This is a genomic window from Pseudomonas sp. PA-6-3C (assembly GCF_021605825.1).
GTDB lineage: Bacteria > Pseudomonadota > Gammaproteobacteria > Pseudomonadales > Pseudomonadaceae > Aquipseudomonas > Aquipseudomonas edaphica.
On the sequence record NZ_WKDV01000027.1, the window covers coordinates 1 to 90,263 of the forward strand.

At 60.6% G+C, this 90,263-nt stretch carries 82 protein-coding genes and 4 tRNA genes; 52 read left to right on the top strand and 34 right to left on the bottom strand.

The genetic code is table 11. The annotated features are described in order from the left end of the window. Window positions 1-593: 593 nt before the first annotated feature. The 4 genes from rhtA to GIW48_RS18205 all read left to right on the top strand — a co-directional run bounded on the left by rhtA (window position 594) and on the right by GIW48_RS18205 (window position 3,396). Window positions 594-1,481 (top strand): threonine/homoserine exporter RhtA, encoded by an 888-nt coding sequence (gene rhtA, locus GIW48_RS18190; protein ID WP_017136336.1) that lies wholly within the window; start codon window positions 594-596, stop codon window positions 1,479-1,481. A gap of 164 nt (window positions 1,482-1,645) precedes the next feature. Then, window positions 1,646-1,927 (top strand): hypothetical protein, encoded by a 282-nt coding sequence (locus GIW48_RS18195; protein ID WP_017136337.1) that lies wholly within the window; start codon window positions 1,646-1,648, stop codon window positions 1,925-1,927. 99 nt (window positions 1,928-2,026) lie between these two features. Further along, window positions 2,027-2,758, top strand: a complete 732-nt coding sequence (locus GIW48_RS18200) for an SDR family oxidoreductase (protein ID WP_099547899.1) — start codon at window positions 2,027-2,029, stop codon at window positions 2,756-2,758. Window positions 2,759-2,805: 47 nt separating this feature from the next. Further along, entirely contained in the window at window positions 2,806-3,396 is a 591-nt protein-coding gene (locus tag GIW48_RS18205) for a 2-hydroxychromene-2-carboxylate isomerase (protein ID WP_099547898.1), read from the top strand. 175 nt (window positions 3,397-3,571) lie between these two features. On the opposite strand, the gene GIW48_RS18210 is transcribed toward GIW48_RS18205, so the two are convergent. The 3 genes from GIW48_RS18210 to GIW48_RS18220 form a co-directional block, all read right to left on the bottom strand. After that, complete coding sequence (locus tag GIW48_RS18210) at window positions 3,572-5,380, bottom strand: aminopeptidase P family protein (RefSeq protein WP_236462941.1); 1,809 nt, start codon at window positions 5,378-5,380, stop codon at window positions 3,572-3,574. Between the two features lie 49 nt (window positions 5,381-5,429). Continuing rightward, a complete protein-coding gene (locus GIW48_RS18215; protein WP_186618335.1) occupies window positions 5,430-6,590 on the bottom strand; it encodes a cysteine desulfurase family protein in 1,161 nt (386 codons plus the stop codon). Window positions 6,591-6,824: 234 nt separating this feature from the next. Further along, on the bottom strand, window positions 6,825-7,094 hold the full coding sequence (locus GIW48_RS18220) for a hypothetical protein (RefSeq protein WP_138453707.1): 270 nt from the start codon (window positions 7,092-7,094) through the stop codon (window positions 6,825-6,827). Window positions 7,095-7,494: 400 nt separating this feature from the next. Here GIW48_RS18220 and msuE point away from each other — a divergent pair, with 400 nt between their 5' ends. The 4 genes from msuE to GIW48_RS18240 all read left to right on the top strand — a co-directional run bounded on the left by msuE (window position 7,495) and on the right by GIW48_RS18240 (window position 11,677). Continuing rightward, on the top strand, window positions 7,495-8,058 hold the full coding sequence (gene msuE / locus GIW48_RS18225) for an FMN reductase (RefSeq protein ID WP_186618336.1): 564 nt from the start codon (window positions 7,495-7,497) through the stop codon (window positions 8,056-8,058). 9 nt (window positions 8,059-8,067) lie between these two features. Beyond that, the gene (gene ssuD, locus GIW48_RS18230; RefSeq protein WP_017136344.1) at window positions 8,068-9,210 is read left to right on the top strand and encodes an FMNH2-dependent alkanesulfonate monooxygenase; all 1,143 of its coding nucleotides are present in this window, start codon (window positions 8,068-8,070) and stop codon (window positions 9,208-9,210) included. A 164-nt stretch (window positions 9,211-9,374) separates the two neighbouring features. Then, a complete protein-coding gene (locus GIW48_RS18235; protein WP_017136345.1) occupies window positions 9,375-10,562 on the top strand; it encodes an acyl-CoA dehydrogenase family protein in 1,188 nt (395 codons plus the stop codon). 11 nt (window positions 10,563-10,573) lie between these two features. After that, on the top strand, window positions 10,574-11,677 hold the full coding sequence (locus tag GIW48_RS18240) for a sigma-54 interaction domain-containing protein (protein WP_017136346.1): 1,104 nt from the start codon (window positions 10,574-10,576) through the stop codon (window positions 11,675-11,677). Here GIW48_RS18240 and GIW48_RS18245 read toward each other — a convergent pair. Further along, window positions 11,666-12,031, bottom strand: coding sequence for an antibiotic biosynthesis monooxygenase (locus GIW48_RS18245; protein WP_099547893.1), 366 nt, complete (start codon window positions 12,029-12,031; stop codon window positions 11,666-11,668). The genes GIW48_RS18240 and GIW48_RS18245 overlap by 12 nt on opposite strands. 100 nt (window positions 12,032-12,131) lie before the next feature. On the opposite strand from GIW48_RS18245, the gene soxR reads away from it, so the two are divergent. The 5 genes from soxR to GIW48_RS18270 all read left to right on the top strand — a co-directional run bounded on the left by soxR (window position 12,132) and on the right by GIW48_RS18270 (window position 16,962). Further along, the gene (gene soxR / locus GIW48_RS18250) at window positions 12,132-12,581 is read left to right on the top strand and encodes a redox-sensitive transcriptional activator SoxR (protein WP_099547892.1); all 450 of its coding nucleotides are present in this window, start codon (window positions 12,132-12,134) and stop codon (window positions 12,579-12,581) included. A gap of 165 nt (window positions 12,582-12,746) precedes the next feature. Continuing rightward, window positions 12,747-13,205 carry a VOC family protein gene (locus GIW48_RS18255; RefSeq protein ID WP_236448255.1) on the top strand — a complete coding sequence of 153 codons (459 nt, stop codon included), beginning with the start codon at window positions 12,747-12,749 and terminating at the stop codon, window positions 13,203-13,205. A 409-nt stretch (window positions 13,206-13,614) separates the two neighbouring features. Further along, entirely contained in the window at window positions 13,615-14,490 is an 876-nt protein-coding gene (locus GIW48_RS18260) for an alpha/beta fold hydrolase (RefSeq protein WP_170040041.1), read from the top strand. 96 nt (window positions 14,491-14,586) lie between these two features. Further along, entirely contained in the window at window positions 14,587-15,891 is a 1,305-nt protein-coding gene (locus tag GIW48_RS18265; protein ID WP_236461282.1) for a dicarboxylate/amino acid:cation symporter, read from the top strand. A gap of 156 nt (window positions 15,892-16,047) precedes the next feature. Then, entirely contained in the window at window positions 16,048-16,962 is a 915-nt protein-coding gene (locus GIW48_RS18270) for a LysR substrate-binding domain-containing protein (RefSeq protein ID WP_017136351.1), read from the top strand. On the opposite strand, the gene GIW48_RS18275 is transcribed toward GIW48_RS18270, so the two are convergent. The 6 genes from GIW48_RS18275 to leuC all read right to left on the bottom strand — a co-directional run bounded on the left by GIW48_RS18275 (window position 16,943) and on the right by leuC (window position 23,938). After that, on the bottom strand, window positions 16,943-18,175 hold the full coding sequence (locus tag GIW48_RS18275; protein WP_099547887.1) for an MFS transporter: 1,233 nt from the start codon (window positions 18,173-18,175) through the stop codon (window positions 16,943-16,945). The genes GIW48_RS18270 and GIW48_RS18275 overlap by 20 nt on opposite strands. Further along, window positions 18,172-18,912, bottom strand: coding sequence for a 2OG-Fe dioxygenase family protein (locus GIW48_RS18280; RefSeq protein ID WP_186618345.1), 741 nt, complete (start codon window positions 18,910-18,912; stop codon window positions 18,172-18,174). Before GIW48_RS18280 ends, GIW48_RS18275 begins: the two co-directional genes overlap by 4 nt. 4 nt (window positions 18,913-18,916) lie before the next feature. Further along, window positions 18,917-20,281 carry an ATP-grasp domain-containing protein gene (locus tag GIW48_RS18285; protein ID WP_236461279.1) on the bottom strand — a complete coding sequence of 455 codons (1,365 nt, stop codon included), beginning with the start codon at window positions 20,279-20,281 and terminating at the stop codon, window positions 18,917-18,919. A gap of 26 nt (window positions 20,282-20,307) precedes the next feature. Further along, window positions 20,308-21,462 (bottom strand): KamA family radical SAM protein, encoded by a 1,155-nt coding sequence (locus tag GIW48_RS18290; RefSeq protein WP_169985824.1) that lies wholly within the window; start codon window positions 21,460-21,462, stop codon window positions 20,308-20,310. Between the two features lie 446 nt (window positions 21,463-21,908). Next, window positions 21,909-22,523, bottom strand: coding sequence for a 3-isopropylmalate dehydratase small subunit (gene leuD / locus GIW48_RS18295; RefSeq protein ID WP_176991150.1), 615 nt, complete (start codon window positions 22,521-22,523; stop codon window positions 21,909-21,911). Beyond that, window positions 22,520-23,938, bottom strand: a complete 1,419-nt coding sequence (leuC, locus tag GIW48_RS18300) for a 3-isopropylmalate dehydratase large subunit (RefSeq protein WP_170040035.1) — start codon at window positions 23,936-23,938, stop codon at window positions 22,520-22,522. The genes leuD and leuC overlap by 4 nt, the downstream gene beginning before the upstream one ends. A 268-nt stretch (window positions 23,939-24,206) precedes the next feature. Between leuC and GIW48_RS18305 the strand changes: the two genes are divergently transcribed. The 8 genes from GIW48_RS18305 to GIW48_RS18340 are packed head-to-tail and all read left to right on the top strand — an operon-like array spanning window position 24,207 to window position 30,315. Then, complete coding sequence (locus GIW48_RS18305; protein ID WP_236461277.1) at window positions 24,207-25,406, top strand: PepSY-associated TM helix domain-containing protein; 1,200 nt, start codon at window positions 24,207-24,209, stop codon at window positions 25,404-25,406. Continuing rightward, on the top strand, window positions 25,406-25,945 hold the full coding sequence (locus GIW48_RS18310) for a thiamine pyrophosphate-binding protein (protein ID WP_236461275.1): 540 nt from the start codon (window positions 25,406-25,408) through the stop codon (window positions 25,943-25,945). Before GIW48_RS18305 ends, GIW48_RS18310 begins: the two co-directional genes overlap by 1 nt. Beyond that, a complete protein-coding gene (locus tag GIW48_RS18315; protein WP_236461273.1) occupies window positions 25,942-26,265 on the top strand; it encodes a hypothetical protein in 324 nt (107 codons plus the stop codon). The genes GIW48_RS18310 and GIW48_RS18315 overlap by 4 nt, the downstream gene beginning before the upstream one ends. Then, a complete protein-coding gene (locus tag GIW48_RS18320) occupies window positions 26,262-26,822 on the top strand; it encodes a DUF6162 family protein (protein WP_017136361.1) in 561 nt (186 codons plus the stop codon). The genes GIW48_RS18315 and GIW48_RS18320 overlap by 4 nt, the downstream gene beginning before the upstream one ends. Before the next feature lie 19 nt (window positions 26,823-26,841). Beyond that, entirely contained in the window at window positions 26,842-27,762 is a 921-nt protein-coding gene (locus GIW48_RS18325) for a metal ABC transporter substrate-binding protein (protein ID WP_017136362.1), read from the top strand. Continuing rightward, window positions 27,759-28,502, top strand: coding sequence for a metal ABC transporter ATP-binding protein (locus GIW48_RS18330; RefSeq protein WP_017136363.1), 744 nt, complete (start codon window positions 27,759-27,761; stop codon window positions 28,500-28,502). Before GIW48_RS18325 ends, GIW48_RS18330 begins: the two co-directional genes overlap by 4 nt. Next, on the top strand, window positions 28,502-29,401 hold the full coding sequence (locus GIW48_RS18335; RefSeq protein WP_017136364.1) for a metal ABC transporter permease: 900 nt from the start codon (window positions 28,502-28,504) through the stop codon (window positions 29,399-29,401). Before GIW48_RS18330 ends, GIW48_RS18335 begins: the two co-directional genes overlap by 1 nt. Beyond that, entirely contained in the window at window positions 29,401-30,315 is a 915-nt protein-coding gene (locus tag GIW48_RS18340) for a metal ABC transporter substrate-binding protein (protein ID WP_017136365.1), read from the top strand. Before GIW48_RS18335 ends, GIW48_RS18340 begins: the two co-directional genes overlap by 1 nt. 123 nt (window positions 30,316-30,438) lie before the next feature. Here the strand turns inward: GIW48_RS18340 and GIW48_RS18345 are convergent, their stop codons facing one another. Further along, the gene (locus tag GIW48_RS18345) at window positions 30,439-31,152 is read right to left on the bottom strand and encodes a UTRA domain-containing protein (protein WP_017136366.1); all 714 of its coding nucleotides are present in this window, start codon (window positions 31,150-31,152) and stop codon (window positions 30,439-30,441) included. A 351-nt stretch (window positions 31,153-31,503) separates the two neighbouring features. Here GIW48_RS18345 and GIW48_RS18350 point away from each other — a divergent pair, with 351 nt between their 5' ends. From GIW48_RS18350 to GIW48_RS18375, 6 genes are all read left to right on the top strand, one after another. Beyond that, window positions 31,504-32,571 (top strand): ABC transporter substrate-binding protein, encoded by a 1,068-nt coding sequence (locus tag GIW48_RS18350; RefSeq protein ID WP_017136367.1) that lies wholly within the window; start codon window positions 31,504-31,506, stop codon window positions 32,569-32,571. 225 nt (window positions 32,572-32,796) lie between these two features. Next, window positions 32,797-33,603: an alkaline phosphatase family protein gene (locus GIW48_RS18355; protein ID WP_017136368.1), complete on the top strand. Its 807-nt coding sequence runs from the start codon at window positions 32,797-32,799 to the stop codon at window positions 33,601-33,603. Beyond that, the gene (locus tag GIW48_RS18360; protein ID WP_178110818.1) at window positions 33,582-34,445 is read left to right on the top strand and encodes an ABC transporter permease; all 864 of its coding nucleotides are present in this window, start codon (window positions 33,582-33,584) and stop codon (window positions 34,443-34,445) included. Before GIW48_RS18355 ends, GIW48_RS18360 begins: the two co-directional genes overlap by 22 nt. Further along, window positions 34,432-35,232, top strand: a complete 801-nt coding sequence (locus GIW48_RS18365; RefSeq protein ID WP_170040023.1) for an ABC transporter permease — start codon at window positions 34,432-34,434, stop codon at window positions 35,230-35,232. Before GIW48_RS18360 ends, GIW48_RS18365 begins: the two co-directional genes overlap by 14 nt. Further along, on the top strand, window positions 35,229-36,218 hold the full coding sequence (locus tag GIW48_RS18370) for an ABC transporter ATP-binding protein (RefSeq protein WP_010565203.1): 990 nt from the start codon (window positions 35,229-35,231) through the stop codon (window positions 36,216-36,218). The genes GIW48_RS18365 and GIW48_RS18370 overlap by 4 nt, the downstream gene beginning before the upstream one ends. 30 nt (window positions 36,219-36,248) lie before the next feature. Continuing rightward, window positions 36,249-36,902, top strand: coding sequence for an HAD family hydrolase (locus tag GIW48_RS18375; protein WP_170040021.1), 654 nt, complete (start codon window positions 36,249-36,251; stop codon window positions 36,900-36,902). A gap of 136 nt (window positions 36,903-37,038) precedes the next feature. On the opposite strand, the gene GIW48_RS18380 is transcribed toward GIW48_RS18375, so the two are convergent. Continuing rightward, window positions 37,039-38,001 carry a zinc-binding dehydrogenase gene (locus tag GIW48_RS18380; protein ID WP_099547874.1) on the bottom strand — a complete coding sequence of 321 codons (963 nt, stop codon included), beginning with the start codon at window positions 37,999-38,001 and terminating at the stop codon, window positions 37,039-37,041. A gap of 138 nt (window positions 38,002-38,139) precedes the next feature. On the opposite strand from GIW48_RS18380, the gene GIW48_RS18385 reads away from it, so the two are divergent. Both GIW48_RS18385 and GIW48_RS18390 read left to right on the top strand, forming a co-directional pair. Then, window positions 38,140-40,221 (top strand): carboxy terminal-processing peptidase, encoded by a 2,082-nt coding sequence (locus GIW48_RS18385; protein WP_439899916.1) that lies wholly within the window; start codon window positions 38,140-38,142, stop codon window positions 40,219-40,221. A gap of 119 nt (window positions 40,222-40,340) precedes the next feature. Beyond that, on the top strand, window positions 40,341-42,104 hold the full coding sequence (locus GIW48_RS18390; RefSeq protein WP_026013634.1) for a bifunctional diguanylate cyclase/phosphodiesterase: 1,764 nt from the start codon (window positions 40,341-40,343) through the stop codon (window positions 42,102-42,104). On the opposite strand, the gene GIW48_RS18395 is transcribed toward GIW48_RS18390, so the two are convergent. From GIW48_RS18395 to GIW48_RS18410, 4 genes are all read right to left on the bottom strand, one after another. Continuing rightward, window positions 42,101-42,472 carry a hypothetical protein gene (locus tag GIW48_RS18395; protein WP_005786715.1) on the bottom strand — a complete coding sequence of 124 codons (372 nt, stop codon included), beginning with the start codon at window positions 42,470-42,472 and terminating at the stop codon, window positions 42,101-42,103. The two genes, GIW48_RS18390 and GIW48_RS18395, sit on opposite strands and share 4 nt — an antisense overlap. Further along, complete coding sequence (locus GIW48_RS18400; protein WP_026013635.1) at window positions 42,469-42,807, bottom strand: helix-turn-helix domain-containing protein; 339 nt, start codon at window positions 42,805-42,807, stop codon at window positions 42,469-42,471. Before GIW48_RS18400 ends, GIW48_RS18395 begins: the two co-directional genes overlap by 4 nt. A 96-nt stretch (window positions 42,808-42,903) precedes the next feature. Next, entirely contained in the window at window positions 42,904-43,359 is a 456-nt protein-coding gene (locus tag GIW48_RS18405; protein WP_236461271.1) for a YkvA family protein, read from the bottom strand. 395 nt (window positions 43,360-43,754) lie between these two features. Then, window positions 43,755-44,495, bottom strand: coding sequence for an FKBP-type peptidyl-prolyl cis-trans isomerase (locus GIW48_RS18410; protein ID WP_017136377.1), 741 nt, complete (start codon window positions 44,493-44,495; stop codon window positions 43,755-43,757). Between the two features lie 258 nt (window positions 44,496-44,753). Here GIW48_RS18410 and GIW48_RS18415 point away from each other — a divergent pair, with 258 nt between their 5' ends. The 8 genes from GIW48_RS18415 to GIW48_RS18450 all read left to right on the top strand — a co-directional run bounded on the left by GIW48_RS18415 (window position 44,754) and on the right by GIW48_RS18450 (window position 56,401). Then, window positions 44,754-46,565, top strand: coding sequence for a di-heme-cytochrome C peroxidase (locus tag GIW48_RS18415; RefSeq protein ID WP_236461268.1), 1,812 nt, complete (start codon window positions 44,754-44,756; stop codon window positions 46,563-46,565). Beyond that, complete coding sequence (locus tag GIW48_RS18420; RefSeq protein ID WP_236461267.1) at window positions 46,562-47,725, top strand: catalase family protein; 1,164 nt, start codon at window positions 46,562-46,564, stop codon at window positions 47,723-47,725. Before GIW48_RS18415 ends, GIW48_RS18420 begins: the two co-directional genes overlap by 4 nt. 585 nt (window positions 47,726-48,310) lie before the next feature. Further along, window positions 48,311-48,385, top strand: a complete 75-nt coding sequence (gene kdpF / locus GIW48_RS29715; protein ID WP_256666301.1) for a K(+)-transporting ATPase subunit F — start codon at window positions 48,311-48,313, stop codon at window positions 48,383-48,385. 107 nt (window positions 48,386-48,492) lie between these two features. Then, the gene (gene kdpA / locus GIW48_RS18430; protein ID WP_236461264.1) at window positions 48,493-50,199 is read left to right on the top strand and encodes a potassium-transporting ATPase subunit KdpA; all 1,707 of its coding nucleotides are present in this window, start codon (window positions 48,493-48,495) and stop codon (window positions 50,197-50,199) included. Between the two features lie 10 nt (window positions 50,200-50,209). Further along, window positions 50,210-50,857, top strand: coding sequence for a K(+)-transporting ATPase subunit C (gene kdpC, locus GIW48_RS18435; RefSeq protein WP_236461262.1), 648 nt, complete (start codon window positions 50,210-50,212; stop codon window positions 50,855-50,857). A gap of 11 nt (window positions 50,858-50,868) precedes the next feature. Beyond that, window positions 50,869-52,938 carry a potassium-transporting ATPase subunit KdpB gene (gene kdpB / locus GIW48_RS18440; RefSeq protein WP_236461260.1) on the top strand — a complete coding sequence of 690 codons (2,070 nt, stop codon included), beginning with the start codon at window positions 50,869-50,871 and terminating at the stop codon, window positions 52,936-52,938. A gap of 122 nt (window positions 52,939-53,060) precedes the next feature. Beyond that, a complete protein-coding gene (locus tag GIW48_RS18445; RefSeq protein WP_236472926.1) occupies window positions 53,061-55,712 on the top strand; it encodes a sensor histidine kinase in 2,652 nt (883 codons plus the stop codon). Next, window positions 55,709-56,401, top strand: coding sequence for a response regulator (locus GIW48_RS18450; RefSeq protein WP_017136385.1), 693 nt, complete (start codon window positions 55,709-55,711; stop codon window positions 56,399-56,401). Before GIW48_RS18445 ends, GIW48_RS18450 begins: the two co-directional genes overlap by 4 nt. On the opposite strand, the gene GIW48_RS18455 is transcribed toward GIW48_RS18450, so the two are convergent. Beyond that, a complete protein-coding gene (locus GIW48_RS18455; protein WP_236463026.1) occupies window positions 56,361-57,284 on the bottom strand; it encodes a LysR family transcriptional regulator in 924 nt (307 codons plus the stop codon). The genes GIW48_RS18450 and GIW48_RS18455 overlap by 41 nt on opposite strands. Before the next feature lie 105 nt (window positions 57,285-57,389). On the opposite strand from GIW48_RS18455, the gene GIW48_RS18460 reads away from it, so the two are divergent. Then, window positions 57,390-58,892: an MFS transporter gene (locus GIW48_RS18460; protein WP_236463029.1), complete on the top strand. Its 1,503-nt coding sequence runs from the start codon at window positions 57,390-57,392 to the stop codon at window positions 58,890-58,892. Between the two features lie 79 nt (window positions 58,893-58,971). On the opposite strand, the gene GIW48_RS18465 is transcribed toward GIW48_RS18460, so the two are convergent. The 4 genes from GIW48_RS18465 to GIW48_RS18480 form a co-directional block, all read right to left on the bottom strand. Beyond that, window positions 58,972-59,048 (bottom strand) — tRNA-Asp (locus GIW48_RS18465). Between the two features lie 19 nt (window positions 59,049-59,067). Then, window positions 59,068-59,143, bottom strand: a tRNA-Val gene (locus tag GIW48_RS18470). A gap of 373 nt (window positions 59,144-59,516) precedes the next feature. Continuing rightward, a tRNA-Asp gene (locus GIW48_RS18475) sits at window positions 59,517-59,593 on the bottom strand. Window positions 59,594-59,612: 19 nt separating this feature from the next. Continuing rightward, window positions 59,613-59,688 (bottom strand) — tRNA-Val (locus GIW48_RS18480). 159 nt (window positions 59,689-59,847) lie between these two features. On the opposite strand from GIW48_RS18480, the gene rdgC reads away from it, so the two are divergent. The 3 genes from rdgC to sugE all read left to right on the top strand — a co-directional run bounded on the left by rdgC (window position 59,848) and on the right by sugE (window position 62,364). Continuing rightward, on the top strand, window positions 59,848-60,768 hold the full coding sequence (rdgC, locus tag GIW48_RS18485) for a recombination-associated protein RdgC (protein WP_003172886.1): 921 nt from the start codon (window positions 59,848-59,850) through the stop codon (window positions 60,766-60,768). Window positions 60,769-60,977: 209 nt separating this feature from the next. Next, complete coding sequence (locus GIW48_RS18490; RefSeq protein WP_099547867.1) at window positions 60,978-61,937, top strand: bile acid:sodium symporter family protein; 960 nt, start codon at window positions 60,978-60,980, stop codon at window positions 61,935-61,937. A 112-nt stretch (window positions 61,938-62,049) separates the two neighbouring features. Then, window positions 62,050-62,364, top strand: a complete 315-nt coding sequence (gene sugE / locus GIW48_RS18495; protein WP_017136389.1) for a quaternary ammonium compound efflux SMR transporter SugE — start codon at window positions 62,050-62,052, stop codon at window positions 62,362-62,364. Window positions 62,365-62,471: 107 nt separating this feature from the next. Here sugE and GIW48_RS18500 read toward each other — a convergent pair whose 3' ends face one another. From GIW48_RS18500 to GIW48_RS18510, 3 genes are all read right to left on the bottom strand, one after another. Continuing rightward, on the bottom strand, window positions 62,472-64,346 hold the full coding sequence (locus GIW48_RS18500; protein WP_236462626.1) for an MFS transporter: 1,875 nt from the start codon (window positions 64,344-64,346) through the stop codon (window positions 62,472-62,474). 65 nt (window positions 64,347-64,411) lie between these two features. Continuing rightward, a complete protein-coding gene (locus GIW48_RS18505) occupies window positions 64,412-65,590 on the bottom strand; it encodes a TDT family transporter (RefSeq protein WP_236462624.1) in 1,179 nt (392 codons plus the stop codon). Window positions 65,591-65,699: 109 nt separating this feature from the next. Next, window positions 65,700-66,890, bottom strand: coding sequence for an MFS transporter (locus tag GIW48_RS18510; protein WP_017136392.1), 1,191 nt, complete (start codon window positions 66,888-66,890; stop codon window positions 65,700-65,702). Window positions 66,891-66,981: 91 nt separating this feature from the next. On the opposite strand from GIW48_RS18510, the gene GIW48_RS18515 reads away from it, so the two are divergent. Continuing rightward, window positions 66,982-67,521 (top strand): TetR/AcrR family transcriptional regulator, encoded by a 540-nt coding sequence (locus tag GIW48_RS18515; RefSeq protein ID WP_099547863.1) that lies wholly within the window; start codon window positions 66,982-66,984, stop codon window positions 67,519-67,521. A 174-nt stretch (window positions 67,522-67,695) separates the two neighbouring features. Here GIW48_RS18515 and GIW48_RS18520 read toward each other — a convergent pair whose 3' ends face one another. From GIW48_RS18520 to GIW48_RS18535, 4 genes are all read right to left on the bottom strand, one after another. Further along, window positions 67,696-68,475, bottom strand: a complete 780-nt coding sequence (locus GIW48_RS18520; RefSeq protein WP_017136394.1) for an ABC transporter permease — start codon at window positions 68,473-68,475, stop codon at window positions 67,696-67,698. Continuing rightward, window positions 68,472-69,404, bottom strand: a complete 933-nt coding sequence (locus GIW48_RS18525) for an ABC transporter ATP-binding protein (protein WP_017136395.1) — start codon at window positions 69,402-69,404, stop codon at window positions 68,472-68,474. Before GIW48_RS18525 ends, GIW48_RS18520 begins: the two co-directional genes overlap by 4 nt. Window positions 69,405-69,538: 134 nt before the next feature. Then, entirely contained in the window at window positions 69,539-70,156 is a 618-nt protein-coding gene (locus GIW48_RS18530; RefSeq protein WP_170040001.1) for a glutathione S-transferase family protein, read from the bottom strand. A 56-nt stretch (window positions 70,157-70,212) separates the two neighbouring features. After that, window positions 70,213-70,884: a transglutaminase-like domain-containing protein gene (locus GIW48_RS18535; protein ID WP_017136397.1), complete on the bottom strand. Its 672-nt coding sequence runs from the start codon at window positions 70,882-70,884 to the stop codon at window positions 70,213-70,215. Between the two features lie 178 nt (window positions 70,885-71,062). Here GIW48_RS18535 and GIW48_RS18540 point away from each other — a divergent pair, with 178 nt between their 5' ends. Together GIW48_RS18540 and GIW48_RS18545 are read left to right on the top strand one after the other, a co-directional pair. Further along, on the top strand, window positions 71,063-73,510 hold the full coding sequence (locus GIW48_RS18540) for an acyl-CoA dehydrogenase (RefSeq protein ID WP_099547860.1): 2,448 nt from the start codon (window positions 71,063-71,065) through the stop codon (window positions 73,508-73,510). Between the two features lie 91 nt (window positions 73,511-73,601). Next, a complete protein-coding gene (locus GIW48_RS18545) occupies window positions 73,602-74,009 on the top strand; it encodes a PA2817 family protein (RefSeq protein WP_010567536.1) in 408 nt (135 codons plus the stop codon). Window positions 74,010-74,149: 140 nt separating this feature from the next. Here GIW48_RS18545 and GIW48_RS18550 read toward each other — a convergent pair whose 3' ends face one another. Continuing rightward, entirely contained in the window at window positions 74,150-75,082 is a 933-nt protein-coding gene (locus GIW48_RS18550) for a LysR family transcriptional regulator (protein ID WP_017136399.1), read from the bottom strand. Between the two features lie 89 nt (window positions 75,083-75,171). On the opposite strand from GIW48_RS18550, the gene GIW48_RS18555 reads away from it, so the two are divergent. After that, entirely contained in the window at window positions 75,172-75,798 is a 627-nt protein-coding gene (locus GIW48_RS18555; RefSeq protein ID WP_138454177.1) for an alanyl-tRNA editing protein, read from the top strand. Between the two features lie 265 nt (window positions 75,799-76,063). On the opposite strand, the gene GIW48_RS18560 is transcribed toward GIW48_RS18555, so the two are convergent. Both GIW48_RS18560 and GIW48_RS18565 read right to left on the bottom strand, forming a co-directional pair. After that, window positions 76,064-77,638, bottom strand: a complete 1,575-nt coding sequence (locus tag GIW48_RS18560; protein ID WP_236462650.1) for an alkaline phosphatase D family protein — start codon at window positions 77,636-77,638, stop codon at window positions 76,064-76,066. After that, window positions 77,635-78,189 (bottom strand): GNAT family N-acetyltransferase, encoded by a 555-nt coding sequence (locus tag GIW48_RS18565; protein ID WP_026013639.1) that lies wholly within the window; start codon window positions 78,187-78,189, stop codon window positions 77,635-77,637. The genes GIW48_RS18560 and GIW48_RS18565 overlap by 4 nt, the downstream gene beginning before the upstream one ends. 190 nt (window positions 78,190-78,379) lie before the next feature. On the opposite strand from GIW48_RS18565, the gene GIW48_RS18570 reads away from it, so the two are divergent. The 6 genes from GIW48_RS18570 (at window position 78,380) to GIW48_RS18595 (ending at window position 85,806) form a co-directional block, all read left to right on the top strand. Next, window positions 78,380-78,787: an ExbD/TolR family protein gene (locus GIW48_RS18570; RefSeq protein ID WP_017136403.1), complete on the top strand. Its 408-nt coding sequence runs from the start codon at window positions 78,380-78,382 to the stop codon at window positions 78,785-78,787. Between the two features lie 2 nt (window positions 78,788-78,789). Next, the gene (locus GIW48_RS18575) at window positions 78,790-79,524 is read left to right on the top strand and encodes an energy transducer TonB family protein (RefSeq protein ID WP_176991161.1); all 735 of its coding nucleotides are present in this window, start codon (window positions 78,790-78,792) and stop codon (window positions 79,522-79,524) included. Between the two features lie 23 nt (window positions 79,525-79,547). Continuing rightward, entirely contained in the window at window positions 79,548-81,833 is a 2,286-nt protein-coding gene (locus GIW48_RS18580) for a TonB-dependent receptor (protein ID WP_236462648.1), read from the top strand. A 25-nt stretch (window positions 81,834-81,858) separates the two neighbouring features. Beyond that, complete coding sequence (locus GIW48_RS18585) at window positions 81,859-82,506, top strand: MotA/TolQ/ExbB proton channel family protein (RefSeq protein WP_017136406.1); 648 nt, start codon at window positions 81,859-81,861, stop codon at window positions 82,504-82,506. A gap of 56 nt (window positions 82,507-82,562) precedes the next feature. Beyond that, window positions 82,563-83,780: a phospholipase D-like domain-containing protein gene (locus GIW48_RS18590; RefSeq protein ID WP_236462645.1), complete on the top strand. Its 1,218-nt coding sequence runs from the start codon at window positions 82,563-82,565 to the stop codon at window positions 83,778-83,780. 286 nt (window positions 83,781-84,066) lie between these two features. After that, a complete protein-coding gene (locus GIW48_RS18595) occupies window positions 84,067-85,806 on the top strand; it encodes a dipeptidase (protein WP_236462643.1) in 1,740 nt (579 codons plus the stop codon). 72 nt (window positions 85,807-85,878) lie between these two features. Here GIW48_RS18595 and GIW48_RS18600 read toward each other — a convergent pair whose 3' ends face one another. From GIW48_RS18600 to GIW48_RS18610, 3 genes are all read right to left on the bottom strand, one after another. Beyond that, complete coding sequence (locus GIW48_RS18600; protein WP_099547853.1) at window positions 85,879-86,427, bottom strand: hypothetical protein; 549 nt, start codon at window positions 86,425-86,427, stop codon at window positions 85,879-85,881. Window positions 86,428-86,447: 20 nt separating this feature from the next. Next, complete coding sequence (locus GIW48_RS18605) at window positions 86,448-86,702, bottom strand: hypothetical protein (protein WP_017136409.1); 255 nt, start codon at window positions 86,700-86,702, stop codon at window positions 86,448-86,450. 126 nt (window positions 86,703-86,828) lie between these two features. Next, window positions 86,829-88,490: an NAD(P)H dependent flavin oxidoreductase family protein gene (locus GIW48_RS18610; protein ID WP_236462641.1), complete on the bottom strand. Its 1,662-nt coding sequence runs from the start codon at window positions 88,488-88,490 to the stop codon at window positions 86,829-86,831. Between the two features lie 77 nt (window positions 88,491-88,567). On the opposite strand from GIW48_RS18610, the gene pdxR reads away from it, so the two are divergent. Next, window positions 88,568-90,049: a MocR-like pyridoxine biosynthesis transcription factor PdxR gene (pdxR, locus tag GIW48_RS18615; RefSeq protein ID WP_236462638.1), complete on the top strand. Its 1,482-nt coding sequence runs from the start codon at window positions 88,568-88,570 to the stop codon at window positions 90,047-90,049. Window positions 90,050-90,263: the final 214 nt, after the last annotated feature.

Below are 90,263 nucleotides of genomic sequence, written 5' to 3' on the forward strand. Positions count from 1 at the left end.
GTTGGTTACATCTTTGATTTCTCGCGGAGTAACTTGTGATGCTGATAATCTTGTTGACTATCAGTCTGACTCCACAAGCACCCACACGAATTGCTTGATTCAGTTGTTAAAGAGCGGTTGGTTAAGATCTTTCGTCTCAACCGAGGCGCGCATTCTACAGCAGCCTCATTTGCTGTCAAGTGATTATTTTCAGAAGCTTTCGAAGAATTCTTCAACAACTTCAACCACTTGCGCTTACGATCTCTCGTTAGCGGGAGGCGAATTCTACAGCGTTACACGCTGCTGTCAACACCTCTTTTTCAACTTCCTTTTGGCTTCGATGAACTGAAGCAACTCGCTGCCGAAAAATTCGTAACTCATTGTTTACCAAGGAGTTTTCCGTTTCGACTGCGCCGGAAGTGGGGCGAATTATAGACAGATATAAAACGCCGTCAACACTTAATTTAGATTCTCTATCAAAAACCCCAAAAAGCCCTATCCCTTTCTATATAAAGAGGACAGCAACCAAAGCTGAGCAATATATTGCTCAAAAGCCGCCAGTTAAGCATCATAGCCGCTCTGCTTCTTTACCACGACTTCGGACACCCGCCCCAATGACCACTCCACCTCGCAGCCTGGCCTCGGCATTGTTCCCGGTCGGCCTGCTGTTGATCGCCATGGCCTCCATCCAGTCGGGTGCCTCGCTGGCCAAGAGCATGTTCCCCATAGTCGGCGCACAGGGCACTACTACTCTGCGGCTGATTTTCGCCAGTGTGATCATGCTGCTGCTCTTACGTCCATGGCGCGCCAAGCTCACGGCCAAGTCCCTGCGCACTGTCATCGTCTACGGCATGGCATTGGGCGGCATGAACTTCCTCTTCTATATGTCCTTGCGTACAGTCCCCCTGGGCATCGCAGTAGCGCTGGAATTCACCGGCCCGCTTGCCGTGGCTATCTATGCCTCGCGCAGGGCGGTGGACTTTGTATGGATCGGTCTCGCGGTCGCGGGCCTGCTGTTGTTGATCCCCACCGGAGAAACCAGCACCGGCATCGACTTGATCGGCGCCGCTTATGCACTGGGCGCTGGCGTTTGCTGGGCACTCTATATCCTGTTTGGGCAAAAAGCCGGCAACGACAACGGCGTGCAAACCGCCGCCCTCGGCGTGATGATCGCCGCTTTGTTCGTGGCGCCGATCGGCATCGTCCATGCCGGCGCCGCACTGCTGACGCCCTCGCTGATTCCCGTTGCTATCGGTGTAGCCATCTTGTCCACCGCTTTGCCCTATACCCTGGAAATGGTCGCGCTTACTCGCCTGCCCGCTCGCACCTTCGGCACCTTGATGAGCATTGAGCCCGCATTCGGCGCGCTCTCCGGTCTGTTCTTCCTGCAGGAGCACTTGTCCCTCGCGCAATGGCTGGCAATCACCTGCATTATCTTCGCCTCCGTCGGTGCCACACTGACGATGCGCAACGAATCCAAACCGTTGGTGCCAGCCGATTGATTCTCATCGCAGGCAGCTCTGGCATTTGCCGCTCATTTAGGCCATGTTTAAGCCGTAAACGAATGTCTTTCATGGAGAATTTCGACAGGGACAGCTGAACGCTACAATCGAGAGCGAGTTAAGCCTGCATCGAGCCTTTTTGCGACGCGGCTATAAGGATAGTAATGAAACGAATTTTGATACTGTTACTGGTCGTGGGCATTGCTGGCTGTGCTGCGACCACCAAGACAGAAGTGAAACGGGGCAAAAAAGGCATGCACATAAACTGTTCCGGCCTGTCCTCCTCCTGGGACCAGTGCTACACCAGTGCAGCCAACTCCTGCGGCGCCAAGGGCTACCGGGTTATCGCCAAGTCCGGTGACAATTCCGAAGAGCCAGGCGACTATCCTTTCGGTATCAACCCTGCCGGCTACACCAGCCGCAGTATGATCGTCATCTGTAAATGACCGCCCGAGCAGTCCTCTTCCGGCTGCTCCTTTCTCTTTACACGCCCTTCGCTCTGCTGCGGCTACACTCCTGCCCGACACTCGAGCAACGGAGTTCCCATGACACCCAACAAAAAAATCGTATTGGTGGTTGGTGCCGGTGATGCAACCGGTGGCGCCATTGCCCGACGCTTTGCCCGTGAAGGCTATGTAGCCTGCGTCACCCGTCGCAGTGCCGATAAACTACAGCCCTTGGTCGAGAGCATTCAGGCGGCGGGCGGAGAAGCCCACGGTTTTGCCTGTGATGCGCGCAAAGAAGATGAGGTGATCGCGCTGGTTGAGCAGATAGAAACCGAGCTTGGCCCCATCGAAGCTTTCGTCTTCAATATCGGCGCTAACGTGCCGTGCAGCATCCTCGAAGAAACCGCGCGCAAATATTTCAAAATCTGGGAGATGGCCTGCTTCTCCGGGTTCCTGAATGCCCGCGAAGTCGCTAAACGCATGGTCACCCGCGAACGCGGCACTATTGTGTTCACCGGCGCCACTGCCGGGCTGCGTGGCGGTGCAGGGTTTGCCGCATTCGCCGGCGCCAAACACGGTATCCGTGCGCTCGCGCAAAGCATGGCGCGGGAATTGGGGCCCAGGAACATCCATGTGGCCCACGTGGTGGTCGACGGCGCTATCGACACAGATTTTATTCGCGACAATTTCCCGCAAAAATACGCGCAGAAAGATCAGGACGGCATCCTCAACCCCGAACACATCGCCGACAACTATTGGTACCTGCATAGCCAACCACGCGACGCCTGGACCTTCGAACTGGACCTGCGCCCCTGGAGTGAACCCTGGTAGGCACGCCGCCCCCGGTCAAGAACAACAATAAGCAGCGAGAATCGACGATGAGTAAAACCCTGGAATTTTTTTTCGACCTCGGCAGCCCGGCCACTTACCTGGCCTATACGCAATTGCCTGCGCTTTGCGCCGAGACCGGTGCGCAACTGGTGTATCAACCCATGCTGCTGGGTGGCGTGTTCAAAGCCACCGGCAACGCCTCCCCCATCAGCGTGCCGGCCAAAGGTCGTTACATGTTTGATGACTTGGCGCGATACGCCAAACGCTACAACGTGACGCTCAAGTTCAACCCGCACTTCCCGATCAATACCCTGGTGCTGATGCGTGCCGTCATGGGTATCCAGATGCGCCAGCCCGAGCGCTTCCAGGCCTTCATCGACTGCCTGTTTCGGGCCATTTGGGTCGAAGGTCGACATCTGGGCGACCCCGCCGTCGTGGCCGCCGTGCTGAGTGAGGCCGGTTTCGACCCAGAGGAAGTCCTGAACCTGGCCAACGATGAAAAGGTAAAAGCCGCCCTCAAGGACAAAACCGAACAGGCTGTTCAGCGCGGGGTATTCGGTGCACCCAGTATGTTTGTAGGCAATGACCTGTTCTTCGGTCAGGACCGTCTGGAATTTGTGCGCGAAGCGCTCCGCTAAAACTCGATCGCCAGGCGCCCCTGAGCGCCGCTTGCGAGCAAATCGCAAGCGGCGTTTACCGTATGCCGGTCGAAGCGGTGCGGATCCATGTCACGTTGCGTATCGGCGAATTAGGTGGTGTCGGCCCCCAATCGACGCCAGCCGGCCAGGGGCAAGGCCCCTGAACGGCAACCGATCAGATAGCGGCGGTACGCACCTGCAGCCATTCCAAGGCTGCACCACTGAGCAGCGGGCTCAGGCGTTCACGCACCTCGGCGTGGTAAGCGTTGAACCATTCGCGCTCATCCGCCGTCAGCAACGACGGCTGCAGGCAACGGGTGTCGATCGGGCACAGGGTCAGGGTTTCAAACCTGAGGAACTCACCGAACTCGGTCTTGCACGCTTCGCGGTTCAACACCAGGTTCTCGATGCGCACGCCCCAGCGACCCGGGCGATAGGTACCTGGTTCAATCGAAGTAATCATCCCCGGCTGCATTGCGGTTTGCGGTGCGGTGGCGGCCTGGTAGGCGATCACCTGCGGACCTTCGTGCACATTCAGGAAATAGCCTACGCCATGACCTGTACCGTGGCCGTAGTCCACGCCTTCGGCCCAGATCGGCGCACGGGCAATGGCATCCAGCAATGGCGAGAGAATGCCCTTGGGGAAATGTGCCCTGGACAGGGCAATCACGCCCTTGAGCACGCGCGTGCAGTCGCGCTTCTGCTCATCACTCGGCGTGCCGATCGGCACCATCCGCGTAATGTCCGTGGTGCCGCCCAGGTACTGGCCGCCGGAGTCGATCAGCAACAGGCCATCGCCTTCGATCAACGCATGCTCTTCTTCGGTGGCGTGGTAATGCGGCATCGCACCGTTGGCGTTGAACGCTGCGATGGTGTTGAAACTCAGCGACACATAATCGGGGCGACGGGTACGCGCGGCGGTCAAGTGCTCGTCGATGGTCAGCTCGGTGATGCGCTCACGGCCCAACGCACTGTCCAGCCAGGCGAAGAATTCACACAGCGCCGCGCCGTCTTGCTCCATGGCTTGGCGGATATGTTCGGCGTCCGCCAGGCTTTTGCGCGACTTGGCCAGCGTGGTCGGGTTCAAGCCCTCGACCAGCTTCACGCCGGCATCGAGGTTTTCCAGCAAACCGGTGGTGACGCGTGCCGGATCAACTTGCAGGCTGACACCCGCCGGAACTGCACGCAGCGCATCCGTCACTTCGCTGTAGTCGCGCAAGGTCACGCCGTCCCGCTCCAGTACCGCGCGCAGCTCGGCATCGACCTTGCTCAGCGCCACAAACAGCGTGGCCTGCAGTTGATTGATCAAGGCAAAGGACACAAACACCGGGTTGAACGACACATCACCGCCGCGCAGGTTGAACAGCCAGGCGATGTCATCCAGGGTCGCGATGAAGTGCCAATCGGCGCCCTTCTCTTTCAAGCTGGCACGCAGGGCGGCGAGTTTGTCGCCACGGCTGACCGTCGCCTGCGGCGGCAGGTGTGGGTAGATCGGCTGGTTCGGCAAGGCCGGGCGGTCTTGCCAGACTTCATTCAACAGGTCGATATCGGTACGCAGGCGAGCGCCGCGCTCGGCCAGCTTGTCGCCCAAGGTACGTGCCGAGGCCACGGCCATCACCGCGCCGTCCACTGCGACCACGCCGCCTTCCGGGGTTTGCTCGGCCAGCCATTCCAGCGGGCCGGGTTGGCCCGGTTGCAGCTTCACCAATTCGATGCCGCTGCCCTTGAGCTCCTTGGTCGCCTGTTCCCAGTAACGGCTGTCGGCCCACACGCCGGCAAAATCCGCGGTGACAATCAACGTGCCTACCGAGCCATAAAACCCCGACAGCCATTGCCGCCCCTGCCAGTAACCCGGCAAGTACTCGGACAGATGCGGGTCGGCCGACGGCACCAGCAGGGCATGGATGCCCTCGCGGCGCATCAGTTCGCGGGTATGCGCCAGGCGCTGGGGAACCGTTCCATGGGTCAAAGGCTGCGTGCTCATCATGTCTCCTGCTAACCACTCATAATTGTTATGTGTTGTGACTGAAAAATCAGACCGCCCAGAACGCCGGCGCATTGACCAGTGCGGCCTTGATCAACTGCACGGCCGCGTCGATATCCTGCTCGGTGGTAAACCGGCCCAGGCTCAAGCGAATAGTTCGACCGGCGCTGCGTGCGTCATGGCCCAAAGCCAGAAGCACGTGTGACGGCGCATTACTCGCCGAATTGCACGCCGAGGTGGCCGAAAACGCGATACCTGCGCTCAGGGCCTGGGAATTAAATTCACCCTCGGTGAACGTGAGGCTCAGTGTATGGGGAATGCGCTGGGTGGCGCTGCCATTGAGGCGCACGCCGGCAATCGTGTCCAACTGATTGAGCAGGCGCTGACGCAACGCGACGATAGCGGCTTTTTCTTCAGCAAAGGACTGCGCCGCCAAGGCGAAGGCAGTTCCCATACCGGCAATCTGGTGAGTCGCCAGGGTACCGGAGCGCAATCCGCCTTCGTGGCCGCCACCGTGAATCTGCGCCAGTACCTTCTGCTGCGCGCGCGGGCCAACATACAGCGCGCCAATGCCCTTGGGGCCGTACAGCTTGTGCGCAGAAAACGACATCAGGTCCACCGGCCATTCAGCCAGGTCGATCGCGACCTTGCCCGCGCCTTGCGCCGCATCCACATGCAGCAGCGCGCCGTGCTCACGTACGCGCGCACCAATGGCGGGGATGTCATTGAGGGTGCCCAACTCGTTGTTTACCAGCATCAGCGACACCAGGAAGGTGTCTTCGCGCAAGGCTTCACTGACTGCCTCGGCGCTGATCAAGCCTTCAGCGTCCGGCACCAGGTAGGTCACGGCCACGCCGGCGTCCTGCAACTGCCGCGCGGTATCCAATGTGGCCTTGTGTTCGATCTGGCTGGTGATGATATGTCCACCTGCCACACCTCGCGCCTGGGCCACGCCTTTGATGGCCAGGTTGTTGGATTCGGTGGCACCGGAGGTCCAGACGATTTGCTCAGGCTGGGCACCGACCAGCTCGGCCACTTGGCGCCGTGCCTGCTCGACCGTGTGCCGGGCCGCCTGGCCGAACGCATGGGAGCTGGACGCGGGGTTGCCGAAGTTGGCATTGAAGCCCAGACACTCGACCATCACTTGAATGACCCGCTCATCCACCGGCGTGGTGGCGGCGTAGTCGAAATACAACGGACGTTTATTCATGACGTTAAGACTCGCAGAGCGTATTCCCCAGGACAGCGCCTCGGGGGGGCATCGACCGGGACAGAGGTCGTCAGGTTTAACCAGTCGGATGCCATAAAAGAAGGACCACTTTATGTAAATGTGCGTAGGAACGCTCCTGAAATTCAGCTTAACAGGCTGAAGTATCCCAATGGCAAACAAAAAGCCCGAGGTTCCTTAAGGGAATCCTCGGGCTTTTTGCCACTTGGCGCCGGCTCAACTGGGGCGACCGTGCATCACCACACTGCGTTCGGCGTTCATTTCGCCCTGGTGGTCGAAGCCGAACGGCTTCTGTGGCTGCCCGGTCAACGCGGCCCGCTGCTGTTGATATTCATCAAACGACAGGCCGCGACGGCTCAAGGCTTCAAGGGCCAATTGCCTGGTTTCTTCGGCGGTGTAAGGACGCGACTCAGGCGAAGGATGGGTCGCACATCCGGCAAGGACAGCGCTGACAACTATTAAGGAAACAGCCAGAAAGTGGTTCATGGTGAAGGCCCTGCGAAGGAGGTTTGTAGTCAATGAACACAGGCTACTCCCGCCCTCGCACAGTGAAAAATCATCCGCCGTGATAGTCGCTATCAACCGTTCCGGCATGCTTGATAGCGGCCCACTTATATTCATTTAAGATCTATAAATATGGAAATACGTTCGTTTACGGCATAACCATAACCTTCTATAAATGGCCCTGCGCGCAACCGACACTGTTCGCCACGCAACTGTTGCCCAGGCAACAGTCATTCAACAAAACCGCAACCAGGCAACAGCTCCTTTTTCAACAGTTCGTCTGCAGCCCTCGCCAATCAAGGCTTGCAGCCATTGGTACAGCTCTTGCTCAACACGCTCCACTTCACCTGCTACCCACCCCTGTTGAAAAAGGAACTGTTCTATGTCCCGTCCCCTGAATGTCGTTGCCCTCTCTGGCGGAACCTGGCGCCCATCGCGCACCTTGGTATTGACCCAGGCCGTGCTGGCCGAACTGGCCACGTTGCTGCCGATCCAGACCACCCTGATCGAGTTGGGTGACATTGCCCGACCCTTGGGCGGCGCACTCTCACGCGATGAACTGCCGACCGAGGTCGAAACGCAACTGTTGGCCATCGAACAGGCCGACCTGCTGATCGTCGCCGCGCCGGTGTATCGCGGCTCCTATCCTGGCCTGCTCAAGCACCTGTTTGACCTGGTAGGCCTCAACGCCTTGATCAACACTCCGGTGTTGCTCGCGGCCACCGGCGGCAGCGAGCGCCATGCACTGGTCCTCGATCACCAGTTACGTCCGCTGTTCAGCTTCTTCCAGGCCTTGACCCTGCCGATCGGTGTGTACGCCACCGAAGCTGACTTCACCGACTACCAAATAACCAGCGAGTTATTAAAAGCCCGCATTCAACTGGCCGCAGAACGCGCAGCGCCGCTGTTTGCCGCGCACTCCCCTTCGCTGCTGAAAATCGCTTAAGGATTTGTCATGGATGTTTTCTGGTTTCTGCCCACACATGGCGACGGCCATTTCCTCGGCACCACCCAAGGTGCGCGCCCGGTCACCCTCAATTATCTGAAGCAGGTGGCGCAAGCGGCTGACAGCCTCGGTTACTTCGGCGTGCTGATTCCTACCGGGCGCTCGTGTGAAGATTCCTGGGTAATCGCCTCGGCGCTGGTACCGCTGACGGAACGCCTGCGTTATCTGGTGGCGATTCGCCCGGGGATCATCTCGCCCACGGTATCGGCGCGCATGGCCGCGACCCTGGACCGCTTGTCCAACGGCCGATTGCTGATCAACGTGGTCACCGGTGGCGACCCCGACGAAAACCGTGGCGACGGCAGCTTCCTCGACCACAGTGAACGCTACGAAGTCTCCGACGAATTCCTGCAGATCTGGCGCCGTGTGTTGCAGGGCGAGTCGGTGGATTTTGAAGGCAAGCACCTGCGTGTGCAGAACGCCAAAGCGCTTTACCCGCCGGTGCAGAAGCCGTATCCGCCGCTGTATTTCGGCGGTTCGTCGGATGCTGCCCACGACCTGGCCGCCGAGCAGGTCGACGTGTACCTGACCTGGGGCGAGCCGCCCGCCGCCGTTGCGCAAAAACTTGCCGACGTGCGTGAACGCGCAGCGCGTCATGGGCGCACCGTCAAGTTCGGCATTCGCCTGCATGTAATCGTGCGCGAAACCGAAGAAGACGCCTGGAAAGCCGCCGCCAAACTGATCGAACACATCAGCGATGAAACCATCGCCGCGGCGCAAAAATCCTTCTCGCGCTTTGATTCCGAAGGCCAGCGGCGCATGGCGGCGCTGCATGACGGGCGCCGCGACAACCTGGAAATCGCCCCCAACCTGTGGGCCGGTGTCGGCCTGGTACGCGGCGGTGCCGGCACCGCGTTGGTGGGCAACCCGCAGCAGGTGGCCGAACGCATCCAGGAATACGCCGACCTTGGCATCGAGAGTTTCATCTTCTCCGGCTACCCGCACCTGGAAGAAGCCTATCGCTTTGCCGAGCTGGTGTTCCCGCTGTTGCCGGAACCTTACGCCAGCCTCGCCGGGCGCGGCATCACCAACCTCACGGGGCCGTTTGGCGAAATGATTGCCAATGATGTGTTGCCGAACACCAAAGCCTGAGCGCGCTGAAATCCCCCCTATGTGGACACTGCTCTCCTGTGGGAGCCGGGCTTGCCCGCGATGCAAACGACGCGGTGTTTCAGTTGCACCACAGCGATGCTATCGCAGGCAAGCCAGCTCCCACATTTGAACGTGATTGCCAGACAGACATTGAGGAACCCCGTGTGACAGCCAACCCCCACAGCGTCCTGCCTTCACCCTTGCAGACCGCCAAGCTGCTGGCCGCCGAATTTGCCCTCACCGCCGTTGAACGCGATGAGCGCGGCGGCACGCCCAAGGCCGAACGGGACGCGCTGCGCCAAAGCGGCCTGCTGGCCCTGAGCATCCCCACGCAATACGGCGGCCTCGGCGCGCGCTGGAGTGAAACACTGGGCATCGTGCGCGAGTTCGCCAAGGTCGACAGCTCCATCGCCCATGTCTTCGGCTTTCACCACCTGATGCTCGCCACCGTGCGCCTGTTTGCGCGCCCGGACCAATGGCAGCCGTGGTTCGAGCAAACTGCGCGTAAAAACTGGTTCTGGGGCAACGCCCTCAACCCGCTGGACACGCGCACGGTGGTCAAGGATTTCGGCGGCTGGCGAGAATTTTCCGGCAAGAAGAGCTTCTGCTCCGGCGCCAGCGATTCGGAAATGCTCATCGCCTCGGCCGTGGACGAAAGCGCCGGCGGCAAACTGCTGATCGCCGCGATTCCCAGCGGGCGCAGCGGCATTACGTTGCACAACGACTGGAACAACATCGGCCAGCGCCAAACCGACAGCGGCAGCGCCAGCTTTGAACGAGTGCGCGTCGAAGAGTCCGAGTTGCTGCTCGATCCCGGCCCGTTGAGCACGCCCTTCGCCTGCCTGCGCCCGCTGATCGCGCAGTTGACGTTCACGTATATGTTTCTCGGGATTGCCGAAGGCGCCTTTGAAGAAGCGCGCAACTACACCCGCACCGAAACCCGTGCGTGGCACAAATCCTCGGCGGGCGATGTGCGCCAGGACCCTTACGTGCTGCACCACTACGGCGAATTCTGGGTGGCCCTGGAAGGCGTGCGCCTGCTGGTCGAACGCGCAGGCGAATTGCTCGACCAGGCCTGGGCCAAAGGTGCCAGCTTAAGCGAACAGCAACGTGGCGAACTGGCCATTGCCATCGCCACCGCCAAAGTCGCCGCCACCCGCCAAGGCCTGGACCTGTGCAGCCGCCTGTTTGAAGTCACCGGCGCGCGCTCGACCCATGCCTCACTGCGCCTGGATCGCCACTGGCGCAACTTGCGCACGCAAACCCTGCACGACCCGGTGGATTACAAACTCCACGAACTGGGGGACTGGGCGTTGAACCAGTCCCTGCCGATCCCGACGTTCTACTCCTGAGAGAGGTGCCCATGCAGTTGTTAACCTTACCGCCCTCGCCCGCCCTCGCGACCTCGATTCGCGCTACGGCCCAGGTCTTCGAAGACCCCAAATCCCAGGCGCTGCTCGACCATATCCAGCAAGTGGCGCCCAGCGAAGCGAGTGTGCTGATCATCGGCGAGACCGGCACCGGCAAAGAGCTGGTGGCGCGCCATATTCATAACCTCAGTGCGCGGCGCAACCGGCCCTTTGTGGCGGTGAACTGCGGCGCGTTCTCCGAATCCCTGGTGGAAGCCGAATTGTTCGGGCATGAAAAAGGTGCGTTTACCGGCGCCCTCAGCGCCAAGGCCGGCTGGTTCGAAGAGGCCGACGGCGGCACCTTGTTCCTCGATGAGATCGGCGATTTGCCGATGGCGATCCAGGTCAAACTGTTGCGCGTACTACAGGAGCGCGAAGTGGTGCGCCTGGGTTCGCGCAAGAGCATTGCGATTGATGTGCGCGTGCTGGCGGCCACCAACGTGCAGCTGGAAAAAGCCATCAACGCGGGGCACTTTCGCGAAGACCTCTACTACCGCCTCGATGTGGTCAGCCTCGAACTCAGCCCATTGCGCGAGCGCCCCGGCGATATCCTGCCGCTGACCCGGCATTTTATCGAAGCCTATAGCCAGCGCCTGGGCTACGGCCCGATCACCATCAGCCGCGAGGCCGAGCACAAGCTCAAAAGCTACAGCTGGCCGGGCAATATCCGCGAGCTGGAAAACGTGATTCACCACACCTTGCTGATCTGCCGTAATGGCGTGATCGAGCGTGATGATCTGCGCCTGTCGAACATGCGCATCGAGCGCCAGGACGACAGCCAGCATGGCACCGACAACAGCGCCGACGCCTTGCTGGCCCGCGCCTTTCAAAAGCTCTTCGAAGAACAGGCCGGCGCCCTGCATGAAAAGGTCGAAGACGCGCTATTGCGCGCCGCTTACCGTTTCAGCCATTACAACCAGGTGCACACCGCGAACCTGCTTGGTTTGAGCCGCAACGTCACGCGCACGCGCCTGATCAAGATCGGCGAGTTGGCGGTGAACAAACGCCGCCCCGGCGAAAATGTGCAGGGCGAGCGCATGCTGCATTTATCCATTTAGGCGGCAGTGCAACGCGTTGTCATGGCTGCGTTCGAAACTGCGCAGCACCTGGAATGAACCGAAGGTCACCGCCGTGGCCTGGTGGGCGCGAATCAGCATCCAGAAGTCTTCCTCGCCGTGCTCAAAACACTTGAACGCCGCCTCGCCGTCCTCACGCGAGCGCCATTGCAGGTAATTGAGCACCCGTCGCCCGTCGTCGCTGACTTGAACACTGGCATTGATAAAGCCGCCATGGCCCTGGGCCAGGCGTTCGCTCTGGGTGGACAAGGCCGCTACCAGGGCAAATTGCTGCCGGGGCTCGATCTGAAACTCGATCAACTGAGTGAAGCTGCGATTTTTCTCTGATACCTGCATGAACACTCCCCTCTCTCTGTAGGCAGAATCTTGCGATTCGATGCCACGCAGGGTAAAACCTCTAGTTAAGTCAAGGTCAAGCGCTTATCTGGAGTTTTTTATGCTTACCAAGGAACTCACCGTCGGCCAACTCGCCGCACGTAGCGGCGTGGCGGTTACGGCGCTGCACTTTTATGAGTCCAAGGGGTTGATCAAGAGCAACCGCAACGCCGGTAACCAACGGCGCTACCCACGGGATGTGTTGCGGCGCGTGGTGGTGATCAAGATCGCACAACGTTTGGGGATTCCACTGGCAACGATTGGCGAGGCGTTGCAGACCTTGCCGGACGGGCGCACGCCCACTGCACAGGACTGGGAACGCTTGTCGGCGCTGTGGCGCGAGGATCTGGATGAACGCATTAACAAGCTGATGCTGCTGCGCGACAAACTCAGTGGTTGTATTGGTTGCGGGTGTTTATCGCTGGAGGCGTGTCCCCTGCGTAATCAGGATGACAAGCTGGGGGAATGTGGGCCCGGCGCGCAATTACTTGAGCCCAGCCCCGAAACCTGACCTGAAAACCCAATCAATGTGGGCGCTGGCTTGCCTGCGATGCAGACAACCCGGCCTGTCAGTTAAACCGAGTTGCCAACACCTCGTCGGTTACCTGCAAGCCACGGCGGGCGTGGCCTATAGTGAAAAGGCCGGACCTTCACAACCCCACCTGAGGAGAACGATATGAGCGTTAAGCCAATCCCTGAGGGTTATCACAGCGTCACGCCGTATATGGGCATCGATAACGCCGCCGAGGCTATCGAGTTCTACCAGAAAGCCTTTGGCGCTACCCAGGTCATGCGCCTGGACATGCCCGATGGCAAGGTCGGCCACGCCGAGCTGCGCATCGGTGACTCGGCGATCATGCTCGGCTCGCCTTGCCCCGAAATGGCCTTGCGCAACCCTGACGAACACACCAGCGTCGGTTTGCACCTGTATGTGAGAGACGTGGATGCGCAGTACCAACAGGCCATTGATGCAGGCGCCCTTTCGGTGTCTGAGCCAAAAGATCAGTTTTACGGCGACCGCTCGGCTAGCGTGAAAGACCCCTTTGGTCATCTGTGGTTTTTGGCTACGCGCAAGGAGGACCTGACTGAAGCGCAGATTCGCGAGCGAGCCACGGAAATGTTCAAGCAAGGCTGAAGTTTCAATAACCCTGCACATCCAATGTGGGAGCTGGCTTGCCTGCGATAGCATCAACTCTGTGTGCCTGATACACCAAGGTGTCTGCATCGCAGGCAAGCCAGCTCCCACAGAAAAGCAGATCTTCGGTGTATGCGGATCCGCTTTCGCTTTTGACCTAACCACTCAGGTCGGCTTTCAGGCCGCTGTGCTCTGCTTTTGATCTGAGGCGCCCCGTTAACCACGATGGCCGAACGCGGGTTTAAACCCGTGACCCGCCGTAAGGGCGGAACCCTAAGTAGCCGTTACCGCAGCAACGGATATGTACCCCGCTCCTACACACTTCATGAACAACCCCTCCACGCTTTCCCCCTTGCCCCGAACCCCACGTGATTCCACGATGCAAGCACTTACAAAGAGGAGTCATTCCATGTTCGCCGGATTCCAAAAAGACCAGTGCCACGTCAACGGCGTGGACATCAGTTACCGCAAAGGCGGTACAGGTCCCGGTCTGCTCCTGCTGCACGGGCACCCGCAAACCCACGTCATCTGGCACAAAGTCGCCGAACAGTTAGCCGAACAATTCACCGTGGTCGCCGCCGACCTGCGCGGCTATGGCGACAGCAGCAAACCACCCGTCAACGACCACCACACCAACTATTCCAAACGCGAAATGGCCCGCGACGGCGTCAAGCTGATGCAAGCCCTGGGCTTTGACACCTTCTCGGTACTGGCCCACGACCGTGGCGCTCGTGTGGCCCACCGCCTGGCCCTGGACCACCCCGCCGCCGTGCAGCGCATGGTGCTGCTGGATATCGCGCCCACCTTATCGATGTACGCCCAGACCGACGAAGCCTTCGCCCGCGCCTACTGGCACTGGTTCTTCCTGATCCGCCCGGCGCCGTTGCCCGAAGCGCTGATCGAGAGCAACCCCGAGCTGTACCTGCGCAGCGTCATGGGCAGCCGCAGCGCCGGGCTCAAGCCATTCACCGATGAAGCCTTCGCCGAATACCTGCGCTGCCTGCAACTGCCCGGCACCGCTCGCGGTATCTGCGAGGACTATCGCGCTGCCGCCGGTATAGACCTTGAGCACGACCAGGCCGACATCGACGCCGGCAACCATCTGAACCTGCCGTTGCTGGTGATGTGGGGCGCCGAAGGTACTGTCGGCCGCTGCTTCGAGCCGCTCAAGGAATGGCAGAAAGTCGCCACCGACGTGCGTGGCAAAGCCCTGCCGGCTGGCCACTACATCGCCGAGGAAGCACCTGAGTTATTGCTTGGCGAAGTCCTGGCCTTCCTTCGCTGAGTGCACTGACACCGTGATCTGAAACACCCGCCTCGCAGGCTGCCAATGGCCTGCGACGGGTTCGCTTTGCCCAAAAAACATCCCGAGATAATAACAATGACAATCCGAAAACTGCTGGGAACCCTGTATATCCAGGTGCTCATCGCCATCGCGCTGGGTGTGTTGATCGGCCATGTCTGGCCGCCAATCGGTATCGACCTCAAGCCGCTGGGCGACGGGTTTATCAAGCTGATCAAGATGATCATCGGCCCGATCATCTTCTGCACGGTGGTGTCCGGCATCACCAGCATGCACGATGTGAAACAGGTGGGCCGGGTCGGCGGCAAGGCGCTGCTGTACTTCGAGATCGTTTCCACCATCGCCCTGCTGATCGGCCTCCTCGCCGCGCACCTGCTGCAACCGGGCGTGGGTTTCAACATTGACGTGAAGACCCTCGACAGCTCGGCCATCGCCGGTTTTGTCGGCCAGGCCGAACATGGCGAAGGCATCACCGGGTTCCTGCTGCACGTGATCCCCACCACGTTTTTTGATGCGTTCTCCAAGGGCGAAATCCTGCCGGTCCTGTTTGTCTCGGTACTGTTCGGTGTCGGCCTGGTGATGGTCGGGGAAAAAGGCCGGCCATTGGTGGGCGTGATCAACCAGGCCAGCGAAGTGTTCTTTCGCATCGTCGGCATCATCAGCCGCGTGGCGCCCATCGGCGCGTTTGGGGCGATTGCCTTCACCATCGGCAAATACGGCGTGGGTTCATTGCTGCCGCTGCTGAAGCTGGTGGGTACGTTTTACCTCACCGCGTTTTTCTTTGTGGCCGTGGTGCTGGGCAGCATCGCGCACTACGCCGGCTTCAGCATTTTCAAGCTGATGGGCTATATCAAATCGGAGCTGTTGATTGTGCTCGGCACCAGTTCGTCGGAGTCGGCGCTGCCGCAACTGATCCAGAAACTCGAAAGCCTGGGTGCGTCCAAAGGCGTGGTGGGCATCGTGGTGCCGACCGGCTACACCTTCAACCTCGACGGCACCAACATCTACATGACCCTGGCGGTGTTGTTCCTGGCGCAGGCCACCAATATCCACTTGCCGCTGGAGCAACAATTGACCTTGCTGGCGGTGGCCATGCTGACCTCCAAGGGCGCCGGTGCGGTGGTGGGTGCAGGTTTTGTGGCACTGGCCGCAAGCCTGGCCGTGGTGCCGACCGTGCCGGTGGCAGCGATGGTGCTGATTCTGGGTGTCGACCGCTTCATGGCTGAATGCCGCTCGCTGACCAATATCATCGGCAATGCCGTGGCGGCATTGGTGGTAGCCGCCTGGGAGGGTGAACTGGACCGCGAAAAAATGGCCCCTATCGCCCTCAAGCATGGCCGCCATGCGCGGGCTGCCGCGCAGGCGAAGGTCGCCGCCGAGTAAGCCTTAAAGACAATCACCTTGTGGCGAGGGAGCTTGCTCCCGCTGGGCTGCGCAGCAGCCCCAGAATCCTGGGCACACCCACCAGGTCCAGCGGCAGCAAGCTCCCTCGCCACACCGGTGCTATTCTGGCGGCTCATGCCGCCACGTCTGTTTCTGATGACTCATAAGAAAGATACCGTGCCCCTACCCGAAGACCTGCGGGTGTTCCTCACCGTGATCCGCAAGGCCGGCTTCGCAGCCGCCGCCGATGAACTGGGGCTGTCGCCTGCGTATGTGAGCAAGCGCATTCAGATCCTCGAAACCACCCTGGCCACGCGCCTGCTGCACCGCACCAGCCGCCGCATCGCCCTGACCGAAGACGGCGAGCGAGTACAACGCTGGGCTGTGCGTATCCTCGAAGATTTCCAGCAACTGTCCGATGAACTCAGCGATGCCCACGACAGCCCGCGCGGGCATCTGCACCTGTGCAGCAGCTTCGGTTTCGGCCGCAATCATGTGGCGCCGGCCCTGTCGTTGTTGGCCGAGCAGTACCCGGACCTGGAAATCCGCCTGGACCTGTTCGACCGCGTGGTGGATATCGTCAGTGAAGGGTTTGACCTGGAGATTCGCGTCGGCGATGACATCCCCGGCCAGCACATCGGCAGGCGGCTGGTGAGCAATCGCCGCGTGCTGTGCGCGGCACCGGAATACCTGCAACGCAAAGGCACGCCGCAACAGTTGAGCGACCTGGAGCAGCACGACTGCCTGGTGCTCAAGGAGCGCGACAATGCGTTCGGCATCTGGAACCTGGAGCGTGACGGCGCGCCCGAAAGCGTGCGTGTACGCGGGCCGCTGTCATCGAACAACGGCGAGATCGTGTTGCAGTGGGCGTTGGACGGGCGCGGCGTGTTACTGCGCTCGATGTGGGACGTAAAACCGCTGCTGGAACAGGGCAAGCTGGTGCAGGTGCTGCACACCTACACACAGAGTGCCAACGTGTGGGCGGTGTACCCGACACGTTTGGCCTACTCCGGTAAATTGCGCGCCTGCGTGGAGTTTTTGCAGGAGCACTTCAAGGGGTTGTCGATCTGACGCCCCGCGTGGCGCTGACACCCAGCCATACCGTCATGATCACCAGGGCCGTCAATGGCAACCCGTGGAACAGCACGATCACCTGGGCTGGCGTCCACGTCAGGTAGAACGGCCCCACCACCAGCATGCCCACGCCAAAGCCGGCCATCTGGATCAGCGTCAACAAGCTGAACAGCGGCAGGCGCAAGCTATCGGGTTCGCTTTGTGCGCGGGAAACCAGCGCCACCTCGGAGATGCCATCGCCCAGCCCGGCCCACACCACCAGCAGCAGCGCCAGCCACAGTTCGGTTTGCTGGAAGGTCAGGATAAAGCCGCTGGACATCAGCGCCACACCCGCCATGAACCAGCGCTCCATGCCTTGGGTGCCACGGCCCTTGAGCAACGCACTGGCCAGGCGCGCACCGATGAACTTGCCGCAGGCCCACACCGCCAGCAGGTAGCCCATGACGGTTTTCGCGGTGTCCGGCGAAATGTATTGCGACAACACCGGCCAGCCGACGTTATGTGCCGCGCTGCCGAGGGTGTCGAGCATGCTGATCAGCAACATCGCCGCCAACACCGGTGCACCGCGCAGGCCTTTGGTCAACTCATGCCATTCGGCCGCAAGCCCACGATGCGCGGCAACGGCGACTGAATACAAGGCGCGCAACGGCAGGATCAGGCAAGCCGCCACCACGTAAGTGCCGATGTTGACGGCAAACACCGCCTCGAATCCGCCCGTGGCGATCAGCAAACCGGAAAGCAAGCTGCCAAACACCGCACCGGTAGCCGCCGCCGAGGTGATCCAGGCATTGGTGCCCACCCGCTGTTCAAGCGCCACCCAGGTCGGCAACTGGCTGTTCAGGCCAATGGCAAACAGCGAATTGCACAGGCCGATGCCGAACGCGATAAACGGCAGCACGTTAAGTTGATGCGCCGGGATCAGCACCAGCAGCGGCACCAGTAACAGCGCGCGGGCCAGGTCCAGCCCGGCCAAGGTACTGCGCCCCGGGAAGCGCCGGAAAAACGGGATGCCGAACAGGCTGGCGACAATCCCGCCGGTCACCCGGCACGCCAGGAACACACTGACAAACACCACGCTTTGGCTGAGCCAGTAAACGTAGGTCGAGAGCGCCACCATGTTGAGGAATGCGCCGAAGTCCGACACGCCCCGCGCAAAGATGATCAAGCGTGCGTTGCGGGTCGACAGGCCCAATGGCTGAACGTCACTCATGCCGGTTGTACCTCGTCTTCTACCCGTACGTCATCAGCCGTCACGCCGCGCAGGCTCACCAGCAGTACATCGCGCCAGGCCGGTGCCGAATCGGCCTGCGCCCGCACGGCGCCGGCGCGGTGATATAGCCCACGGTCGTTGATCACGATGGTTTCCAGGAACTGCTCCATCGCCAGGTCCAGCACGCGGCTATGCTCCGCCTCACCGGTAAACACCTCGGACACCACCGGCACCGTGTTGCTCTGGCCAATGAAGTGCATGAACACCCAGTCCAGGCCATCCTGATGAATACCCGAGGTAGTCGGGCTGGGCGATGGCCCCTCTGCACGCACGCGAAACTGGTGGATATCAATGGTGTAGGCATGCGGGCCAAGGTGCGGTTCGAGCACCGCCAGGTCGGTGGCGAGCAATTTCTGCATCAGTGGGTGCTCGATAAAGCCCTCCTCGCTGTAGCTCAAGTGGTTGACGCCCTGGCGATAGTTGACCGCATAGGTGACCGGCGACTTGAACGCGCTATTGCGGTCGATCTGCAACTGCCGCGTCGGGGATAAACGATAGCGCAGGATCCGCCGTTCGCGATGCGTGTATGCCTTGAACGCCTCATCGCGCACCAGGTTCGCCCAGTAGGCGCGAAAGCTTTGCTCCTCGCCGGGCTCAACCTTGAGCAACTGGCCAAAGTCCCGACGGTGACAATAGTGGTGCTCGCGCAAGTACGCGCCAATCTGTGGGATATCCATATCGCTAACCCTTATTGTCGATAATCACGCGCAGATTGTGCCGTATTGCATCATGCACCGCATGGGCGTGGGCAGCATCGTCGACCCTGGCCCAGCACTTGAGCAAGTAATGCTCTTCGATATCGGCATCAATAGAGTGACCGGACTCCTGTTGGGCATATTCCAGCACCGCCGGCTGTTGAGCGAGCCATTCAAGGCCTTCAATACCCTTGAAGTGGCCACTGTGCTCCGGATAGATCGCCAGCATCGAGTAGTGTTGCGAGGCCTGCGCGACCTGGCGTGCGCCGGCGTCCAACTGCGCATTCACACCTGGCTCACCCAGCAGCAGCGACAGATACAGCTGGTACGGGTCAATGCCTGCCAAGTCACGGAACGCGGCATTGACGTACAGCCCGCCGACGCGTGGGTTGATTTCGATCACCACCGGCCCCGCGTCCGTCATGCGGAACTCGAAATGCACCACGGCATTGGTCAGGCCCACCGCGCGCAGGCACTCCACGGCGTACTGGCGGATCTGCTCACACTGGGCGTCGGTAAAGGACGTCGGCGGCGAAATCAGCAGGTTCTCCAGGACGGTGCCACTGCGCTCGGTCAACATCAGTTTTTCATTGATCAGCAGCGCATGAACCTGCTCGCCCGCCACCACACACTCCACACTGCCTTCAATACCTGGGATGAACCCTTCAAGCAAAAGGCTACGCCCCGGCAGGTATTCTCGTCGCTGCCCATCGTCCTCCGGCAACGTGTGGGCGCAGCCGTAGAAATCCGCATAGGCTGCGCTGGCATGATCTGCCAGGAAATGCGCGTAGTGGCTGCGCAACTGCGCCCAGTCAGAGCATTTCTTGATAAATGCCGACGCGCCACCAAAGGGTGGCTTGGCGATCAGCGGGTAACCGACTTGCTCGGCACCTTCGCGCAGTTGCTGTTCGTTGTTGCACAGCGCAAACGGCACCGAACGCACGCCGAGTTTTTTCAGCGCGCGGCGCATCAGGAACTTGTTGTTACACGCAGCAATGGCAAGTGGGTCGCTATGCACCAGGCCCAGCCGCCGACAGGCCTGCGCCACGATGCAGCCGACTTCGCCCTGCGCAGACGGGTGGCCAGCCTGGCAGAAGATTGCGCGGATCTGGTACTGCCCATCCAGCCGCCCCACCAACGCCAAAATCGACTGTTCATTCAACGCGTCGAGCAGGAACACTGCATCACTGTCGTCACGCAGCCGTTGCAGATGCTCGCGTCCGGCCACACCCGCCGTCAAGCAGGCCAGGCCTTGGGCACGGGCCACCGCGAAGTGCGGCTCGCGGTAGCAATAGCGAACAGAGGCACTGTCATCAACATCAATAAAAAGAATGGCATCTTGTTTCATCATTAATACCGCCTCATGCGTCAGTCACTTCAGGCATCCTGCCAACTGCACCACTGCCCTTCCCAATTACGGAAGCGGTAATGACGTTGCCCATCGCGCACTTCAAAGTGCGGCAAGTCTTGTGGCTTTTCAAAGTCCAGCAGCGGCACGGTAAACTTGCCCTGTGCATGCGGCAGCACATATTCCGGCATGGCTATATTGGACACGCGCCGCTTGAGGCGATCCATAATAGCGATGGCGTGGCTGATCGATGCTTTATATTCCGACGCCCCCGGAGAAAACGGCATGAAGTGGTACAAGTAATACGGTTTTACGCCCAGCCGATATAGGTCAATAAACAGTTTATGCAAGGTGGCTTCATCGTCATTCACACCGCGCAACAGCGGCATGTTGGAGAACACAATCGGCACCACACTCTGGATACGTTTAACCGCCACGGCAAAGTCCGCACTCAGTTCCAGCGGGTGGCATACATGCACGCCAAACGCATTGACCTTGTACTTTTCCAGCATGGCCAATAACTCATCGGTCACCCGAAACGGGTTAAAGCTCAAGGCCCGTGTGTGCAGGCGAATCAGCAGGTCGTCGCGGATGCCACGCAGGGCGGCGAGGTTCTCTTCGAGCTTGCGGTCGGCGAGCATCAACGGGTCACCGCCGCTGAGAATCACCTCTTCGATGGCCGGGTTGTTGCGGATGTACTCGAGCGAGTCCTTGAACGAGTCGGCGCTGGCATTGGCCTTCTCGGTACCCACTTGCAGGGTGCGCAGCGCTTCGAAGCAGAACTGGCAATAGGCGTTGCAGGTGTTGGTCATGCGCAGGATCACGCGGTTGTCGTATTTGTGCTGGCAAATCGGCGTTTTCATTTCGTGGCCAAGTTCCCAGTTCTCCGAGGTGCCGTCGTAATCGCCAGCGACCTGTTCGCTCCAGTAGGGCACTACTTGGCGCCACAGGGGATGGTCCATCACCTCGCCATCGGTGAGAGAGCGCTTGATCAAGTCAATGTAATAAGGGGTTATCTGCAGCTTGCGGTCTTGCAAGTTGTGTTCGATATGCGCGCTGGTTTCCTCGCTCCAGCCACCGCAGGCAGCCCGCAGTGCCGGTTCATCGCGGATGGCATTCTTCTGCTGCCAACGCCAATCCTGCCACTGTACCGAACGGTGGATCGCTTGATCAAAAATCGACATGAGTTTGAACTCTCTGTGTTCTGAACGAATGTTAAGGCATCGGCATACGTGCCTTTTCACACTGGAAAAGACCGTAATATCCGCAACAACGACAACTGATTGACAGGTGGCAGAAGTCGATCAAGTTACCCACTCGATCACCGGCACCAGAGAGATATAAATGACCACTAATTCACGGGGCATGGCATCAACTTCCTTTTCTTATAATGTGCGACTTTCCAAGTCAGCATCCACTTAAGCCGATGACCTACAAGGTGTCAACAAATACCCTTGTATTTTTTCAGGGCTTCATCTACTAACGCTACACCGCCCTTGCAATCACTGAGGTTACGCGGTGCAACCGGCGTTATTTGAAAAGTAAATAGTCCCCCCAAAAAAAACGCCCCCCAATAACTGGAGGGCGTTTGTTCTACTTATATAACTACGTAGTTACCCCATTAAGGTTTTCAACCAAGCCAGGGGTTGGCCGCCAGATGCTGGCGCTCGAAGGTTTTGATCTGCTCACTGCGTTGCAACGTGCTGCCAATCGCATCCAGGCCGAGCAACAACGCGGTCTTGCGCAAGGTGTCGATCTGGAACGAGATCACCTGGCCATCGGCCAAGCGAATCTGTTGCGCCTCAAGGTCAACGCTGATCTGCGCCTGCGCAGGCTGGCTGACCGTCTGCCCGAGTGTGTGCAGCACCGCCTCGTCCAAGGTGATCAACAACACCCCGTTGCGCTGGCAGTTGTCATAAAAGATCCCGGCAAAGCTGCTGCCGATCAGCGCGCGAATGCCCATCTGCTTCAAGCCCCACACCGCGTGTTCGCGGCTCGAACCACAGCCGAAGTTCGGCCCCACCACCATGAAACGTGCGCCCAGCCAGGCCGGCTGGTTCAATACGAATTCGGGGTTGGGTGCGCCATTGGGCAAAAAGCGCAGGTCGAAAAACAGCCCGCGATCGAGGCCGGCGCGGTCGATGCCTTTGAGAAATTGCTTGGGCATGATCACGTCAGTGTCGATATTCGCCGCCAGCATCGGCGCGGCCTGGCCGGTGACCTGGGTAAACGGTTGCAGGCTCATGGGCGGTCTCCAAAATGACGGATATCGGTGAGGCGGCCGGTGATGGCCGCAGCGGCGACCATCGCCGGGCTCATCAAGTGAGTGCGCGCCCCGGCGCCCTGGCGGCCTTCGAAGTTGCGGTTGGTGCTGGACGCGCAGCGATCACCGGGCGCCAGCACGTCATCGTTCATCGCCAGGCACATCGAGCAGCCCGACTGGCGCCATTCGAAGCCGGCGTCGATAAAGATCGCCGCCAGCCCTTCGGCTTCGGCCTGGTCGCGTACCTCGGTGGAGCCCGGCACGATCATCGCCCGCACATGCTCGGCCACCTGCCTGCCGCGCACCACACTGGCGGCGTCGCGCAGGTCTTCGATGCGCGCGTTGGTGCAAGAGCCGATAAACGCGTGGCTGATCACAATGTCGCTGAGCGGCATGCCGGCTTCCAGGCCCATGTAGTTGAGGGCGCGGCGCATGTCCTGGCGCAGGATCAGGTCGCTGACGTCTTGCGGGTCCGGCACGCGGGCGCCGATGGGCGCGGCCTGGTCGGGGCTGGTGCCCCAGGTAACCATAGGCTCCAGGGTGCTGGCGTCCAGCTGCACTTCCTGGTCGAACACCGCGTCGGCGTCGGTGTGCAACGTGCGCCATTGCACCAGGGCTTGTTCCCACAACTCGCCCTTGGGCGCACGCGGCTTGCCTTTGAGGTAGGCGAAGACTTTTTCGTCGGGTGCCATAAACGCGCCCCGCGCGCCAGCTTCCACCGCCATGTTGCAGATGGTCATGCGCGCTTCAACACTCAGCGCATCAATGGTGGCGCCGCGAAACTCGATGGCGTAACCGGTGGCCCCGGACGCGCCGATCTTGCCGATCAGCGCCATGATCACGTCCTTGGAGGTCAGGCCGTTGCCCAGGGTGCCCTCAACCGTCACGCGCATGCTTTTCAGGCGTTTGTACACCAGGGTCTGCGAGGCCAGCAGGTGCTCGATTTCCGAGGTGCCGATGCCAAAGCCGAAGGCGCCGAGGGCACCGTAGGTGGTGGTGTGGCTGTCGCCGGCGGCGATCACCATGCCCGGCAGGATAAAGCCCTGCTCCGGGGCAATCACGTGTTCGATGCCTTGGCGTTTGTCGAGGATGTCCAGCAGCTCGATACCGAAGTCCTGGCAGTTTTCCGCCAGGTACGAGACTTGCCGCGCGCCGCCTGCGTCAGGCATCGCGGCAATGCGCGTGGGCGTGGTGGGGTTTACGTGGTCGACCACCGCCAGCGCGGTGCCGGGGCGCCATACGCCACGCTTGGCCTCGCGCAGGCCGCTGAACGCCTGGGGGCTGGTGTATTCGTTGATCACCTGGCGGTCTATATACAGCAGCACATGGCCCTGGTCATCCAGGGCGCACACCGTGTGGGAGTCGATGTGTTTGTCGTAGAGGGTTCTGGCAGTCATGTTTGTGGACTCACTTTTATAAGCGCTCGCTCAACGGTATGACCCCATCCTACGCAGCCCCCCGGCCCCATCAATGGCACCTGGGTGATGGCTTGGAACATGTTTCGTGTTCAATCCGGCAACGCTGAAACATTTTCTTTCATATCCCGCTTAGGGATTTCTCATTCTCATCCGTCTTAACTTAGATACAGCCCGTCGCGTCAGCAAAAGCTACGACTGGCCTTTTCCGGGCCTCCTTCGCCCTCCTCCGATCAAGACCCGCATTCACATGTCGAAGAAGTCACGCTCAAAACTCTGGTTTCTGGTTCATAGCTGGTTGGCGTTGCCCATCTGGTTTTTTGTACTGATCGTCTGCGTCACCGGCACCCTGGCGGTGGTCAGCCAGGAAATCGTCTGGCTGGCCAACCCGGACATCCGCGCCAGCAAGCTGTCGGACGATGCCGAACGGCTGAGTTACGACCAGGTCATCGGCGCCATCAAGCGCAACGAACCCCAGGCAATCGTGCAGTCGATCACCCGCCCGGACGAGTCGCACTTCGCGCTGAGTGTCGACCTCAGTTACCCCGACGGGCGCTCGGTGGAGGTCTACGTCAACCCGTATACCGGCGTGATCCAGGGCATCAGCCCAGCGTTCAACTTCCAGCAATTTACCCGTGCCTTGCACGGTTGGTGGCTGGTGCCGTTTACCAATGGCTACAGTTGGGGCTGGTACCTGGTGTCGGCGCTTGGCATACCGCTGCTGGCATCCCTGGTCACCGGGCTGGTGGTGTACAAGCGTTTCTGGAAAGGGTTTCTGCGCCCGACCCTGCGAATCCGCCATGGCGCGCGGATCTTCTGGGGTGACTTCCATCGTTTGAGCGGTATCTGGTCGATCTGGTTTATCGCGGTAATTTCCATCACCGGCATTTGGTTCCTGATCCGGGCAATTCTGGGCGACAACCAGATATCCATCTCCAGTGAGCCCATCGTGCCGGTAATTGCCCGGGAGAAGGTGCCTGTGTCGGCACCGGGCGTACCGGCACCAATGATCCCGATCGATCGGGCCATCGAGATCGCCACGCAGCGCATTCCCGGGCTGGAGGCCAGTTTTGTGTTCCTGCCCAGCAACGCCTATAGCCACCTGCAGATCGGCGGGCGCGGCTGGTACCCGTTGATGTTCCAGACGGCGCAGCTCAACCCGTACGACGGTGAAATTGCCGTGTCGCACCTGCTGTCCGACCGCTCGACACTGGAGTTCGTCACCGAATCCATGCGACCGCTGCACACCGGCGACTTTGGCGGCCTGTGGGTCAAGCTGATCTGGGCATTCTTCGGCCTGATCATGAGCATGATGGTGTTGAGCGGTCTGCTGATCTGGACCAAACGCACCGCGCTGGCCACCCTCAACGCCTTCAAGCGCGAGGCCAAGACGCAACGCGCGCCGGCCCCCGCCACGGCCAGGCAGGCTGAAACCTCGGAGGCCAATTGATGAGCAAACGTGCGACCACCACACCACCTTCGCCGCTGCGGGCCTTTTGGTTCAAGTGGCGCTTCCACATCAATGTCCTGCTGTTGCTGGTGCCCCTGGGGTTCATGCCCAAGTACTTTGCCGACGCTGCACTGTTTCGCGGTGACAGCGGCATTGGCGAGCGCGTGGCCGGCGAAGTGCAGGTGGGGCCGTGGAGCCTGACCCTCGCAGAGTTTCGCAACGAAGGCCCGCGCCCGGACCCGGCCGGCCCGATGAAATTTTTCAACGCCGCCCTGTGCGACACCTGCGCCGAGCAGGTCAAGGCCACTTACCTGCGTATCGGCAAACCGCGCAGCCTGCGCGCGGCCGGGGTGATTTTCTTCGGCACGCCGTACCGCATGGGTGCGGTGTTGCCGGTGCCGGAACGCACACCCGTGGATGCCGAAGTGTGGGTGACCATGGAAGGCTGGGACGGCTCCATGCACCAGGGTTCCATTCCGCTGAGCCAGGCCTCGCCTGCCACCATTGCCTGGCTGAACAAGCAAGGAGTTAAACCATGACGTTAATGCGCCTGACTCGCGCCGCTTTATTGCTCTGCGCCGGCTTCAGTAGCGTCGCCCTGGCCCATAACCCGATGTGCGAATGCAAGGAAATCCCCGGCGAACAGATCCAGTGCACCGGCGGCTTTTCCGACGGCAGCGGCGCGCCGGGCGTGACCCTGGACGTGATCGGCTACGACGAAACCATCCTGCTGCCCGGCAAGCTTGGCCAGGACTCGACCCTGACGTTCAAAAAGCCCTCCGCCGAGTTCTATGTGCTGTTTGATGCAGGCCCCGGCCACGTGGTGGAAATCGACCAAGCGGATATCCAGCCCCAATGAGCACCACACAGGTTGTACGCCCTGCCGGGGCCGGCCATGAAACCCTTTACGTGTTGCTGCTGTGCCTGATCATCCTCGCGGTGGCTGGCACGGTGGTGGCGCTGCACGGTGAAACCCAGGAGGTCGCCGCCGTGCCCAGCCACCAACTGGACGCACGCCGTGACCTGAGCGCTGCCGAGCAAGGCATCTACGCCGACCTGCGCGTGACCCTGGATGAAATCCAGCTGTTGCAGCAGGAGCAAAACGCCCTGCCGACGCCCACGCAACTGGCCGAAGAAGGCTTCGCACCGTTTGCCCAGGACGCCAGTTCGGTGAGCCGTGGCGACCATCGCTGGCAGCTGCTTGAGCCTGTGGCCTACCTGGGTTTGAGCCAAGCGCCAAGCACCAGCGGCTCGGTGCTGATGCGCGTGCAAGGTGACGAGCCGGATGTGTGGCTCAACCGCCAGGCCAACCTCGCCGCCCCTGCCGACCTCACCGACGCGGCGCTGATCGCCGCCGGCTGGCGCCAGGTGGTCACGCAATTCGATGCCGGCGTGACCCGCCAGCACCGTCACTGAACCAGAAGACCGAGTGCCCATGTCTATTTCATCGCCCCTGTTACGCCTGTTGCTGGTTGGCCTGTTCAGCCTGATGCTCGCCCCGCTCGCGAATGCCGAAGCGGCCAAGCGCCTGCGCATCGGCATCACCCTGCACCCGTATTACAGCTACGTGGCCAATATCGTCGGCGACAAGGCCGAGGTGGTGCCGCTGATTCCCGCCGGTTTCAACCCCCACGCCTACGAACCGCGCGCCGAAGACATCAAGCGCATCGGCACCCTGGACGTGATCGTACTCAATGGCGTCGGCCATGATGATTTTGCCGACCGCATGATCGCCACCAGCGAGCGCCCGGACATCCCGGTGATCGAAGCCAACGCCAACGTACCGCTGCTGGCCGCCACCGGTAACGCCGCGCGCGGTGCGGGCAAGGTGGTCAACCCGCACACCTTCCTGTCGATCAGTGCGTCGATTGCCCAGGTCAACAACATCGCCCGCGAACTGGGCAAGCTCGACCCGGACAACGCCAAGACTTACACCCAAAACGCCCGCGCCTACGGCAAGCGCCTGCGCCAGATGCGTGCCGATGCGCTGGCAAAACTGACCAGCGCGCCGAACCCGGACCTGCGCGTTGCGACCGTGCACGCGGCCTACGACTACCTGCTGCGCGAATTTGGCCTGGAAGTCACCGCCGTGGTCGAGCCCGCCCATGGCATCGAGCCCAGCCCCAGCCAGTTGAAAAAGACCATCGATGAACTGCGCGCACTGGATGTGAAGGTGATCTTCTCGGAGATGGATTTCCCGTCTACCTACGTCGAGACCATCCAGCGTGAATCCGGGGTCAAGCTATACCCGCTGTCGCATATTTCCTACGGCGAATACACGCCCGAGAAATACGAAGTGGAAATGACCGGCAACCTCAACACCGTGGTACGGGCGATTCAGGAGTCAGGGGCATGACGGCAGCGCAGCAATTGAAAGTCGCCAGCATTGGCCCGACCCTTGAGTTCGACACGATCTCCCTGACCTTGGGCCGCACAGTGATTCTCGACGCGGTGAGTTTTGAGGTCGAACCAGGCAGCATCCACGCCCTGGTCGGCCCGAACGGCGGCGGCAAAAGCTCGCTGATCAAGACCTTGCTGGGGCAGACCCCGCACCAGGGCCAATTGCGCCTGCACTGGCCGAACACGCCAGGCACGGTCGGCTATGTGCCCCAGGCGCTGGAGTTTGATCGGGGCTTGCCGATGACCGTCGACGATTTCATGGCCGCCATGTGCCAGCGACGCCCGGCATTTCTGGGCCTGTCCCGGCATTACGCCGCTGCGATTGGCGAAGCACTGGAACGGGTCGGCATGCAGGACAAACGCAAGCGCCGCATGGGCGCGTTGTCCGGCGGTGAGCGTCAGCGCGTGCTGTTGGCCCAAGGCCTGATTCCGACGCCGCAGTTGCTGGTACTGGATGAACCGATGTCGGCACTCGATGAAGCCGGTATCCAGGTGTTCGAACGGCTGCTTAATGACTGGCGCCTGGCCGGGATCACCGTGCTGTGGATCGAGCATGACCTGGAAGCCGTGGGCCGCCTGGCCGATCGCGTCACCGGCCTGAACCGTCGCGTGCTGTTCGACGCCACGCCGAAAGAGGCGCTGACCCCGGACCGCCTGCTGACCCTGTTTTCCACCCATCCTCGGAGCGCGGCGTAATGAGTTATGAAGCCTTTCGTTTGATGGTCCAGGGCTGGGCTTCATCCGGGTACCTGCCGGAAGCACTGGCCTATGGGTTTGTGGTCAACGCCTTGCTCGCCGGCTTGCTGATCGGCCCGGTGCTGGGCGGCCTGGGTACACTGGTGGTGGTCAAGCGCTTTGCGTTCTTCTCTGAAGCCGTCGGGCACGCCGCGTTGACCGGCGTGGCCGTGGGCATTCTGCTCGGCGAACCCTATACCGGGCCTTACGGCAGCCTGTTCGGCTACTGCCTGTTGTTCGGCATCCTGCTCAATTACCTGCGCAACCGCACCGGCTTGGCGCCAGACACCCTGATCGGCGTGTTCCTCTCGGTGTCCCTGGCGCTGGGTGCGAGCCTGCTGTTGATTCTGGCGGGCAAGATCAATGTGCACATTCTGGAAAACGTACTGTTTGGCTCGGTGCTGACGGTTAACGGCAATGACCTGCTGGTGTTGGCGGTCGTCGGCTCACTGGTGATGGCCCTGGCGTTGCCGCTGTACAACCGCATCATGCTGGCCAGCTTCAACCCGCAATTGGCCGCTGTGCGTGGCGTGGCCGTCAAAACCCTGGATTACCTGTTCGTGATCCTGGTGACCTTGATCACCGTGGCGGCGGTCAAGGTGATCGGCGCCATTTTGGTCGGCGCCCTGCTGGTGATTCCGGCGGCGGCAGCGCGCCTGTTGAGCCAGTCGCTCAAGGGGTTTTTCTGGGTCTCGGTGGTGATCGCCACGCTCAGCACGCTGTGCGGCATTCTGCTGCCGATCATCTTCGACCTGCCCATCCCGTCCGGTGCCGCGATCATTCTGGTGGCCGGTATCGCCTTCGCCGTTGCCGCCATCGCGCGCGGCATCGTGCCCAGCCTCAAAGGGAATCTTGGATAATGCGCTCTGTTTTTCATCCGCTGGCCCTGGCCATTGCCTGTTTATTCACTGCGCCGTTGATGGCCGCTGAAGCTGCAAAACCTGCGGTTCACGCCGCCAAACCGGTGAAAGTGCTGGCCTCGCTGCCCATCACCTACGGCCTGGCCGAGGTGCTGCTCAAAGGCACCGATGTACAGCTTGAGCGCGCAGCACCGGCCAACCTGCCCGGTTCGCGGCAGGTGTCCTACTTCACCGGCCGGGGTGCGCCGGCCTTGGGCAGTTTGGCCCAGGACGCCGACGCGGCTATCGGCCTGCGCTCGCTGTGGGCGGATGACCCGCTCTACCCCGTGGCGCGGCGCAGCAATATCCGTATCGTCGAAGTGGACGCCGCGCGCCCGGTGGACGGCGGCTTGCCGGGTATTGCTGTGCAACCAGGCGGTGCCGATGGCCTGAACAGCCAGCCGTGGCAGTCGAGCAACAATATGGGGCGCATGGCCGATGTGATGGCGGCCGACCTGAGCCGCCTGGCGCCCGCGGCCAAACCCAGGATCGACGCCAACCTCGCGGCGCTCAAACAGCGCCTGCTCAAGCTCAGCGCCGACAGCGAAGCAAGACTGGCCAAGGCGGACAACCTGAGTGTGGTCAGCTTGAGTGATCACTTTGCTTATCTGGTCAGCAGCTTGAACCTGGAAGTGCTCAGCACCGATGCCCGGCCGGATGCGCAGTGGACGCCTGAGGCCTTGCACACCCTCAGTGCCGACTTGAAAAGCAACGACGTGGCCGTGGTGCTGCATCACCGCCAACCGAGTGAGGCCGTTAAAACGGCGGTGACGGCAGGCGGTGCGCAATTGCTGGTATTGAATGTCGACGGAGCTGACCCGGTGGCGGAGCTGGAAGGCAATGTGGATCAGGTGATCAAGGCGCTGACGCCCTGAATGTGGGAGCTGGCTTGCCTGCGATGCGGGCAACTCGGTATCACTGTCAGATCGCGGTGATGCTATCGCAGGCAAGCCAGCTCCCACATTCAGTGTGTGGTGCATCCGTTGAATGTCCGGCGGTCAAACCACATCCACACCCACGTGAATCGCATCATGGCGCCAGAATTCCAGGTCGCAGTCGATCAAGCGCTCATGCTGGTCATAGTTGACCCGGGCGATCCGCAAGCCGGGGCTGCCCACCGACACACGTAATGCGCCAGCAGCCTCCACCGGCAGTGAAGTCGGCACAATCTCGAAACGCACGCGGCCGTAGTGCAGGTCGTACTTGCGTGCATACAACTCGGTCATCGACTGGTTAAGGTCGCACGCCAGAATCCCCGGAAAATATTGCGGGTTCAGGTAATGCTCCACATACAGCACCAACCGCCCATCGATCCGCCGGCCCCGGCAGATCTGGATCACACTCGACAACGCCGGCAACTGCAACCATGCACACACCGCTGCCGATGCCGGCTGCAGCCGCGCCGAAATCACTTCGGTCGAGGCTACGCGCCCTTGCTCACTGACCATCGCGTGAAAATGGCTGCGTTGCATCAGGTTATAAGCCAGGCGCGGCGGCGAGACGAACCAGCCACGCCGCTCCTCGCGATAGATCTGGCCCTGGGCCTCCAGTTGTAACAAGGCTTCCCGCACCGTAATACGCGTGGTACCAAACAACTCGCTGAGCTTGCGCTCGGCGGGCAGTTTGCTCGCGGGTGGCAACAGCCCGTGGCCGATCTGCTCTTGCAGTGCCAGGCCGATGGATGTCACCGCCTTGATTGCCTCATCACGCATCAACGTTACCTATCTGGACTAGACCAGCACCGTTCAGGTGCACAAACCGCGCTGTATTCGGGCGTCTGCCGTTACCTGCCAGCCTAGGCATTACAGATGACCGACAGATGACAGCCCGTGCCGCCGCCCCACTCCACACCCTGCAATACATCGGCCAAGTCCAGGGCCTGCGGGCGCTTGGGCATGGTCTACGCTGAGTCTGAAGTCAGCGACATAAACGATTTAAAAACGACATCGACATGAAACTGTCATCCACCGAGCCTAAATTGGCTCAGGTATTGCTGACCTAGACCAACACCACCGCAAACGTCGATAAAAACGCAGCGTTGAAAACGCCCAAAGGAGCTTCGGATGAAACAGCTTTTCCTGGCATCACTGTTAGGCTCGACCATTGCCATGTGCACCGCCGCCATGGCTGCTGATACCGATCTAAAAACTCTGGAAGCCGCCGCGAAAGCGGAAGGCGCCGTCAACAGCGTCGGCATGCCCGATGACTGGGCCAACTGGAAAGGCACCTGGGACGACCTGGCCAAGACCTATGGCCTCAAGCACATCGACACCGACATGAGCTCGGCCCAGGAAATCGCCAAGTTCGCCGCCGAAAAAGACAACGCCAGCGCCGATATCGGTGACGTCGGCGCCGCCTTCGGCCCGATTGCGGTGAAACAGGGCGTGGCACAGCCGTACAAACCGACCACTTGGGCACAAGTTCCGGATTGGGCCAAAGATAAAGACGGCAACTGGGCCCTGGCCTACACCGGCACCATCGCCTTTATCGTCAACAAAAAACTGCTGCACGGCTCTGAAGCGCCAAAAAGCTGGGCTGATCTTAAAACCGGTAAATACAAAGTCTCTATTGGTGATGTGAGCACCGCCGCCCAAGCCGCCAATGGCGTGCTGGCTGCTGCGCTGGCCAACGGTGGCGACGAGAAAAACATCCAGCCTGCGCTGCTGATGTTTGCCGAGATCGCCAAGCAAGGTCGCCTGTCGCTGGCCAACCCGACCATCGCCACCATGGAAAAGGGCGAAGTCGAAGTGGGCGTGGTCTGGGACTTCAACGGCCTGAGCTACAAAGCCAAGATGGCTAACCCGGATGACTACGTGGTGCTGATCCCGTCGGACGGCTCGGTGATTTCCGGCTACACCACCATCATCAACAAATACGCCAAGCACCCGAACGCCGCCAAGCTGACCCGCGAATACATCTTCAGCGACGCCGGCCAGACCAACCTGGCACGCGGCAACGCACGTCCGATCCGTGCCGAGCACCTGACCTTGCCGGCCGATGTACAGGCCAAGCTGCTGCCGAACGAGCAGTACAAAAAAGTTACGCCGATCAAAGATGCCGACGCTTGGGAGAAAACCTCCAAGGCACTGCCGCAGAAGTGGCAGGAAGAAGTCATCATCAATATGCAGTAAGGCTCCCGGGTCTTATTTAGACCCAGAGCTGTAAAAGCGGTCAGTGTGGGAGCTGGCTTGTGTGGGAGCTGGCTTGCCTGCGATGCAGACGACTCGGTTTGTGATGTGAACCGAGGTGATGCTATCGCAGGCAAGCCAGCTCCCACACAAACCCGCTCCCACAGTTTTGACCCCGTTCCCCAAGTGAAATTGAGTCAAGCCTATCGTCGCGGAGCGTCTCCCCCTATGAAGCACAACGTCATCCTTGTGGTGCTCGACGGCCTGAACTACGAGGTTGCCCGACATGCCATGGGGCATCTCCAGGCCTATATCGGCGCAGGACGCGCAGCGCTTTACAAACTGGAATGCGAACTGCCGGCCCTGTCCCGGCCGTTGTATGAATGCATCCTCACCGGCGTGCCCCCGATCGACAGCGGCATTGTCCACAACCATGTCTCGCGCCTGTCCAACCAGCGCAGCATTTTCCATTACGCCACCGATGCGGGTCTCACCACCGCGGCGGCGGCTTACCACTGGGTCAGCGAGTTGTATAACCGCACGCCCTTTGATGCCGTGCGTGATCGTCATACCGACGACCAGGCGCTGGCGATCCAGCACGGGCATTTCTACTGGAATGACCACTACCCGGATTCCCATCTGTTCGCCGACGCCGAAAGCCTGCGCCGCAAACACGCGCCGAATTTCCTGGTGGTACACCCGATGAACATTGATGACGCCGGCCACAAGCATGGCCTGGATACCGCGCAATACCGCAACAGCGCGCGCTCGGCCGACATCATCCTCGCCGACTACCTGCAAACCTGGCTCGACGCCGGCTACCAGGTGTTGGTGACTGCCGATCACGGCATGAATAACGACCGCTCGCATAACGGTGTGCTGCCGGAAGAGCGCGAAGTGCCGTTGTTCGTAATGGGCTCGGCCTTCACCTTTGACCCAGGCGCCATCCCGAAGCAAACCGACCTGTGCGGCACCGTCTGCGAACTGCTCGGCGTGCCCCACGACAAACCTGTATGCCGGGAGCTGCTGAAGTGAACGCCATAACCCGTGGCAAATGGCTGGCGATCCTGTGCCTGGTGCCGTTTGCGCTGTTCTTTATCGTGTTTGAAATCGCCCCGCTGCTGTGGGTAATGATCAACAGCCTGCAGTCGGAGGAGTTCGGCTGGGGCCTGGCCAACTTCACCAAAATCTTCAGTTCGAAGTTCTACCTGCAAGCCATCCAGTACAGCCTGGAGATCAGCTTCTACTCCAGCGTGTTCGGGATCATCATCTCGGTGCTCGGCAGCTACTCATTGCGCCGTGTGGATGGGCCACTGCGTAACTTCGTGACGGCTTTCGCCAACATGACCAGCAACTTTGCCGGCGTGCCCCTGGCCTTCGCGTTCATCATCTTGCTGGGCTTTAACGGCAGCATCACCATCATGCTCAAGCAGGCGGGGATCATTCAGGACTTCAACCTGTACTCCAAGACTGGCCTGATCATTCTGTACACCTACTTCCAGATTCCGCTGGGTGTGCTGCTGCTCTACCCGGCCTTCGACGCCTTGCGCGAAGACTGGCGCGAATCGGCCTCGTTGCTCGGCGCCAGCAGCTGGCAGTTCTGGCGGCACATCGGCCTGCCGGTGCTCACTCCGGCGCTGCTTGGCACTTTCGTGATCCTGCTGGCCAACGCCCTCGGTGCCTATGCCACGGTGTATGCACTGACCACCGGCAACTTCAACGTGCTGCCCATTCGTATCGCGGCAATGGTTTCCGGCGACATCTCGCTGGACCCGAACATGGCCAGCGCCCTTGCCGTGGTGCTGGTGGCACTGATGACCGTGGTCACTGTCGTCCATCAACTGCTGCTCAAGAGGAGCTACCATGTCTCGCGCTGAAGCTGGCTCGGCCTCCCTCTACCATCGGGTAGTGGTGTACCTGTTGTTTGCGATCCTGGTATTGCCGCTGGTGGGCACCTTTGTCTACTCCATTGCCAGCAGTTGGTCTGCCACCATCCTGCCCGCCGGTTTTACCCTGAAGTGGTACGTGCAGCTGTGGAGTGACCCGCGCTTTCTGGCCGCCTTCGGTCAGTCATTGCTGGTGTGCGTGGGTGCGCTGATCCTGTCGGTGGTGCTGATTCTGCCGCTGCTGTTCGTGGTGCATTACCACTTTCCCAAGCTCGACGCGCTGATGAACATCCTGATCCTGCTGCCCTTCGCGGTGCCGCCGGTGGTGTCATCGGTGGGCTTGTTGCAACTCTACGGCTCCGGGCCATTTGCGATGGTGGGCACGCCGTGGATCCTGATCGGCTGCTACTTCACCGTGGCCTTGCCGTTCATGTACCGCGCGATCACCAACAACCTGCAAGCGATCAACCTGCGTGACCTGATGGACGCCTCGCAGCTGCTGGGCGCCAGCACCTGGCAGGCCGCAATTTTTGTCGTGCTGCCGAACCTGCGCAAAGGTCTGATGGTGGCGCTGTTGCTGTCGTTCTCGTTCCTGTTCGGTGAGTTCGTGTTCGCCAACATCCTCGTGGGCACTCGCTACGAGACCCTGCAGGTGTACCTGAACAACATGCGCAACACGAGCGGCCACTTCACCAGTGCCATCGTCATTTCCTATTTCTTCTTTGTGCTGGTGCTGACCTGGGCCGCCAATATCTTGAACAAGGACAAAAGCCAATGAGCTTCGTCAGCGTCCAACACCTGCAAAAAGGCTACGCCGGCACGCCGGTATTCAGTGACATCAACTGCGAAATCGCCAAGGGTGAATTCGTCACCCTGCTCGGCCCGTCGGGTTGCGGCAAGTCGACCCTGCTGCGCTGCATCGCCGGGCTGACCTCGGTGGACAGCGGCAAGATCCTGCTGGATGGCCAGGACATCGTGCCCTTGAGCCCGCAGAAACGGCACATCGGCATGGTGTTCCAGAGCTACGCCCTGTTCCCCAACATGACCGTGGAACAGAACGTCGCCTTCGGCCTGCGCATGCAAAAGGTCAACGCCGACGACAGCCACAAGCGCGTGCAGGAAGTGCTGCAACTGGTGGAGCTCAAAGAACTCGCCGGCCGCTACCCGCACCAGATGTCCGGCGGCCAGTGCCAGCGTGTGGCCCTCGCCCGCTCGCTGGTGACGCGTCCGCGCCTGCTGTTGCTGGATGAGCCGCTGTCGGCGCTGGATGCACGGATTCGCAAGCACCTGCGCGAGCAGATCCGCCAGATCCAGCGCGAACTGGGCCTGACCACGATTTTCGTGACCCATGACCAGGAAGAAGCGCTGACCATGTCAGACCGCATTTTCCTCATGAACCAGGGCAAAATCGTACAAAGCGGTGATGCCGAGACCCTTTACACTGCGCCCGTGGATGTATTTGCCGCCGGCTTTATCGGCAACTACAACCTGCTTGACGCCGACAAGGCCAGCCAGTTGCTGCAACGGCCTATCAGCGGGCGCATCGCGATTCGCCCGGAAGCCATCGAACTGAGTCGCAGCGGCGAACTCGACGCGCTGGTACGCAGCCACAGTTTGTTGGGCAACGTGATCCGCTATCGCATCGAAGCGCGTGGCGTGGAATTGGTGGTGGACGTGCTCAACCGCTCGGCCGACGATCTGCACCCGGATGGTCAGCGCCTGGCACTTTCCATCGACCCCAGTGCGTTGTGTGAAGTAGCCTGACGCAACGATTGATTTGAGAGAGCGTGACAGATGGCATTGGTAATTTTTGATCTGGACGACACCCTGATCCACGGCGACTGCGCCACCTTGTGGAGCGAACAGATGGGCCGCCTGGGCTGGGTCGACCCAGAGTCGTTCATGCGCCAGAACGACGAACTCATGGCCGCCTACAGCCGCGGCGAGCTGGCCATGGAAGACTTCATGGACTTCAGCCTGGAGCCGATGATCGGGCGCACGCCGGAAGAGATCGCGCATCTGGTCGAACCATGGGTGGAGGACATCATCGAGCCGCTGATCTACAGCGACGCCACCAAGACCATCGCCCGCCACCGCGCGAAGGGTGACCGGATCCTGGTGATCTCTGCCTCGGGCACGCACCTGGTCACGCCGATTGCGGCACGTATCGGGATTGATGAAGTGCTGGGCATTGACCTGGACCTCAGCCACGGTGTGTACAGCGGCAAGACCGTGGGTGTGCTGACTTACCGTGAAGGCAAGATCACGCGGTTGCTGGAATGGTTGAAGCAGGAAGGTGAAAGCCTGGAGGGCGCGTATTTCTACTCGGATTCGCGCAATGATTTGCCGCTGTTGCTGAAGGTGGATCATCCGCAGGTGGTGAACCCGGATCCGGTTTTGCGTGAGCATGCTGAAAAGGCTGGCTGGCCGGTTCATCATTGGGTCTGACAGTTTGAATTGAAACCCAATCAACGGTGGGAGCTGGCTTGCCTGCGATAGCGGTGTATCAGATGAAACATTCTTCATTGATGCACCGCTATCGCAGGCAAGCCAGCTCCCACAGTGGCTGTATTTCAACTTGAGATCAGACCAGGGTCTCGTCTATCACCAACACCAACTTGCCGGAAATCTGGTTAGTCGCCAGCTCCGCAAATGCTGCCTCGGCATCCTTGATCGCAAACGTCCTGGCCAGTTGCGGGCTCAAGCGCCCTTCAACAAACAGCGGCCACACATGCTGGCTCAAGTCGCTGAACAGGTCTGCCTTGAACTGATCGCTGCGGCTGCGCAGGGTCGAGCCCAGCAGCTGGATGCGCTTGCCCAGCACCTGCGCCAGGTCCAGTTGCGCATCACGGCCGCCCATCAAGCCGATCAATACCCAACGCCCATCGAGGGCCAACAGCTTCAGATCCATCGCCGCATAACTGCCGCCGACCGGGTCGAGGATCACGTCGAACGGCCCGAAATCGCGCAGCCCTTCAATGCCGTCGGTACGCACCACGCCGCCCTGGGCGCCGAGTGCTTCGCAGTAAGCCAGGCGTTCTGCCGAGCCGACGCTGACCCAGCACGGGCTGCCAAACGCCTTGCACAACTGGATCGCTGCCGAACCCACGCCGCTGGCGCCGGCATGCAGCAAGACTTTTTCGCCGGGCTTGAGGCCCGCCAACTGGAACAGATTCAGCCACGCAGTGCTGTACACCTCGGGCAACGCCGCCGCTTCGGTCAACGTCAAACCTTCCGGTACCGGCAGCACATGGCGGGCATCCACCACCACTTCTTCGGCCATGCCGCCCCCGGCCAGCAGCGCACAGACGCGGTCGCCGACTTGCCAGGAAGAACCCGCGCCTACCTCGCTGATCACCCCGGAACACTCAAGGCCCAGCACTTGGCTGGCGCCAGGAGGTGGCGGATAGAGCCCCGCACGTTGTAATAAATCGGCGCGATTAAGGCCCGCTGCCGCCACCCGAATGCGAACTTGGCCTACATCGCAAGTAGGACTGGGTTCTTCCATCCACTCCACATGACCTTCAACGCCTTGCAATGCTTTCACAGTGCCTCCATAGTGAGTCTGGACTGAGCCCGTAGCTGTAGCGCCGGGCTTTTTGCATTATGCGACCGGATCATATGGAACCGGCTCCCTCAAAGACGGCCTAATATGCGTTATCAATTGCCCCCGCGTCGAATCAGCATGAAGCATTTGTTCCCCAGTACCGCCCTCGCTTTTTTCATTGGTCTCGGCTTTGCGTCGATGTCGACCAATACGTTCGCAGCCAATAGCTGGGACAATCTTCAGCCTGATCGCGATGAGGTGATTGCCAGCCTTAACGTCGTCGAGTTGCTCAAGCGCCATCACTACAGCAAGCCGCCGCTGGACGACGCGCGCTCGGTGATCATCTACGACAGCTACCTCAAGCTGCTGGACCCGTCGCGCAGCTACTTCATGGCCAGCGATATCGCTGAGTTCGACAAGTGGAAGACCCAGTTCGACGACTTCCTCAAGAGCGGCGACCTGCAGCCTGCGTTCACCATCTACAAGCGCTACCTGGATCGCGTCAAAGCGCGTCTGGACTTCGCCTTGGGTGAGCTGAACAAAGGCGTCGACAAACTCGACTTCACTCAGAAGGAAACCCTTCTGGTGGATCGCAAGGACGCGCCTTGGCTGACCAGTACCGCCGCCCTCGACGACCTGTGGCGCAAACGCGTCAAGGACGAAGTGCTGCGCCTGAAGATCGCTGGCAAAGAGCCCAAGGCCATTCAAGAGCTGTTGACCAAGCGCTACAAGAATCAGTTGGCACGTCTGGATCAGACCCGCGCCGAAGATATCTTCCAGGCCTACATCAACACCTTCGCGATGTCCTACGACCCGCACACCAATTATCTGTCGCCTGATAACGCCGAGAACTTTGATATCAACATGAGTCTGTCGCTGGAAGGCATCGGTGCCGTCCTGCAGAGCGACAATGACCAGGTCAAGATCGTGCGTCTGGTGCCGGCAGGTCCGGCCGACAAGACCAAGCAGGTCGCACCGGCCGACAAGATCATCGGCGTCGCCCAGGGTGACAAAGAGATGGTCGACGTGGTCGGCTGGCGCCTGGACGAAGTGGTCAAGCTGATCCGTGGGCCGAAAGGCAGCGTGGTGCGCCTGGAAGTGATTCCACACACCAATGCGCCGAACGACCAGACCAGCAAGATCGTGTCCATCACCCGTGAAGCGGTGAAACTCGAAGACCAGGCCGTTCAGAAACAAGTCCTCAACCTCAAGCAGGATGGCAAGGACTACAAACTGGGCGTGGTGGTGATTCCTGCGTTCTACCTGGACTTCAAAGCGTTCCGCGCCGGTGACCCGGACTATAAGTCCACCACCCGTGACGTGAAGAAAATCCTGACAGAACTGCAGAAAGAGAAAGTCGACGGCGTGGTCATTGACCTGCGCAACAACGGCGGCGGTTCCCTGCAGGAAGCCACCGAGCTGACCAGCCTGTTTATCGACAAAGGCCCAACCGTGTTGGTCCGCAACGCGGACGGCCGTGTCGACGTGCTCGAAGACGAGAACCCGGGCGCGTTCTACAAAGGCCCGATGGCGCTGCTGGTCAACCGCCTCTCGGCCTCGGCTTCGGAGATTTTCGCCGGCGCCATGCAGGACTACCACCGCGCGTTGATCGTTGGCGGCCAGACCTTCGGTAAAGGCACCGTGCAGACCATTCAGCCGCTGAACCATGGCGAACTGAAGCTGACCATTGCCAAGTTCTACCGGGTTTCCGGGCAGAGCACCCAGCACCAGGGCGTATTGCCGGATGTGGACTTCCCGTCGATCATCGACACCAAGGAAATCGGCGAAAGCGCGCTGCCTGAGGCGATGCCATGGGACACCATCCGCCCTGCGATCAAGCCGGCTTCGGACCCGTTCAAGCCGTACCTGACGCAGTTGAAGGCTGACCACGAGACGCGCTCCGCCAAGGATGCCGAGTTCGTGTTTATCCGCGACAAACTGGCCCTGGCCAAGAAGCTGATGGAAGAAAAAACCGTCAGCCTCAACGAAGTTGATCGTCGTGCGCAGCACACCAGCATCGAAAATCAGCAGCTTGTACTGGAAAACGCTCGCCGCAAGGCCAAAGGCGAAGACCCGCTCAAAGAGCTGAAGAAAGAAGATGAAGATGCGCTGCCGGCCGAGCCGGAAAAAACCAAGCCGGAAGACGACGCCTATCTGTCCGAGACAGGCCGGGTTCTGCTGGACTACCTGAAAATCAGCAAGCAGGTGGCCAAGCAGTAAATGATGGCAATTTAATGTGAGCGCTCCACGGAGTGTCATCATATAGACATCATTCTGTCGTGAAATAAAGGGACCGCAGGCGTTAAGCCTGCGGTCCTTTTTTTTCGATCGAGATCGCCATGACCATGACCGAACAGCTGAATGCATTGGGCTCAATCCTGGCTCAAGGCAGTTTACACAGCCTGTTCCAACCGATCATTTGCCTGTCCGAGCGACGAATCCTCGGCTACGAAGCGCTCAGCCGTGGCCCTTCCAATAGCCCCTTGCACTCCCCCGTCGCCCTGTTCAGCGTGGCCAGCCATGCCGGGCGCCTCAGCGAACTGGAAATGGCCTGCCGCGAAAGTGCCTGCCGACGCTTCAGCGAGCAAAAGTTGCCGGGCAAGCTGTTCCTGAACATCTCGCCGGAGTCCTTGATGGAGACGGCGCATCAACCGGGCCGCACCTTGCAGTTGTTGCGCGACTTCGGCATCCCGCCGAGCCAGGTGGTGATCGAACTCACCGAGCAAACGCCCACCGACGACTTCGACCTGCTGCAAACCGCGCTGCATCATTACCGCGACATGGGTTTTGCCATCGCTCTGGATGACTTGGGCGCCGGGTATTCCAGCCTGCGTTTATGGTCTGAGCTACGCCCGGACTACGTGAAAATCGACCGGCACTTTATCGACGGTATCCATCAGGATGCGCTCAAGCGCGAGTTCGTCGGCTCCATCCTGCAAATCGCCAAGGCATCCCGCGCCCAGGTGATTGCCGAAGGTATCGAGCTGCCGGAGGAGTTGGCGGTGTTGACGGAAATGGGCGTTGACCTGGTCCAGGGCTACCTGCTTTGCCGCCCCCAGGAACAACCGCCCCAGGAAGCGCGGCTGATGTTGCCCAAGCAGGACCACACCAACATCACCCTCAACGAAGAAGGCAGCGACCTCAGCGCCTTGCTCAACGAGCAACCGGCGGTGGATCAGGACACCGCCACCGCCCAGGTGCTCGAATCCTTCCGCCGTCAGGCCAACCTCAACTCGCTGGCCGTGCTGGATGGGCGCGGTCACCCGGTCGGCATCGTGCACCGGCATTCGTTGTCGGATGCGCTGCTCAAACCGTTCGCCACCGACCTGTTCGCGCGCAAACCCATCAGCCGCTTGATGAGCGATGACTTCCTGGCGGTGGAGTTGAGCCAGTCCCTGCAACAGGTCAGCCGCCTGCTCACCAGCCGCGCGCGGCAACGGATCGAGGAAGACTTCATCATCACCCTCAACGGTGACTACCTGGGCCTGGGTAGGGTGATCGATGTGCTCAAGTTGATCACTGAGCTGAAGATCCAGCAGGCACGCTATGCCAACCCACTGACGCTGCTGCCGGGCAATGTGCCGATCCAGCAATGCCTGACGCGGTTGCTGCAGCAACAGCGCGAGTCGGTGATCTGCTACGTGGATATCGACAGCTTCAAGCCGTTCAACGATATCTACGGCTACGGGCGTGGGGATGAGGTGTTGTTGTGCCTGGCGCAGTGCCTGAACGATCGGGTTGACCCTAGCCGCGATTTTGTCGGGCATATCGGCGGTGATGATTTTTTGCTGGTGCTCGGCCCGCAGGATTGGCGCAAGCGGCTCAACCAGTTACTGGATGACTTCCACACCCAATGCCGACGCTTCTATCGTGCCGAGCACTTGGACGCCGGTTGCTTCGTGGCATTGAACCGTCAGGGCGTGCGTCAGGAATTCGCTTTGCTGTCGTTGTCGATCGGCGTGGTGCATTTATATCCACAGGCCTGTGCACAACTGGATGCCAGCCAGTTAGCGGAGCTGGCCTCGCAAGCCAAGCACCACGCCAAAGACATCGCCGGCTACAGCATCCATGTGATCGACAGCATGGACAACCTGCCCGCTTAGGCCTCGGCGGACTCCGGGTACTCGTACTCGAACACCCGCACCACCTCCGAAGCATGCCAGGACGCAGCAGCCACACCATCGGACGGCCCGCTGAAACGCCCCAGGCGCTCCACACACTCAAAGAAACCGGTACGCGGCAAGCGGCTGGCGCCCTGGCTGATCACCAGGGAGCTGCGCAACGGCTGCTCGGCCTTGGCGTCCAACGCGGCCAGGTGCTCAAGGGCAGCGGCCAGGGTTTGCATTGCCGGCGTGGGAAATTGCAGGCGCTCCAGCAGCGCGCGGTAGGTGAGCAAATGGCGCTGGCGGCGCGCCTGGTCCAGTTCGTTGAGTAACCCATCCCAGTGTTGACGACTGATTCGTAGACTCAAGATTCATCCCTCCAACCTGCAACGCCCAATTCCCAGGCCAGGCTGCGGCGGATGGCGGCATCCGGCTGGCGTTCACCACTTTCAATCAATCCGAGGTACGAAGGGCTGATGCCCACGGTGCGGGCCAGGCTTTCAATGGCCAAGCCCTTGGCCTCACGCAGGCCGCGCAGGTCCGCGAGCGGGCGTAAAGCCTGATCGGGCGCGACCTGAGCGGTAGAAGAAGGAGTGGCGACAGGCTGTTGCTGACCGGCTGCTTTTAGTAGCGCCTGGTACTGGTCCCATGGCAGCACCGCATACTCGGGTGCGCCATCGCGTGAAATTATCTGAATATCCATGACTGCCCCGTAGGATAACAACACTTACTAAGTAAGTTCTTTCCTTAGAAGTGTAATCCTAACAGCCACAAAGGTCGCAGGGGGATATAAGCGTGTTCAGTTTTTTTGCAGGTTTTCCTGGGCCAACAGCGCAGGCGTCGCAGGCAGCCGCTCAACCACCGCGAGTTTTTCCGGGCGCTGGGCGTCGCGCCAGGCGCGAAACGCGCTCAGTTCGCCGTCCAGGGTCTTCATGACCCATGCCAGCACGGCAATGTCATCGAGCATGCCGAACACCGGGATAAAGTCCGGGATCGCGTCAATCGGGCTGAGGAAGTACATCAGCCCCGCCACTACCGAGATCAGCGCCTTGGGGCTTATGGCGCGATACTCACCGCGCCAGTAAGCCAGGCACAAGGCCTGGAGCAATTTGAGATCATCCTTGAGTTTACCCAGCCGATTGCCCTGGCTTGAGCCTTTGGCGGCCACGGCGAACAGCAGGGTCGGCAACCGGCCACGACCAAGCAAGCGTGCGGCCATGGGCAGGAAACGGGTGAAATTGAAGGGTGGTTTCATCGGTCACTCCAGTTCCAGGCGACATAAAAGGTTATCCACACAAATTGTGGATAACCTTGTGAACAGAGCCTGTTTTATCGGCTGAAAGCCGCGATTTACAAGGCTTGCAGTCAGATCGGGCGTTTTTTGCGCACATAAAAAAAACCCAAGAATTCATTGACTTGGCATTGATGTGCGGCTACCCGTGCTCGAGTCTTATATCAGACTGTGACAGTTTCCAGGGGTTCGGTCGGATTTGCGATCCTTACCACGCTCTGGGTGGGAATGCCGCCCCAAGGCACATGTGACGCAGAGCGTCACCGGATGTGTTCCCACGCAGAGCGTGGGAACAATCATGCGAACGCCAGAAACAACAACGCCCCGTAAAAACGGGGCGTTGTGTGTTCAGGTGCCGATTACTTCTTGGCAGCTGGCGCCGCAGGTGCGTCAGGGGCTTCAGCCTTGGCTGGGTCCTTGATGGCCAGCAGTTCCAGGTCGAATACCAGCACGGAGTTGGCTGGAATCGCCGGGCTCGGGCTCTGTGCGCCGTAGGCCAGGTCGGACGGGATGTACAACTCGACCTTCTCGCCCACGTGCATCAGTTGCAGGCCTTCGACCCAACCCGGGATCACGCCGCTGACCGGCAGGTCAATCGGGCTGCCGCGATCTACGGAGCTGTCAAAGGTGGTGCCGTTGGTGAGCTTGCCGGTGTAGTGAACAGTCACTACGTCGGTCGGCTTAGGCTGAGCGCCGTCGGCCTTCTTCACGATCTTGTATTGCAGACCGGAAGCGGTAGTGACTACGCCGTCTTTCTTGGCGTTGTCTTCGAGGAATTTCTTGCCGGCGGCTGCCGACTCTTCGCTCATTTTGGTCATGCGTTCTTCAGCACGCTTTTGCAGTGCGGCAAACGCTTCAACCAGTTCGTCGTCCTTCAGCTTCTGTTCTTTCTTGCCGACGGCATCTTCGATGCCTTGGGCTACCGCTTTGGAGTCCAGGTCATCCATGCCTTCTTGAGCAAGGCTTTTGCCCATGTTCAGGCCGATGCCGTAGGAAGCTTTCTGCGCCGGGGTTTTCAGCTCTACGCTGGTCTGCGAATCACAACCCGCAAGTACCAGGCTAACCAGGGCCACCGCCGCCGCCAACCGATGCTGTTTCATGCTATTTCCTTGTTCGTGCGCCAAAAGGGCATTCGAGTAAAGTCGCGAGCTTATCAGGCGGCCACGACCAATGGCTACCGGCATGTGAGCAGGAAACTTCTGATAAGTTCACGTGTTTAAAAGCATTTTCATTCATTATGGAGGCCCGCGAAGGATCGCGGGACCATTCGCAACCAGGCTGCTGGCCACTTGCCGCACCTGTGACGCAATGGCATAAGAACGCTACAACTCGACAAGGCCGAGACAAGGATAGCCATCTTGCGCATTTTTTCCCGTGTTTTACTTCTGATATTGCTCGCCCTGGGTTTGCTGCTGGGCGTGGTCCTCTATTACACCCTCAACCCCAAGCTGCCGGACTACGTGCCCGTGGAGCAGGTGCACTATCAGGAACAATGGAGCGAAGCCGATCGCCAGACCTACTACTTCACGCCCCAGGGCACCCAGGTAAAAGGCCTGCATTACGACTGGTTCACCGCCCTCGAACTGCCCTTTTCGGACCGGCGTTTTGCCACACCCGACTACCTCGCACGCTTCGGCTTTCTGGTCGATCCCAAGCAGGTGCCCAGCGCACAAAACCCCGGCAACCTGCCGGTGGGTTTCGCCCGGCACCAGAACGCCGGCAGCCAGGTGCAGTACCTGGACATCACCTGCGCCGCCTGCCACACCGGCGAGCTGCACTTCAAAAACCAGGCGCTGCGCATCGACGGCGGTTCGGCCCAGCATGTGCTGCCGTCCAGCGTACCGACCTTGCGCGGAGGCAGCTTCGGCCAGGCGCTGGTGGCCAGCCTCGCCGCCACCTATTACCTGCCTTGGAAGTTCGATCGCTTCGCCCACAACGTGCTCGGCCACGACTATGACGATCACAACAAGCAACAACTGCGTCAGGACTTCAAGCAGTCGCTGAACCAGTTCCTTAAAGTTGCCTGGAACGACACGCACCGTGGCCTCTACCCCACCGAAGAAGGCCCGGGCCGCACTGACGCATTTGGCCGCATCGCCAATGCCAGCTTCGGCGACGCTATCTCGCCGACTAACTACCGGGTCGCCAATGCGCCGGTGGACTACCCGCACCTGTGGGATATCTGGACCTTCGACTGGGTGCAATGGAACGGTTCGGCCCAGCAGCCCATGGCACGTAACATCGGCGAGGCCTTGGGCGTGGGTGCGACCCTGGCCTTTTTCGACGCGGCCGGCCAACCCCTCCAGGGCGATGCCCGTTACCCTTCCAGCGTGCGCGTGCGCGACCTCAACCGGATCGAAGAAACCCTGCAACGCCTCAAGCCGCCGACCTGGCCGCAAGACCTGTTCGGCGCCATCGACAAGCCCCTCGCCGCCGAAGGCCGCGCGCTGTTCGCCGAGAACTGCGCCGGTTGCCATGTGCCTGCAGTCACGCAGGAAAACGGCCGCCCGGTGCAGCAACTGAAGATGTTGCCCGTGGACTACATCGGTACCGACCCAGGCACGGCCAATAACATCGCCGACCAGCGCTATGACCTCAGCGCCCTGCAGTGGGACCCGGCGGAACTGGCCAGGCTCAATGTCGAGCTGCACCCCACGCCCACCGCACCGCTGGACCTGCACAACCTGTCGGTGGCCCAAGGCCTGGCCTACGTCACTGCCTTCGTCGAAGCACACGCCTACCGCGCCGCCGGTGTAACCCCGGCCGAACGCCCAGGCCTGGATGGTTTTGGCCTGCCCATCGGTGTGCGTGAATTGCGCGCCTACAAGGCCCGACCGCTGGCCGGCGTATGGGCCACACCACCATTCCTGCACAACGGCTCGGTACCGACGATCTATCAATTGCTCTCGCCCCAGGACGAGCGCAGCACCACCTTCTACAAAGGCACGTTCAATTACGACCCGCGTCACCTGGGCTTTGAAACGGGTGCGTTCAAAAACGCCTTTTTGTTCGATACCAAAATCACCGGCAACCACAACAGCGGTCACGAATTCCGTGATGGCAAACGTGGCAATGGCGTGATCGGCCGTGGCTTGCTGCCGCAGGAACGCTGGGCGCTGCTGGAATACCTCAAAGTGCTGGGCGGCCCGCTGGAGCAACCACTGCCATGATTATCCGATCTCAATACAACCAACGTTCGCTGCTCGCACGCCTCTGGCTACGCCTGGGCGCCTTTCTCGGTAAAACCCTGCTGTGGCTGGTGGGTTTGGGGCTGCTGGGCTGGCTGTTCGCCACGGCCTGGTTCGCCTGGCAACACAGCGGCCCGGTGTCGCCGGATGAACAGATCCCGCCCGGCGAAACAGCCATGACCCAAGGCATCATCCAGACGGCAGTGCGCATCGTCGATCAGCATCGCGAAGGCACGCGCTACCTGCGTGACGCGCATGCCAAGGCCCACGGCTGCGTGAAGGCCGAAGTCAGCGTGCTGACGGACCTCGACCCGGCGCTGCGCCAAGGCGTATTCGCTGAACCTGGCAAGACCTGGCAGGCGCAGATGCGCCTGTCCAACGGCAACGCCTACCCGCAGTTCGACAGTATCCGCGATGCGCGGGGCATGGCGATCAAGCTGCTGGATGTGCCAGGCAAACAATTGATGGCCGACCAACAGACGCGCACCGAACAAGACTTTGTGATGTTCAGCCACCCGAACTTTTTTGTCAGCGATGTGGCCGAATACGCGCAGAACATCGGTGCCCAGGCTGACGGCAAAAAGGTGTTGGCGTTCTTCCCTAAAGCCGACCCGCGCAGTTGGCAAGTGCGCCACCTGTTTATCGCCCTGGCCACCCTGGCGCCCGCTCCGGCGAGCCCGACGCAGACGACGTACTTTTCGGTTTCCCCCTACAAATTTGGCGCGGCAAATGCCAAGTTTCGTGTAACACCCGACCCGCAGAGTTGCCCGGAATATGTGTTGCCCAAGCAGAATCAGGACCTGCCGAACTTTCTGCGCAGCGCACTGAACCAGCAACTGTCCACCGACCGTGTACCGGCGTGTTTTGTGTTGCAGATTCAGCGGCAAAATCCGCAGAAATTCATGCCGATCGAAGACACCAGCATCGAATGGAAGGAAAGTGATGCGCCCTATGAGACAGTGGCCAAGGTGCGGATTCCTGCGCAGGACTTTGATACGCCCGCGTTGAATCTTGCCTGTGATAACCAGTCGTTCAACCCGTGGTTCGGGCTGGAGGCGCATCGGCCGATTGGTGGGATCAACCGGTTGCGCAAGGCGGTGTATGAGGCGGTGAGCGACTATCGGCATAGTCGGAATTTGTGAGGTTATGATCGTTCCCACGCTCCGCGTGGGAATGCCGTCTTGGACGCTCTGCGTCCGCAGTTAAGGGGCGTGACGCGGAGCGTCACAGGATGCATTCCCACGCAAAGCGTGGGAACGATCGAACAGAAAAGCCAATCACTGTAAAGAATCCGTATAAATCCGAAGTTCCCCATAACGATTACGTCGCCTCTATTGAACAACTAAGCCCTAAACTTTACCGTCACTTCCTACCTCCAAAACCCGTAGGAAGTCATCGTGGAAAGTTCAACTTTAGGCATGGTCGTCCTGTCAATGATTGCGCTCTTCGGCACCGCCGCGTTTTGCTTCGAACACCTCGCCACCCGCAGCGAGAAGAAAAAGAAAGCCAAATAAGCTGGTCAACGAAATCAGCAGAACCCCAGACTTTCAAGGGATCAGCCACCCGCGGGCTATCCCTTGTTTTCGTGTGCCCTGTTTTAAACCTTCTATATACCGTCTTAATACCGCCCGCCGTAATCAGTGCCCGAGCTTGATACAAGAGCGCCTAACCTCCCCGGCTTACTCAACAAGGGGAGTTACACCGTGCTGACACTAACGTTCATTTATGTGGCCAGCGGCGTTTGCGCCGTGGGGCTGTTCGCTTACTTGGGCTATGCCCTCATTCGCGCCGAAAAGTTCTAGGGAGCCCGCCATGTACGACGTGATGTTTATGGGCCTCTCCCTGGTGTTTTTTGTTGCGACTGCCATGGCCATTGTCGCCATGGGCAAGCTTTGAACGGAGCCACGACATGCTAAGCACTTTGCTGGAATTTTCGCTGGTCCTGGGGTTGATGACCGCGCTTGCCGTGCTCATGGGCAAGTGGCTGACCCGAGTATTCACCGGGAACCGCCACGCCTTGCCGGAACGTTTTACCTACCGCCTGCTGGGCATCAACCCATTGGAAACCATGAGTTGGGGCCGCTACGGTTCAGCGCTGTTGCTGTCGAACGCGGCGATGATGCTGCTGGGCTACAGCATCCTGCGCCTGCAGGCGGTAACGCCGATCAACCCCCTGGGGTTGGCTGCGCAAACCCCGGACCTGGCGTTCAACACCGCCGTGTCCTTTATCACCAACACCAACTGGCAGGCGTATTCGGGCGAAACCAGCCTGTCGAACTTCAGCCAGATGGCGGTCATTACCTTTTTGATGTTTGTCGGTGCCACCTCCGGCGTGGTGGCGGCCGCCGGTTTTATACGTGGCTTGAGCCGCTCAAGCGCGGCCGATATCGGCAACTTCTGGGTCGACTTCACCCGCACGCTCTACCGCGTGATGCTGCCGCTGTGCGTGGGCATGGCGCTGGTGTATGTGTGGCAGGGCATGCCGCAAACCTTAGCCTCCCAAGCCCTGGCGACAACATTGGAAGGCGCGCAACAACAGCTGATCGTCGGCGCGGTTGCCAGCTTTGAATCGATCAAGCACATCGGCACCAACGGCGGCGGTTTCTTCAGCATGAACGCCGCGCACCCGTTCGAAAACCCGACGCCGCTGACCAACATCCTGCACATCCTCAGCATGCTGTTGATCCCCTCGGCGCTGACCTACACCTTTGGCAGCATGCTGTTGCAACGTCGTCAGGGCTGGGTGTTTTTCGGCACCTTCCTGGTGATGTTTATCGGCTTTCTTGCGCTTGTGTATGGCGCCGAGCAAACCGGCAACCCGTTGCTGACCCAGGCCGGCGCCAACCAGGTGCTGTCGATCGAGCAAAGCGGCGGCAACATGGAAGGCAAGGAACTGCGTTTCGGCATTGCCGACAGCAGCTTGTTTATCGCCACCACCACGGCAGCCACCACCGGCTCGGTCAATACCATGCACGACTCGCTGACGCCCATGGGCGGCTTCGTGCCCCTGGCGCAGATGATGCTCAACTGCGTGTTCGGCGGTGACGGCGTGGGCTTTATCAACCTGATCCAGTACGCGCTGCTCACGGTGTTTCTGGTGGGCATGATGATCGGCCGCAGCCCGGAATTTCTTGGCAAGAAAATCGAGGCCCGCGAGATGAAACTGGTGATGCTCTCGGTGCTCGCGCACCCGGTCAGTATCCTGAGTTTCACCGCCCTCGCCGCCCTGTGGCCAGACACCCTGGCCAGTCTCAACAACCTTGGCCCGCACGGTTTCAGCGAGGTGCTGTACGCCTACACCTCCGGCACCGCCAACAACGGTTCGGCGTTCGCCGGGCTGAATGCCAATACACCGTTTTTTAACACCACCATTGGCCTTGCGATGCTGATCGGGCGCTTCTTCACGATGCTGCCGATGCTCGCCGTGGCCGGTTCCCTGGCGATGAAAAAAACCGTGCCGGCCGGCGCAGGCACCATTCCTACCGCGACCCCGCTGTTCATGTTGCTGGTGGTGTTCGTGGTGCTGGTGGTCGGTGGCCTGACCTTCTTGCCCGCGCTCGCGCTTGGCCCGCTGGTGGAGCAACTGCAGTTGCTGTCCGGCCAGACCTACAACTAAGGACATGTTGATGACCACTCAATCGATCTTCAAAGGGCTGCTGCGCCCGGTGCTGGTGTCGGCGGTGTTTTTCATGCTGCTGACCGGGCTGGCTTACCCGGCGCTCACCACCGTGGCGGCGCAATTGCTGTTCCCGTTTCAGGCTCAAGGTTCGCTGATTGAACGCGATGGGCGGGTGATCGGCTCGGTGCTGATCGGCCAGAATTTCACCAAGCCGGAGTACTTCCAGGGCCGCCCCAGCATGACCCTCGGCGCTGATCCGCAAGACCCGAGCAAAAGCGTGCCGCAGCCCTACAACGCAGGCGCAAGCGGCGCCAGCAACCTCGGCCCCACCAGCCAAAAACTGCTCGACCAGGTGGCTGCCCGCGCCAAAGCCTATCGCCAGGATAACGGCCTGGCCGCTGACGCCCCGGTGCCGGTGGACGCAGTCACCGCCTCAGCCTCTGGCCTCGACCCGCATATCTCGGTGGCCAACGCCCGGCTGCAGTTGGCACGGGTGGCGCGCTTGCGGCACATCGCCGAACCCGAACTGCTGCAACTGCTCAACGACCACACCGCCGCACGCACCTTCGGCCTGCTCGGCGAGCCCCGGGTGAATGTGCTGCAACTCAACGTGGCGCTGGATGCGCGTCAGCCCTCTATTGCGCTCAGTGAGTAAGAGATTCCTTCATGAAAAATGCTCGTTTACCTCTGTTTGACCGGCGCATCGTGCTGACTGCCGGCGTCGATGCACTGAAGAAATTGCTGCCCCAGGCCCAGTGGAAAAACCCGGTGATGTTCGTGGTGTACCTGGGCAGCATTCTCACCACCTTGCTGTGGTTCCAGTCCCTGGGCGGCAAGGGTGAAGCGCCCAGCGGTTTTATCCTCAGCATCACCTTGTGGCTGTGGTTTACCGTGCTGTTCGCCAACTTCGCCGAAGCCCTGGCCGAAGGGCGCAGCCGTGCCCAGGCCGCGAGCCTGCGTGGCATGAAACGCCAGACCCTGGCCAAATTGCTGCAGCAACCGCGCCACGGCGCAGCGTGGCTGCCGTTGGAGGCGAGCCTGCTGCGCAAGGACAACGTAGTGTTGATCGAAGCCGGTGATCTGGTGCCGCTCGACGGCGTGGTGATTGAAGGCGTGGCGTCGGTGGATGAAAGCGCAATTACCGGCGAATCGGCGCCGGTGATCCGCGAGGCCGGTGGCGACTTTTCGTCGGTCACCGGCGGCACGCGGGTGCTGTCGGACTGGCTGGTGGTGCGCATCAGCGTCAACCCCGGCGAATCGTTCCTGGACCGCATGATCTCGATGGTCGAATCGGCCAAGCGCCAGAAGACGCCGAATGAAGTCGCGCTGACGATTCTGCTGGTGGGCCTGACCGTGTTGTTCCTGCTGGTGATCGCCACGCTGAGCCCCTACTCGATCTTCGCCGTGGCCATGAGCGGCAATGGCAGCGTGATCAGCGCCACGGTGTTGGTGGCGTTGCTGGTGTGCCTGATCCCCACCACCATCGGCGGCCTGCTCTCGGCCATCGGCGTGGCGGGCATGAGCCGCATGATGTCGGCCAATGTGATTGCCACCTCCGGCCGTGCCGTCGAGGCGGCGGGTGATGTCGACGTGTTGCTGCTGGACAAGACCGGCACCATCACCTTGGGCAATCGCCAGGCAAGCAGCTTTTTGCCGGCACCCGGCGTGAAGGAAGCCGAACTGGCTGACGCCGCGCAACTCGCCTCACTGGCAGACGAAACCCCGGAAGGCCGCAGCATTGTGGTACTGGCCAAGCAAAAATTCGACATCCGTGCGCGGGACATCAACGCCCTGGGCGCACGCTTTGTGCACTTCACCGCGCAAACCCGCATGAGCGGCGTCGACCTGGCCGACGGCCGGGCGATTCGCAAAGGCGCGGCGGATGCGATTCGCAGCCATATCGAAACCCTGGGCGGGAGTTTCCCGGCGGCATTGCAGGCCAAGGTCGATGAAGTCTCGCGGCGCGGCAGCACACCGCTGGTGGTCAGCGACGGTGCCAAGGCCTTGGGCGTGGTCGAGCTGAAAGACGTGGTGAAAGGCGGCATCAAGGAACGCTTCGCCGAGTTGCGGCGCATGGGCATCAAGACCGTGATGATCACCGGCGACAACCGCCTGACCGCCGCTGCGATTGCGGTGGAAGCCGGTGTCGATGACTTCCTCGCCGAAGCCCGCCCGGAAGACAAGCTGCAACTGATCCGCGACTACCAGGCCCAGGGCAAGCTGGTAGCCATGACCGGCGACGGCACCAACGACGCACCTGCGCTGGCCCAGGCCGACGTGGCCGTGGCGATGAACAGCGGCACCCAGGCGGCCAAAGAGGCCGGCAACATGGTCGACCTCGACAGCAACCCGACCAAGCTGATCGAAGTGGTCGAGGTCGGCAAACAGATGCTCATGACCCGTGGCGCGCTCACCACGTTCAGCGTGGCCAATGATGTAGCCAAGTACTTCGCAATCATCCCGGCGGCGTTTGTCGCCACCTACCCACAGCTGGGCGCCTTGAACGTGATGCACCTGAGCAGCCCCAATTCGGCAATTTTGAGCGCGGTGATTTTTAACGCGCTGATCATTGTCGCGTTGATTCCGCTGGCCTTGCGCGGTGTGAAGTACCGGGCCATCGGCGCGGCGGCGTTGCTTAACCGCAACCTGTTGATATACGGCCTGGGCGGCGTGCTGGTGCCGTTTGCGGGGATCAAGGTGATCGACATGCTGCTGAGTGGATTGGGCTTGGTGTAACACCACAAACCCAATGTGGGAGCTGGCTTTTTGGGGGTGCTTCGCACCACAGCGCAAGCAAGCTTGCTCGCCACAACAAGCCAGCTCCCACAGTTAATCGTGTTGTATTCAACAGGAAGAACATGCCCGCACTCAACCACGAACGCCCCGACCCCGACGCCTTGCTCGCGCGGGTACAGCTCGAAGAACAGGCCGCCTTGCGCGGCAAATTGCGTATTTACTTCGGCTCAAATGCCGGGGTGGGCAAGACCTGCGCCATGCTCGCGGCGGCGCAACGCGAAGTCGCCCTGGGCCGTGATGTGCTTGCCGGCGTAGTAGAAACCCACGGCCGCACGGAGACTGCCGAGCGGCTCGACGGCCTGGAGCAACTGCCCCGCGCTGCCTTGCTGCACCACGATTTTTCGCTCAGCGAATTCGACCTAGACGCCGCGTTGCGCAGGCAGCCCGCCGTATTGCTGGTGGACGAGTTGGCCCACAGCAACGCGCCTGGCTCGCGGCATCCCAAACGCTGGCAAGACGTTGAAGAACTGCTCAGCGCCGGCATCGACGTGTGGACCACGCTCAACGTCCAGCACCTGGAAAGCCTGAATGATCTGGTCAGCGGCATCATCGGCATTCGCGTGCGCGAAACCGTACCGGACCACGTGTTTGATAACGCCCATGACGTGGTGGTGATCGACCTGCCGCCCGACGATTTGCTGCAACGTTTGAAGGACGGCAAGGTCTATCTCGGCCCGCAAGCAGAACGCGCCGCACAGCATTTTTTCCGCAAGGGCAACCTGTTGGCCCTGCGCGAGCTGGCGCTGCGGCGCACGGCGGATCGGGTCGACGCGCAAATGCGCGTGTACCGTCGCGAACAGTCGATCAAAGCCTTGTGGCCAGCCCGCGAACGCTTGCTGGTGGGTGTGGCGGGCGACGCCGGTGATGAACGCCTGGTGCGCGAAGCTGCACGATTGGCGCAAAAGCTCGAAGCTGACTGGATCGTCGTGCATGTCGCAACGGCCCAAGGCAGCGGCGCCAAGCGTTACCTCACGGCGATGAAAACCCTGAGCCTGGCCAGCGAATTCGGCGCTGATACCGCGACGCTGCCGGGCATGGACGTGGCTGAAGCCCTAGCCGCCTGCGCCCGCGAACACAACGCCAATCGCCTGGTGCTCGGCCATCATCCGCGCCAGGCGTGGCGCTTCTGGCATCAGTCGGTCAGCGACCGGATCAGCCGACATCACCCGCAGATCGATCAGATCGTGATCGCTCACAGCGTCTTGCCCGGGCCTGCGCCTACCCTCGAAAAACCCTCGCTGCCCCCCGGCCGCGCCTTGGCCTACCTGTGGGCCACACTCGCCTGCTTCAGCGCCAGCGCCGTCGCTGCATTGCTGCTGCAAGTGTTCGACCTGGCCAACGTGGTCATGCTGTTTTTGCTCACCGTGGTGCTGGTGGCCTTGCGTTATGGGCGCGGCCCCGGTGTGTGGGCGGCGATGCTGGCGGTGCTGTGTTTCGACTTCTTTTTCGTACAGCCGCGCTACTCGTTCACCGTCAACGACACTCAGTATTTCTTCACCTTTGCGCTGATGCTCGGCATTGCCTTGATCACCGGGCAACTCACCGCCCGCCTGCGCCATGAAGCACGCACGGCGGCCGCGCGCGAACGGCGCGCTACCTCTTTGGCGCGGCTGGCTCGCGACTTGTCGGCGGCACTGACCGTAGAGCACATCAGCGAAGTCGCGCTGCGCACCTTCAGTGGCGTGTTCGAAGCACGCGTCGGCCTGGCGCTGCCGGACGCCGCCGATGGCGTGCACAGCGTGAGTGCCAGCGGCTTGCCGATTGACGAAAGCATCGCCCAATGGACTTACGACCATGGCCAAGCCGCAGGCCATGGCACCGACACCTTGTCAGCAGCCAAAGGTTGTTACTTACCGCTCAAAGCGCCGATGCGCGTGCGCGGCGTGCTGGTACTGGAACTGGCCCAGAGCGAGCGCCTGAACGACCCGCAGGAGCGCCGTCTGCTGGAAGCCTGCATGAGCCAATTGGCGATTGCGCTGGAGCGCGTGCATTTCGTCGAAGTGGCGCAAAGCACGCTGGTGCAGATGGAAGGCGAGAAGATGCGCAACACCCTGCTCGCCGCTATTTCCCACGACTTGCGCACGCCCCTGACCACCCTGATCGGCGCCGCCGACACCGCCCTGCCCCATGCCCCGCCAGGTCCGCTGACCGAATTGCTGCACGGCATCCATGAACAAGCTACATCGATGCAGCGACTGATCGAAAACCTGCTGGACATGGCGCGCATGCAAGAGCGCGGCGTGCGCCTGAACCGGCAGTGGCATTCGCTGGAAGAAATCGTCGGCAGCGCCCTGCGCCAGTTGCGTGAGCCGTTGGCACACCACCGCGTGCAAACCCTGTTGGATTCACAGTTGCCGCTGGTGGATATCGACGCCCTGCTGATCGAGCGGGTGCTGGTCAACCTGCTGGATAACGCCGCCAAGTACACGCCGGCGGGCACCCTCATTACCGTCACTGGCAGCAAAGTTTCGGACAGCATCGTGCTGGAAGTCAGCGACAACGGCCCGGGCAAGGCTCCCGCCAACCTGTTCGAACCTTTCGCACGTGGCCAGCAGGAATCTTCCGTCACGGGCATCGGCCTGGGCCTGGCGCTGGCCAAACGCATCGTTGAAGCCCATGGCGGGCATATCCACACCCACCCGTTTGAGACGTGCGGCATGCACTTCATCATCACCTTACCGGCCGGCACCCCGCCGGCCATGGAAAACCTATGAGCACTGCACGCATTTTGATTGTTGAAGACGAAGCCAATATCCGCCGCTTTGTCGGGATCGCCCTGCAAGATGAAGGCTTTCAGGTGTTCGAAGCCGACAGCGTCAAACGTGCGCTGATTCATGCCGCCAGCCGTCAACCGGACCTGGTGATCGTCGACCTCGGCTTGCCCGATGGCGATGGCAAGCAACTGATCAGTGAGTTGCGTGGTTGGCTGGCGGTGCCGATTCTGGTGTTGTCGGCGCGTGATCGCGAAGAAGAGAAAGTCGCCGCTTTGGACGCAGGGGCCGATGATTACCTGACCAAGCCGTTCGGCGTGCCCGAATTGCTCGCTCGCATCCGCGCACAACTGCGCCGGCACGGGCAGACCGGCGCTGTGGCGGCGACCAGCAAGGTGGCGTTTGGCGAAATTGAAGTCGACCTGTCGACCCACGAAGTGTGGCGCCAGAGCCAGCCGGTGCACCTCACACCCATCGAGTACCGCCTGCTCTGCGCAATGATTCGCGGCCAGAGCCGGGTGCTGACACATCGGCAGTTATTGCTCGAAGTGTGGGGGCTGGACTACGTCGACCGCCCGCACTATCTGCGTGTACACATGGCGCACTTGCGGCAAAAGCTGGAGGCGGATCCGGCGCAGCCACAGCATTTTATTACCGAGTTGCAGGTGGGGTATCGGTTGATGGGGCTGTGAACAGGCGTTCAGCAACAAAGTCCACAAACACCCGGATCTTTGGCGACAGGTGCCGGCTGGAAGGCCACAGCGCCCAGAATTGGCCTTGGTCATCAGAGTGCCCGTCCAACACGGTTTCCAACTGTGCCTGGGCCAGCGCCTCACGGGCCAGAAAGTCCGGCACGTAAGCGATGCCATGGCCATCGATTGCGGCCCGAAGCATCGCTTCCATATTGTTCAACGTCAGCGCCGTGGGCAGCCGTAATTGGGTGATCGCCGGGTTGGCGGATAAGGTCCACTCCATGATTTTGCCGGTGGTGGCGAAGCGATAACGCAGGCATTGGTGGCGCTCAAGGTCACTGAGGGTTGCTGGCCGACCGTTCGCACGCAGGTACTCAGGCGATGCACACAACACAAAGCGAAATGGCCCGAGTCGGCGCGCCATCAAGGTCGAATCGGCCAGACCGCCGCTGCGGATCACCACGTCGAAGCCTTCCTCGATCACATCCACCAGGTGGTCGTTGAAATCCAGCTCCATCTCAATTTCCGGGTAGGCCCGCCTGAAGGCGAACATATGCGCAAATAGAAACCTGTAACCGATGGTGGGCAGGCTGACCCGCAACTTGCCGCGGGGGGCCTGCATGGCATGGGAGAGCATGGCGCGGGCGTCCTGCAGGTCATCGAGAATTTTCCGACAGCGCTCGTAGAACAACTGGCCTTCAGCAGTCAGGCTGACTTTGCGCGTGCTGCGGTGCAACAACCGCACATTCAACGACGCTTCCAGCTTGACCACATTTTTGCCCACCGCCGAGGCGGAAATGCCCATCGCCCGCGCCGCACCCGTGAAGCTGAGCGCTTCAGCGGTTTTCACAAAGGCGATCACACCGCTGAGATTGTCGCTCATACCAATGCATCCAATTTGTCCGTTATGTGTGGAATGTAGGCCCATTTATCCGCCATTACATCCTGACTAGAGTCTTTATCTTTACAGGCCCACAGGAATCTCCCGATGAACACAACCGACTCCGCCCATGGCCGCTATGCCATTCTTGCCGCGATCTGCCTGGCGGCTCTGGTGTTACCCATGAGCTTTACCGGTGGCGCCGTAGCGACGCCCTTTATCGGCCACGCATTTGCTGCGCACCCCACACAGTTGGCGTGGATCACCAACGCGTTCATGCTTAGTTTCGGCAGCCTGCTGATGGCCGCCGGCACCCTTGCCGATCGGTATGGTCGCAAGCGTTTGTTCCTGTGGGGCATGGCGCTGTTTACAGGTGTCTCGCTGCTGCTGACCGTGGCGCCGGGCATGCTCTGGCTGGATGTACTGCGCGGTGTACAGGGTGTTGCGGCAGCTACCGCATTGGCCAGCGGCTGCGCAGCGTTGGCGCAGGAGTTCGACGGCCATGCCAGGACACGCGCCTTCAGCTTGCTGGGCACCACCTTTGGCGCGGGCCTGGCTTTCGGGCCGCTGCTGTCTGGGTGGCTGATTGAACTGTGGGGCTGGCGTGCGATTTTCTTCACCACCGCATTGCTGGCGGGCCTGTCGTTGCTGTGCGCCGCACCCACAATGCGAGAGAGCCGCGACCCGCAAGCGCTGCAGTTGGACCTGCCTGGCGTACTGACGTTTTCGGCAATGCTGGTGAGCTTGACCACGGCGATCATTCTCGCGCCGCAGTTGGGTTGGGCTTCGGTGACGACCGGTTGCCTGCTTGCGGCGGCTGCGGCTTTCTTGCTGGTGTTTATCCTGGTTGAACAGCGTGCGAGCCAACCGATGCTGGATCTGCGCCTGTTTCGCTTTGCGCGTTTTATCGGCGTGCAATTGTTGCCGATTGGCACCTGCTACTGCTACATCGTGCTGGTGGTGTTGCTGCCGCTGCGGTTTATTGGGGTCGAAGGCGCCAGCGCGTCAGAGGCGGGCTTGATGATGCTGGCGCTGTCTGCGCCGATGCTGGTGGTGCCGTTACTGGCCGCAACGCTGACACGCTGGTTGTCGGCGGGGCTGTTGTGTGCCCTTGGCCTGTTGATCGCGGCGTCGGGGTTGTATGGGCTGAGCCTGGTCCCGCTCGGCCAGCCATTGCTGACTGTCGTGGCAATGTTGGTGATCGGGATGGGGACGGGCTTGCCGTGGGGTTTGATGGATGGCCTGGCGATCAGCGTGGTGCCCACAGAGCGTGCGGGCATGGCCGCAGGCATTTTCAATACGACCCGGGTTGCCAGTGAAGGTGTGGCGCTGGCCATCACCGTGGCGGTGTTGAGTGCGCTGGTTGCCCATCATCTGCCCGCAGACAGTTCGCAGGACATTGCTGGGGTTGCCCAGCAGTTGGTCATGGGCGACACCCGTGCAAACCTCCCGCTGGAATTGCTGCGCACGGCCTACCTCGCGGGCTTCAATACGTTGCTGCAATGGCTGGCCGGGCTCACCCTGTTTACGGCGGTGGTGGTGTTTGTGTTTCTGAGCCGACGTGAGATTGCACCCGCGCCTGTGGCGCTCGCCGCCGAAGCGCAAAGCTGAATCGCAGGCAAAAAAAAGCCCGCTCAATGAGCGGGCTTCTTGTGGTGACCTGGCGTTCAGTGTTCCAGGTTACCGAATATGGCGCAGCGGACGGGACTCGAACCCGCGACCCCCGGCGTGACAGGCCGGTATTCTAACCGACTGAACTACCGCTGCGCGTAACACTTGAAACGAATGGTGGGTGATGACGGGATCGAACCGCCGACATTCTGCTTGTAAGGCAGACGCTCTCCCAGCTGAGCTAATCACCCTTCGCTTCGGTGTGGGCGGCATAATACACCAAAAATCTGCAATGTCTTGATTTAAATGCAATTTATTTAAAATAATTTCTCTGGTGTCCTCCGCGCCCCGGAAAACGGGGCCTCAAGCCCCAAATGTGAGTCTATTGCGTTTATACTTTGCTTGGCGGCACTGTTAAAAACCATTATCAATGACACCTGAGCCGCGCAACGTGATGGTGACAACGCGTTGGGATTTCTGATCAGCCCATAAAAAAACGCCGCCAATCATCGGAAATGATCGGCGGCGTTTTTTTGGTTTTACAAACCCCGGACAGAAAAAAGCCCGCTCAATGAGCGGGCTTTCTGTGGTGACCTGGCGTTCAGTGTTCCAGGTTACCGAATATGGCGCAGCGGACGGGACTCGAACCCGCGACCCCCGGCGTGACAGGCCGGTATTCTAACCGACTGAACTACCGCTGCGCGTAACACTTGAAACGAATGGTGGGTGATGACGGGATCGAACCGCCGACATTCTGCTTGTAAGGCAGACGCTCTCCCAGCTGAGCTAATCACCCTTCGCTTCGGTGTGGCGCGCATTCTACGGAGCGACCTTAAGTCTGGCAAGCACTTTCTTAAATCTTTTTTTTCAGCCCTTCCAATGGCTTAGGCAGGGTTGGCCTCAGCCCGGATCAAGAGAATAATGCCCCCCTTTGTATAAAGGAGAGACTCACCCCATGTGGTTCAAGAACCTGCTTATCTATCGCCTGACCCAAGATCTGCCTGTTGATGCCGAGGCGTTGGAAGCGGCCATGGCCACCAAACTGGCGCGCCCGTGTGCAAGCCAGGAGTTGACCACTTACGGTTTCGTCGCACCTTTTGGTAAAGGTGAAGACGCTCCCCTGGTGCATGTCAGCGGTGACTTCCTGCTGATCGCTGCACGCAAGGAAGAACGCATCCTGCCGGGTAGCGTGGTGCGTGACGCGCTTAAAGAGAAAGTCGAAGAGATCGAGGCCGAGCAAATGCGCAAGGTCTATAAGAAGGAACGCGACCAGATCAAGGATGAAATCATCCAGGCCTTCCTGCCGCGCGCCTTTATCCGTCGCTCGTCGACTTTCGCCGCCATTGCGCCGAAACAGGGCCTGATCCTGGTCAACTCGGCGAGCCCGAAACGCGCCGAAGACCTGCTGTCGACCCTGCGCGAAGTAATCGGCACCCTGCCGGTACGCCCGCTGACGGTTAAAACCGCACCAACGGCGATCATGACCGACTGGGTCACCACGCAGAAGCCGGCCGATGACTTCTTCGTCCTCGACGAATGCGAACTGCGCGACACCCACGAAGACGGCGGCATCGTGCGCTGCAAGCGCCAGGACCTGACCGGCGAAGAGATCCAACTGCACCTGACTACCGGCAAAGTCGTGACGCAATTGTCCCTGGCCTGGCAGGACAAGTTGTCCTTCATGCTCGACGACAAAATGACCGTCAAGCGCCTGAAGTTCGAAGACCTGCTGCAAGACCAGGCTGAACAGGACGGCGGCGACGAGGCATTGGGCCAGCTGGATGCCAGCTTTACCCTGATGATGCTGACGTTTGGTGAGTTCCTGCCGGCGTTGGTTGAGGCACTGGGCGGCGAAGAAACCCCGCAGGGCATCTAAGCCATGTGAAGATCAAAATGTGGGAGCTGGCTTGTGTGGGAGCTGGCTTGCCTGCGATAGCATCAACTCGATCCAGCTGAAGACCGAGGTGCCTGCATCGCGGGCAAGCCCGGCTCCCACACAAGCCAGTCCTCACACAAACATCTCCCACACAAGCCCCACATTTGATTGCAGTTACACCCTCGAACTCTAATAACAAGGACTTCCCCATGCGCGCACTCGCCGCCTTGAGCCGCTTCGTTGGCAATACCTTCGCCTACTGGGTGTTGATTTTCGCGGTGCTCGCCTTCCTTGAGCCCGGCTGGTTCATTGGCCTCAAAGGCGCCATCGTGCCGCTGCTGGGCCTGGTGATGTTCGGCATGGGGCTGACCTTGAAACTGGAAGACTTCGCCGAAGTCGCCCGCCATCCCTGGCGCGTGGCCCTCGGCGTGGTTGCGCATTTTGTGATCATGCCGGGCGTGGCCTGGCTGCTGTGCCAGGCGTTCCACTTGCCGCCGGAAATCGCCGTCGGCGTGATCCTGGTCGGGTGCTGCCCTAGCGGCACGTCGTCCAACGTCATGACCTGGCTGGCCCGGGGCGACCTCGCGCTGTCGGTAGCCATCGCCGCCGTCACCACCCTCCTCGCCCCGCTGCTGACGCCCGCGTTGATCTGGCTGCTGGCCTCGGCCTGGCTGCCGGTGTCGTTCATGGAGTTGTTCTGGTCGATCCTGCAAGTGGTGTTGCTGCCGATCGTGCTTGGCGTGGTGGCGCAACGCGTATTGGGCGACCGGGTGCGCCATGCCGTGGAGGTATTGCCGCTGGTCTCAGTGGTAAGCATCGTAATCATCGTCGCTGCAGTCGTTGCAGCGAGCCAGGCGAAGATCGCCGAGTCCGGCCTGTTGATCATGGCCGTGGTGATGCTGCACAACAGCTTCGGTTATCTGCTCGGTTACTTCACCGGCCGCCTGTTCAAACTGCCGTTGGCGCAGCGTAAATCCCTGGCGCTGGAAGTGGGCATGCAGAACTCCGGGCTGGGCGCCGCGCTGGCCAGTGCGCACTTTTCGCCCTTGGCGGCGGTGCCGAGCGCGCTGTTCAGCGTGTGGCACAATATTTCCGGGGCATTGCTGTCGACTTACTTTCGCAGAATGAGCGAAAAAGAGGACCGCCGCGCCCTGGAGAGCGCGCCGTAAACTTGATCACCTGATCAATTTTCGGCAAGCTACCGGGCTTCGCGGGGACGACCTCGCGACGCTCTCAAGCGCTTAATCCGGGGACGACCCCAGCTATAGAGGGGAGATCAACATGTCCTGGATCATTCTGTTTTTTGCCGGGCTGTTTGAGGTCGGCTGGGCGGTCGGCCTGAAGTACACCGACGGTTTCAGCAAGCCGCTGCCGACAGCACTGACGATCGCCGCCATGGCCATCAGCCTCGGCCTGCTGGGCCTGGCCATGAAGGAGCTGCCGCTGGGCACCGCCTATGCCATCTGGACCGGTGTGGGTGCAGTAGGCACGGTGATCGCCGGGATTATCCTGTTTGGGGAGTCCATGGCGCTGTTCAGGTTGGCGAGTGTGGCGTTGATCATTTGCGGGCTGGTTGGGCTCAAGATCAGCGCCTGAGCCACTACCGCTATCGCAGGCAAGCCAGCTCCCACATTGGACGGTGTTCAGCGTTCAAATGTGGGAGCTGGCTTGCCTGCGATGAGGCCCTTACAGCCAGCAAATAACTACCTGACACTCCCGCGCAACACCCCTACCCGCGCCTGCAACTGCTCAGGCGTCGCGGCCTCCACCGCAACCGGCTCACCCGCCACCAACACCACCCGCGACCAGATCCGATGAAAGATGCCCTTGTTCGGATCGCGACTGAAAAAGCTCCCCCACAACCCCTGCAACGCCATCGGAATCACCGGCACCGGGGTCTGCTCCAGAATCCGCGTCAACCCGCCACGGAACTCATTGATCTCGCCATCGGCGGTCAGCTTGCCTTCCGGGAAGATGCACACCAACTCCCCTTCCTTCAGGTACTGGGCAATTCGCATGAAGGCCTTTTCGTAGATCTGGATATCTTCATGGCGCCCGGCAATCGGAATCGCCCCGGCCGTGCGGAAGATAAAGTTCAGCACCGGCAAACGGTAGATCTTGTAGTACATCACAAAGCGAATCGGCCGACGTACCGCGCCGCCAATCAACAGTGCATCGACAAACGACACGTGGTTGCACACCAGCAGCGCCGCGCCTTCATCCGGAATCAGCTCAAGGTTGCGATGCTCCACGCGGTACATGGAATGGCTGAGCAGCCAGATCATGAAGCGCATGGTGAACTCGGGGACGATTTTGAAGATGTAAGTGTTGACCGCAATGTTGAGCAGCGACACCACCAGGAACAACTCGGGGATCGACAGCTTGGCCACGCTCAGCAGCAGGATCGAAACGATGGCCGAAACCACCATGAACAACGCATTGAGAATATTGTTGGCCGCAATGACCCGCGCGCGCTCGTTCTCGGCCGTGCGCGACTGGATCAGCGCGTAGAGCGGCACGATATAGAAACCACCGAACACACCCAGGCCAAGGATATCGAACAACACCCACCACGCCTGACCGTAGCTGAGTACCGCCAGCCAGCTATGTTCCTGGGCCGATTGCGGAAAGCCGCCCGAGTGCCACCACAGCAGCAGGCCGAAGACCGTCAGGCCAAACGAGCCAAACGGCACCAGGCCGATCTCGACCTTACGGCCCGAGAGCTTTTCGCAGAGCATCGAGCCAACGGCGATGCCCACCGAAAACACCGTAAGGATCAGCGTCACCACAGTTTCGTCGCCGTACAACCATTCCTTGGCGTAGGCCGGGATTTGCGTCAGGTAGATCGCACCGACAAACCAGAACCACGAGTTGCCGACAATCGAGCGCGACACTGCCGGCGTCTGCCCCAGGCCCAGGCGCAAGGTGGCCCAGGATTCGCTGAAGATATTCCAGTTCAGGCGCAGCTCGGGTGTAGACGCCGCCGCCCGCGGAATGCTGCGGCTGGCCAGGTAGCCGAGCACCGCCACGCCGACAATCGCCACCGCCACCAGTGGCGCGTAATTGCTCGACGACATGATGATCCCGGCGCCAATGGTGCCGGCCAGAATGGCCAGAAACGTGCCCATTTCCACCAGCCCGTTGCCGCCCACCAGCTCATCGTCGTGCAACGCCTGGGGCATGATCGAGTACTTCACCGGGCCGAACAACGCCGAATGCGTACCCATGGCAAACAGCGCCAGCAGCATCAGTTCCAGGTGGTTGAACAGAAAGCCCGTGGCGCCCACGGCCATGATCACGATCTCGCCGATCTTGATCGCGCGGATCAGCGCGTCCTTGTTGAATTTCTCGCCAAACTGCCCGGCCAGCGCCGAGAACAGGAAGAACGGCAGGATAAACAACAAGGCGCACAGGTTGACCCAGATGGAGCGGTCGCCCTCGATGGTGAGCTTGTAGAGAATCGCCAGGATCAGCGATTGCTTGAAGATGTTGTCGTTGAATGCGCCCAGTAACTGGGTGATGAAAAACGGCAGAAAGCGCCGTGTGCGCAGCAAGGTGAATTGTGAGGGGTGGCTCATCGTCCGTGTTCCTGCGTGGCCTGAAGGCGTGTAGTTTCTCAGGCCACGACTTTACCTAATCGCGCTTACTTATTCGCTAGTCCTGCAATGCATGGCGAAACAAAAAGCTCACCTTTATAGGCGCCCTGCACGGTGCGCTTGGCCACGATCAGCCACATCAGCGCCAATGCCAGCACCAGCACGCTGCCAAAGATGCTGAAAAAGCTCAGGTGCAGCAGACTCGCCAGCTTCAGCGTGGCTAACGCGTAAACCCCCAGCGGGAAGGTAAACCCCCACCAGCCGAGGTTGAACGGAATGCCGGCGCGCAGGTAACGCAGGGTGATCAGTACCGCGATCAGCATCCACCACAAACCGAAGCCCCACAGCGTGATGCCGGCTACCAAGCCCAGGCCATTGGCCATTTCGCCCACACCCGGCAAGCCATTGGCGGCGAAAATCGCCGGGGCGTCACCGCCCAACAGCAACATGCCCAGCGCACCAGTGCCGATGGGGCCAAGGGCCAACCAGCTCGACGCGGCCATATTGGCAGGCGGCAGTTTATGCAGGGCCATGCGCAACATCAGGATGGTCAGGATGCTGAACGCCACCGGCAGGGAAAACGCCCACAGCACGTAGCTGGTCACCAGCATCACCAGTTGCGCATGGGCGTCGGCCAAGTGCGGCGCCAGCAAGCCACCGCTGGCGGCAGCGACTTCGGCGGCAACCACCGGCAACAGCCAGACGGCGGTCATCTGGTCGATGCTGTGTTCCTGGCGGGTGAACATCATGAACGGGATCAACACACCACAGGCCAGGGCCATCGCCACGTCCAGCCACCATAAGGCTTCAGCCAGCGGGATCACCTCACTGCCCCAGCGCGGCAGGCCGAACAGCAGCAGGCCATTGAGAATGGTGGCCAGGCCCATGGGAATGGTGCCGAAGAACATCGACACCGTGGAGTGCCCGAAGATGCGTCGCGCTTCGTGGAAGAACATCACCCAACGCGCCGCGTACAACAGGCTGAACAGCACAAACAGGCCAATGGTGAACACCCACAGCCCTTCGGCAATGGCGTGCAAACCTGGCAGGTTGAACGGCAGTTGAGCCAAGGCCAGGGCCAGCACGCCGGTACCCATGGTCGCGGCGAACCAGTTGGGGGTGAACTGGCGAATCACTTCCCGTGGGCGGGTCAGATGGCTCAAGGGCTTATAGCTTGGGGTTTTGCAGCCTGGGGGCGTGCAACTGGGAGTCGTCGTGCAGGTCATGATGGCAATCCTCTTCCTCGTATGAGGTTGAAGCCATCATAGAACCTGAACGAATATCTATATAACGGGTAATATCTCTATAAGTTATCTACTTTACCAATATACAGCATCACTCTACTGCCGCCTTGGCCCGCACCGAGTTCTGCAGCATCAAACCGACCAAGGCACTCAGGGCCAGCAATATCAGCGCCGCACCATAGCCTTCAGTCGTGACGATAAGGCCGTAAACCTGGCACAAGTAACCCGCCAACAGCGCTGGCAGGCAAAACGCCAAGTAGCTCAAGACATAGAACGCCGACATCAAACCGGCCCGCTCATGGGGCAACGCCAGTCCGACAATGCTGCGCACACTGCCCATGAAGCCGCCGCCAAAACCAAAACCTGCAATCACACTGGCGACAAAGAACAGCCACAAAATACCCATGTGGACGGCCACCAGCAGCAACGCGACGCCCACGGCCAACAGCCCTGCCGACAGCCGCATGATTTTATCGGCCGGGCGCTCGCGCACGCTGTAGATCATCACCGCGCCACTCAAGGTCACGACCGCCACCAGGCCGCCACCGATCAGGTGCGAAGTGGAACCGGTGGCAGCCTTGATCAGCGACGGCGCCAGGGATGAGAAGAACCCGCCCAGCGCCCACACCGCCACATTCAGCGGCATCACCAACCATAAAGCCCGGCGCGCTTGCTGCGGCACATGCAGGGTCGGCGCCAGCGACTTCAAGGCCCCCGGAATACGACTGACGGTTTCCGCCAGGCGCCACACATACACAGCCTGCAACACCATCAACCCCAACAGCGTGAAGTAAATCAATTGGGTAGGACGCGGCGCGAACTCCACCAGTAGGCCACTGCCCAGCCCGCCGCTGGCCATGCCCAACAGCGGCGCCAGGCTATTGAGCATCGGGCCGCGCTGGCGGTCGGTGTCGAGCAAGGTCGCACTCAGCACCGCCGTGGCCATGCCGGTGGCGAAACCTTGCAGCGCGCGGGCGGCAATCAGGTGCGCGGTGCTGTCGGCGTTGATAAACAGCAGCATCGCCGCAATATTGAGCAGCAATGCGACGAAAATCACCGGCTTGCGCCCCAGGTGATCCGACAGTGAACCCACGGTCAGCAACGCTGCCAACAGGCTGACGGCGTATACGCCGAAAATCACCGTGAGCATTGTCGCGGAGAAATGCAGGTTTTCCTGATACACCTGATACAACGGCGTCGGCGCGCTGGACGCGGCGAGGAAGGTCAACACCGTGATGACCAGGAACGCCAGGCTGGACCGCTGGGAAATAACGCGAGACATGGGCACACTCCACTAAAGCTAATACTTTGCTTTTGCGCAGTGTGCTACCGGCGCGCGCTTAAAGCAAATTCTTTGTGTTAAGGTTTTACGCATGGCGATAAAAGAAGGCCTTCGCCCGGGAGGCCGCAGTGCCCGGGTCCAAGAATCGGTGCATTCAGCAGTGCGTGAGCTGTTGGAAGCCCATGAGCGCTCCAGCGTTACCGTACCGATGATTGCGACGCGCGCAGGCGTCACGCCCTCGACCATTTACCGGCGCTGGGGCGACTTATCCGTGCTGTTGGCTGATGTGGCCCTGGCCCGCATGCGCCCCGACTGTGAGCCGGCGAATACCGGCAGCCTTCGCGGTGATCTGCGGGCCTGGGCCGAGCAATACCTGGATGAAATGAGCTCCGAGCCAGGGCGCAACATGATGCGTGACCTGCAGAGCATGATCACACCGGGTTATTGCGTGAGCATTCTGAGTGGGCAGCTTCAGACGATTATCGATCGCTACCCACAGAGTACGCCGCCGAGCGTGGACCATTTGATCAACCTGCTGGCGGCGCCGACGGTGTTTCGCATTTTGTTCTCGACCGAACCGCTGACGGTGCAAGAGCTGCACGGACTGATCGAGCTGGCACTTAAAGGTTAAACCTCTGCACAAAACCAAAGGTGGAGCTGGCTTGCCTGCGATGGCGGTCTGTCAGTTAAACAATGGCTGCCTGACCCATCGCTATCGCAGGCAAGCCAGCTCCCACATTGACCCTGCCTGCAGTCAATAAAAAACGGCCTCACTTGGAGGCCGTTTTTTATTGCAGCTAACGGCTTAGGTACGCATCCCGCGCCCACTCACCAGCAACCGCGCACAGCCGACATACAGCACCACGGTCGCCACCAGCATAAAGGTGATCGCCACGCTGATCTTGATATCCGACACGCCCAGGATGCCGTAGCGGAAGGCGTTAACCATGTGCAACACCGGGTTGGCCAGCGACACGGTCTGCCAGAACGGCGGCAGCAAGGTAATGGAGTAGAACACCCCGCCCAGGTAGGTCAGCGGCGTCAACACGAACGTCGGGATGATCGAAATATCATCGAAGTTGCGGGCAAACACGGCGTTGATGAACCCCAGCAGCGAAAAGATCGTTGCCGTCAGTACCACCACCAGCAGGGTGACCCCCAGGTGATGCACCTGCAGGTGGGTGAAGAACAGCGACAGCAAGGTCACGATCACCCCCACCATCAAGCCGCGCAGCACGCCACCCAGGGTGTAGCCGATCAGGATGGTGTGCGGCGACACCGGCGAGACCATCAGTTCTTCGATCGAGCGCTGGAACTTGCTGCCGAAAAAGCTCGACACCACGTTGCCGTAGGAGTTGGTGATCACCGACATCATGATCAGGCCCGGCACGATGTACTCCATGTAGGTGAAGCCACCCATGTCGCCGATCTGGCGGCCGATGAGATTACCGAAGATCACGAAGTACAAGACCATGGTGATCGCCGGCGGCAGCAGGGTCTGCGGCCAGATCCGGGTAAAGCGCTTCACTTCGCGGTAAACGATGGTCTGCAGTGCGACGAGGTTGGGTTGCAGTTCGGAACTCATACCGCCACCTTCGCCAGATTTTTCTCCACCAGGGACACGAACAACTCCTCAAGGCGATTGGTTTTGTTACGCAGGCTCAGCACTTCGATGCTCTGGGCCGCCAACTGGGTGAACAACGCGGTGATGCCCATGGCCTTGTCCACCTGCACTTCCAGGGTGTGGTCATCGACCAGGCGGCTTGGGTAGCCGAGCAGTTGCGGCGCCACCGACAGGTTGTTTTTCAGGTCCAGCAAGAAGGTTTCCACATGCAACTGGCCCAGCAGGTTGCGCATGCTGGTGTTCTCGACAATGGTGCCGTGGTCGATGATGCCGATGTTGCGGCACAGCTGCTCAGCCTCTTCCAGGTAATGGGTGGTGAGGATGATGGTGATGCCCTTCTCGTTCAGCTCGGTGAGGAAGGTCCACATCGAACGGCGCAGCTCGATATCCACACCGGCGGTCGGCTCATCGAGGATCAACAGGCGCGGTTCATGCACCAGCGCGCGGGCGATCATCAGGCGGCGCTTCATACCGCCGGACAGCGAACGCGAAGGCACGTCGCGCTTGTCCCACAGGCCCAACTGAGTCAGGTACTGCTCGGCGCGTTCCTTGGCGATTTTCGCCGGGATGCCGTAATAGCCGGCCTGGGTCACGACGATGTCGAAGGTCTTTTCAAACTGGTTGAAGTTGAATTCCTGGGGCACCACGCCGATGGAGCGCTTGAGCGCCGCCGGGGATTTGTCCAGGTCATGGCCAAAGATATTCACCGAGCCACTGGTTTTGTTGACCAGGGTCGAGAGGATGCCGATGGTGGTGGATTTGCCAGCACCGTTGGGGCCGAGCAAGGCGAAGAAGTCACCTTCGGCAACGTCCAGATCGATACCACTCAGGGCCTGGAAACCGTTGCCGTAGGTTTTGGTTAGCTGCCGGATGGACAGAGCGGAACTCATATCGGATTACGCACCAGAGAAGGGAATAGAAAGAGTAGATGAGCGCGCAGCGCATGTAGTTCAACGGCGGCGCATGACAAGCATGGTGCTTGCCCGCGCCGCACAAGTACAGTCACCTGTATTAATAGTCAGTATTAAGTCAACGCGGTCATCACGGCCTTGCGGTAGGCCGGGCGATCTTTGAGGCGCTGGTACCAGGCCTCTAGATGGGGCATTGCCGGGCGCTCGATGGGCATCTCGAACCAGGCGTAGGCAAAGCAGCCCAAGGGGATATCGCCCATGCCGAAATGCTCGCCGCTGAGGTAGGGTTGCTCGGCGAGGGCCTGGTCAACGGTGTTAAGCGCATCGATACAGGCTTGGCGCCCGGCATTGATGCTGTCCCAGTTCTGTTTTTCCGCCGGGGTACGCAGGATGCCCCAGAACACCGCCTTGAACGGATCGGCGAGCGTGGACGTGGTCCAGTCCATCCACTTCTCGGCGCTGGCCCGGGCTTGCAGGTCGTTCGGGTAAAAATCCGACGCGCTCTTGGCGCACAGATAACGCACGATGGTGTTGGATTCCCACAACACAAAGTCGCCGTCTTCGATCATCGGCACCCGGCCATTGGGGTTCAAGGCCCGGTATTGCGGCGTGTCGACCACACCAAAAGCCCCGCCCGCATCAATTGCCTCATAGTCCAGGCCGAGTTCCTCGGCGCACCACAGTGCCTTCCTGACGTTTGATGAATTTTTACGACCCCAGATTTTCAGCATGACCGCGCCTTATCGTTGATGAACATGGCTTGATGAACGCAGCAGCATACGCCGGTTCACCCGCGGCTTAAATCGCTGTGCATATCGCTGTGCATGTCCTTCAGCGAGATCGGCATGTCGTCGGCAAACAGGTGCGGATAACACTGCTGAATATGCGCGAAAAAAAACGCTTCGGGCACGTCGCTGAACTGCCCGTGGTCCAGCACATATTCCATCGAGCGCCGGCCCTGGCGGTTGAAGGCGTGGAACACGCTGTCGTTGACCCCATCGAACGCCAGCGGTGGCACGTCGAACAACTCGCACAGTTGACTGTTGAACGCCGGCGTGGCCTTGACCCAACGGCCGTGCAGGTACAACTCGGTATAGCCGTGCATGGCGAACACATCACTTTTGAGCAGCGCGAGCAGGCGCGGTGTCGATAAATGATTGCGCACGTCCGCCAGGCCAATGCGCGCCGGGATCCCGCAATGACGGGCACAGGCGGCCAATAAGGTGGCCTTGGGTACACAGTAGCTCTCGCCGGTGGCCAGGGCAAAGCTGGCACTGAGGGTATTTGGATCACGGCTGAAGGTGTACGGGTTGTAGCGAATCGCCTCACGCACGGCGTAGTAGAGACTGACCGCCTGGTCACTTAAATCCGGGCGGGTTCCGCGATGTTTTTCGGCGAACTCCACCACCGCAGGGTGGTCACTATCGATGAAGCGGCTGGGATTCAAGTACGTATCCATGAGCTTTATCTCCAAGGGAAGCCTTGAGTCTAACGACAGGCCTGCCGTGGAGATAACGACGATTCGGCCAAATGTCGGCGTGCGCCAGCACAACTCGTTACACCCTCGCCACCGCGCTTTTTCGGATGCCGACTAAGCTCCATGGTGGTTTCGCCCTTGGTTTCACGGAGGATTGAATATGCTGTTGTTGTGGATACTGGTTCTGGTGGTCGGCATTGCCTACCTGGCACACCGCCGCACCGCGCCCCTGCCCGCGCTGGGCGTGGTTGCCGTCTACCTGCTGGCGATGGGCGCCTGGAGCCATGCACCGGGTTGGCTGCTGGTTATCCTCTGGGTGCTGATCGCCGCCGTGGCCGTGCCCCTGTTGCTGCCCGACCTGCGCCGCCAATACTTCACCAAGCCGCTGTTCAGCTGGTTCCAGAAAGTCCTGCCGCCGATGTCCGAGACCGAGCGCGACGCCATCGACGCCGGCACCGTGTGGTGGGACGGCGAACTGTTCAGCGGTCGCCCCGATTGGGATAAATTGCTGGCCTACCCCAAGGCGCAACTGACTGAAGAAGAACAAGCGTTTATCGACGGCCCTACCGAAGAACTCTGCGCGATGGTCAGCGACTGGGAAATCGGCCAGGCCATGGACCTGCCGCCCGCTGCCTGGGAGCACATCAAGACCCACGGTTTCTTCGCCCTGATCATTCCCAAGGAATATGGCGGCAAGGGTTTCTCCGCCTATGCCCACTCCCAGGTCGCGATGAAACTCGCCACCCGCAGCGGCGACCTCGCCTCCACCGTGATGGTGCCTAACTCCCTCGGCCCGGCCGAGCTGCTGCTGCATTACGGCACCGACGAACAACGCAACCACTACCTGCCACGCCTGGCCCGTGGCGACGATATCCCCTGCTTCGCCCTCACCGGCCCACTGGCCGGCTCCGACGCCGGCGCCATGCCCGACACCGGCGTGATCTGCAAAGGCGAATGGGAAGGCAAGGAAACCCTCGGCCTGCGCCTGAACTGGGAAAAACGCTATATCACCCTCGGCCCGGTCGCGACCCTCCTCGGCCTGGCCTTCAAGGCCCATGACCCGGACCACTTGTTGGGTGAGGAAGAAGACCTGGGCATCAGCCTGGCGCTGATCCCCACCGACACGCCCGGCGTGGAAATCGGCCGTCGCCACCTGCCGTTGGGCGCCGCCTTTATGAACGGCCCCAACTCCGGCAAGGACGTATTCATCCCCCTGGAATTCCTTATCGGTGGCCAGGAAATGCTCGGCAAGGGCTGGATGATGCTGATGAACTGCCTGTCGGTCGGCCGTTCGATCTCCCTGCCTGCGGTCGGTACCGGCGCGGCCAAGTTCACCAGTTTGGTGACCGGCCAATACGCTCAAGTGCGCGAGCAATTCAACGTGCCGCTGTCGGCCTTTGAAGGTATCCAGGAAGCCCTGGCGCGCATTGGCGGCAACGCCTGGCTGATGGACAGCGCGCGCATGCTCACCGCCAACGCGGTCGACCTGGGTGAAAAACCCTCGGTGTTGTCGGCGATTCTCAAGTACCACCTCACCGAGCGCGGTCGCGAGTGCATCAGCCACGCCATGGATGTGCATGGCGGCAAGGGCATCATCATGGGCCCCAACAACTACCTGGGCCGTAACTGGCAAGGCGCGCCGATCTTCATCACAGTGGAAGGCGCGAACATCCTCTCGCGCAACCTGATGATCTTTGGCCAGGGCGCGATCCGCTGCCACCCGTTCGTGCTTAAGGAAATGGCCCTGGCCGGTCGTGAAGACCATGACCAGGCGCTCAAGGAATTTGACGGCCTGCTGATGCAACATATCGGATTTGCCGTGAGTAACGCCGCCAGCACGTTGGTGCTGAACCTCGGCATCGGGCACTTTGAAAAAGCCCCGGGCAACCGTTTGAGCCAGGGTTATTTCCGTGCATTGAACCGTCAGGCCGCAGCATTCGCCCTGCTCGCCGACTTGAGCATGATGTTGCTCGGCGGCGAGCTGAAACGCCGCGAACGCCTGTCGGCGCGCCTGGGTGATGTGCTGAGCCATATGTACCTGGCCTCGGCAGCGCTCAAGCGTTATCACGACCTGGATTCGCCGGATCACCTGGAGCCGCTGTTTGCCTGGGCCATGGAAGAAAGCCTCGGTGAGTCGGAGCGTGCCCTGGATGAGCTGCTGAGCAACTTCCCGAACAGGGTCCTCGGTTGCCTGCTGCGGGTGATCGTGTTCCCGTTCGGCCGTCGTCACACCGGGCCGTCCGATGCTTTGGACGCCGAAGTGGCAGCGGTGATTGGCCGTGCCAAAGGCGACCCGACCCTGGAAGAGTTGCTGGCGGGTTGCTATCGCCCGCAATCGGCAGAAGACCCGGTGGGTGCCCTGCAACATGCCTACGACCTGCTGGGTGCCAGCCACCCCTTGCAGAAAAAACTCCACACCGCGCTCAAAAGCGGCCAGGTCAAACCGGCCGCCGGCGAGCATGCCATCGACGCGGCGCTGCACGCGGGCGTATTGCAACCGGCCGAAGCGCAAACCCTGCGCGACGCCGAAGCCGCGCGCCGCAAGGTGATCGATGTGGATGATTTCAGCAAGGAAGAGCTGACCCAGGCTGAGGGTAAAGTGCGCTGACCGCTCACACCCTATAAAGCTAAGGTCATATAAATACGGGCGCGAGAGGCATATACTCTCGCGCCCGTTTTTGCTTTAGAGGACTTATCTCGTGTCCAACGTCGTTGCCGATCATCTCGTCTTGCTCGACCACTTGCGCAGCATCCTGGTTGCCGTCGGCGAAGCCGAACAGGTGCCCGAGGAAAGCCACACCCTGTTCCTGGAGCGCTTCGACGAATTGCGCGCCCTGCTGCCGATCGACCCGATCGAGAGCCAGTACCTGGGCCAGGACCTGATGAGCCAGGTCATCCTGCGTTACCCGCAAATCGCCCACCTTGTGCCACGCGACCTGCTGTGGTTCTTCGGCGGTGATTGCCTGCACTTCATGCCCGATGAAGAACTGGACCTGTACCAGGCCCTGGAAGAACGTCGTTTTGAAGCCGAACAGAACGATGAACCGTTCGACTGGAACCAGGAAAAACAGCTGCTGGCCATGCCGCAGGATCAGAGCAAGCACTGATTTTAAATGTGGGAGCTGGCTTGTGTGGGAGCTGGCTTGCCTGCGATTGTATCGCCTCGGTTTAACTGATAGACCGAGTCGCCTGCATCGCAGGCAAGCCAGCTCCCACACAAGCCAGCTCCCACAGTTGGACCGCACTCCTACCTTCGGCGCAGTGTCGGCTCCTTCGCCATGCACTCCACCAGATAATCAATAAACACCCGCAACTTCGGTGGCAGATACCGCGTGGGCGAATGCAGCAACCACGCCTCACCATGGTAGGACGCAATAAAATCCCACTCGGGCAATACCTGCACCAGGCTCCCCGCCGCCAAGGCGTGGCGCGCCGTGAAGTACGGCAAGCTACCAATCCCCACATGCTGCAACACCGCATCCAGGCGCACGCCGGTGTGGTTCGCGGCGTAGCGCCCGCGCACGCCCACGGTCACCGCCTTGGCACCCTGACGAAACTTCCAGCGTGAATCCCCCGGCGTTTCGCCCAGGTAAATGCAGCTGTGTTCCAGCAAATCATGGGGATGTTCAGGCGTACCCTGCTCGGCCAGGTACTGCGGTGTGGCACACAGCAAGTGCTCGATGGGCAACAGTTGGCGGCCGACCAAACCCGGCGGCGGGCTGTCGGTGATGCGGATGCTGAGGTCCACATTGTCGTCGATCAGGTCCACATGCCGGTCTTCCAGGATCAATTGCACATCCACCTTGGGATAGCGCCGCAAGAACTCCGGCATATGCGGGTGCACCACAAACCGGCCCACCGCCTTGGGCACGCTGACCCGCACCAGGCCTTCGGCCTCATGGGTGAACTGGCCACTGATCTCCATCACCGAGCGCGCCGCGTTGACCATCTCCTGGCAACGCTTGAACACCTCTTCGCCGCCTTCGCTCAAGCGCAATTTACGCGTGGTGCGTTGCAGCAAGCGTGTCGCCAGCGCCTGTTCGAGACGCGAGATACTGCGGCTCACGGCCGAGGGCGAAACGCTCAGTTGTCGCGCCGCTTCGGAGAAACTGCCGGTCTCCACGACTTTGACGAAAATCGCCATTTCACCCAGCAGTGGCAAAGGAAGATTGATGCTCATGACGCACAGGTCCATTGATAATTGAACGGATTATCACCCATCCACGCACTATTTATACTGCCCGTAGAACCCTGATGCGGATGTAAATGATGACCGAGCGCCTGTTTTTCACCCACGACCACCTGACCGCCGAGCTTGAAGTGCTGAGCTGCACACCCCACGAAGGCCTGTTCGCGGTCACCCTGCAGTCGACGATTTTTCATCCCCAAGGCGGCGGGCAACCCTTTGATACCGGTTGGCTGGGCGACAGCCAGGTGCTGCGCGTGACTCAGGAGGCTGACCGTGTGGTGCATTACGTGGACCAGCCTGTGCAGCCCGGCCCGATCAGCGCACGGGTCGACGCACAACGCCGTGCCCTGTACACGCGCCTGCATTCGGCCGGGCACCTGATCGGCAATGCGGGAGAAAGCTTCGGTTGGATGCCGATCAAAGCCCACCATTGGCCGGGCGAGTGCAAAATCACCTTTATCCGTGGCGAAATGGCCCAGGCCATCGACGCCGAGGCGATCCAGCAACAGGTCAACCAATGGATCGCCGCCGACTACCCGCGCCATATGACCCTGGAAGACGGCGCCCGCGAAGTGGGTTTCGGCGAACTGCCCGCCTACGCCTGCGGCGGCACCCATGTGCAAGCCCTGAACGAGCTCGGCCAAGTGACCATCCTGGCCTTGTCGGAGAAAAAAGGCGCGCTGTCGGTGCGTTACGAAATCAACTGACAGACCACGCGGCTTTTGTGGTCACCGGGCTGTTGTGATGAGCAGGCTGTTGTGATGAGCAGGCTGTTGTGGCGAGCGGGCTTGCCCCGCGTTGGGGCGCGAAGCGGCCCTAATACAGTCACCGCGTTTTTTCAGGCAAACATAAGCGCCTGGTTTTGGGGCCGCTTCGCAGCCCAACGCGGGGCAAGCCCGCTCGCCACAACAGCCTGCTCGCCACAAATCCCCCCGCGCTCGCCACGTTGAGTATTTACACCCTACAAGTGCGCTAAACCGCAATCGCCCCCGCTCGCCCCGGCTCCACCACAAACGACTTGAGGGTCGACACCGTGGCGTTGGGATCGCGCGGGTCAGTTATCACCCGAAAGTTCGTCAGCATCTTCTGAGCCGTAAGCTCTACCGACACATACCCTCGCTGGCGGCTGTCGAAAAACTTCACATGCGGATTAAGCGGCAGGATCTTGCTGAACGCTTCAAAGGGCGGGCCATCGGAGGTCACCGAGCTGCCGACAAACTCAGTGGCGATCACTGGCGAGTCCGGGTTGTTGGCGTCGGCGTGCAGGTCAGTGGTCCAGAACGAATGGATATCACCGCCCCAGAACACCGGGTTGCTGACCTTGTGACGCCAGATGGACGCCAGCATGCGTGAACGATTGGCCACGTAGCCGTCCCAACCATCGGTCCAATGGCCCACCTTGTGGTTGCTCAGGTCGCGCTGGAGCAAGGGCGCCACCAGCAAGTCCTGGGCGATCACATTCCACTGTGCCTGCGACTGGGCAAAGCCCTGGTCCAGCCAGGCTTCCTGTTGCCAACCCAGCATGGTGCGGCCGAGATCACGCAGGTCGCTGCAAGTGTTGGCGGCGATATGCCCCTGATGGCTGCCGTTGGCCTGGATGCAGGGTTGCTCGGAGCGATACTGGCGCCCATCCAACACATGAAAACGCGCCAGCCGACCGTAATCCAGGCGCCGGTAAATACGCATGTCCGGCCCCTTCGGCACACTGCTGGCGCGCAGCGGCATGTGCTCGTAAAACGCCTGGTACGCCGCCGCCCGCTGCTGAAGAAATTGCGCCACGGGAATCTTCGGGTCCTGGGACCAGCGGTTGGCGTAGTCATTCTGCACTTCATGGTCATCCCAGGTTGCCACGCTGGGGGCAGCCGCGTGCAGGGCTTGCAGGTCCGGATCGGTTTTGTACAGCGCGTAGCGGTTGCGGTAGTCGCTCAAGCTCACCGCGTTACCGCTGCCGTGGGCCCGAAAGACTTTCCCCGAGTCGGCGGCGTAAGAGCTGTCGTAAATGTAGTCCCCGAGAAAAAACACCAGGTCAGGTTGCTCTGCGGCTAAATGGCGATAGGCGCTGAAGTAACCGCGCTCCCAATGCGAGCAGGAAACAAACCCCAGCCGAGCCGAGGCCATCGCCTGCAAAGGTGGCGTGGTACGTGCCTGGCCCACCGGGCTCTGCGCGCCGAGGCCTTCGAACTGGTACCAATACGGCCGGCCCGCCGCAAGCCCGGCCACTTCAACATGCACCGAATGGGCGAACCGCTCAGTCGCCAAGACCTCACCCTGCTTCACGATGCGCGTCATCGCCGCATCACTGGCCACCCGCCAACGCACCGGCACCGCGCGCTTCAACCCACCGCTGCCATCGGCTGCATTGAACAACGGCGCCAGGCGCGTCCAGATCACAAAACCATCCGGCAGCGGGTCGCCCGAAGCCACGCCGAGGGTGAACGGGTAATCCACCCCGGCACTGCGCGCAAATGGGCTGAGGATTGAAAACGCGGTAGCGACCGCCAGCCCGCTAAGGACTCGCCGCCTGCCTTGGTCCACTGCGTCATTCACAACGCGCGCTCCCAGTCCTCACGCACGGTGGCAAAGCCCAGCAGGTCTTCGTACACGCCATTTTTGAGAAACGCCTGACGCAGGCAACCCTCGTAGCGCAGGCCGATTTTCTGCATGACCCGCGCCGATTCCTTGTTGCGGCCAAAGCATTGGCTGCCGACACGCTGCAGCCCAAGCTCGGTGAAGCCAAAACCCATCATCGCGCTCGCCGCCTCAGCGGCATACCCCAGGTTACGCGCATGCGCCGCGACCCAGCCGCCCAAATGCCCTGCGTGATGACGAGCGTTAAGGCGCAGGCTGACCATGCCAACCAACTCACCGGTTTCACGCACATGCATGCCCAGGTTCAACAACTCGCCCGCCCGATATTTGTCTGCGGCCCCGGCAATAAAACTCTGTGCAGTTTCCAAGGTATAGGGCGACGGAATGTTGGCCGTGTTGTCAGCGATTTTCGGCCCGTTGGCGAGCATGAAGAGCACCTCGGCCTGGTCCATTTCCAGCGCCCGCAATAGTAGCCGCGGGGTCGACAATTGAGGCAGTGCAGTGGGCATACGCGGCAGCTCTTCAAGTAAATTCCCCCAGAATGTACTGCCTTCGTGTCAATTGCATTACGTCATGAAACCGCAAGGTAAAATCTCTGAGAGACGCGTCCTAGAGCCTTTAAAACGTCAATTAAAGTTAACCATTCGGTCATTTTTGGTTGTTAGCGTGTCGCCCCTAATTCAACGACGGGGTAACAGAATGAGAACCTGGGATGAACCCAAGAAACGCAAGGCACATATCGAGTTGATCCCCATGATCGACGTGATGATGTTCCTCCTGGTGTTTTTCGTACTGGTGAGTTTGAACGTGATCCCCGCACTCGGCATGAAGACCCAACTGCCCAGCGCCAGCAGCTCGCAGCAACTCAAGCCGCAGAATAAATTCATCCTTACCTTGGGCCTGGAAGGCCAGTTGCAACTCGACGGCAAGGCCCTCACGGTCGATGCGTTGGTGCCGGCACTGAAGGCTGCAGAAAAGCCTGATACCAAGTCGACCATCATCGTCAACAGCGACAAAGGCGTAGAGGTTTCGCGCCTGGTGGAAGTCATGGACACCCTGCGCCTGGGTGGCTTTACCTCCGTGTCCATTGCCACGCGTAAGTCTTGATCATGTATGTATTGTTTCGTGCGCGTCAGCTGCTGGGCAGTGTCCCGGCCCTGATCGCCCTGGTGCTGATTGCACTGGGTATCCAGTCCCAACCGTTGAAAATCCAGCCGCAGTACGACGAGTCGGCGGTCGAGCTGGCCCTGGTCGAACCCGAGCCTGAAGTGGTTCCCGAGCCTGTGGTCGAGCAAGAGCCGCCACCGCCGGTGATCGAGGACGAAGAAGCCGAACCGGCCCCGCCGCCACCACCGCCCAAACCCTTGCCAAAACCTGAACCCAAGCCCAAGCCGGTGCCCAAACCCAAGCCCGTGGTGGCCGCCAAACCGACTCCCACGCCAGCGCCAGTCGCACCAGTGGCGGCCAAGCCAGTACAGGCCGCTGTCGCGCCAACACCTGTGCCGCCCGCGCCACCAGCACCGCCCAAAGTAGATGGCCAGGCACTGGAAGGCGGTTACCTCAAGGGGCTGCGCAACGAGCTGGACACGTACAAGCAATACCCCACCGGGCGCCAGGCGTCCCTCGAGCGCCCCAGTGGCGAGGTGGTGGTGTGGTTGATGGTGGATCGACAAGGCCGCGTCCTTGATGCCGGGATCCAGACCCCGGCGCCGAGCATGCTGCTCAATCGGGCCGCTACCAATAGCTTGCGCCGCATCAAGCAGGTCAAGCCGTTCCCCGAACAAGCCTTCGGTGGACGTAACGAGCAACGCTTCACCGCCACCTTCAACTACAGCGTGCAATAAGCACCGACACCAGGACGACAGTGATGAGGTTCACACGTATTCATCTGGCACTTGTTGCCGCGACGAGCATGACCCATGGAGTGGTCATGGCTGATACCAGTGACAGTGACGTCGGCACGATCGGAGTTCAGGGAGGCAAGGCAACCGCGGGGGGCGGTTACATGGTCCAGGAAGAGAGCGCCAAGGGCCGCTCGACCATCACCAAGGAAGCGTTGGACAAACAAACCGCCACCGGCAACGCCATCGACAAGCTCAAATACACGCCGGGCCTGAACATCTCCAGTGAGGACAACACCGGTCTGTCGGGCTTTCGCTTCACCATGCGCGGCATGAACTCCGACCAGGTCGGTATGTCGGTCGATGGCATGCCGATCAATGACTCCGGCAACTACGCGCTGTACTCCAACCTGCTCGGCGATCCGGAAAACATCGACCAGATCTTCGTCACCCAGGGCTCGTCGGAAGCCGACGGCCCGCACATCGGTTCCAGCGGCGGCAACATCGGCATCGTGACGATTCGCCCGACCAAGGAAACCGGTGCGTTCGTTAAACAAGTGGTGGGCAGCAACGCCACCCGCAAGACCTTTGCGCGCCTCAACACCGGCGAAGTCAACGGCCTCTCCAACTGGCTGTCGGCGTCCCACACCGAAGGCCAGATGTGGCGCGGCTCGGGCGCGGTGCGTGCGGACAAGGTGGAGTGGAACAGCTTTTTCGACGCCGGCAACGGCAACACCGCCAACCTGATCCTCAAGTACCACGAGCAGGACAACAACAGTTACAGCCAATTGACCAAGGCGCAGTTCCAGCAGTTCGGCCGCAAGTATGACCCGTACCCGGCCAAGCCGGCGCTGGGTTCCAACGGCAAGATCAGCAGCTATTACGACCTGGCACAGAACCCGTTCCAGACCTTCACCGCCGTGCTCAACACCCAGTACAAGCTGAGCGACAACCTGTCGCTCTCGGTGATCCCGTATTACTACTACGGCAACGGCAGCGGCGTGGGCTCCTCCGCCTATGCGCTCAACAGCGGTTCCAACAAAGGCGGCGTATTCGACCTCGGCAACCTGCCGACGCAGGCCCAATACAACGCTGACGGCTCCGCGACGACGGGCGTCTACTACCGCCCTTCGCGCACCCAGACCTGGCGCCCGGGCATCACCACCAAGCTGAACTGGGACCTGGGCGACCACAGCCTGCAATTCGGCTACTGGTACGAGCGCGCCCGCCAAAGCCAGACCCAGCCGTTCATTGCCCTCAAGAACAGCGGCAAGCCCAGCGACACTTGGCCGGACGCCAGCTCCGTGGTCGACGCCAATGGCAACACCGTACAAGGCCGCGACCGCTACACCGTAACGCCAGCGCAAAAAGTCTGGGCTCAGGACACCTGGTACATCAACTCGGACTGGACCCTGATCGCGGGCCTTGCCTACATGAATGTCGAGCGTGAGGGCACCAACCACGGCAGCCTCACCGAACAACCGGGCAAGGCCAACCAGACCTACAACAAGCTGCTGCCCAACGCCGGTCTGCAATACCAGCTCGACGAACGTGACCAGTTGTTCTACAGCCTCTCGCGCAACATGCGTATCCCGCAGAACTACGTGCTGTACGACAAAGGCGTGGGTTCCCTGGACTCCAAGCCGGAACTGAGCTGGAACCAGGAACTGGGCTGGCGCTACACCGGCGAAGACATGACCCTCGCCGCCACCCTGTTCTACATGCAGTTCAAGAACCGCCAGCTCACGTCCCTGGACAGCAACGGCGATTCGGCCGACATCAACGCCGGTACCGTGATCAACAAAGGCCTGGAACTGGAGTGGAGCGGCAAGCTGCCGCACAACTTCAACTACTACACCTCCTACACCTACACCAGCTCCAAGCAGCAGGACGACCTGACCGTCTTCAGCGCCGGCAAACCGATCGTATTGCCCACCAGCGGCAAGCAGTTCGCCAACGTGCCGGCCAACATGCTGGCGGCCAACATCGGGTATGACGACGGGCGCTTCTACGGCACCTTCGGCGGCAAATTCACCAGCAAGCTCTACGGTGACCTGACCAACGACGAAGCCATTTCGGCGCGCACCGTTTTCAACCTCGGCGCCGGTATCTACCTGCCCGTGGACAAGAAAGTGGTCAAGGACGCCACCCTGCGCCTGAACGTCGACAACCTGTTTGACAAGAAGTACCTGGACGGCGTGTACACCACCAAGACCAACGCGGCGAGCTACAGCGGTTTCCGCGATGGTGACCCGGCTTACATCGTCGGCCTGGACCGTACCGTCACGGTTTCCCTGGAAGCGAATTTCTGATTAATCACCTGAGAGGAACACACTCATGGACATGGACCTGCTGCACCAAATCACCTTCTATGTGATGTACGCCGCGATGGCGATCGCGATCTTCATCACCATCGAACGGGGCATCTACTTCGCTTACGTGCGCCGCCAGGCCCGCGCCCTGACCGACGTGCTGGGCGCCAACGTGCACAGCGAGCGCGACTTGCCAGAAAGCCTCACCCGCCGCGACAGCCTGCCGCTGAACATGGTGCTGCCGATCCTCGCGCAAAAGGCCTCCAACGGCTCGCGCAAAGACCTGGACGATGAAATCGAAACCCAGTACCTCAAGACCCGCGCGCCGCTGTCGCGCAGCCTGTGGATCATCGAGACCATCACCACCGCCGCGCCATTGCTGGGCCTGCTGGGCACCATCCTCGGCATCATCGACACCTTCAAGGCGCTGGCCAGTGCCGGCGTGTCCGACCCAGGCCAGATCTCCGGTGGCATCGGTACGGCTTTGTTCGCCACCGGCCTGGGTATCGCCATCGCGCTGTTCTGCGTGGTGTTCCACAACTTCTTCCAGGACAGCCTGGAGCGCATCAACGACCAGCTGAAAATCCTGCTGATCCGCGCGGCCACCGGCGCCCGTGTACAGGGTGAAGTACCGCATCTGGTGCCAACGCCGTTGCACACCCGCACTGCATGACCTTCAGGGCGGGCGCATGATGCGCCCGCCTTTCTTTTTGCCCCGATGAGACGCCTATGTCCCTCTCGATAAAGTTGCGTATCGCAGGCCTGACCGGCCTTCTGTTGAGTCCGCTTGCCCAGGCGGACTTTTCAATTCCAGGGTTTGAACTGGTACACACCGTGCCGGTGGACACTGCGCTGGGGACTGCCGACTTGCGCCAGCCAGGGCCGGTGTGGATCGAGCTGTTTGACGGCGCAAAAAGCAGCATTGATATCGGCCAGTTCTACGCGGCCGACCATCCCGGTTCGGTGATGGACAAGGTGATCGAGCATCTGGAAGCTGCCGGCAAACGGGGTGTGAAGATTCGCTTTCTGCTGGAGGAAAAAGGTATTCGGCTGTCGGAGGCGTCTACGCTGGAACGCCTGCGCGCAATTCCTAACCTGACCTTTCGCGTGCTGGCCTATGGGCAGTTGAGCGGCGGGATCATCCACGCCAAGTACATGGTGGTGGACGGCAAGCAGGCGTTTATCGGCAGCCAGAATTTCGATTGGCGCTCGCTGGAGCATATCCATGAAACCGGCTTGCGCATCAGCGATGCCAGCGTGGTCAGCCAAGTGCAGGCGATCTTCAACCAGGACTGGCAGGCCCAGGCCGCCCTCGCAGACAAACAAGCTGTGCCGCTGCCTGCCGCAAGCCCGGAGCCTGCGCGCACCGGCAACTACCTGGTGGCCAGCCCGCAACGCTACAACCCGCCCGGCGTGGGCGACTCACAACTGGAACTGCCGCGCCTGCTAAGCGAAGCCAAGAAAGAAGTGCGCGTGCAATTGCTCGACTACGCACCGCTGTCCTACGGGCCGGATAGAACCCGCCCCTACTACGCAGTGATCGACAACGCCGTGCGCGCCGCCGCTGCACGTGGGGTGTCGGTCAAGCTGATGGTGTCCAACTGGAACACCGACAAGCTGGAACTGCCCTACCTCAAAAGCTTGGCCGTGCTGCCCAACATCGAGGTCAAGATCGTCACCCTGCCCGAAGCCAAACAAGGGTTTATTCCGTATGCGCGGGTGATCCACAGCAAGACCATGGAGATCGACGGGCAAGTGGCCTGGGTTGGCACCAGCAACTGGTTGGGCGGGTATCTGGATAACTCGCGCAACCTGGAAGTGGTGATGCACGACGCGGCGATGGCCAAGCGCATCGGGCAGTTGCACGAGCAGTTGTGGGAGGGGCCGTATGCCAAGGCGTTGGACGTGATTGCACCGTATCCGGAGCCGCATCCGGGTAAGCCTTGAGCACTCATTTCAAACTTCACCCTATTCCCCTGTGGGAACCGGCTTGTGTGGGAGCTGGCTTGCCTGCGATGGCGGACTGTCAGTCGACAACTTCATTGCTGATCCACCGCTATCGCAGGCAAGCCAGCTCCCACATTTGGTTACTGGGCAACCCTGATATTTGAGTAGGACATTTCCCACATCGAGGCTCCCTATCCCGGCCTTGGTGATGGTAGTGTGTGGAAATGTTTCTGACAGATCGATCAGAAACCTCTTACTCACCGCCTGCAAAGGAATGCCTCTAACCATGCACTTTCCACTCAAGAAACTGGTGGCTGCCACCCTGTTCGCCGCCAGCTTTGCGGCCGTCGCCACGCCTGCGTCCGCCAATATCAGCGTCGAACAAAGCACAGCCATCATCAAGCACTTTGGTGAAACCCCAACCACCGATTTCCGTGGTTTCCTCGGCACCCTGGCCAAGGGCGACCTGGCAAAAACCGACGACGTCGGCCCGGCCATCGAAGCCTTCCTCGCCAACAAACCCCTGAGCGTCGACCAGCAGAACGAAATCAATCGCCTGCTGGGGATTTATACCCGAGTGAAGTACGGCAAGGCCGCGCTGGAAACCCTGCGCGAGCTGGTCGAGATCCCAACCTTCAACATCGACGGCCTGCCGCAGTACAAGAACCCGGAATTCCTCAAGATCGCCGACAAGATCCAGGGCCTGGCCAAAGCCTTCAACCTGAACTTCCGTAACGTCGACAACCGCGTCTATGAAATCTCCCTGGAAGGCAGCGGCGATGAAGTGGTCGGCATTCACGCCCACGCCGACGTGGTGCCAGTGACCCCGGAAAACTGGGTGCTCAAGGACGGCACCAGGCTCGACCCGTTCAAAGTCACCCTGATCGGCGACCGCATGTACGGCCGTGGCACCGAGGATGACAAGAACGGCATCGTGGTGACGATGTATGCGATGAAGGTCATCAAGGAAGAAAAGCTGCCACTGGCGCGCAACTTCAAGCTGCTGGTGGACACCACTGAGGAAACATCCGGAGACGCCATTCCTTACTACTTCGAGCATAACCCGACGCCGCAATACAACCTGGCGCTGGATGGCGGCTACCCGGTGGTGATTGCCGAAAAAGGCTACGGCACCGTCATGGCAAGCTTCCCGGTGCGCAAAGGTGACGGCAAAGGCGCAGAAATCATCGCCATGACCGGCGGCGCGGCCACCAACCAGATTCCTTCGGTGTCGGTGGCCACTCTGCTCAGCGACAAGCCTGCGGAGCTGGCGGCCAACCTGCAAAAAGCCGGCGATGAATACGCCAAAAATAATGGCGCTGACTTCACCGTGGCGGCCAAGGTGGTGGGCAAAGAGGTCAAGCTGACGGTCACTGGTGTGTCCGCGCACTCGTCCGAGCCGGAAACCGGCGTGAACCCGGTCGCACGTATGCTGGAGCTGATCCACAGCGTCGACGGCAAGATCGCCCTCAAGCACAACCACATCACCGACGCCGCAAAATATGCCGCCGACAACTGGGGCCTGGATTACCTGGGCGGCAAGCTGGGCGTGGGCTTCTCCGATGCGTTCATGGGGCCGCTGACCACTTCGCTGACCTTTGTTGGCCAAGACGCCAAAGCCTTCAAACTGGCGGTGAACTTGCGCATTCCCAAGGGCAAGTCGCCGGAAAAACTCAAGGCCGAGATCGAAGAGAAAATCAGCGCCTGGGACAAACACACCAAAGTGGCCATGGACGTCACTTACTCGGTGGCAGAACCGATGTATCGCAACCCTGAAGGGGAGTGGGTCAAAGCGCTGTTGGCCGTGGCCAGCGAAAACCTCGGCATGGAGCACAAGTTCGGCACCTCAGCCGGCGCGACCTCCGTGCATGAGCTGCCCAATGGCGTGCAATTCGGCCTGGCGAAGCCGGACGTGAAGTACACCGGGCACACCGACGGTGAGTTCAAGACCGTCGAGCAGTTCCTGTTGGACCTGCAGATCGTCACGGAAATGATCGGCCGTGTGGGGCAACTGCCGAAGCTCTGATAAGCGCAGGTAAAAACCACAACGCCGATCAACATTGATCGGCGTTGTGATTAAACAGGTCTGGCTTGCGGCCTAAAACATATCCATCGCATTGCACAGCTTGGCCTTCTCTACCGGCACGTTCTGCGGTTTCCCCGTCGGGTTCAGGCGCTGCAATGCAATCAGGCACTGGCCACCGTCCAGCAGGATCAGTTCGTAATCTTGCCCGGCCTTGGGGGTGAAGTGAAAGCTCTGCCTGCAGCTGTAGGAATTGCCGCCAGAAACATAGCCCTCACTCTGGAAGTTCATGGCAAAAGGCTTGTTCGCCGGCACCTTCAGTTCGCTACGCGCCGAGCCTTGCGCCTCCACCCGGCGGTTGCTCTCGGGCATGCCCAGGCTGCGGCCATTATTCTGACCCGCAAAGCCGGATTCGGACACGGCCATCACCCCGGCGCCAGGCACACGCCAGTCGATGCAATCACGGCCCGGCACGCCGCGCGCCATGCCATTGGTGATTACACGCAAACGTGCGGTATCCCCGGATGTGGGTTCAACATAGGCCGTGTTGTAAGCACGGATATTGGAAATATTGCCGCAGCCACTTACGGCCACGGCCAGGCCTGCTATCAGAAACGCTCTCATGGAAATCCTTTTTTTGAGGCTTAACGGCAGTGATAAGGGCTTTCGCTGCGCAGTTCCTCGCCGGTCCGGGCATCGCGAATGATGACCGTCGCCCCCGGCGCATTGAGGCAGAACGCATTGCGTATGGGGTAAATGTTATGGCCCTCGGCGGTGAAGGTGCCGAGCCTGGTTAACGGGGCGCCGGAGGCGTCCTGAGCCGTCACGGTGTATTCACCCGACATGGTCAGGCAGCCGCTCAGTGACAGCAGCAAGGTGGCGCAGATTGCATATTTCACAGGTGATGTCCCTATCGCACAGAAATAATTGCCGTGATTGGCAATGGCTGTATGAGCCGACTGCGCCCATATAGTTCAGGGAAACTCGGGAAACCTCCTACCTAACACCTAGAGTGCCTCAGCCCTTCAAGCTTCAAGCATCAGGATATCTTCAAAGAACCCACCAACCGGCTCGGTGGGGTGGCAGAGCTGGATCTCCAGCACCCACACCATTTCACTCGGTGTGATCTCAAGCTCGGCCAATTCCGTGGTGCCGAACAGTGCGTGGGGGAAATCCGCAATACGGTGGCCGGCCAGGTTGCGCGACAACCGCCAGCCCTTGGAAACGGCCCGTTCCTCGGCAAAGTCATAGAGTTCACAGCCGGTCATGCCACGCTTCCAGGCCTCGCGGGTTTCATCGAACACTTCATGCACGGCCTTGAAGCAATCGCGGTGCAGCGCTGACTCGCCGAAAACAAAGGTGTCGCCATAGTCACCCTCGTAGCCGTCCCACACCGGGCCGAGGTCGACCACCACGATATCGCTGGCACGCAGCGGGCGCAGTGGGTCAATGCCTTCTCTCGGTGGGCGAACCGTGTCGTCGCCAAAACGGATGTACGTCGGGTGCCAGGTGTGGGAGGCGCCCATGGCCTGCAACTGCTCGGCGGCCATGTCGAGGGCTTCCCCGGTGGTCATGCCGACCTTGAGCTGGCTGGCAATCGCTGCCAGGGCGCGGATGGTTTTTTCACGGGCGGCGAGCATGCCGTCCAGCGAATACCTCGGGCCGACCTTTTCCCAGGTGTCATCCAGGGTCTTGAGCAGCGCGTCGGCGCTCGACTGGCCGCTGGGCACAAAGGCTTCGGCGATAAACCGATGGCTCGGTAAACCTGCTTCCAGGCACTCGGCACGCGTCTGGCTGATCATGCCGCCATTACCGCAGGCATACACCTGAGCGGCTTCCCAACGGTGCCCGTGGCCTAGCGCGACTTCCTGCACCTTGCCCTGCGAGGCCAATACTGGGTGCCAGTGGAAACGCGGGTGGTCGATGACCGCCTGGTCCAGGAATGCGCGGTCGTAAAAATCTGCTGCTTGCGCGCCGCCCCAGTAAAACGTCACCTCCACATCACGCTTCAAGGCGGTCAGCAAGATCGGCTTGATACCCGCATAGCCGGTGCCGGTGGCAAACAGGACGACCGGCGCAGCGTCATCGTCCTGCCAGGTGCAGGCACCAAAAGGCCCTTCCAGCGGCAACAGGTCGCCGGCCTCAAGGCTGCCCAGCAGGGTCTCGGAAAACAACCCGCCGCTCACCTGGCGAATCTGAAACACCAGCCGCCCATCGCCGTCGGCCGGCAAGTTGGCGATCGAGAAGCACCGCGAATCGCCATCGACCAGGCGGACCTTGAGGTACTGGCCTGCCCGCACGGCCAATGGCATATCCGGCATCACCACCAACTCGATGATGTCGGAGCTCAGTGCGCGCTTGCTCAGCACTGTCGACTCGACGACCAGCGCGGGCGTGTCCAGCGACCAGCCGGGAATTTCCAGGCGCATGTCGGCGCAGGCATGGCTTTGGCACAGCAGCATTTCATTGGCCGCCAGCGGGTAGCTCGGCGCGGGTGCGCCGGGGGCCAGTCGCTTGGCGCGGTATTCACCTTGGGTGACCACCACCTTGCACGACCCACAGGCACCGCGTCGGCACGAGAACGGCACTGACAAACCGCTGGCGAGCATCGCGTCCAGCAACAGCTCGTCACCGGCTTCAAAGGTTTTACCCGAGGGAGAGAGTTCGATTACATGGCGTGTGTTCATAAAGACCTCGGAGTAAGTGAGGCCTGATTGTTGCGCTAGACTAGGCCCATTAAAACCTCCAGTTTTGGATACTTCAGATGGTCCAGATGCGTAAGTGGCGCCCCTTGCTCAAACTTGATGACGGTTCAAGCCAAGCCTCCTATCGCAAGATTGCCGAAGGCCTCGTCGCGGCCATCCTCGAAGGGCGGCTGCCGCCCGGCACGCTGCTGCCGGGCACTCGGGAGATGGCGCAACTGCTCGACGTCAACCGCAAAACCGTGATCCTGGCCTACGAAGAGGCCATGACCAAAGGCTGGCTGATCAGCGAGCCGCGCCGTGGCACCTTCGTCAATGCGCAACTGGCGGCCAAGCCCGTGCCCAGTCGCTCGCAACCGTCTTTCGCCCCAGCGCTGGTGCCACAGGCGGTCGTGCCCTACTTCGCCCAGAACGCCCAGGTGATTGCCCTGGAGCACCGGCATGACGCGTTGTTTTTCGATAACGGCGCGTGCGATCACCGCTTGCTGCCGCAAGCCGTGCTGCATCGTTACTACCGCAACGCCTTGCGCAGCAGCTTTACCACCAACACGGTGCGCTACGGCAGCGAAGGCACCGGCTATTACCTGCGCTGCGCGCTGGCCGACATGCTGCGCAACAATCGCGGGCTGATGATCAGCGCCGAGAATATCTGCCTGACGCCAGGCACCCAGGTGTCGCTGTACCTCACGGCCAGCCTGCTGATCCAGCCCGGTGACGTGGTGTTGGTGGAGCGCCTGAGTTACCCGCCGGCGTGGGAGATTTTCCGCAAACTCGGTGCGCGTTTGATCACGGTCGACATGGACGATGAGGGCTGCCGCACCGACCATATCGAGCAGCTCTGCCAAACGCATAAAGTGCGCATGATCTATCTCACCCCGCACCATCAATTCCCCACCACCGTAAGCCTGCATGCGGCACGTCGGCAACAGCTGCTGGCCTTGGCGGCGCTGCATGATTTTTGCGTGATCGAAGAAGACTACGACCACGAGTATCACTTTAACGGGCGGCCCTATTTGCCGCTGGCCAGTGACAGCTCGCAACGCCATGTGATCTACATCGGCTCGCTTTCAAAGGCATTGGGATCGACGTTCCGGTGCAGCTATGTGGTGGCGCCTGCCCATGTGACTGAAGTGCTGCAAAAAAGCGCCGCATTGGTGGTGGGCGACACCGATGCCGTCGCGCAGAAAATGTTGGCGGACCTGATCAATGAGGGTGAATTGAAGAAGCACTTGCGCCGTGTTTCGAAAGAATACGCCGCGCGGCGGGAAGTGTTGCAGAGCTGTCTGCACGAGGCGTTCGGCGAGCGTATGCAGGTGCGTACGCCCGAGGGCGGGCTGGCGCTGTGGGTGCGTTTCCAGGATGAGACGAATGTTGACCGGTTAGTGGAGGATGCCCTGGGCCAGGGAGTTGTGGTGCGCAGTGCGCGTCAGTTTTCGCCTGAGGGCTTGGCGGAGAACGCGTTGCGCCTGGGCTTTGCTTCGCTCAATCGGGATGAGATCCGCCAGGGTACGTTGCGCTTGGCGCGGGCCATGAAGATGTGTTGAACACAGGCCGAACGCTATGTGTGGGGGTGGGTTGTTGAATACATATCCGTTGCTGCGGTAACGGCGGCTTATGCTTCCGCTCTTACGGCCATGCCTTTCAAGGTCTATGTTTAAGAGTCCGTTTAACGTCATGTTTAGGCCTGTTTATCCGCCTTGGCAGCCTTAAGCACCCGAGCTGTTGAGACATGCGCCCGTGCCGCCTTACCTTCCAGCC

What these genes read in the sequence shown, in the direction of transcription:
- rhtA (WP_017136336.1), top strand. Translation starts at nt 594, where the DNA reads ATGACCACTCCACCTCGCAGCCTGGCCTCGGCATTGTTCCCGGTCGGC.
- GIW48_RS18195 (WP_017136337.1), top strand. Translation starts at nt 1,646, where the DNA reads ATGAAACGAATTTTGATACTGTTACTGGTCGTGGGCATTGCTGGCTGT.
- GIW48_RS18200 (WP_099547899.1), top strand. Translation starts at nt 2,027, where the DNA reads ATGACACCCAACAAAAAAATCGTATTGGTGGTTGGTGCCGGTGATGCA.
- GIW48_RS18205 (WP_099547898.1), top strand. Translation starts at nt 2,806, where the DNA reads ATGAGTAAAACCCTGGAATTTTTTTTCGACCTCGGCAGCCCGGCCACT.
- GIW48_RS18210 (WP_236462941.1), bottom strand. Translation starts at nt 5,380, where the DNA reads ATGAGCACGCAGCCTTTGACCCATGGAACGGTTCCCCAGCGCCTGGCG.
- GIW48_RS18215 (WP_186618335.1), bottom strand. Translation starts at nt 6,590, where the DNA reads ATGAATAAACGTCCGTTGTATTTCGACTACGCCGCCACCACGCCGGTG.
- GIW48_RS18220 (WP_138453707.1), bottom strand. Translation starts at nt 7,094, where the DNA reads ATGAACCACTTTCTGGCTGTTTCCTTAATAGTTGTCAGCGCTGTCCTT.
- msuE (WP_186618336.1), top strand. Translation starts at nt 7,495, where the DNA reads ATGTCCCGTCCCCTGAATGTCGTTGCCCTCTCTGGCGGAACCTGGCGC.
- ssuD (WP_017136344.1), top strand. Translation starts at nt 8,068, where the DNA reads ATGGATGTTTTCTGGTTTCTGCCCACACATGGCGACGGCCATTTCCTC.
- GIW48_RS18240 (WP_017136346.1), top strand. Translation starts at nt 10,574, where the DNA reads ATGCAGTTGTTAACCTTACCGCCCTCGCCCGCCCTCGCGACCTCGATT.
- GIW48_RS18245 (WP_099547893.1), bottom strand. Translation starts at nt 12,031, where the DNA reads ATGCAGGTATCAGAGAAAAATCGCAGCTTCACTCAGTTGATCGAGTTT.
- soxR (WP_099547892.1), top strand. Translation starts at nt 12,132, where the DNA reads ATGCTTACCAAGGAACTCACCGTCGGCCAACTCGCCGCACGTAGCGGC.
- GIW48_RS18255 (WP_236448255.1), top strand. Translation starts at nt 12,747, where the DNA reads ATGAGCGTTAAGCCAATCCCTGAGGGTTATCACAGCGTCACGCCGTAT.
- GIW48_RS18260 (WP_170040041.1), top strand. Translation starts at nt 13,615, where the DNA reads ATGTTCGCCGGATTCCAAAAAGACCAGTGCCACGTCAACGGCGTGGAC.
- GIW48_RS18265 (WP_236461282.1), top strand. Translation starts at nt 14,587, where the DNA reads ATGACAATCCGAAAACTGCTGGGAACCCTGTATATCCAGGTGCTCATC.
- GIW48_RS18270 (WP_017136351.1), top strand. Translation starts at nt 16,048, where the DNA reads ATGACTCATAAGAAAGATACCGTGCCCCTACCCGAAGACCTGCGGGTG.
- GIW48_RS18275 (WP_099547887.1), bottom strand. Translation starts at nt 18,175, where the DNA reads ATGAGTGACGTTCAGCCATTGGGCCTGTCGACCCGCAACGCACGCTTG.
- GIW48_RS18280 (WP_186618345.1), bottom strand. Translation starts at nt 18,912, where the DNA reads ATGGATATCCCACAGATTGGCGCGTACTTGCGCGAGCACCACTATTGT.
- GIW48_RS18285 (WP_236461279.1), bottom strand. Translation starts at nt 20,281, where the DNA reads ATGATGAAACAAGATGCCATTCTTTTTATTGATGTTGATGACAGTGCC.
- GIW48_RS18290 (WP_169985824.1), bottom strand. Translation starts at nt 21,462, where the DNA reads ATGTCGATTTTTGATCAAGCGATCCACCGTTCGGTACAGTGGCAGGAT.
- leuD (WP_176991150.1), bottom strand. Translation starts at nt 22,523, where the DNA reads ATGAGCCTGCAACCGTTTACCCAGGTCACCGGCCAGGCCGCGCCGATG.
- leuC (WP_170040035.1), bottom strand. Translation starts at nt 23,938, where the DNA reads ATGACTGCCAGAACCCTCTACGACAAACACATCGACTCCCACACGGTG.
- GIW48_RS18305 (WP_236461277.1), top strand. Translation starts at nt 24,207, where the DNA reads ATGTCGAAGAAGTCACGCTCAAAACTCTGGTTTCTGGTTCATAGCTGG.
- GIW48_RS18310 (WP_236461275.1), top strand. Translation starts at nt 25,406, where the DNA reads ATGAGCAAACGTGCGACCACCACACCACCTTCGCCGCTGCGGGCCTTT.
- GIW48_RS18315 (WP_236461273.1), top strand. Translation starts at nt 25,942, where the DNA reads ATGACGTTAATGCGCCTGACTCGCGCCGCTTTATTGCTCTGCGCCGGC.
- GIW48_RS18320 (WP_017136361.1), top strand. Translation starts at nt 26,262, where the DNA reads ATGAGCACCACACAGGTTGTACGCCCTGCCGGGGCCGGCCATGAAACC.
- GIW48_RS18325 (WP_017136362.1), top strand. Translation starts at nt 26,842, where the DNA reads ATGTCTATTTCATCGCCCCTGTTACGCCTGTTGCTGGTTGGCCTGTTC.
- GIW48_RS18330 (WP_017136363.1), top strand. Translation starts at nt 27,759, where the DNA reads ATGACGGCAGCGCAGCAATTGAAAGTCGCCAGCATTGGCCCGACCCTT.
- GIW48_RS18335 (WP_017136364.1), top strand. Translation starts at nt 28,502, where the DNA reads ATGAGTTATGAAGCCTTTCGTTTGATGGTCCAGGGCTGGGCTTCATCC.
- GIW48_RS18340 (WP_017136365.1), top strand. Translation starts at nt 29,401, where the DNA reads ATGCGCTCTGTTTTTCATCCGCTGGCCCTGGCCATTGCCTGTTTATTC.
- GIW48_RS18345 (WP_017136366.1), bottom strand. Translation starts at nt 31,152, where the DNA reads ATGCGTGATGAGGCAATCAAGGCGGTGACATCCATCGGCCTGGCACTG.
- GIW48_RS18350 (WP_017136367.1), top strand. Translation starts at nt 31,504, where the DNA reads ATGAAACAGCTTTTCCTGGCATCACTGTTAGGCTCGACCATTGCCATG.
- GIW48_RS18355 (WP_017136368.1), top strand. Translation starts at nt 32,797, where the DNA reads ATGAAGCACAACGTCATCCTTGTGGTGCTCGACGGCCTGAACTACGAG.
- GIW48_RS18360 (WP_178110818.1), top strand. Translation starts at nt 33,582, where the DNA reads ATGCCGGGAGCTGCTGAAGTGAACGCCATAACCCGTGGCAAATGGCTG.
- GIW48_RS18365 (WP_170040023.1), top strand. Translation starts at nt 34,432, where the DNA reads ATGTCTCGCGCTGAAGCTGGCTCGGCCTCCCTCTACCATCGGGTAGTG.
- GIW48_RS18370 (WP_010565203.1), top strand. Translation starts at nt 35,229, where the DNA reads ATGAGCTTCGTCAGCGTCCAACACCTGCAAAAAGGCTACGCCGGCACG.
- GIW48_RS18375 (WP_170040021.1), top strand. Translation starts at nt 36,249, where the DNA reads ATGGCATTGGTAATTTTTGATCTGGACGACACCCTGATCCACGGCGAC.
- GIW48_RS18385 (WP_439899916.1), top strand. Translation starts at nt 38,140, where the DNA reads ATGAAGCATTTGTTCCCCAGTACCGCCCTCGCTTTTTTCATTGGTCTC.
- GIW48_RS18390 (WP_026013634.1), top strand. Translation starts at nt 40,341, where the DNA reads ATGACCATGACCGAACAGCTGAATGCATTGGGCTCAATCCTGGCTCAA.
- GIW48_RS18400 (WP_026013635.1), bottom strand. Translation starts at nt 42,807, where the DNA reads ATGGATATTCAGATAATTTCACGCGATGGCGCACCCGAGTATGCGGTG.
- GIW48_RS18405 (WP_236461271.1), bottom strand. Translation starts at nt 43,359, where the DNA reads ATGAAACCACCCTTCAATTTCACCCGTTTCCTGCCCATGGCCGCACGC.
- GIW48_RS18410 (WP_017136377.1), bottom strand. Translation starts at nt 44,495, where the DNA reads ATGAAACAGCATCGGTTGGCGGCGGCGGTGGCCCTGGTTAGCCTGGTA.
- GIW48_RS18420 (WP_236461267.1), top strand. Translation starts at nt 46,562, where the DNA reads ATGATTATCCGATCTCAATACAACCAACGTTCGCTGCTCGCACGCCTC.
- kdpA (WP_236461264.1), top strand. Translation starts at nt 48,493, where the DNA reads ATGCTAAGCACTTTGCTGGAATTTTCGCTGGTCCTGGGGTTGATGACC.
- kdpC (WP_236461262.1), top strand. Translation starts at nt 50,210, where the DNA reads ATGACCACTCAATCGATCTTCAAAGGGCTGCTGCGCCCGGTGCTGGTG.
- kdpB (WP_236461260.1), top strand. Translation starts at nt 50,869, where the DNA reads ATGAAAAATGCTCGTTTACCTCTGTTTGACCGGCGCATCGTGCTGACT.
- GIW48_RS18445 (WP_236472926.1), top strand. Translation starts at nt 53,061, where the DNA reads ATGCCCGCACTCAACCACGAACGCCCCGACCCCGACGCCTTGCTCGCG.
- GIW48_RS18450 (WP_017136385.1), top strand. Translation starts at nt 55,709, where the DNA reads ATGAGCACTGCACGCATTTTGATTGTTGAAGACGAAGCCAATATCCGC.
- GIW48_RS18455 (WP_236463026.1), bottom strand. Translation starts at nt 57,284, where the DNA reads ATGAGCGACAATCTCAGCGGTGTGATCGCCTTTGTGAAAACCGCTGAA.
- GIW48_RS18460 (WP_236463029.1), top strand. Translation starts at nt 57,390, where the DNA reads ATGAACACAACCGACTCCGCCCATGGCCGCTATGCCATTCTTGCCGCG.
- rdgC (WP_003172886.1), top strand. Translation starts at nt 59,848, where the DNA reads ATGTGGTTCAAGAACCTGCTTATCTATCGCCTGACCCAAGATCTGCCT.
- GIW48_RS18490 (WP_099547867.1), top strand. Translation starts at nt 60,978, where the DNA reads ATGCGCGCACTCGCCGCCTTGAGCCGCTTCGTTGGCAATACCTTCGCC.
- sugE (WP_017136389.1), top strand. Translation starts at nt 62,050, where the DNA reads ATGTCCTGGATCATTCTGTTTTTTGCCGGGCTGTTTGAGGTCGGCTGG.
- GIW48_RS18500 (WP_236462626.1), bottom strand. Translation starts at nt 64,346, where the DNA reads ATGAGCCACCCCTCACAATTCACCTTGCTGCGCACACGGCGCTTTCTG.
- GIW48_RS18505 (WP_236462624.1), bottom strand. Translation starts at nt 65,590, where the DNA reads ATGACCTGCACGACGACTCCCAGTTGCACGCCCCCAGGCTGCAAAACC.
- GIW48_RS18510 (WP_017136392.1), bottom strand. Translation starts at nt 66,890, where the DNA reads ATGTCTCGCGTTATTTCCCAGCGGTCCAGCCTGGCGTTCCTGGTCATC.
- GIW48_RS18515 (WP_099547863.1), top strand. Translation starts at nt 66,982, where the DNA reads ATGGCGATAAAAGAAGGCCTTCGCCCGGGAGGCCGCAGTGCCCGGGTC.
- GIW48_RS18520 (WP_017136394.1), bottom strand. Translation starts at nt 68,475, where the DNA reads ATGAGTTCCGAACTGCAACCCAACCTCGTCGCACTGCAGACCATCGTT.
- GIW48_RS18525 (WP_017136395.1), bottom strand. Translation starts at nt 69,404, where the DNA reads ATGAGTTCCGCTCTGTCCATCCGGCAGCTAACCAAAACCTACGGCAAC.
- GIW48_RS18530 (WP_170040001.1), bottom strand. Translation starts at nt 70,156, where the DNA reads ATGCTGAAAATCTGGGGTCGTAAAAATTCATCAAACGTCAGGAAGGCA.
- GIW48_RS18535 (WP_017136397.1), bottom strand. Translation starts at nt 70,884, where the DNA reads ATGGATACGTACTTGAATCCCAGCCGCTTCATCGATAGTGACCACCCT.
- GIW48_RS18540 (WP_099547860.1), top strand. Translation starts at nt 71,063, where the DNA reads ATGCTGTTGTTGTGGATACTGGTTCTGGTGGTCGGCATTGCCTACCTG.
- GIW48_RS18550 (WP_017136399.1), bottom strand. Translation starts at nt 75,082, where the DNA reads ATGAGCATCAATCTTCCTTTGCCACTGCTGGGTGAAATGGCGATTTTC.
- GIW48_RS18555 (WP_138454177.1), top strand. Translation starts at nt 75,172, where the DNA reads ATGACCGAGCGCCTGTTTTTCACCCACGACCACCTGACCGCCGAGCTT.
- GIW48_RS18565 (WP_026013639.1), bottom strand. Translation starts at nt 78,189, where the DNA reads ATGCCCACTGCACTGCCTCAATTGTCGACCCCGCGGCTACTATTGCGG.
- GIW48_RS18570 (WP_017136403.1), top strand. Translation starts at nt 78,380, where the DNA reads ATGAGAACCTGGGATGAACCCAAGAAACGCAAGGCACATATCGAGTTG.
- GIW48_RS18575 (WP_176991161.1), top strand. Translation starts at nt 78,790, where the DNA reads ATGTATGTATTGTTTCGTGCGCGTCAGCTGCTGGGCAGTGTCCCGGCC.
- GIW48_RS18580 (WP_236462648.1), top strand. Translation starts at nt 79,548, where the DNA reads ATGAGGTTCACACGTATTCATCTGGCACTTGTTGCCGCGACGAGCATG.
- GIW48_RS18585 (WP_017136406.1), top strand. Translation starts at nt 81,859, where the DNA reads ATGGACATGGACCTGCTGCACCAAATCACCTTCTATGTGATGTACGCC.
- GIW48_RS18590 (WP_236462645.1), top strand. Translation starts at nt 82,563, where the DNA reads ATGTCCCTCTCGATAAAGTTGCGTATCGCAGGCCTGACCGGCCTTCTG.
- GIW48_RS18595 (WP_236462643.1), top strand. Translation starts at nt 84,067, where the DNA reads ATGCACTTTCCACTCAAGAAACTGGTGGCTGCCACCCTGTTCGCCGCC.
- GIW48_RS18600 (WP_099547853.1), bottom strand. Translation starts at nt 86,427, where the DNA reads ATGAGAGCGTTTCTGATAGCAGGCCTGGCCGTGGCCGTAAGTGGCTGC.
- GIW48_RS18610 (WP_236462641.1), bottom strand. Translation starts at nt 88,490, where the DNA reads ATGAACACACGCCATGTAATCGAACTCTCTCCCTCGGGTAAAACCTTT.
- pdxR (WP_236462638.1), top strand. Translation starts at nt 88,568, where the DNA reads ATGGTCCAGATGCGTAAGTGGCGCCCCTTGCTCAAACTTGATGACGGT.